Below are 113558 nucleotides of genomic sequence, written 5' to 3'. Positions count from 1 at the left end.
CGCAACCGACGACCAGGGTGTCACCGGCCGCAGTGGCCTCGCCGTGCACCCCGGGACATTTCTCGTTACGGGCGATCTCTGTGCGGCCGGCGTCCAGGATCATCATCCCGGTCCGCTCCTCCTCGTTACCGAGGGTGACGGCGAGTTCACCGCTCTCCAGTTCGACGGCCACACCGTGATGCGGTTCGGCGGCCTGGTATTCAACGGTCTCCGGGGTGCCGTCGGCGAGATCGGCGGGATCGAAGGAGATCACTTTTCCGGTGCCGTCCGAGAAAAGCACTGTGCGACCGGCATGGCGGACGACATGCCCCGGTTTCGGGCCGGGGAATTCGATATCGGTGAATTGGGCACCGGCAGCGTCCAGTACTTCGAAACCGTTCGTGGTGGACACGATCACGTGGCGATCGTCACCGGCGGGATTGATCCGGTTGAATCCGCTGAGCTCCACTCCGCCGCCCCGCGCCAAGGTGGTGCCGTCCAGCAGATGGATACCACCGTCATAGGTGACGGCCAGCGGTTCGGCGATCGCGGTCTCGTCGCCGGCCTCGGTCCCGCCGCAGCCGCTCAACGCGACCACCGCGGTGACAAGGCCGGACAGTGCGACCGCTCGTCTGGTGCCGGATCGATTGTGCATTGTGTTTCCCTCATCTTCTTCGTGCTGCCCACGGCGGCGATCCGCCGCGGGTCGTGCGGGATCAGGCGGGCGCGAGACCCGTCACGATCGCGGTGGTGTTGGCGCGCATCATCTCCAGATAGGTGGCGGCGCCCGCGCCGGGCTCGGTCAGTGATTCGGAATACAAACCGACGATCCGCACCTGCACACCGGCTTGTTCGGCGAGCGCTCGGGCCAGCCGGTCGGGACGCGCGGAATCCACGAAAATCGCGGGCACCCCGGTGGTGCGGATGGCCCCGGCCAGGTCGGCCAGATCGGCGGCGCTGGGTGAGGCCAGTGTGGTGCCGCCGGGGATCACGGCGCCCACCACCTCCAGATCGAATCGGTCTGCCAGGTAACCGAAGACGTGATGGTTGGTGACGAGTTTGCGGCGTTCGGGTGCCACGGTGGCGAATCGTTCGGTCATCCAGCGCTGCAGCGTGTCGAGTTCGGTGAGATAGCGGTCGGCATTCGCGCGCACGGCGACAGCGTCGATATCGGGGACCGAGGCGATCACCTCGTCACGGATCACCTCGACCGCCCGGTGCACCCGCTGCGGGTCGGTCCAGAAATGCGGGTCGGGTGTGCCCGCGGAGTCGCCGGACCGGTAGGGGCGCGGGTCGATCCGGTCGCCCACCGACAGCGTCGGCACCCCGGCCTCGGCGGCGGCCGTCACATGCCGGCCCAGGCCTTCTTCCAGACCCAAACCGTTCTCGACGACGAGATCGGCCCGGTCGAGCACCGCGGCATCCTGCGCGGAGAGCGCGAAGGAATGGGGGTCGGATCCCGGCGGCATCAGCACCGTGACCGGGGCCGTATCACCGACCACGGTGCGAGTGATATCTCCGAGGATATCGGTGGTCACCACGACTCCGCCGCCTCCGGAATCGGTGATACCGCAGCCGCTCAGCGCGAGCATGCCGGCGACGAGCGCCGCGCAGATACGAGTGATCGTGGTCATCGTCCGGTCTCCACCATCAGGTCGGGGTCGATATCGAAGGAGAAGGTGCGTGCTACCCGCAGATCGTCGGCGTAGTCGATTTCGTGGACTTCGCGGCGGGCCGGATCGTTGAGGTAGGCGCGTTCGGAATCGACCAGCAGCACCGGCGCCGCGGCCGGATCCACGGGCGCGGAAAGCACAGGGTGGTGAGCGGTTTCGGCACCGGTGGCCGGATCGTAGGCGTGCAGTACCCCGTCGGGGGTGAGGGCGAGAATCGCGGTGCCCGCACCCGCTGTGGTCGCGGCGGTCACCGGTCCGGTCTCGATCGGCCGCCAGGACCGCCGGGCGATATCGAGGACCAGAAGCAGCGATTCCCGGACCGCCACCAGCACATCACTGCCCGGCCGGTGGTGGAAATCGGTAACGCTTCCCGTCGTCCCGGCGGGATACGGCAGCTTTTCGGCCGTGAACCGATCGTCGCGCTCGGTCACCAGCAATGCTCCGTCACCGCAGGAGAACACCGCGCCGCGCCGGGTCACCGTGTATCCGCCCGGATCCGGGCATTGTGGTGTCAACGTCTCGACGGGCTCGTCCTCGCGGGTGCGGACCTCGATCTGCGCGGAACCCGGGGATACGACGAGCAGGTGCCCACCGTAGGGAACCGCCACCCCCTTCACCGCAGGACCGGTTCGCAGTTCCCCCTCATCGAGAGCTGCACGGTCGGCCGGCACGGTGGATCCGGTGTCGAGCACTGCGGCGGACACCACGGGATCGCTGTGCGCGGAGCGGACGGATCCGTCGACGACGCCCACCCGGCGCGGCTGCGCCCGGTAGTAGTGCACATGATCACCGTGGTCGACGACCCAGCTGCCGCTGTCCACCACGGTGGTCGCGTCGCCCGCGGCGAGATAGGCATAACGTCCGTCGCCCGCGATTCCGGTGACACCGGGTATCGGCTCCACGTCCGTGATCTCCTCGGTGACCACATCGAGCAGCCGCACGGCACCCGAGTCCCGGTCGGCGATCACCAGGCGGGGCTGTGCGCTCGCGCTCTCCTCGGCACCCTCCACATACCCGTGCGGCACCGATTCGGCCGGCTCCTCGCTACCGCAGGCGGCGACCGGAACGACCAGCAGCCCGGCCAACGCCACCCGCCCCAGGGTTTTTCCACCCAGTGAACGTGTGACCGCCCGTCGGAACCGCTTTCTTCCCGGAAGGGAGCCGTTGCGTGCGGAGTCGCCCGGGCGCCGGTCGATCGGACCGCGGGGCGCGGGACGGTAGCTCTGTGAACCGAGGCCGTCGATCACGGCGGCATCGGAAGCGGGTGCTCCAGGTGCCCGGTCCGCTGCGGGGGCCGTGCCGGCGGCAACCACACCGGGCCTATCTGAACGGGAGTAGCGCAGCAAGCCGGTCACGGCGCTCCCGCATCCGGCGGTGTACCGGCCGGCAGCGCCGGCTCCGGCCGGGGTCAGGACCTCTGTGCCCGTGCTGTTTCCGGCCGGCTCGGATGCGCCTGTCCTCGTGCTGCCCGAGGCGGGACTTCCGGCGTCGTTGTTCACCGGCCCGGGCCCGCCTTCACCGTGTCCCCCGGAACCGCCCGATCCGGGGCGTGTCCGCAGCGCGCTGCGAACTCGCGCTACCAGGGCGGAGAGGAAGAAGATCATGACCGCGGTCAGTGCGATGGTCGCCCCGGCCGCGGTGCCTGCATGCCAGGAGACCACAAGCCCCACCACAGTGGACAGCGCGCCGATTCCGGCGGCCAGCAGCATGATTCTCGGGATCCGGTGCGTGAAGTAGGTTGCCGCGGCCGGTGGGGCGACGAGTAGGCCCAGGACCAGCAGGGTGCCCACGATATGGAACGACGCCGCGATCGCCAGCGTCAGCAACGCCAGCAGGGCGACCTGTGCGGCGCGCGGCCGCAGCCCGAGAGTGTGTGCGGTACGCGGGTCGAAGCTGAGGGCGACGAAGGCGCGATGTCCCGTCACGGTGATCACCAGGGCGACCACCAGTGCCGCGAGCAGGAAGAGCAGATCACCCGGCCGGGTGGCGAGGACATCGCCGAACAGGAATCCGGTCAGGTCGACCGCGAATGATTGCGACCGTGATATCAGGATCACCGCGGTGGCCAGCATCGCCACGAACAGCAGTCCGATGCCGGTGTCGGTGGACAGCCGCCGGTTGCGGCTGAGCACCGATACGCCCGCCGCCATGGCCGACGCGCTCACCAGCGCACCGAGTAGCAGATTGCCGCCGAGTAGCGCGGCCACCGCCACCCCGGGCAGCATCCCGTGTGCCAAGGCCTCGCCGAGAAAAGCCATGCCCCGCACCACAACCCAGGTACCTGCGAGGGCGCACAGGCACGAGACGAGCAGTCCGCCCCAGAGAGCCCGTTGGACGAAGGAAACCTCGAACGGGGCGATCAGCCAATCCATGATCGAACACTGTAAACTGATAACGATTGTCATTACAAGTTGGTTGCGGGAGTCACAGTATGCGCACGGCGGATATCGAAATCACCGGCCTGTCGGCGGGATACCGGGACAACCCGGTATTGCGCGACGTCACGGCGACCTTGCCGGGCGGCCGGGTCACCGCACTGATGGGTCCCAACGGCTCCGGGAAATCCACCCTGCTCGCGGTGCTCGCCGGCATCCTGACCCCGTCCTCCGGCTCCGTCGACCGCCCCGGCACCCGGCGCCCGGCGCTGGTCGTTCAGCAACAGTCGGTCCCGCCGACCCTGCCGATCACCGTCACCGAAACCGTCGCCATGGGACGCTGGGCCCAGCGCGGACTCTGGCGCCGGCTCACTCGTGCCGACCGGGCCGTGGTTGCGGAGTGCCTGGCACGCATGGATATCGCCGCTCTCGCCGGCCGCCGCCTCGACACGCTGTCCGGTGGTCAGCGCCAGCGGGTGCTGCTGGCCCGCGCGCTGGCGCAGCAATCGGATCTGCTGCTCCTGGACGAACCGAGTACCGGATTGGACTCCTCGGCCCAGGAGGCCATCGGTTCCGCCGTCCGGGACGCCGCGGCATCCGGGGTCACGGTTGTGCACGCCACCCACGATCTCGCCGACGTCCGGCACGCCGACCACTGCGTACTCCTGCGTGGCGGGCGCGTGGTGGGGACGGGAGAACCCGAGGTCGTCCTCGCCGCTGCGGCGTAGACCGTGCTCCGGGCGTGCAGGCGGCATGTGGACGCGTGCTGCGGCACAGCCCAGATGTCCGAGGTGGCTTTCGGGCGGTGTGCCGAACACGGCGGACGTTCCGCGCGGCCGGCTGTCGGGTGGTGGGAAACGACCCCTGGTGCGACGGTGAGAAGATCCTCTACTGTTTGTCTCACCCCGCGCCCGTAAGCGACGACAAGGAGGTCGGATCGTGGACTCCAGCGAGCGTGCCGCGGAACCGGCCACCGGGTCGGCGAGCGCCGGAATCCATCGAGGGGAGAGCCGCAGTGCAGAACAGACCCACGGCAGCCGAGCTGCTGGAATCACTCGCCGAACTGCTGGAGGACACGCTGCTGCCGGTGCTGCCCGCCGATCTGCAACACCGTGCGCGGGTCGGAGCGAATCTGGCGCGCATCCTGGGGCGTGAGGTCGAGCTCGGCCCCGCGGCAGCCGCCCGGGAGAAAGAACTGCTCGAGGCCGTTCCGGCCGGTGACGAGGAAGCGCTCTGGCAGGCCCTGGCCGAGGTGGTGCGGGCCGATCTCGCGATCGCCAAACCGGGCTACGACAGCTGGGAGGGGGAGTGAGCGTGACGGTGGCTAAGCGTGATCATGTGGGGCCTCGCGCGGAAGTCGTGGAGGCGGAATGAGTGCCGACCCCGCCCGTGGCCTTGCCGATTTCCTCACCGGAGAACTCGGTGACCAGGTCACCGTCTCCGATTTCCGATTCCTATCCGCCGGTGCGCGGCGGCGCAATATGGCCTTCACCGCTACCGTCGACGACACCCCACGCCGCCTGGTCGCGACAGTGGTGCCGCCGGCTGTCGAACTCATGCCCGTGGAGGCGGAAGCCGGTGTCCGGGAACTGGCACGCGCGCACGGCGTTCCCGTCCCGGCGGTCGTCGCGACCTGCACCGACACCTCCTACGTCGGGGAACCGTTCCTGATCTCCGAACATATCGACGGCGACACCGTGCCGCGCCGGGTACTGCGCACCCTCGCTGCCGCCGGGACCGCGGAGCGTACGGCGTACCAGTGGGGCGCGGCCATGGCCCGGCTGCACAGCATCGACCCGGCGCAGGCGCCGCAAGCCGTTCCGGCGGCGGGTCACGACCCCGCCGCCGAGCATCTCGCCGAGGTGGCTGCGGTAGTGGGCCGGCTCCTGGCCGGCCGGCCCGTTTTCTCGCTCGCTTTGCGCTGGCTGGAGAAGCGGCTGCCCGGCCCGCCGCCGCATCCCGCACTCGTGCACACCGATATGCGCAACGGCAACCTGATCGTCGGTGCGGACGGGTTGCGGGCCGTCCTCGACTGGGAGGGCACACAACGGTTCGGTGACCCGATGCGCGATGTGGCCTGGCCCGCACTGCGTATGTGGCGGTTCCGGGAGGACGCAAAGGAGTTCGGTGGTTTCGCCGACCGCGACACCTTCGTACGTGGGTACGAGGAATCGGGTGGCGCCTTCGATCCCGACCGCTACCGCTGGTGGAAGGTGATGGGCACCCTGTATTGGGGCACGGGCCTGGCCCAGCAGGCGGCCGCCCACTTGGACGGCACTGTACGCGATATCGTCATGGCCGCCAGCGGGCGCCGTGTCTCGGAGATCGAATGGGATCTGCTCATGCAGATCCGCCCCGCCGCGAAAGCTTAGGAGTCACCGTGGATTTCGAACTGCCCGCCGATCTACGCGCCTATCTGACCGAACTCGACGAGTTCATCGAACGCGAAATCGAACCTCTCGAACAGGCCGGCGACAATATCCGGTTCTTCGACCATCGCCGCGAGGACGCCCGCACCGATTGGGACCGCGGCGGCCTGCCGAGTGCCGAATGGGAGCAACTGCTCGCCGAATCCCGGCGCCGCGCCGACGCCGCCGGGCATTACCGCTACGCCTTCCCGAAGGAGTTCGGCGGCCGCGACGGCACCAATCTCGGTATGGCCGTGATCCGCGAGCATCTCGCGCACCGCGGACTGGGCCTGCACTGCGATCTGCAGAACGAGCACGCCATCGTCGCCAACAATATCGGGCTGTTGCTGATGCTGGAATACGGAACGCCTGCGCAGAAAGCGCAGTGGGTGGACGGTCTGGCGGCCGGTACCCGGTTCTTCGCCTTCGGTATCACCGAGCCCGAACACGGTTCCGACGCGACTCATATGGAGACCACCGCCGTCCGCGACGGTGACGACTGGGTGATCAACGGGACGAAGACCTGGAACACCGGCGTCCATATCGCCGACGCCGACCTCATCTTCGCCCGCACCTCCGGCAAGGCCGGAGAGGGCCGCGGGATCACCGCCTTCCTGGTACCCACCGACGCGCCGGGGTTCGCGGTCGAGGAATACCTGTGGACCTTCAATATGCCCACCGATCACGCTCGGGTCTCGCTCACCGACGTCCGGGTGCCGGATTCGGCGATCTTCGGGCAGGAGGGCCGCGGGCTGGCCGTGGTCCAGCATTTCTTCAACGAGAACCGCATCCGGCAGGCCGCGTCCAGCCTCGGCGCCGCGCAGTACTGCGTCGACCGGGCCGTGTCCTACGCCAACGAGCGCACACCGTTCGGAAAACCGCTGTCGTCCAATCAGGCCATCCAGTTCCAGCTGGTCGAACTGCACACCCAGTGTGAGATGCTGCGCGCCCTGGTGCACAAAACCGCCTGGTCGATGGATAAATACGGCACGTTCGCGGTGTCCGAGCAGGTCTCGATGTGCAACTACTGGGCCAACCGCCTCTGCTGTGAGGCCGCCGACCGGGCCATGCAGGTACACGGGGGTCTCGGCTACTCCCGCTACACGCCGTTCGAGCATATCTACCGCCACCACCGCCGCTACCGGATCACCGAGGGCGCCGAGGAGATCCAGATGCGCCGGGTAGCGGGATACCTGTTCGGATTCATGGACCGCGCCGTCGTGAAGGGGGTCGGCGGCGCGTCCGGGCAGGGGTAGTCGACGGCGACCACAGGCAACGCTGTCGCGTCGAACCGATCCGGCTGTCTCCGGCTCCGGCGGTCGCTGTCTGCGCCAGAGGAAGGTGGAGGTGTGCCGGTCTCCGGCCCGGTCGCTGCTGCCCGGCGGGGCGGTGATCCGGGTTCGGCGGCGGCCGGAGATTCCTGATCCGGCACAAGGACTCCGGTAGGAAGAAACGAAACGACTGCACCCTGCGTGCGAACCGACCCCTGGTAGCGAGGAGCGCTCATGACCGGTCCAGCAGTACGTGTCGAACGCGACGGCCCGGTTTTCACCGTGGTTCTGTCGCGCCCCGAGGCACGCAACGCGGTGGACGGCCCCACCGCTGCGGCCTTGTTCGAGGCGTTCACCGAGTTCGACAACGACGAGTCGGCGTCGGTGGCCGTGCTCTGGGGTGAGGGCGGAACCTTCTGCGCCGGTGCCGATCTCAAATCGGTGGGCACCGAGCGGGGCAACCGGCTTGCCGCCGGCGGGCCCGGTCCGATGGGACCGAGCCGGATGCGGCTCGGTAAACCCGTGATCGCCGCGGTCGCCGGGCACGCAGTGGCAGGCGGTCTGGAGTTGGCGATCTGGTGCGATCTGCGGGTCGCGGCCGAGGACGCGGTCTTCGGGGTGTTCTGCCGCCGCTGGGGCGTTCCGCTCATCGACGGCGGCACCGTGCGCCTGCCCCGGCTGATCGGGACCGGGCGGGCCATGGATCTGGTACTCACCGGACGCCCGGTCGGCGCGGCGGACGCATTGTCCATGGGGCTGGTGAACCGGGTGGTACCCGCCGGGGAGGAACGCGCGTCCGCCGAGGAACTGGCCGGCGAGATCGCCCGTTTCCCGCAGACCTGCGTTCGCCAGGACCGGCTCTCCTTGCTCGAACAGGAAGGGATGACCGAACGGGAAGCCCTGGCCAACGAATGGGAGCACGGGCTGACCTCGCTCACCGATGCCGCCGTCGGCGCCCGGCGCTTCGCCGACGGTGCGGGCCGTGGCGGGTCTTTCGACAGCCTGGGCTGACAGGGCGAGTCCACTGTGCCGGCTGCTCTGTCACCGGCCATCATGCGGGCGGAGTCGTCCGGGGCGGCATGCTCCACGCGGCGTGCTCCGCCGACACGTGGCGCCGGACTCGGTCGTTCGCCCACGTGTAGGCGAAGGCCGCGGGGTGCGCGAATATCGTCACCGAACGATGCCGAGAGAGGGTCGGCCGACGGCGATGAGCAGAGCGAGGGCAGAACGACGTCGCGAGTAGGTATTTCGCCCGAGTTGCTCATCCGCCGTGGATGGTGAGTTCGTGCAGTCGTGCACTCATTGCCCGGCCGGCGGCATGGAGTGGTTCGGTGGAGTGCAACGTGCGACTCAGGACGAATGCGCCCTCCAGCGCGGTGATGATGCCGAGGATGAGTTCGCGTGCGGTGTCCTCGGGGAGGCCGCGGCCGGCGAAGTACGCGGTCCCGCCCTCGATCCACGAGGTGATGATCTCCGCGGCCACCGCGCGCAGTTCTGGCTCGGCATCGGCGATTTCACCCGCAACCGTGCCCACCGGGCACATATTGATCCATCCGGTGTGCTCGATCTGTTCGGCAGCCGTGGCGAAGGCGGCAGGAAGTGCTTCCTGCAGATCGGCGTAGGGATCGAGCAGCAGCGGTATCAGTTGTCCGTAGGCCACGCCTGCGTCGCGCAGCGCCGCGGCCGCGAGTTCGGGTTTTCCACCGGGGAAGTGGTGGTAGAGCGATCCCATCGGAGCGTTCGCGGCCGCGCTGATCTGTTTGACGCTGGTACCGCTGTAACCGCGGGTGCGCAGGAGTTCGACGGTCGCGGTCACCAGTCGCTCGCGGGTTCCGGAGGTTGACATCTTCTCGGTCACCATTCCAGACTAGAGCAATCACTCTAGAGCGATCGCTCGGAAGGGGCCGATCATGCCGACAGTCGATATACCTGCAGGTCGGATGCATTATGTGGAACACGGCGACGGTCCGCCGGTGGTCTTGCTGCACGGTCTGCTGATGAACCACACCGTCTGGGACCGGATGATCGGCCTGCTACCGCCGGGATTCCGCTATCTCCGGCCCGACCTTCCGCTGGGAGCCCATTCGATCCCGCTGGAACCGGGTACCGACCTCAGCATGAAGGGCCTCAACCAGCTCGTCGCGGATTTCCTCGCCGCGCTCGACCTGCGCGATGTCGTCCTCGTCCACAGCGACTGGGGCGGGGCCCTGTTCCTCACCTCCTACGGTCTCGACGAACGCGTCGGCCGGCTCGTGGTCCTCCCGTGCGAGGCATTCGACAATTTCCCGCCCGGCCTCCCCGGAAAGCTCGCCACCGTTGCCGGCCGGGTACCCGGCGGCTTCATCCTGGCGTTGCGGCAACTGCGGATTCGGTGGTTACGGCGCACACCGCTGCTGTTCGGTTGGATGGCCCGCTACCCGATACCCGACGATCTGGTCCGCGGCTGGACCGAACCGGGCCTGCGTGACGCACGAATCCGCCGCGACCTGCTCGCCTACACACGGTCGGGTTTCCCCGCGCGCGAACTCATCGCACACACCGAGGAACTACGCCGTTTCCGCGGTGAGGCGCTCATCCTGTGGTCTTCGGCCGGCAAGGTGATGCCCCGTGAACACGGCCGGCGGCTGGCCGAACTGATCCCGGCGTCGCGCCTGGTCGAAATCCCGGACGCCTACGTGCTGTCCATGCTGGACCAGCCCGCGGCCGTCGCCGGGGCGATGTCGGAATTCCTGCTGACCCACCGAGCGCACAGCGCCGAGTGAGCCGCACCGGACTCGGGCGTCGCTGCCGGGCATCCCGCGGAACCCTCAGCCGGGCAGGTGTGGCATGACCTCTGCCGCGAACAACTCCATGGTTGCGGCCGCCTGTTTCGCCCCGGTCATGAAGATCACCGAATCGATTCCCTGGGCGGCGCGTTCGGCCAGCCGGTCCACCAGCATGGCCGGTGTGCCGACATAGCCTTCGTCGAGAGCGAACGCTTCGCCCCCGTAGTGCCGCTGCGCCCGGGCCTGGACCCTGGGGAGTTCCCGCTCGTTCTCGGCGATCGCCAATATCGCCTGGTGGGAACGCTGGATCGAGGCGGGGTCGCGATCGATACGGGCGCATTCGGCGTCCAGCAGTTCGGCCGACCGGCGGTAGTCACGCAGGCCGTAGGTGGGGACATTCCACACATCGGCATAGCGTGCAACCAGCGGCAATGTGTATTTCGGGCCCGTGCCCCCGATATGGATCGGCGGGCGCGGACGCTGGACCGGTCCGGGGATGTTGGCGATATCGGTGACCTGGTAGTGCTTGCCGTCGAACGAGGTTCGTTCGCGGGCGAACATCGAGGTGATGATTTCGAGCGCCTCGCCCAGTCGCTCGGCCCGTTCGCGTGCCGGTCCCCAGGGTAAACCGGCCTGTTGATGTTCGCCGGGAATCGAACCGCTGCCGAGCCCGAATTCGAGCCGGCCGCCGGAGATCACGTCCAGCGAGGTAGCCATCCGGCCGAGGACCGCCGGGTGCCGGAAGTTGTTGCACAACACCAGGGCGCCTACCCGCAATGTCGTGGTGCCGGCGAGCAGCGCGGTCGCCGCGGTCCACGCCTCCAGAGCGGGATGTTCGGGCAGCCCGGGCGACCACAGATGATCGAAGAGCCAGAAATTGGTGAACCCGGTGCGTTCGGCTGTTTTCGCGAGTTCCAGCAGGGGCTGGAACTCCGGAACCATCTGCGGTACATAGATCCCGAAATCTGGCACGCTCACGTTGCACCATTCTGCCGGTACGGGTTCGGCACACCCTTCGCACAACCCGGACACTCGAGTAACCCCGGCCCTCGGGGACGGCCTCGAGGGAGACCGATCGATACCTCCCGCCCGACCATACTGCCTCCACCGCCGATCGGGACGTGAATCCCGAAGTCGCGCCGATCGCGGTATCCCAGGGCGCCGTGAAACCGGGGCGTTGCCGACCGTTGCGGCCCGGACCGACCGGAAGGTGAGGCGCCGGACATACTTCGGCCGTGCCCGATGGTCGCCGCGGGAACGCCTCACGGCTCCAGGTCTACCGCGGCTCGGCCGTGCGCCATGTCGAGGGGCACCGAGACCTGGTCGTGTGCAATCAACCATGTGCCGTCGATCTTCTGCATGCCGTAGGTGACGCGGACCCACATGCCGTTCGTCGCCGTCCCGCTCTTCAGCATGCCGCCGAGACGCGCGAAGGCATACCCGAATGCCACGTCGCCCCCGACGGTTACGGTCAGGTCGCGTACCTCGTAGGTCACCTGCTCGAAGGTCTGGAACACCTGTGCCCAGTTCTCGAGCTTCGCGGCTGTCCCGACGTGCTGGAGCGGCGGTTCGATATCGAAGGACACGACATCTGTCGTGTATACCTCCTGTACGGCCGCGAGATCCCCGGCCCGGAGTCCTTCGATCAGTTTGCCGATCTGCCGCCGGATCGCGGTTTCGTCTGCTGCGGCACGGTCACTGGGTTCGGGGGAGTCGTTCGATGGCATCATTCCCGGTTCCTTATCTCGATGTGTGCCGGCGTCTCTCGGATCGCTACGGCTCTCACTCGTTCGACGTCATGGAGCCCGTGGATGTGCGGCCGGCCTTCCGCCGTACCTTCCGGCGAACGGTTTCGTCGACACTACCGACGGAGCCGGGAGACCCCGGGAGGTGATCACGAGTGACGGAGCGGGCAGCGGTGGTGGGTCGTGGCGCCGGGCCGCACCCTCGTTTCGACTACAGGTCGTAGTAGAGGCTAGGCTTCCGCTATGGCGTCGGATGTGAATCGCGTACTGCGTGGTGCATCCGTCGGCGCGCTGTCGGCTATTGTCACTGCCGCGGCGCACGGCGCCGGGGGTGGGGCGCGTCCTTCCGAAGCAGGTTGCCTGCTGCTCATCGTTGTATGCGCGGCCATCGGCCGGGCAGCCGCCTCGATGCCCGAGATATCGCGACCCCGTTTGATGGGGGCGCTCGCGGCCGCGCAGGCATTCGGTCATCTCGTACTGTCGGCGATGACCGCACATCCGCACAGTGGGACAGCCGACGGCCGCATGCTGTGGGCGCATCTGGTGGCGGTCGTTGCAGGGGCGTATCTGATCGGTGCCGCCGAGCGCGGTTCCCGGTGGGCGGTCTCCACACTCCGGCGCGTAGTTCCCGGCCCGGATCCCGTGCCCATCGACCGGCCGCTGGGGTTGCCGGTGACGGTCTATCGGGTCACCCGTACCCCGCGACTCGTCGACCTCTCCGGCACCGGCACTCGCGGTCCGCCGTTCGCGACCTGATCCGCCACGCCATCCGGTAGCAGAACAGCTACCGCGCAGTGGGTTGCTGTTCGCGGCCCGGCAGCATCATCGGCAGTTCGGCGACCGTGCGCTCGGTTCCCTTCTGTCCGTGTTCGACGCCGCGGGGCGGTAGGGCGGAACGATTTCCCTCGACGACAGGGCGAGGTGCCGACGAGGTCTCGTCCCCACCGGAGCTGCGCATCCCGCCTCGGGTTGTTCCGTCGCTCGATACCGGTGATCGCGTACCGCGAGCCGGGAACAGTGCATGCTCGCCGACTTCCGATCCGAAAGTGATCACAAATGCAAATATCGATTCGACGCGGCGCCTTCGTGGCGGCGCTGTCCTTCGCCGCCGTCCTCGCGGGGGCGTGTTCCAGCGACACTGCGGAATCCGCCGACCGTCAGGCCGATTCCGTAATCGTCCACGAACAGTGGGTGAAGGCCGCCGATTCCGGGATGACCTCGGCTTTCGCGGAATTCCGCAATTCCGCAGATACCGAAGTCCGGGTGGTTGCCGCGTCCTCACCGGCGGCCGGATGGTCCGAACTCCACGAAATCGCGCCGGGAGACAGTGGGGCACCGGTGATGCGACCGAAAGCCGGCGGTTTCGTCATTCCCGCCGGTGGCATCTACACACTGGCGGCCGGCGGAGACCACCTCATGCTCATGGATTTACTCGCCCCGCTCACCCCCGGTGCGGAAACGGAGATAACTCTCGAATTCGAGGACCGGTCCACCAAGACCTTCACCGCGCAGGTCCGCGATTTCGCCGGCGCCCAGGAGAATTACCAGCCGGGCGGCGGTGACCACGCCGGCGCCCCGGCTGCCCCTTCGGCCCCCGCGCACGGTGGGTGAACGGGACCCGCGGCGGCGAACGGTGACCCGGCGGCGGCTGCTCGGTTCGAGTGCCGCCGCCCTCGGCGCGGCAGGAGTCGGTGCGGGAATCTACGGTGTCGCCGAAGGTGGCGAGCGTGCGCAGGCCGCCACCGGAACCGATACCGTCGCCTGGGACGGCCCGCGCCAGGCCGGGATCGCGACCGCGCCGCCGCAGGCGCATGCGGTATTCGTGGGGCTCGACCTGTTGCCGAGGGTCGGCCCCGCCGAGCTGGTCGGCATCATGAAGGTGTGGACGGCCGATATCGCCCGGCTCACCCAGGGCCGGCCCGCGCTCGCCGATACCGAACCGGAACTGGCCGCCGCGCCGGCACGGCTCACCGTGACCGTCGGATTCGGCCCGGGTGTTTTCGCGGCGCTCGGCCGGCCGGAGGCCGCACCGCCATGGCTCGCGCCGCTGCCCGCCTTCGCGATCGATCGCCTCGATCCGGCCTACACCGGTGCGGACCTGGCGTTGCAGGTGTGCGCCGATGATCCGGTCACCGTCGCGCACGCGGTGCGGGTCCTGGTGAAGAACGTCAGGTCACTGCTCACCGTGCGGTGGACGCAGCGTGGGTTCCGCCGGGCTCGCGGTACCGAGCTCCCGGGCGCCACGATGCGCAATCTGATGGGTCAGGTGGACGGTACGGCCAACCCGGAACCCGGTACCGCGGATTTCGATTCGCTCGTGTGGGACGACGGTGCCGGCCGGCCGTGGATGCGGGAGGGGACTTCGATGGTGCTGCGCCGCATCCGGATCGAACTGGACACCTGGGACGAGCTGGACCGGCCCGGTCGTGAGCTCAGTGTGGGCCGCACCTTGACCACCGGGGCTCCGCTGACCGGCGGGCGTGAAACCGACGAACCCGATTTCACGGCGACCGACCGCAACGGCATACCGGTCATCCCGCCGAGTGCGCATATCGCCCGCGCCCGGCACACTCGTTCGGGTGAACGGATCTTCCGGCGCGTCTACAACTACGACGACCCGCCGGCTCCGGGGCAGGTATCGAACTCGGGTCTGCTGTTCGTCTCGTTCCAGCGCGATATCACCAGCCAGTTCCTGCCCATTCAGCGCCGCCTCGACGAATTCGATGCGCTCAACGAATGGACGACTCCCGTCGGGTCCGCGGTATTCGCGATCCCACCCGGGGCCGGCTCGGGGAGCTATATCGGCGAGGGGTTACTCGGTCGTTGATACAGCGGTGAGATGCCGGGTGCCCCCTTTGCCCACCGGTGGTTTCGTCCACGGCTCGGTGTGGACGGCCGTGGGGCACCCGGCCCGTGGTGACGGGACCGAGGTAGCTGAGGGTCAGCAGGATGCCGTCGAAGGCCAAGCGTCACCACCGCGTCGGTGCGGACCAGTAAGCCGCGGAGCGGTACGGCGGTCGTCAGCAAGGCGGCGGTGATGAGAAGCAGCTGGTCTGCGCCGATGGCGTGGAACAGTGATTCGCTCCGGTAGGCGATATCGCCCACCGGAGCGGGTCAGGGCGTCGAGGCTGTTGCCGCCGATGACTATGACCGCGCCGCCGTAGTGAGCGAGTCGCGCGTGTCGTCGCTGCCTCACATGATCGGGATATCGGGTGGTATCTGTAAGGCCACGGTGATCAGGGAGTGGACGCGAGCGCTGATCAGCGTCAGGAGGCCGTGGACCTCGGAGGGGGCGGTTTCGGCGACCGTGTGCAGGAGTTTCAGATCGTCGTCGAGCCGGGCCAGGGCATCGCTGATATCACCGGTCCCGGAAGTGAGAGCTGTGGTGATCTCCTCGAGCGACAGGCCTTGGGCTTCGAGTTGGCGGATCAGGTGGACGCGGACGATATCGGCGTCGTCGTAGAGCCGATAGCCGCCGGTGGTGCGGTCGGCGGGGGTCAGCAGGCCCAGGCTCGTGTAATAGTCGACCGTTCGCGGGCTGACCTCGGCACGTGTGGCGAATTCACCGATTCTCAGTAGGGACGACATCGGTCACCTCCCTTCCCGCCAACCATACAGTGCCGCGTGCTAGTGTGGGTTCTATGTCCACGAGTGGGACTCCACGACCTCACCGGTACGCAATGGCCGACCGGGTGTGTCAGCTGCACGCGTCGACGGTCTCCGCAGTGAACGGCCCTCGGGTCGCGAGTGCGGGCACCACATGACGGCCGACTCGGCGTGGTGGTCCGGCCGGCCGGCGGCGGATTGTTCGTCCGCGCGCCCGGTGGTCGCGGGCGGATTCCAGTAGATCGCAGGGCATTCCTCGACCGTACGAGACCAGGAGTAGCAGAAATGAGTGTCAGTCTCGCCAAAGGCGGCAATGTGTCGCTGTCCAAACAAGCGCCGAACCTGACCGCGGTCGCGGTCGGCCTGGGCTGGGACGTCCGCTCCACCACCGGTGCGGAATTCGACCTGGATGCCAGCGCCATCGCCACCGGCCCGGAACACAAGGTCGTCTCGGACCAGCATTTCGTGTTCTACAACAACCTGCGCTCGCCGGAGGGCAGCATCGAGCACACCGGCGACAACCTCACCGGTGAAGGTGAGGGCGACGACGAGGTGATCAACGTCGATCTGGCGGCCACCCCCGCAACGATCACCAATATCTTCTTCCCCGTATCGATCCACGACGCAGATGCGCGCCAGCAGTCGTTCGGGCAGGTACGCAATGCGTTCATCCGGGTTGTCGACCGTGGTACGGGCTCGGAGCTGGCCCGCTACGACCTGACCGAGGACGCCTCCACCGAAACCGCGATGGTGTTCGGTGAGCTCTACCGCCACGGTGCGGAGTGGAAGTTCCGCGCGATCGGCCAGGGCTACGCGTCGGGTCTGGCGGGGATCGCCCGCGACTACGGCGTGAATATTTGACGTCCCAGCCGAGAGGAAAAGCTCACACCTGATGGGCATCGACTACAACAAAAGACCCACACCGGTGGCGCAACCGACGCCCGCCGACCCGACCGTCGGCGTGCACAAACTGACGCTGACCAAGACCGAACGCAGCGTAAACCTCACCAAAGCCGGTGAACGTCAAGGTGTGATGCGGGTCAACCTGAACTGGAGCAACCCGCAACCGGCCAAAACCGGATTCTTCGCCAAACTCCTCGGGGGCGGCGGTATCGACCTGGATCTGGGCTGTCTCTACGAGCTCGCCGACGGCACCAAGGGAGTCGTCCAGGCGCTGGGCAACAGCTACGGCGAACTGCACACGCCGCCGTTCATCGCCCTGGATCGTGACGACCGCACCGGTGCCGTTGCCGGTGGCGAAAACCTGCACATCAACCTGGCCGACCCGGCCGCCTTCCGCCGGATCCTGGTGTTCGCCATGATCTACCGGGGCGCGGCCAACTGGGCGGCGGTCGACGGTGTCGTCACCATGTTCCCGACTTCCGGCCCGCAGATCGAGGTCCCGTTGGACTCTGCCGTCGACGGTGCCCAGATCTGCGCGGTCGCCATGCTCACCGATACCGGCAGCGGCCTGACCGTTGCGCGCGAAGTCGAATACATCTCCGGCAGTCAGGCCGATCTCGACCGCGCCTACCAGTGGGGAATGCGCTGGGCGGCAGGCCGCAAATAACATTCCCCGGCAGTACACCTTTTCCCGATCTTGTTCCTCGAACAAAGAGAGCTGATGAGACGCGCCAAGCGCAAATACCGACAACCCGGCTCGCCCAGTGACGAGCAGCCTCCCGGAACCCATCGGGAGGGGAGGTCGTGGTGACCGTGCTCAATATCGTGCTCGGCATCGCCGTGGTCCTGCTGATCACCGCGCTGACCGGGTACTTCGTCGCCCAGGAATTCGCGTATATGGCCGTGGATCGCTCCCGGCTCAAAGCCCGCGCCGCCGACGGTGACAAGGCCGCCGGCCGCGCGTTGCGCGTCACCCGCCGGACATCGTTCATGCTCTCCGGTGCCCAGCTGGGTATCACCGTCACCGGATTGCTGGTCGGTTACGTGGCCGAACCTCTCATCGGCCGCGGTCTCGGCGAATTACTCGGCGGTATCGGGATACCCACCGCGGTCGGCATCGGCGTCGGCGCGGTGCTGGCCATCGCGTTCTCGACCCTGGTGCAAATGTTGTTCGGCGAGCTGGTTCCCAAGAACCTGGCGATCGCCCGTCCGGAACCGGTGGCGCGCTGGCTGGCCGCGTCGACCACGGTATACCTGAAGGTATTCGGGTGGCTGATCAGGCTGTTCGATCAGTCGTCGAACCTGTTGCTGAAGGCGCTACGCATCGAGCCGGTGCACGATGTGGAGCATTCGGCCACCCCGCGCGATCTCGAACATATCGTCGCCGCCTCCCGCGACGCCGGGGAACTCCCGCCCGAGCTGTCCACGCTGCTCGACCGGATCCTGGACTTCCCGACCAGCACTGCCGAGCACGCCATGATCCCGCGCGCCCGAGTCGATACCGTGCACATCGACGACACCGTCGCCGATGTGCTGGCCCGGATGCGCACCGGGCACACCCGCTACCCGGTCGTCGGCACCTCCACCGACGATCTGCGCGGAGTGATCCATCTCCACGATCTGCTCGCCGGCGCAGCCGACGACACCGCGGGCGCCCGTCTGCGGCCCGCGATCCTGGTGCCCGAAACCCTGCCGCTGCCGGAAGTCGTGACCCGGCTGAGCACACACCGCGAGGAAATGGCACTCGTCGTCGACGAATACGGTGGTTTCGCCGGCATCGTCACCGTCGAGGACATTGCTGAGGAACTCGTCGGTGAGATCGCCGACGAACACGATCCGAGTACTGCCGGCGATATCGTCGCCGAGGGCGACGGCTGGCGGGTCGCCGGTGATGTGCACCTCGACGAAATCGAACGCCTGCTCGAGCTGAGCCTGCCTGCCGGTGACTACGAAACCATCGCCGGTCTGGTCATCGCCGTCTTCAACGGATTGCCCGATATCGGCGACCGGATCGATATCCCGCTGCCCCGGGACGGCGCCGATTTCCTCGACGACCAGCCCGCACCCCGCCGGAGTGTCACCGCGCAGGTGCGGGGTGTCGAGAACCATGTTCCTTCCTCGGTGTTCCTCACCGTGCGCACCGAATCGGAGGAGACCGGCGATGAGTAACCCCTGGGTCGTTATAGCCGTCACCGTCGGATTGATCGCCGCGAGCGCGTTTTTCGTCGCTGTCGAATTCGCGCTCATCGCCGCTCGCCGTCACCGCCTCGAAGACGCCGCACCCGACAGCCGCGCGGCCCGCGCCGCGCTGCGCAGCTCCTCGGAGTTGTCGGTGCTCCTGGCCGGATCCCAGCTCGGCATCACGGTATGCACCCTTGCCTTGGGGGCGACAACCAAACCCGCCGTGCACCACTGGCTCACCCCCGTGTTCGAGGATTTCGGCGCGCCCTTGTGGGCGGCCGATGTCGTCGGGTTCGTGCTCGCGCTGATCATCGTGACCTTCCTGCACCTCGTCGTCGGTGAGATGGCACCCAAATCCTGGGCCATTGCGCACCCGGAGAAATCGGCCACCCTTCTGGCCATCCCCATGCGGGCCTTCATGTGGCTCACCCGACCCCTGCTGACCGCGCTCAACCACGCGGCCAACTGGTGCCTGCGCAAGGCCGGGGTCAGCCCCGTCGACGAAGTCGAAACCGGGCAGGATCCGGCGGCGCTGCGCCACCTGGTCGAACACTCCGCCACCGCAGGCACCCTCGACGAGCGCTACCACGGCAACCTCACCAGCGCTCTCGAACTCGAACAGCTCACCGTCGCCGATATCGTGCGCTCGAACACCGTCCCCAGTGCGGTAGCACCCGACGCCGCGCCGGAGGCGATTCAGGCCACCTCACGCGAGACCGGGCATATGCGGTTGCTGGTCCGCGACCGCGCCCGGATCGAAGGTGTCCTGCACGTCCGCGACAGCCTGCAGGCCGGTGCCACCACCGCCCGGCAGCTGATGCGACCGGTGCTGAACCTGACGGCCGCTGTTCCGGTGTACGAGGCACTGCGCACCATGCGTGAAACCCGCAGCCACCTCGCCACCGTCACCGCCGCCGACACGGGCGAACTCATCGGGCTCATCACCATCACCGATGTCCTCCAGCGACTGCTACCCGCAGCTTCCACGGACAGGGCCGCACACGAGCGCGGCGGCACCGCACGGAGGCAGGCGGGACGCCTGTCGACAGGGGGACCGGCATGAATATCGGCGGACTCGACCCCTATTCCGGCGCGGTCACGGGGACGAGTCCCGGCGGCCTGGGAAAACGTGCCGCCGCCCCCCGAGAAGGACGCCCAGCCCCAGCAACGGCACCACATCGGGGATCAGTCCGCGCAGCAGCCGCGACAGCAGTGGTGCCGCCACCGCGGCGGTCGCGATCCAGAACAGCGAGACGATCGCCGACGGTTCCGGCTCCCCCGGCGCCGCCCATACCGTCATCCGATCATGGTCGCATCGTGGCGCCCGCACCTCCGGCGCCGACACGGCGAAGCGCTCGTGCTGCTCCGTGCCGGTCACCGGTGCGTCAGATACGCCGCGTGTCCCAGGTGGCGATCGCCCAGATGATCACGATATCCAGGGCGATGATCAGAATCGACCACAGCGGGTAGTAGGGCAGCCAGAGAAAGTTCACCACGATCGAGAGCGCGGCCAGGCCGATGGCGGTGACCCGAGCCCAGGTGGCACCGGTCATCAGGGCGAGCGCGGTGAGGATCAGCAGGATGCCGAAAACGATATGCACCCAGCCCCAACTGGAGAGATCGAGTTCGTAGACGTACTGGGGGCCGGAGACGAACACCTCGTCCTCGGCGACCGCGGAGATGCCTTGGAAAAGGGTGATGAATCCCGCGGTGAGCAACAGTGCGGCAGCGGCGATGGATGCGCCACCGGCCACCGCCTGTTTCACCGACTGTCCTTGTTCGGGCGCCGCGTGTGCCCCGGTTCTGGGGCTCTGCGCTGCGGGCTGGGTGGTCATAGTGCTCCCTTCGGGACGGGAGGGGCCAACACCGGACCTCGAGAACTGATCGCCGATGACGCCCTCATACGCCACACTTCGATTCCCTTGTTCTGAGGGTAGATTATGCCACTGGCCAGGTAGTTCGAACAGAACCGCGCGGTTTCGGTGCCGAGTCGCGATACTTCGGGAAAATATTTCCGGCAGTGTGTCGATCCGCGGGCTGCCCGTTCGACCTATGGGTGGAAGGGTTCGAACTCCGGCCCTACGACACAAGGGAGACCGACCATGAAATACATGCTGATCATGCGTGCGACCGACGAAGCCTTCGCGCAGATGGGGCAGATCGATTTCGGCCAGATGCTGGAGACGGTCGGCCGGTTCAACGACGAGCTCATCCGGGCGGGAGTGTTGCTCGCCGCGGAAGGCCTCGACGATGCCGCCGACGGGGTGGTCGTCGACTACTCGTCCGCGGACCCGGTGGTCACCGACGGCCCCTACGGCGAGACGAAAGAGCTTTTCAACGGCTTCTACATTCTCAATGTCGCCTCCAAGGAAGAGGCCGTGGAATGGGCCAAGCGGATGCCGATGACCGGGGCAGGGTTCAAAACCGAGATCCGCCGGGTCAGCACCATCGACGAATTCCCGCAGGACAATATCTGGATCCAGAAGGAACGGGCCTGGCGCGAAGCCACCGGTCAGCTCTGAGGAGTGCCGACGGTGGCCGGCCACGAGGGCCGGGAGGCAGTCGGGGCGGTCTGGCGGATCGAATCCGCGCGGATCGTCGGCGCCCTCGCCCGCTACACCGGTGATTTCACCCTCGCCGAAGATCTCGCCCAGGAGGCGCTCGCCGAAGCCCTCGTGTCCTGGCCGCGCGACGGGGTGCCGCGAAATCCGGCCGGCTGGCTGCTCACGGTGGGCAAACGGCGCGCCGTCGACGGTTTCCGCCGGCGCGCCGCTCTCGACAACCGCTATACCGCCCTCGCCCGCGATCTGGGCGAGGGCGGTATAGCCGCGGGCAGTGACGCGGCGTCGCGGCCGGTGGAGGAGCTGTGGGATCCGGATCGGATCGACGACGACGTACTGGCCCTGATGTTCATCTCCTGCCACCCGGTGCTGTCACCGGAAGCCCGGGTGGCGTTGACTCTGCGCGTTGTCGGCGGTCTCACCAGTGACGAGATAGCGCGCGCCTTCCTGGTGCCGACGGCCACCGTGCAGGCACGGATCACCCGGGCGAAGAAAACCCTCGCCGCGGCGCGTATTCCGTTCGGGGTACCGCCCGCCGCCGAACGGCCCGCGCGGCTGGTCTCGGTCCTGCGGGTGGTGTACGTGATCTTCACCGAGGGCTCGTCGGCGAGTTCGGGCACCGATCTGATCCGCGTCGACCTCGCCGCCGAAGCGCAACGCCTGGCCCGCGTACTGGCCCGGTTGGTCCCGGACGAACCGGAAGCCCAGAGCCTGCTCGCGCTCCTGGAACTCACCGCGGCGCGTTTCCCCGCCCGCACCGGTCCCGACGGTGCGCCGGTACTGCTGGAGCACCAGGACCGGCGTCGCTGGGACCGCAGCGCCATCCGCCGCGGCCGGGCCGCCCTGGCCCGCGCCGGAAAAGCCGGGCGTGGACTGGGGATCTACGGTGTGCAGGCCGCGATCGCGGAATGTCATGCCGTGGCGCCGTCGGTCCCGGAAACCGATTGGGAGCGGATCGTTGTGCTCTACGAGGCGCTGGGCCGGCTGGCACCGTCGCCGGTCGTCGAGGTGAACCGGGCGGTGGCGGTATCGATGGCCCACGGGCCGGCCGCTGCCCTGAAGATCGTCGACGAACTCGTGGCTGCCGACGCGCTGCCGAACTCACATCTGCTGCCGAGCGTCCGCGGTGAACTGCTCATCCGCCTCGGCCGCCCGGCGGAAGCGCGTACCGAGCTGGAACGGGCGGTGGCCCGCTGCGGTAACGAACGCGAACGCGCGGTACTCGAAGACAAGATCCGGCGCCTCGAATCCTGACCCTGGTGAGTCGAGTATGCCGCGTAGCCCGGCACGCAGTAGGTGCAGCCGCCCTCGTCACCCGGAGCCCTGGAAGGGCCCCGGCTGAACGCCGCCTCGGCGACGCTCGTAATCGCGCTGTACGGGAGCCGGTCGATTCGCACAGTCAGCGGTGGCAGCCGCCGGGAGATCGTCGAGCAGAGTGCAGTTGTCCCGCGCCTGCCCGTTGACTCACCGGCCGACTGCGCTGCATGAGCATCTCAGACCTCGACGGCCCACCGCGCCACCGGTTCGAGCCCGGCCGGTTCCCGCTTGGTCGCTGCTTCCCCTTCAGCCGGATCCCACCGGCGCTCCGGCGCGGGCCTTGTCCGCAAGTTGGGCGGGTAAGCGGTCGTGCCGCAGGTACTCCCGAGTGAAGTGGGCGATGCCGTGGGTGAGTGAACGAAGGTCGACCGCATAGCGGGCGAGTTCGGACTCCGGTACCTCCGCGCGGATCAGCGTTCGCCCCGGCTCGGCCGGTTCGGTACCCAGGATGCGGGCGCGGCGGACGGACAGATCGCTCAGCGCCGCACCGAGATGCTCGTCGGGAACGCGGACATCCACCTGTGCGATGGGTTCGAGCAGGTCGATCCTGCCCTGGGCGGCCGCATCACGCAGCGCCAGCGCCCCGGCGGTCTGGAACGCCGCATCGGAAGAGTCGACCGAATGCGCCTTACCGTCGACCAAGGTGACGCGCACATCGACCAGCGGATATCCGGCGGTCACACCCCGCGCCGCCTGCGCCCGCACCCCCTTCTCCACCGAACCGATGAACTGCCGCGGTACCGCCCCGCCGATCACCTTGTCCACGAACTCGATCCCCGACCCTTCCGGTGCCGGCTCCACTTCGATATCGCAGACCGCGTATTGTCCGTGCCCGCCGGATTGTTTGACATGGCGCCCGCGCCCGGTGGCCTTGCCCGCGAACGTCTCCCGCAGCGCGACCCGGTACTCCTCGATATCCACCGAGACCCCGAACCGGCTGCGCAACCGTTCCAGTGCGACGTCGCGCTGCGCTTCGCCGAGGGACCACAGCACCAGCTGTCCGGTGCGTTCGTTGTTCTCCACCCGCAGCGCCGGGTCCTCCGCAACCAGCCGGGCCAGGCTCTGCGAGAGCTTGTCCTCGTCGGCTTTGCTGTGCGCGCGGACGGCCGTGGGCAGGAGCGGATCCGGCATCCGCCACGGTTCGATCAGCAGGGGCGCACCGGTGCCCGAGAGGGTATCGCCGGTTTCGGCGTGACCGAGTTTGGACACGTAGGCGATATCCCCGGCGACGGCTTCGTCGAGCGGGCGCTGGTCCCGCCCGAACGGTGCGGTCACGCCGCCGACGCGTTCCTCGGCGTCGTGGTCGGCGACCGGGCCGTGCCCGCAGATATGCACGGTATCGTCGGCGTGCAAGGTTCCGGAGAACACCCGGACCAGGGATATCCGGCCGACGTACGGTTCGGAGGAGGTACGGATGACCTCGGCCGCCAGCTCCGCGCCCGGATCGCAGCGCAACGCGACCGGTTTCGACCCGTCCGCCAAGTGAACGGCCGACACCGGATGCTCGCTCGGGGTGGGAAAACCCGCGGTCACCAGGTCGAGCAGTTCGACGGTGCCCAGGCCCTGCCGGCCCTCGCCCGCGGCCGGGGCCGCGAACAACACCGGGTGGAAACTGCCGCGCGCCACCGCGCGTTCGAGATCGCCGACCAAGGTGCTGAGTTCCACGGCCTCCCCGGCGAGGTAGCGGTCCATGAGGGTTTCGTCCTCGCTTTCGGCGATGATGCCCTCGATCAGCCGCTCCCGGGCGTGTTCGACGATCGCCATATCGTCCGGCGAATCCGGGACCCATCGTCGTTCACCGGTCGAATAATCGGCCACCCGCTGTTCCAGCAGTTCCACCAGCCCGGTGGCCGGCCGGTGCCCGTCCGCGGCGGCGGGACCGTACACCGGGAGATGTAACGGCAGGACGTTCTCGGTCGAACTTCCGCCGAGCAGCGCCTGGCAGGTCTGTGTCATCTCGTCGAAATCGGCGCGTGCCGTATCCAGGTGCGTCAGCACGATGGCCCGCGGCATCCCGACGCTCGCGCATTCCTCCCACAGCGCCCGCGACACCCCGCCGACCCCCTCGACGCCGTCGGCGGCCGACACCACGAAAAGAGCGGCGTCGGCGGCTCGCAGACCGGCGCGGAGTTCTCCCACGAAATCCGCGTACCCCGGCGTATCGATGAGGTTCACCTTCACCCCGCCCCATCGCACCGGTACCACCGACAGCTGCACCGAGCGATGCCGCCGCTGCTCGATCTCGTCGTAATCCGACAGCGAGGTGCCGTCTTCGACGCGCCCTGCCCGGTTCACCGCCCCGGACGCCAGCGCCAACGCGTCGACCAGGGTCGTTTTTCCGGCTCCACTACCCCCGACCAGCACCACATTCCGGATATCCACCGGCCGTGGCGCCCCGTTCGCTCTGTCCACCATGACTCACCGTCCTCGGGAATCGGCACGCGGTTGTCTATGAGCTTCCCATCCGGACGCGCACAGGTCCACGGCCCGGCCGCACCCGATGGGCCGCGATCGATCGGTGGTCTTCGCCCGGGAGCGCGGTCCGCCGAACCGATGACCGATCCGGCCCGGGCACCGTTATGGCTATGAACTGGATAAATAGCGGTGTAACATCACGGAATGAAAATGTGATCTACCTCCTAATGGCGCCTGGTGGCGCCCCGAGCAGAGGAGGCACATTGTCCTACCCTTCCGGCGATCAGCCGCAGTATTCCGGTGAGCCGCAGGGATATCGGCAGGAGCACCCGCCCGCCGGTATGCCTTCGCCGGAATACCGTCCGTCTCAGCAGAAGGCGAGATGGCCGTGGATCGCCGGAGGGTTCGCATTGATGGTCGTCCTCCTGGTCACCGCCGGATTCGCAGTTTTCGGGAACGAGGCAGACGAGCGCGCCGGTAGCGAGATCACCGTGACCTACGAGGTCCGGGGCACCGGCTCCGAGGCCGCGGTCACCTACCTGGGCCAGGATCAGGGTATGGCACAGGAAACGGGGGTCTCGCTACCCTGGAGCAAAGTCGTACCCGTCCGCAGCTGGGACCGGATCGTGTCCATGACCGCCGCCAACGGTCCCGCAGGCGGTGATATCACCTGCCGCATCCTGATCGGTGGCCGGGTGATGACCGAACAGACCTCCAGCGGTCCCTACGCTTCGGCGAGTTGTTCGGGTGATGCCGGGGAACGGTAGCGACCGCGGGCCGCCGGCCCGCGACCTCGTCGTAGGCTGAGTCGCAGACATTCGGGATAGGAGGTCGAGGTGTCCCAGGCGGCGACGAACCCGGCAACCGTGACCGAGGTGCTGGCCGAACTGGCCGCGCTCGAAGATCCGAAGATCCGCGCGGTGAACGAGAAACGCGGCGACGACCACGGGGTCAACCTCACCAAGCTGCGCGCGCTCGCGAAACAGCTGAAAACCCAGCAGGACCTCGCCCTGGAACTCTGGAACACCGGGGACGGCGCGGCGCGACTGCTGGCGCTGCTGATCTGCCGCCCGAAGGTATTCGACCGTACCGAACTGGACACCATGTTGCGCCAGGGCACCACTCCGAAGGTCCAGGACTGGCTGGTCAACTACGTGGTGAAGAAAAATCCGCACGCGGAGGAACTCCGGGTGGCCTGGTTCGCCGACCCCGACCCGGTGGTGGCGAGCGCAGGCTGGGCCCTGACCACCGAACGGGTGGCGAAGAAACCCGAGGGCCTCGACCTGCCCGGCCTGCTGAACGCCATCGAGTCGGAGATGAAGGCTGCCCCGGACCGCCTGCAGTGGGCGATGAACAACTGCCTGGCCCAGATCGGAATCGACCATGCCGAGTACCGCGCCCGCGCCCTCGAGATCGGCGAACGCCTGGAGGTCCTGAAGGACTATCCGACGCCCCCGAACTGCACATCGCCGTTCGCGCCGATCTGGATCACCGAAATCGTGCGCCGGAAAGAAGGCAAATGAGCGCAGGCGGTGGACGCATGGTTTCGAGCGCGGGTGGTTGCCGGTAGGTCGCTTGGCCGCTGATGATGCCGGCCGGGATCAGGCCGCAGATGTGGCGGAGGCGCCGAGGGTGACCGGTTGGCTGCGCAGGCCCCGCAGAACAGGGCTTGCGATGCGCCGAGGTGCTCCTGCCGGTGCCGATGCGGGTATTCGGCGGGCAATTTCCTCGATGGCCGCGGTGGCTTCCATGACCCGCAACAGTACTTGCGCCGGCCCGTCGAAACGTAGCGTCCCGGCGACCACGGCGGCGGCCAGCTCCGGTTCTTCGCGCAGCCGCACCGGGTCTGTTCGAGTCGGGCTGCCGCGCCCCAGGCGAGATGGGTGTGGAGAGGTCAGCAGTTCGGCTGGAACGGGAAACAGGCGGTCGGCGGCGAAGGGGTTTTCGTCTCCGGCGCGAGCCGCGGTGGAGGTGGCGCGGTGGTCTGCTCGGTAACCGCGCCGTTCTGGTGGTGACCGGTGGTCTCCCGCGGTTCGGTGCGGCCGTTGCCGAGCTGGGCCACCAGCCAGATTCCGGCGGCCAGGACGCCGATCGCCGCGAAGGCCGCGGCGGTTTGGGCACGGCGGCGACGGCGGTCGTGGACAGCTTCGGGGGCGAGGGGCGGTGATGCTGCCGGAGCCGGCGGGGCCGGGCTCGGTTCGGCGGGTTCCGGTACCGGGCTCTCGTGCTGGGGTGGTGGCGGAGGTTGCGCAGGGGCCGGACTTGGGGTCTCCGGACGGGAAACCGGCGGCGGGAGTGGGGGTCGGGAAATCGGTGGCGGGGTGGGAATTCCGGGTTTCGGCGGTGCTGCGCCCGGTGGTGTGGTGATCGGCGCTGCCGGTTCTGAAAGGGGCGTACTGAGCGGTGCTGCCGGTTGCAGGGGCGCTTCCATCGGAAACCCTTCCGCGGCCAGCTCGGCGACGCTGGTACTGTCGCCGTGCTCCAACGCCTCCAGCAGGGCGTATGCCTGTTCCGCGGTCCATACGACAGCGGCGCGGTGATGGGCGCGATGGAACCAGGCGCGCAGCGGGTTCTGGGTATTGCACAGCAATACATCGCAGCCTTGCGGCGCCGACCTCTTGTCGAGTCGCAGATTCGATCCGCGCGGCGGGACCACGATCACCAGACCGGTGACGAACGCGGGCCCGCCGGCCCGCGCGGCCGCGTTCTTCACCTTGAAAACGCCGTCCCGGACCTGGTCGTAGGGGGTGGTGTCGTTCTGGCGCACGCCGACCGGGTCACCGTCGAACCCCGAGACTTTCCATCGGCTGTTGGTGGTGCAATGCAGGACACCGCTGGTGACCCCCGGATTCAATCCCTTGATCTCGCAGACGACGGTGGTGTGCGGGGTGACGATCACCAGATCGACTTCCTGCCCGGAAACGAAACAGTTCGCGATCGCCACACCGGGAACCCGGTAATCGTCCTGCCATTTCCGCAGCCAGGACACGACCCGCTTCTCCGCCCCGGACCTGAGCTTGTCGGCGATGACGAGCATCGAGCCCACCCCTCCCTTCGCTGGTGATGTCGCCACCATAGCCGTAACGGCCTTCTCGCTTCGAGAACGGTTGTGGGAGAAGCCTTTCCTGGATGATCCGTTGGCGTACTCGATCCAGTGTCCAGGAACGCCATCGGGGGAGGTGGTCGGGCATGGACGCCGATTCCCGCCCGCGGTCCCCTCCTGGCGACGGGTACGTCCACATGCGGCCGTTTCCGGGGGCCGGTATATCTGCCGCCGACCGGAATCAGCCGGTCTCGCGTCCAGCCGGAGTGATCAGGCGTTCGATCGTATGGGTCACCTCGGTGACCATGTGTTCGAAGAGGATGTCGGCCTCGAATCCGGTATCCGCGGCCGCGCGCCGCAGCAGGGGGAGTTCGAGGTCGCTGTGATGGTCGAGCCAGGCCTGGGGGGCCGGATATTGCTCGTGCACCGGCGCGCCTGCGTCCGCCCGGTGATCGACCAGCAGTACGAAACCGTAGATCCTGATCATCACATCCGCGTGCACGAGCAGGGCATCGTCGAGTCCGACCCCGATATCGGTCAGGAACTGCAGGAACCCCTCCGGGGCGGTGAGCCGCCGGGCGGGCACGCGTGTATCGCCGATCTGCTCGTCCAGTGAAACCAGCAGCGCGCGGGGATGGCGGCGCGCGATGCTGCGATGCAGCCGGAGGAATTCCCGCAGGCTCACCTGCCAGGTCGCCGGGTCGAGTTCGGGGTCGGGCCATTGCGACAGCCACAGCTGGACGGCCCGGTCCACGACCTCTGCCCGGTCCTGGACGTGCCGGTACAGCGCCCGCACGGTGACACCGAGGTGACCGGCGAGATCCTGCATCGTCACCGCTCGGAATCCGCGGCGGCCGGCCAGCTCGAGCATGGTGGCGGCAATGGAATCGGCAGTCAGTGTTGCGCGTCCGGCGCGGGTGCGCGGGCTGCGGCGCCGACGGCCCGGTGGGAGCGGTTCGGACATCGGCCGGACACTACCCGCATCCATTGACGTTCACAACCTGTTGACATCAAGAAGTGTGGCTCGGACACTGAAGTGCCGCCGCCTGTGGTGGTGCCGAACCGCGCGACCGAAAGGCTCACAATGAATTCCAGCCCCCTGCAGAACCCTGAACTCGACCGGTTCGTCGCCGAGCTGCACCAGCGAAGCTCGGATCAGATCACCGGGATCACCACCTACTTCGCCGATCGCGCCGACCGCGGAAACGCCGCCGACCTCGGCGAACTCGATGCCGCAGCCAACGAGTTCCTCGCCGATAAGCTCGTAGCCCTCGAACACGACAAAGCGCTGCTGTGCCACCGGCTGTGCCTGGCGCTGCGGGCGCGCCGGGTGGTGGAGGTCGGGACGTCCTATGGGGTTTCCACGCTCTACCTCGCCCAGGCTGTCCGGCTGGTCGCCGAAGCCGAGGGGGGTACCGGCGTGGTGATCGGCACCGAGACCGAACCCGGCAAAATTGCGGCCGCCGCAGACAACTTCCGCCGAGCGGGACTGGGAGCCTATATCGACCTGCGTCCGGGAGACCTCCGGGAAACGCTCGTGAACTTGGACGCACCGGTCGACCTGGCGTTGATCGACGTCTGGCCGGTCATGGCGCGACCGGCACTCGAGCTGATCACACCGGAACTGCGTCCGGGCGGGATGATCCTGATCGACAACACAGAGAATCATCCCGAAAGCTATCGCGATGCCTTCGAATTCATCGAAGACCCGAGCAACGGCCTGCTCACGCAAACTCTGCCGTTCCGCGGCGGTCTCGAACTCGTGATCAAACGCTGACTCCGGTCGCGGGCGAGGTGCCTCGCCGACGACGCCCAGGAAGTCTAGTTTGACTAAGTAGAGAGTGACATTATCAAATAAGGAAGTAATGTTTCCGGCGTCGACGCGTCGGTGTGATCCGGCTTCCGGCCGATAGAGAAGCGAGCCGACCCATGCTGTTCGATATCTCCGACGAGCAGGAGTTCTTCCGCTCGACCACCGGGAAGTACCTGGCTGCCAGGGTGCCGCGGGATCGGCTGCGCGGGCTGCGGCACGACGAGGACGGGTTCGCGGCCGGTTATTGGCGGGGTGGGGCCGAACTCGGGTGGACGTCGCTGCTGGTGGGGGAGGAGGCCGGTGGTGGATCGATCAGCGGCCGGCCGGTTGTCGACCTGACGCTGGTCGCCTACGAGTTCGGGCGGCATGCCGCACCGGGACCGTTGGCGTCGGCGAATATCGTGGCCGCCGCACTGGCCGAGAGCGGGGCGCATCCGGAGGTGCTGGCAGAACTGCTGTCCGGGGAGTCCCTCGCGTCCTGGTGTCATGCAGAACCTGCATGGCGGCACGGGGCCGAACTCGAAATACGTGTCGACGGAACCGATCTGGTACTCAACGGCCGCAAACAACCTGTCGAGTCCGCCGGGATGGCGAGTCACCTGCTGGTCACCGGGCGGTGTGATGGTGCGGTCGGCCAGGTTCTGGTTCCGGTGGGGAGTACGGGGGTCACCGTCACCCCGCTGCGCTCGCCCGACCTCACCCGCCGTTTCTCCGCGGTGACGTTCGACAATGTCCGGGTGCCCCGGAGTGCGCTGGTGGGCGAGTCCGGGACGGCGGAACAGCAGGTGGTGTGGCAGTCGCAGGTCGCGATTGCCGTGCAGTGCGCGGAAACCGTCGGGGCGATGCAGACCGGTTTCGAGATGGTGCTGGATTGGATGGCGGACCGGTATTCGTTCGGGCGGCCGCTGGCGTCGTATCAGGCGCTCAAACATCGGGTGGCCGATCTGAAATCGTGGCTCGAGGCGGCGCATGCGATTGCCGACAGCGCCGCCGCGGCGGTCGATGAACGCCGGTCGGATGCGGGTGAGCTGGTGGCTGTGGCGCAGGCGTTCATCGGCCATTACGGGCCCGAGCTGCTACAGGACTGTGTGCAGCTGCACGGCGGGATCGGCTTGACCTTCGAGCACGATCTGCATTTGTTCCTGCGCCGCGCCACCGTGAACCGCACGTTGCACGGCACACCGGCCGAACACCGCCGCAGTCTTGCCGACCGGTTGATCGAACAGGACGGACAGCGTGTGCCGGGCCCGGAGGTGACAGCGGAGACTGTCCGCGCGGCGCCGGCGTTCGCGCCGGATGAGCACAGCGTGAGCGAGGACGTCGAGAGCTTCCGGCTGCGCGCCAGGGAATGGATCCGCGCCAACCTGGGCCCGTTCCGGCCCGAAGCCGTCGCCGGGCTGCGAAAAGTGCCGCGGGAGCAGGAGCTGGCGGCCGTCGGCAACGACCGGCGATTGCAGCGCAAGCTCTACGACGCCGGGTTCGCCGGTATCGCCATCCCGGTCGAATACGGGGGCCGCGGGCTCACCCCCGCCCATCAGCGGGCGTTCACCGAGGAAATGGCCGGGTTCGAGTATCCGTCGCGATGCCAGGTGCCCACGCTGTCGCCGTGCGCGGCGGTACTGCTGGATTTCGGGACCGAGGAGCAGAAACGACGGCATATTCCGGCGATGCTGCGCGGCGACGAGATCTGGATGCAGTTCCTCTCCGAACCATCCGGCGGCTCCGACGTGGCGGGCGCGGTGACGACCGCTGTGCGCGACGGTGACGACTGGGTGCTCAACGGCGCCAAGATCTGGACCACCGGTGCGTGGTATTCCGATTGGGCGCTGTGCCTGGCCCGTACCAACTGGGACGTGCCGAAACACCGCGGCCTCACGGTGTTCATCCTGCCCATCCATCAACCGGGTATCGAGGTGCATCAGATCGAGATGCTCAACGGTGCCCGGGAATTCTGCCAGGAATTCCTCACCGATGTGCGGGTACCCGATTCCGACCGGATCGGCGAGGTCGACGGCGGCTGGACCGTCGGGATCCGCTGGATGTCGCACGAACGGCTGCTGGCCGAATCGCCCTACGTCACGGTGCCCGCGAAACCCGCCATCTCCGACCGGTCGCCGGTGGAGATCGCCTGCCGGGCCGGGACCGTCGACGAACCGGGCGTGCGCGACCTCATCGGTGAGGACCGGATGCTCGACGTCGTGGGCAGCGCGCTACAGCGGCGGCTCGGTACCGGGATGGTGTCCGGTCATCTCCCCGAGCAGTCGGCGGCCATCGGGCGCCTGTTCCGTGGGATCGCCGAATCCCGCCGGGCCACCATAGAATTCGAGGTTGCGGGTGACGCGGTGTGGGACGAGGAGTTCGGCGACGCCGGCGATGTTTTCCTGATGCGGCAGGTGAGTTGTATCGGTGGCGGCACCACCGAAATGGCCCGCAATGTGATCAGCGAGCGTGTGCTGGGCATGCCCAGGGAAGCCCGGTCGGACCACAATGTGCCTTTCCGGGAGGTGCCGCGCGGCGGTCGCCGTAGTGTGTGACAGATATCTGAGCCCGGTCCGGCATATCTGGCGGGCCGGGCTTTCGCGACGGAAGCCGGGGGGAGGTGCCCACCCGGCTGCACGATCGATCAGACCGTGACGCTCACCTCGCCCGGATTCGTACTCATCGTGACGACCACCGGACCGGGGCCCGTATCGGCCAGCGCCCGCTGGAAACCGTGGTCGGTCGGGAACCAGCCGCCGGGGGCGGGGACCGACGAGACAGTGACCTCCTCGGACCCGGTGGCACCGGTTGCCGTATTACGCCAGGACACCGTCGCCGACAGCGTGCACGACGGGTCCGGACGATCTGCGCGGAACAGCACCGAAATCCCGACGCCCGGGGCATCGGTCGGTAGCGGAGCGACGGCTACCTGACTGCGAACCGTGCCGGCGCATCCGGGTGCGATATCGACGCGGGCGTCCTGGAAATCGGCGGCCGCCTGGGCACCCGCGGGCGCCGCGACCGAGAGCAGGGCGGTTGCGGCAAGTGCGCCTAGAGCAAACGGTCGCAAGATCTTTCGCAAGAGAATATTCCTCTCAAAAACGGGGTTCCGGGCCGGTTACCCCGGGAGTCGCCACGGGTAAACCCCTCGCTGGGTAGGTCCTGGAACGGATGCGCCCGCCGCGGAGGCCGACCTTACCGCCGTCCACGAGCGCGGTGGGGGGATCCGGGTGATCCCGCGGTGCCGGGTGGGCGGCGCAGAGTCTGCACCCGGGGGGAGAACCACATAGGCTCATGCCATGGGACTCGACGTGTACGCGGTCCGGCCCAGTCAGAGCCGGGTATCCGATATGGCGGCCTTCCAGCAGATCCAGGCGATGCCGGCCGAGGAGCGCGGGGAGTTCGGATGGCTACATCCGGATGATCTCGAGCCGTTCGACGAGCTACCGCGCGATTTCGCGCAAGGGGGCTTGTTCTGGCCCTCCGACGGCGACCCGACCGGGGTCCGCGGACAGGTGTACGAGAAATGGGTGTCCGACGAGTTCGGGTTGAGCCTGTATGAGCTCTTCGACCCCGATGACGTGCGCGGTTTCGTGGAACGGCTGGACGAATGGCTCGGCCGGGCCGAAGCAGGGGAGGCGGAGATTCCGGTGCTCGGCGCCGATAGCGGCGACGGGTATGCGCTCACCCGGGTGCGCTCGCTGGGGGCGTATCTGTGAGCCGTGGCCGCGCAGGATCTCTGGCTCTTCCCCGACTACCGATCGGCCACCGCCGCCGTGCCGGCGGCTCCCGGTAGCAGGGCCAGCCGGCTGGCGGTGCGGTGGATATCCGGGGGTAGCCGGTCGCCGGACAGACATTCGCCCAAGGGCGCCTCGGCGATGAGGTTCAGCGGTATCCGGCGGTCGCACAGGACATCGACCAGGTTGGCGAAACGCTGTACGGCATCGCGGCCGGCCGTCGTGAGGACGGGAAGCCCGGACAGGGTCCAGTGGCTGTACCGATCGGTCAGCCGCAGGTAGTCGATGGTGGAGAACGGACGGTCGCACAGGTCCGTGAAGTCGAACCAGACCTCCGTGCCGCGTACGGCCAGGGCGGTGACGGTCCGGGTACCGAAGGCCACCCGCCGGTGTTCGGACGGTGCCGGGATACGCAGCCCGGCCGCCGCGACCCGCTCGGGGTCGCCGGGCCAGAGGTAGCGGCCGAGGCCGAACCCGGCGGACGGTGCCGGTCCGGTGCGCCGGTAATCGTGCGGGCCCGCCACTTCGACGATGTCCAGGGCGTCCGTGAGGGCGGCAGCGACCGGTTCGATCACATGATGGAACAGCGGGTTGGGCAGGAGGCCGGACGGCGGATAGTTCGAGGTGGCGACCAATGTGATGCGGCGGGCGAACAGAGCACTCACGACCTTGGCGAGGATGGTCGCGTCACCGGGGTCGTGCACATGGAATTCGTCGAAACAGACCAGCCGGGCCTCGCCGAGCAGGTCCCGGACCGCGCGTTCCCCGGCGCCGGGTTCGCGGCGGTGGGCGGCGCAGCGGGAATGGAACTCGCGGAAGAACTCGTGAAAATGGATACGGCGTGTGCGCGGTCCGGGCACTGCTTCGTAGAAGGTGTCGACCAGCCAGCTCTTTCCGCGGCCCACCGGCCCCCAGACGTACACACCACGCGGTGGCGATCCGAAAATGCGGCCCCGCCCGGACAACTCGCCGCCGAGGCGGGCCAGCGGCCCGGCGGCGGTGCGCTGGGAATCGTCGAGGACGAATCCCGCATCGCGTGCGGCATTGTCGAATACCGATCCCCAGTCCAATCGTGTTCCCACCACCGGCACCTCCTCGTGACCCTCGAGCCAGCCTGGCAGGCCGGGTCCGCGGTGCCCAGAGACGAGAAGCACATGTGAAAAGGATCCCTGACGCCGGCGGCTCGAGGGATTACGCGGCGGGTGTGAAGCGATAGTCCTGGGGTTCGAGCCGGCGCACTCGGCGCCGGTAGCTGGTCACCGTACCGGGCCAGTTGTTGGTGATTTTTCCGGCCGCGTTGCGATACCAACTGGAGCAGAAGTTCCACGGTGTGCGATCGAGGCGTTTCTGCAGAGCGTCGTTGAACGCGCGCTCGGTCTCGGCGCGAACCTCGAGTACATGGCCGGGTTTACCGGCGAGCAATTGCAGAGCCTGACGGATATAGCGGGACTGCGTTTCGATCATATAGATGATCGACCCGACGCCGAGGTTCGTATTGGGTCCGTACACCATGAAGAAATTCGGAAAATCGGGCACCGTCATTCCGTAATAGGCGTGCGCCCCGTCCGACCACGCCTCGGCCAGTTCCCGGCCGCCACGGCCGCTGATCCGCATCGGCCACAGGAATTCGGTCCCCTTGAAACCGGTGCCGTAGATGATCACATCGGCGTCGTGCTCGGTGCCGTCGCCGGTGCGTACGCCCTGCGGGGTGATCTCGGTGACGGCGGCGGTGGTCACCTCGACATTCGGCTGGGTGAGCGCCGGATAGTAATCGCTGGAGAACAGGGTGCGTTTACAGGCGATCGGGTAGTCGGGGGTGAGTTTCGCGCGCAATTCCGGATCGTCGACATTCTTGCGGAGATTCCGCTCCGCCATGCGCGCCACGAGACGGCTGATGATCGGCAGCTCGACCAGGCCCAGCGACGAGACCTCGGCCGTGAGCCACCAGCCGAGACGCTCCAGCAGTAGCATTCCGGGAATACGCGCGAACAATTTATGCTGCACCGGCGAATAGTCGGTATCGAATTTCGGCAGCACCCAGGCGGCGGTGCGCTGGAACAGGGTGAGGTGGCCGACCTGCGGCTGGATCTGCGGTACGTACTGGATCGCGCTCGCGCCGGTGCCGATGCAGGCGACGCGTTTTCCGGTGAGATCGATAGTGTGATCCCACAGTGCCGAATGGAACGCCTGCCCGCTGAAGCTGTGCACGCCGGGAATATCCGGCAGTTGCGGGCGGGAGAGCTGTCCGACAGCGGAGATCAGCACATCGGCGGTCCGGTCGGCGCCGTCGGCCGTGTGCACGGTCCAGCGGCCGGTTTTCTCGTCGAACGCGGCCGAAGTGACCTCGACGCCGAACTCGATGCGGTCGAGCAGATCGTGCCGGCGCGCGACCCCGCGCAGGTAGTCGTGGATGGCGGCCTGCCCGGAGTAGCGCTGCGGCCAATCCGGCTTCGGCTCGAACGAGTAGGAGTACAGCGGTGACGGCACATCGCAGGCGGCCCCGGGATACGTGTTTTCCCGCCAGACTCCACCGAGGTCCTGCGCTTTCTCCAGAATGGTGATATCGCCGAACCCGTGGCGCCGCAATTCGATCGCCACCCCGATACCGCCGAATCCGGCGCCGATCACCAGCGCCGATACCTGGTGTGCCCCGCTCATACCTACTCCTGTCCCGCGAGCACGAGGGTGGCTCTTGCGTCGTGACGCACCACCACCGCCTGCGGGCCCCATTCGCTCACGCCCATGCCCGTCCTACTGTGGTCCCTCTCACTGTAGGGCCGCGACTTGCCTCTGGATCGGCACTTTCGGCCAAATGGCCGGGCTGGCACTGCGCTACGGAAACGGAGGATGCGCCGATCTCGGATGTGCACGATCCGGTCGACTGCTGCTTTCGGCAGCGGTGGCGTCGTGCTGCTGACCGCCCCGCACGTAAGCGCCGGCTCCGGGACGCGCGTATCGTGACGATCCCGACCCGGCGACCGGATCCACCCGGGCACCGAGCCCGGTCGCACCGGTCGGCCCGAGCGGCGCCGCCGCTCAGGCCGCGCCCGGACCGGAACGGTTCGTGTCTGCGAGCAGTGCGGCGATCGCGTCGTGCCCGTCCTGGATCGACGCCTCCCAGCCGCCCCCGTCGGCGTTCTCGTACCGCAGCGTGATCCGTTCGGTGCCGTCTCCGCCGGGACTGCGCTCTACCGTGTACTCGCACTCGTTCCCGCGTGCCTGTCCGGCGAGTACGGCCACCAGATCGGCGCCCGCGAGGTCGGCCGCGATCGTCGCAGCGGTGTTCCCGTCGTAGTCGGCGAGAGCGGGTTCGGCGCCGTGGGCCAGCAGTGACCGCACTATTCCGTAGCATCCGCGGCGGGCCGCGCGAGTCAGTGGTGTGCCCTCGATATTCGGGTCGGCTCCTGCCGCGAGCAACAACTCCACCGTTTCGAGATGCCCGTTGCCCGCCGCCCACAACAACGGCGGTGTCCCCGGGCCGTGCTGCTTCGGATGAGGTGGTTCGGGCAGATCGGGGTCGGCTCCGGCGGCCACTAGCGCGGAAACGGCGTCGATATGGTTCCAGCAGGCAGCGGCGCACAGGGGCAGGCCTTCTTCGGGAGGCTCGCTGGGCCGGTTCGGGTCGGCTCCGTATATCAGCAGCAGGCGGACCAGATCGGCGCAACCGCTCACCGCGGCCTGGTAGAGCGGTGTGGTTCCGTCCTCGTTCGTCTCCTCGGGCGACGCGCCGTCCTTCAGTAGCGATTCGACGGCAGCGGGATCCCGCTCCCATACAGCATCCATCAGGTTACTCACCTGTCCATTGAAGCCACGATGTCAACGGGATATAGCGCGAGTTCGTCGTGGCCCGTGCCGGCGAATTCGCTCGGCCGGGCGCTCGGGCCCCACCGGCGGGCCGGGTCCGGTTAGCCTGAGGGGATGGTGATCGGGTTCGGTAGTGCCGGTTCGGCGAACGGCCGGTCCCTGCTCGGCGAGCGATGATGGGTTCCGGTGGCGAGGGCGTGCCCGGGGAGGTAGACCGCTACCTGTCCGAGCTGGTGGAACGCGTACGAACCATCTACCGGGACCGGCTGGTGAGCGTCGGTGCGGTGGGATCGCTTGCCTTGGGTGACTACCGGCACGGACGCAGCGATATCGATATCACGGTTGTGGTCGATCCGGCGGTGCCCGCGCGATCGGCGCACGAGCTGGCCGATGCGCTGGCCCACCCCGGATTGCGCTGTCCTGCTGCCGGGCTGGAACTGGTCGTGTACGACGCCGGGTTCGCCGCCTCGGGCGCACCGGGAGCGGGGTATCTGCTCAATCTGAATACCGGTCCCTTGCTACCCGCCGTCGTGGACTTCGGTTCCGTGGGGGCGCCGGGGTTCTGGTATGTGATCGATCGGGCGATCGGGCACCGGAGTGGGCGGACATTGTCCGGTCACCCGATACGGGAGGCGCTGAGTGCGCCCGCGCGTCCGGACCTGCTCGCCGCCGTTTCGGCGTCGGTGCGCGAGCACGCTTCGGGCGCCGGGCATCTAGCGGACAACAGGGTCCTGAACGGTTGCCGGTCGGTGTACTACTGCACAACGGGTGGCTGGATTTCCAAACGGGCGGCCGGGCAGTCGATCGCCGCTGCCGAGACGAGGTTTCGCCCACTGATCGAGGAGGCGCTGCGAAGTTTCGAACGGCCTCGTGAATCGGCGCTCGAACTTCCCGCCGGTGCGGTGGACGAATTCATGGCGTGGGCACGCCGGGCCGTCGACCGGGCATCCGGCGGCCCGGCTTCCTGAGCATCTCTCGGGTTCGGCCCGGCTCCGTGACAGTTACCGGCCCCAGACCGCATCATATTCCTTGACAAGAATATTCCTAAAGGGGAATGATTGCGGTGTGGCACGCGATGTATTCGAGGTTCTCGCCGATCCCACGCGGCGGCGGATCCTCGACCTGCTGCGCGAAGGTGAGCGCACCGTCGGTGATCTGGTCGGCGCGCTGGGCACCGCGCAACCCAACGTGTCCAAACATCTGAAGATGCTCGACGCGGCGGCGCTGGTGCGGGTCCGGGTGGACGGCCCGCGCCGGCATTATGCGCTCGACCCCGGCCGCCTGCGGGAGATCGAGGCATGGCTGGCTCCGTTCCGTGAGATCTGGGCCGACCGGCTCGACGATCTCGAAACCTATCTCGACACCCTGCCCGACGAACCCGCGGAATGACGCCGTGATACCTCGGCGCCTTCGCCACCGTCTCCGCGGACCATATGAACCTGCACCAGAGGAGTGATATGCCCAGAGTGACGAAACGTCTCGGCGAGGTCCTGCGCGACGGCGACCGTGTGGGCACCCGCTACGAACGCATCCTGGCGCATCCGCCGGCCAAGGTATGGCGGGCGATCACCGAATCCGGCCATCTCCGGCACTGGTTCCCGGCCGATATCCTCGGCGAACGCCGCGCCGGGGCAGAGATCCGGTTCCGGTTCTGGCCCGAGGCGGTCGAACAGGCCTCGGCGGAACTGACCGAGATGGAGGTCGACCTCGAGGACCCGGAACTGCCGGGCCGGATCCTCGCCTGGGAGCCGCCGTGCCTCTTCGAATTCCTCTGGGACGACGAACATCTGCGGTTCGAGCTGTTCGCCGAGGAGTCGGGGACGCGGCTGGTGTGCACGGTCTGGTTCGGTACGCCCGGCCCGCACGGCATCTCCGGCACCGCCACCGGCTACCACGTATGCCTCGACGAACTCGTGGATTCGCTCGACGGCCGGCCGATCGATATGCCCGACCCGGACGAGGTCGCGCAGCTGCGCCGCCGCTACACCGAGGCCGTCGGCGCGACCTCGGTGTAGGCGGCCGGTCAGCCGATGTGCAGCAGGGTGCGGCCGAGTGCGGTGCGCGCTTCGATGGCGGCGTGCGCCCGGCCGGCCACGACCTTCGGAATACAACGCTAGGCTTCGATCGCTGGGTCAGCGGGCCGAAAGCAGTGACGAAAGTATGACGCCGCCGGCTCGACGACTGTGTCGAAAGTGGTGTGCCTGCCGTAGGCTGCGGCATCGTCGAAGGTGTAGCCGGTGCATCGTGGAAGCGACGGCGGTGACCAGGCCGGCGAAGATGTGCTGGGCACGTCGCTATCCGGTGCCGGCGGGTAAACGGATCTCGAAGCGGCAGCCGACTTCTCGATCGGCGGCGGTGATCGCGCCGCGGTGCGCCCGCACCGAGCCCGCTGCGATCGCCAGGCCCATCCCGCTGCCGGTCGGCACACCGTTGTCGGCCACAGGTGAGCGTACCGCGGTGCCGCGGTAGGCGATCTCGAAGATCCGTGGCAGGTCGTTCTCCGCGATTTCCGGACCCGAACCGTCGACACGGGTCCAGATCTGCCCGTTGTCGCGCCCAGCGGTGATCACGACGTTCCCGCCCGGCGGTGTATGCGCGATGGCATTGGACACCAGGTTGGCCAGCCCCCGGCCCAGAGCGTGGTCGCCGGCTGCGACAGGTAGCGGGGCCGGGGGTGTTCGGCGGTGAAACCGATTCCCGCGCGCTGGGCCGTCGCGCGGTGGGCGGCGTAGATCTCGTCGATGAGTTCGCGTAGATCGAGTGGTTCGATGTCGTTCGTCAGGCGCCGCACAGCCGTCTGATGTTCGCCGGGCCCCCGCCGTAACCAGACCCGCCCGTCCCGCAGCTCGATCTGCGAGGCGACCTCGTCAGGCAGATTCTCCAATTCTTCCCAGGTAATGTACTCGGGAAGAGCAGGACGCTCAACGCTGTGGGCACTTGGCATGACCATGGCCTCATGCTACGAGCGGGGTCGTCGGCTGCATTGATCCTGACCTGGGGTTCAGGAGATCTGACGGAACGCGGAACCGCCTTCGGAGCAACGACCGCAGCGCCGGCCGATCCCCGGTTACTCGGGCGATCGCGCATCCCGTGGGCTTATCCGATGGGGATCATCGCGCGTTGCCTTCTCGGCCGAAGCAGGCGCGGTAGAGGTCTTCGACTTCCTGGGTGAGCTCGTCGACCGGTCCGTCGGTGACCGCGCCCGGGACGATCTCGCCGATCGGCAGCGAGGCGACCGGTGCCGCGGGGACACCCCATTCGCGCAGCCGGCCCCTGAGCTGATTGCCGGAAGTGACGTAGACGATGCGCCCCAACCCGACCCAGCCGTGGGCGGCGGAGCACATCGGGCAGTGCTCCCCGGAGGTGTAGACGGTGGCGGCGGCGCGTTCTCGCGGGTTCAGATGCGCGGCGGCCCATCGGGAGATCGCGAATTCCGGGTGCTGGGTGGGGTCGCCGTCTTTCACCCGGTTGCGGTCCTCGAACAGTACGGTGCCGTCCGCGGACACCAGGACGGAGCCGAAGGGTTCGTCGCCGGCGTCCAATGCTTCGCGGGCGAGGTCGATGCAGCGGCGGAGGTAGGTGAGGTCCTGTGCGGTGACGGTCATACAGGTATCTTCGCGGACGGGGCCCTGTGGCGGGGAACGCACTTCTCGGCGATTCCGGCGAGGACCTCGGAAAACGGATCAGCGACTCGACGGGATGTAGCGTTTACCGGGATCCGGAGGGGATCGGCCCGACCCCAGTTCGCGGGTCCGGTGCCGTCGAGACCGGTGGTGATCACGATCTTGTCGATCTCGGCGGGAACTGCGCCCGGCGCGATGCGAATCGCATCCGGTGGGCGCGTCACGACACCTGGTGCCGTGGGTCGGTTGTAGAAGACGAAATCGTCGCCGGTTCGGACCTTTCCGGCGGCGGTGAGCAGCAGCAGCGCCGCGATATCCACGGATGCGGTGGCGGATACCGTGACCAGGATTTCCGCGGCGTCGATCGGCATGTTCGCGCCCTTGCCGAGTTCCATTACACCTCCACAAAGCCCACCTCTGGGCGTGAAGTTCCGAAGCTTCTGGGCCGGGGTCGTACGGCAGCGATCAACGCGGGCAGACGCAGCCGGAGCGCCCGAGGGCCGGTTTCGCGAACCGACGCGACTGCTGACCGGATCAGTGCCGGCCCAGCGGGTCGGCGCTGATCCGGGAGGCCGGGACCGGTTGCCCCGGCCTCCCGGATGGCTTGCCCGAATTCGTCCGATCGCTCAGCGCGTGGTTTGCGCGACCGACTCACCCGACTGCGGCGCGGGTGTTTCTGTGGTGGTGGGTTCGGTGGTCCGAGGCGCGGTCGTAGTGGACGGCGCAGGGGCGACCTCCGTTGCCGGTGTGGAGCTCGGGGGCACCGTTCCCGAATTCGGCGGCTCCGTTGCCGGCGAGGGCGGCACGGTGGTCGGCTCGCCGGCTGGTGGTGTGGTCGTCGTGGTCGCGGTGCCGGGGGTGGCCGGGGTGCCGATGGTCGTCGGTGCTGTGGTACCGGTGGTCGTTGTCGGTGCCGCTGACGGGGTTGCGGTCGGCTCGCCGGTATCGGTCGCCGCCGCTGCCCGGTACGCCTCGTCGAGGTCTTCGGGTGTCGGGGTGGACTTCGTGTCCACCGGTTCGCCCGCCTGGGCTTGTTTCGCCAGGTGGGTGAGCCAGGCTGCCGCGTATTCGGCGGAAGTGAGCGGTTTGCCGTTGGCCGGGTCGGCGTCGCGCCAATAGTCGAAGTGGTGGCCGGTGGCGTTCGGGCCCAGTGTCAGGTTGTAGGGGTCGGACAAGATCACGGGGATGGTGTTCTGATTGGTCACGATCAGCCCGATGATCTCGTTGAGCACCTTCTGCGGCAGATAGGCCAGTGGCGCCATCTCGCCGGTCGAGATGGAATCGGCGGGCCGGTCGCCGGCCGGGGGAGTGGCGCCGGGTTCGTAGCCCGGTTCGGACACCCGCAGCAGCACCTCGAGGAAGGTTTCGTCGCCGGCCATCCAGTTCGGCTGCGACTCGATATCGGCGAGGGCCAGCAGCGCGACCCGGCTCAGGACGACCGCGACATCCTGCCCGGTGGCCGGGGTGAGCCCGTCGCGTTCGAGAGCGTCGACGTTCATCTGTCGCGCCACGTTGACCACCAGCTGCAGCAGGGCGATGTTCTCCGGTGCCGCGCAGGTGAGGTCGCCGTCGGAGCAGAACGAGGCGATTTTCCCGTTCAGCGAACCGAAATCACCGCCGGTATCCGGGAGCGCTCCCTGACCCGGGACCGGATTCTTCCCGTTCTGATAGGCCTGGTCGAATCCGTCCGGGTTACCGTGCGGGTTCTCGGCGCCCGGGAACGGGCCGTCGCCCGCGGCACGGCCGGAATCGGCAAGGATGACCACGCCGGTGACCTTGTCCGGGTCGACGATCGCGTAACCGCCGTCCTGCTGTTCCTGATGCCCGATCTCCATGGCGACCCGGCGCACCACATCGGCGCCTTCGCTGTAGCCGACGATGGCGAACCGGGTGTCCGGGCAGGCCTGCGAGATCTCACGCATCACCTGCTGGGTATTGGTGACCCCGGAGGTGACCGCATCCTCATAGGTGGCCATGTCCGCCGGGTAGGCGATATACACCGCGGCGTAGGAGCCGGGGTCCACATCGTCGGCCGGGGCGTTGACCACCGGGTCCACCCATTCGCTGCGGTGATCGCCGGACAGTGCCGCGGGCAGCGGGTTGCCGTGCGCGTCGACCAGCAGTTTCGTCGTGCCTTCGCGTGGTGTGTCACCACGGCCCGCGACCGAGATGGTGACCATATCGTGGCATTCGGTAACCGACGCCTTCAGCTGCGTATCCGCCTGCTGCGAGGGCGCGGTCATCGAATAGGTGGCGCCCACCGCGGCCACCACGCCCAGGGCGGCGGGCGCGGCGATCGCCGCGGCGATGCGGTGCCGGGTGAACCAGCCGCGGGATCGTCGGGTGAACCCGCGGGATGATCGCAGAATCCAGCTACTTCGGAAAGCCATGTCCCGTGCTCCATTCCAGAACTGATAAATGGACGGACTGGCCCCCCGACGGGCCGTTACGTCACCGGAGACGTCGCGGCGGGCGTGCGCGGCGTTACGCGATCACTTCGGGTCGAGTGCGCCGCCGTGATATTCCACGCTGGGACTCCATAGGAAGAAACTGTCTATCCCGGCTTTATAGGTCGCATCGATCTGGGCTCTGACCTGGGCATCTCCGTAGTCCACGCCCAGACTGAAATCCTGCAGCCAGGGGATCACCGTCGCCCCCGTGCCTTTGGTCACGGTCTGGAAGTCACGCAGGGAGGCGGCGACGATATCGAACGGCTGCCCGTTCGGATTCGCCACGCCGTATTCGCCCGGACCCCAGTGCGAGGGGTAGATCATCGGCGCGACGTAATCCACCTGCGGTGCGATCAACCGGATGTCCTGCGCGATCTGGTCGGGCCGGGTGGCGGCGATCCCGTAGACCGCGGCGCTCTGATGGGCGCCGGCCGCGTGCACCGGATCGCGGCTCTGCGCCAGGAACCCGGCGACGGCTTCGGTGGCGGGCCCCTCCAGCCCCGGGAAGCGCATACTCGACAGCCTGCCGTCGGGGCGGCGGACATAGTCGTACATGATCCCGTCGAAGCCCAGTTCGGCGGCTTCGACCGCGAGCGCGATATTGTAGCGGCGGACGTCGGGGTGAGCGAAATTGGTGAATGCAATCGCGCCGTAGTGGCTGGAGTACGGCTGCCGGGCCGGGTTCTGAACCACCCAGTCCGGGCGGCCGTGGTGCCAGGCCCATTCTGCGAGCGTGGGATCGCGGAACGCGACGATCCGGCCGACCACCTGCACTCCCATATCGTGCAGCTGCCGCAGCGCCGCCCGCGCCTCGTAGATCGGTTGGGCGGCGCCGGTCGTGCGGGCCAGTGGCACTTTCGAGGCGTAGCCGACGACCCCGTCCTCGTCCTTGATATCGAGTTGCACGGTATCGATGCGTTTCTGGCGGGCCAGATCCAGGATGGCTTCGCGCATCGGGCCGTACGACCAGGCGTGCGCGGTGACATGCACGGCCCGCATCTGTGGCAGATCGATACCGGTGGTGAGCGGCTGTGCGGTGGTGTTACCCGCCGCATCCACGGCGACCACCTCCGACCCGGTGGGGCTGTGCGGCAGTTCGCTCAGGAAACTGCCGTCGGGCCCGGGGATGACCGTATGCGCACCGATCATGATCTTTTCCGCGTCGGGTGCCCGTCCGCGGACGGTGACCGGTTCGCGGTAGGAGGAGACGCTCTCCGGTGGCGTCACCGCCAATTCCGGGGCAGTGGTGTCCACGGTGAAGGTCGCCTCGGCACCGGGGCCGTCGCGCAGCAGACCGGCCACCCCGCCGGGCGGTATCTCGGCGGTGAAGGTGTGCTCTCCGTCGGACAGTCCGTCGGGTTCGTAGACGACGGCGTCGCCGTCCACCCGGCCGGTGACAGGGGAACCGTCCATCATGAGCTCGACGGTATGCGGGTCGTGCCCGGAGGCATCCACACGAAGCGTCAGGTCCGTCAGCGTTGCGGCGCCGACGGGCCCGGCAGGGAGACCGGTCAGCGCAAGATCGGGGGCCGGTGAACGGCCGGCCCCGATCCCGGCGAATACCAGCACTACGATCACAACAACACCGAATACGAGGACTGCCAACCGTTTTCGGTCGACCGCCCGGTCCCGCACGAGCACAACACACCAACTTCCGCGAACAGCTTCCCGCCCACTATGGCGAGTCCGTCGCAGTGCCGATCTGTTTCGCGGAGATGAACCGTAAATCGTTGCCGGCACGTAATATCCGGGCGATGGTGCGGTACCCGGGGAGATATGTTCGGGTGGTCGCGGCGGTGCTGATCTGCGCTGCGGCCACAGCCTGTGAGGCGAGTGAGCCCGCCTCGGCGGATACGCCGGCGAGTACTTCCGCGAAACCCCCGCCGCCGGCGCCACCGGACCCGGCCGCCGTGGGTGCCGACGAGCTGGGCGAGGTACCGATTCTCATGTACCACCAGGTAACCGCGGACCCGGCCGGTGAATACGATCAGAGTCCGGCCGAGTTCCGGGCGGAGCTGGACCGGCTGTATCGCGAGGACTACCGCCCGATCACCGCCGCCCAGTACATTGCCGGGGATATCGATATTCCGGCCGGAACGCATCCGGTGGTGCTCACTTTCGACGATTCCACCGGCAGCCAGCTCCGGTTCACCGCCGAAGGCGTTCCCACCGCGGACTGCGCGGTCGGGGTGCTGGAGGGTTTCGCCGCCGACCACCCCGATTTCCCGGCCCGCGCGACGTTCTACGTCAACAACAACCCGTTCGAAGCCGATCCACGCGCCCTGCCCTGGCTGGCCGAGCACGGTTACGAGATCGGCGCGCATACCGCGAACCATCCCGATCTCGCCGGTCTCGATGCCGCCGGTGTGCAGCGCGAGCTGGCCCAGAATGTCCGGGCGATCACCGCCGCGGCGCCCGGGACAGCGGTACATACGATGGCGCTGCCACTGGGCAGTGCCCCGGTCGACCCCGCTCTCGCGCTCGCCGGGACCTCGGACGGTACGCCCTATCGATTCGCTGCCGCGATGCTGGTCGGCGCGAACCCCGCGCCGTCGCCGTTCGGCCCGGTGGACCCTGCTGCGGTGCCACGGATCCGGTCCGGACTGGGCGCGGTCCCGTTCGACTCCGGCTATTGGCTGGACCTGCTCGCGGCCGAACCGGAACGCCGCTACACCTCCGACGGCGACCCCGGGCGCATCTCGTTCCCGCGTAGCTCGGCGAACCGGCTCGACCCGCGCTGGTCCGAACAAGCACATTCCTATTGATGCCTTCCACAGAAAGTCGTCTCGTGCCGGGGCGGGGTGGCTACAACCGCAACGGTGTCGACCGCCGCGGTCTTCGGCTCGCACCGCGAGGGGGTGCCACGCATCCCGTTGGTCCGATGTCGCCGCCGGCCAGTGGGTCACCGGCCGCGGCTAGCCCGGCGAGGCGCGGGTGGACACCGCGGTCTCCGTGTCGCCGTGAGTGCCCCGTCGTCCTGGGGCTGCCTCAACGGGACCACCGGAACTGCTTCCGCACGCCGGACCGCGACGGGCGTGCCCCGGCCGCGACCGCCGGCACGTTCGCGTCGCGTCGGGCTCGGCCGTGTTACCGGCACCACGGGTGCGACTGCCGCGTCCGTCGTCAGCGTGATCGGGGCACCGGCCCCCGCCGGCGTGCGCACACGCCGCACGCCACACTCACTCGGGCAACCGGCGCATCTCGATCACGGAGAGCCCCAAGTTGTCGATACGGGCCAGGATTCCGCGGATACCCGTCTGATCCGTGATCGGACCCGACAACACGGTGGTGCCGTGGGTGTGATCGCCGGTGAGTTCGGGAAACGCGGCAAGCGCACGTTCGGAGAGTTCGCCGTCGATGGTGAACTGGTATCGCATCGCCGTCTCCTGCCTCGTTCCGGACCGGTCGCGACGGCAGGTGTCGCCGCGTCGGGATGAAGTGTGTCCCACGGCGTCACCGCCGCACATCGTCCGGAGCGGGTGAAACGGCTCCGCCGGGGTCAGAGCAATCCGCTGCGCCGCGCTTCGTACAGCGTTTCCATCCGGGAGCGGGTACCGAGTTTGGCGTAGATACCGCGCAGATGTGTTTTGACCGTATTGATGGAGACGCTGAGATCGTCGGCGATGTGCTGGGTCGTACGACCCGACGGCAGCTGTTGCAGAATCCGCAGCTCGGTCGCCGTGAGCGGTGGATGCTGGACCCGGCGCTGCGGCCGGTGACCTGCCCGGATACTGTCGGCGAAGTCGCTGCAGTGCCCGAAACATCCGGCGTAGTAGTCGAGCAGTTCGACCGTGCCGGGAACGTCGAAGAACGGCCGGGCCACCCGATGGGTGGCGCCGATCCGGAGGGCGTTGTCCACGGCCTCCCGGGTTTTGGAGTCATTGCCCAGCGCGCGGTGAGCGCGGGCGTGCAACAGCCAGCCGGTGAGCCGGGCGACGGGATGGGCGCCGGAGGTCGCCGCGAGTACCGGCTCCACCTGGCCGAGGACAGTCTGGTGGTTACCCGCGACGGAGGTCAGCGCCGCCGTGGACAGGACGGTATCGGGGATATGCCCGAGCACTGCCCGCGCGCGTTCGGTCAGCTGCCGTGCGGCCGCGGTATCGCCCGCGCCCAGCAGCGCCCACACCGCGGCACTCACCAGACCACCGCCGAGCACCGGGGCGGGGTCGGCATCGAGCAGCCGGCCGATACTGCGGCGCAGCCGGTCGGTGGCGCCCGGGTCGTCGCCGCACTGGCAGTCGAGCAGGTTGCCGACCACATGCGGTAACCGGCCTGCCACCGGGCCGGGGGTGCCGTCGCGGCGGATATGTTCCGCGCACAGCACCCGGATCTGCTCGGGGTGCGGGTCCGAGCCCTGCAGGTAGGCGCCATACGCCTCGAGTGCGGTGGCGTGCACGGTTTCCGGCAGATCCAGCAGATCGTGATCGCGGGCGATGGCGCAGGCCCGTTCGGCCCGCTGCCGCATCGTCGTGATCGATCCGGCCAGGCCGGCGGTGACGGCGAGCCGGGTCACCGCGATCAATCGCAGCCGGGGATGGCAGCGGGACCGGGTGCGGCTCAGGGCGATCCGTAGCCGTTCCTCACCTCGGGCGAGTTCGCCGCGTAGCGCGAGCGCGGTGCCGGTGGTGACGGCGAGATAACCGTCCAGGTCGGGGCGGTCGGCGGGTGGCATCCGTTCCGGGAACACGATCGGATCGGAATCGGCGCCGGTCGCCACCGCGAGCTCGGCGTCCACGGCCGCCGTCAGTGCTTCCAGCCGGTACGGGCCCGCGAGTGAATGCGGGTCGTCGTCGGCGAGGAGACGGGCGCTGTCGCGGTAGGCCTGAGCCGTACCGCTGCCGCCGTGCAGCAGCGCGTCGGTGGCCTGCAGCAGGCGCAGGAACGGATCGGTCAGCACATCCGGCGCCGCGCCGGCGAGTGCATCGAACAGGCTCTCGCCGTGATCGGCGAAAACCAGTGCCAGTGCGTGCTCGGCCAGGAACGATCCCAGCTCACGGTGGTCGGGTACCGCCAGCAGATGCGTCAGCGCGGCCTGTAACTCACCGATAGCGGTGAGCCGGCGGGCCGACCGCAGATGCAGGTCGGCACACAGATCCCGGCCCAGCCGGTTGGCCTCCGCCAGGAAATAGGCCCGCAGCATCGGGTGGTACGAATACCAGACCTTCCCGCTGCGGGACAGCGAGGTCATCGGGAAATTGATCCGGTCGAGTTCGTAGAGCAGATGCGCCGCACCACCGCCCACGAGATCGTCGGCGAGTTGTTCGGTGAACTCGTCCGGGACGCTGGTGCAGGTGAGGAACTGCCGCAGCGCAGGGGACAGGGTATCGATCAGCTCACCCACCAGCAGATCGGCGAACGCATGCGGCGGCCGGGCCAGCGCGGTGAGCGCATCGGCGTTATCGCTCGGGCTGGCGGTGAGGTAGATCGCGGCGATCCGCACCAGCGCCGCCCACCCTTCGGTGAGGTCCATCAAGGCGTGCATGCCCTGGTCGTCGAGTGCGCATTCGTGCCCCGCGCACAGCCGGGACACCTCCGCGGGAGAGAGCGCCAGATCGTGCGCGCCCCACCGGGTGAGGCGGGAATGCAGTTGCAGCAGATGCCAGCGGATCGGCGGATCGAAGCGGGCGCACAACACGGTTGTCACCGCGGGCGGCGCGTGCTGCAGGAAGTACTCCAGCCCGGCCAGGGCGAGCGGATCGGTGATCAGGTGCGCGTCGTCGATCACCACGACGGTCGGCTCCGCGCCCTCACCCAGCGCGGCGAGGATCGATTCGGCCTCACCCACCCCCGCGGCCGGCTGCCCCGATCCCGCGGCGGGCACGCACAGCCGGGCGCGCAGCTCCGGCCACAGCGCGGTCTGGTCGCGAACGGTGAGCCACGCGATCCGGGCGTCCGGATGCGAACGCGGCAGATGCGTTGCCACCCAGTCCGCCACGGCAACCGTTTTCCCGACCCCCACCGCGCCGCATACCAGCAGGACACCGCCGTTACGGCGATCCACCACGCTGTCCAGCCCGGTATGCAATCGGGGCCGGGATACCGGGTCGAAGGGGAACACCGGGATATGGGACCGGGGCCGGGCTCGCGATATCGGGCGGCCCGTCGGATCCAATGTTGGCGAAGCGGTCACGGTGCCTCCCGAAGAAAATTTCCGAAACAGCACTAGCACGCACTCGGCCGCAGCCTACCTGAGCGGTGGGCACCCTCAGCGGCCCCTGAACCAACCTGTTACCAGGGCGTATCCGGGAATATTCATCCGTAGCGGGTGAGTCGTGCACCGGCCGGGCCGCCATAGCGTGGGGCAGATCCCCGCTGTGGGGACCGCTGGATCCGACGTAAGCGAGGTGGACCGTGTCGTTTTGGGAAGCACTCTGGCTGGTTGTGGTGAGCTTCGCGTTCATCGCGTACCTGCTGCTGCTGTTCTACATCATCGGCGACCTCTTCCGGGACCGGGAGACCTCCGGCTGGGTCAAGGCGATCTGGGTGGTTCTGCTGATCGTGCTGCCGCTACTGACCTCGCTGGTCTACCTGATCGTCCGCGGTAAGGGGATGACACAGCGGTCGATCACCGAGGCTCATCAGGTGCAGGCCGCGGAGAAGGAATACATCCAGCGCACCGCCGGCACCAATCCGGCCGCGCAGATCGCCGAGGCGAAACGGCTGCTCACCGAGGGCACGATCACCGAAGGAGAGTTCGAGCGGCTCAAGGCCAAGGCCATGTCGTGACCGCTGCGCCCCCGCCGGCCCCGCACACGGCGGGGCCGGCTCCCGGGCAGTGGGCGATTCCGCGCGGGTTGATCGTTCTGCTGGTCGCGGCGGCCACGGTGGTCGCCGTAACCGGGGCCCGCGCCTTCTCCGGTGTCCTCGGCCCGGTTTTCCTGGCGTTGATGCTGGCGATCGCCGTGCAGCCCATCCAGCAGCGGATACAGCGCAGTGGCCGGCCCGCCTGGCTGGGCATGCTCGCGGCGCTGGTGGTGGTGTATGTGATCCTGCTCGGGCTGGTCGCGGCCCTGGCCTTATCGGCGGCTCAGCTGGCCACCGCGCTACCGGATTACTCCGAGCGGTTCGCCGATCTGCTCGTGCAGGTCCAGGACCTGCTGGCGCGCTTGAATATCGACCAGGAACGGATCGATCACGCGTTGAGCAGCTTCGACCTGGGCAAACTGGTCGGACTGCTCGAGGATCTGCTGCGCGGCTTGGCGGGCGCGTTCTCGAACCTGGTCTTCGTGGTCACGTTGCTGCTGTTCATGGTGTTCGACGGAATGTCCATCGGACGCCGGATGGCTGTGCTGCGGAGTATGCGTCCCGATATCGCCCAGGCGCTGGGCTCGTTCACCTCGGGCACCCGCAAATACCTGATCGTATCCACGGTATTCGGCCTGATCGTCGCGATCCTCGACGGTGTCGCGCTGTGGCTGCTGGCGGTGCCGTTCCCGCTGCTGTGGGCGTTGCTGTCGTTCATCACCAACTACATCCCGAATATCGGCTTCGTCATCGGACTGGTACCGCCCGCGCTGCTGGCCCTGCTCGACAGCGGATGGACCCGCATGGTCTGGGTGATCGTCGTCTACTGCGTGCTCAACGTCGTGGTGCAGTCGGTGATCCAGCCGAAGTATGTCGGCGATGCGGTCGGGCTCAGTGTCACGATCACTTTTCTGTCGCTGGTGTTCTGGACGTGGGTCCTCGGCGCATTGGGTGCGCTGCTGGCCATACCGCTCACGTTGCTGGCGAAAGCGGTGCTGCTCGATATCGACCCATCGACCAGATGGATGGATGTGCTCATCGGCGAACGTGCCCCGGATCGCGGGGAACGGGCAGCGGCCGATCCGCCGCCCGCGCCGGGGTGAACGGCGCGGTTCACCCCGCCAGGGTGAGGCGGCACCGTTTCCCGAACGACGACAGTCGACGCAATCACTGCGCTCGGAAGGAGTGGAGATGACCACCGCACCGCAATACACCACCGAGACTCGCGACAGCGGCCCGCTGCGGCAGGGTTTCGCGGCGGGTGCCTCGATCGGGGCGTCCATACTGCTGCTGACGGTCGGCGTGCTGTCGGTACTGGAAGGGATCGCCGCGGTCGCCCGGGACGAATTGTTCGTTCTCGGGATCGACTACGTCTACGAATTCGATATCACCACCTGGGGCTGGATCCATATCGTGCTGGGCGCCATCCTGATAGTGGCGGCGCTCGGACTGATGACGGGTACGACCTGGGGCCGGGTGCTGGCGATCACCGTCGCGGCACTGTCGATACTGGCGAACTTCCTCTGGCTGCCCTACTACCCCTGGTGGTCGACGCTGGTCATCGCCCTGAACATCGTGGTGATCTGGGCGATCGCCACCTGGCAGCCCCGGACCTGACCCGTCCGCCGCGCGGGACCTGCCCGGCCGATCCTGTGCGTCCGGGCAGCCGCGGCCCCCTCTTCGGCGAAGGGCACGGTGAGTTGTGAGCGACGAACACACCCGGCCGCCCGGAAGCGGCGGAAGCCGGATGCGGGCTGTCGCCGCCCAGCTGTTCCCTTCCCTGCACGGGTACCGGCGTAGCTGGTTGCGGCCGGATATCGTCGCCGGCCTGACCGTCTGGGCGGTACTGGTTCCGGAAGCGCTGGCCTACGCCACGATCGCGGGCGTTCCGCCGGTGGCCGGACTGTATGCGGCGGTCCCGTCGCTGATCCTGTATGCGCTGGCCGGTAGTTCCCGGCATCTGGTGGTGGGACCGATGTCGGCGACCGCGGCATTGTCGGCCGCGCTCATCGCCCCACTGGCGGGGGCCGACGAGGGGCGCTATATCGCGCTCACCACCGCACTCGCGATCGCGACGGGCGTGGCCGGCCTGCTGGCCGGGCTGCTGCGGCTCGGGTTCATTGCCTCGTTCATCTCCGAACCGGTGCTGAAAGGGTTCATCGTCGGGCTGGCGCTGGTCATCATCATCGGTCAGGTACCCGAACTGCTCGGGATCGAGAAACACGAGGGGGATTTCTTCGAACAGCTGTGGGGCGTGCTGACCGGCCTCGGGGACACTCATTGGCGGACACTGCTGATCGGTGGCCTGAGCCTGCTGCTGGTGCTCGCCGTCAGGCGGTGGCTGCCGCTGATCCCAGGCGCATTGCTCGCGGTCCTGGCCGGAATCCTGGCAGTGGCGCTTTTCGACCTGGACGACAAGGGTGTTGCCATCGTCGGGCAGATCGACCCCGGTCTGCCGGCTCCCGGCCTGCCCGAGGCTGTGAGCTTCGGGGACTACCTCGACCTGCTGGGCCCGGCGGTCGGTGTCCTGCTGATCGGGTTCGCCGAAGGGCTGGGCGCGGCCAAAACGTACGCGGCGAAAGCCGGCTACGAAATCGACCCCAACCGGGAACTGTTCGGATTGGGTGCCGCGAACCTGGGGTCGGGCTTCACCTCCGGAATGGTGGTCAACGGCAGCCTGTCCAAAACCGCGGTGAACGGGTCGGCCGGGGCGAAGACACAGGTCAGCGGTCTGGTGGTGGCGGCGCTGACCGTGGTGACCCTGCTGTTGCTCACCGGACTGTTCGAACAGCTGCCGGAGGCCACACTGGCCGCGGTGGTGATCGCGGCGGTGATCGAACTGGTCGATATCCGCGCGTTGCGGCGACTCTACCGGGTGTGGACCGACTGGCTGGGCCATATCTACGGCCGGGTTGCCCGCGCCGATTTCGTGGCCGCGCTCGCCGCGCTGCTCGGTGTGCTGCTGTTCGACACCCTGCCGGGTCTGCTCATCGGTGTCGGGGTGGCCATCGTCCTGCTCGTCTATCGCGGCTCCCGGCCGCATATCGCGGTCCTCGGCCCCCGCGACGGATTGTGGCTGGACGTGCATCGGCACCCCGGTCTCGCGCAACGCCGGGACCAACTGGTGGTCCGTGTGGAAGCGGGGCTGTACTTCGTCAACGCCGACCATGTGCGGAGCCGGATCGAGCAGCTCTGCACCGTGCACACCCGGTTGGTGGTGCTCGACGCCGAAACCTCGCCCGCCATCGATGTCACCGCCGCGGCGATGCTGGTCGATCTCCGGGACAGCCTCGCCCACCACGGTATCGAATTCCGGATCGCCCGCTCGATCGGGCAGTTCGCGGACGAACTGGCGGCCGCGCAAACCGGCCCGCACCGCATCCCGGTCTACGCCGGTGTCACCGCCGCGACGGCCGAACCGCCACGTTCCCCGGGAACTACAGACCCGGCTCGCTGATCGAGAAACTACGGGCCTCATCGGCATGCCGTACCTCGGTAACGGCCGCACGCCCCCGGGGCGCGGGCAGTATCCGGTAACTCAGCGGCGGGCCCGGCGCCTGATCAGCAGGCCCGCGAGCGCACCGACGAGGAACATGATCAGCAGGATCAGCCACATCGGCGAACGAACGGTGACCAGCAGGAAATTGATATCCACCCGGCTGCGGTTCTGGGCGATGAACACGACGGCCAGCACGACCAGGACGGCGGCCACCCACTGGTTCACTGTGATACGAGACAGCAGTGCCGGCTTCGGTGCGTCCTGTCTTGCCATCGGATCCTCCGAACAGTGGGCTGGCGGTTCAGCCCGAGTGTGCCGCTCCGGCGGTGGATCGGACTTCACCCGCACCGGATGAATTCGCCCTAACTCCGTGGTGTCCGAGCCGGGCGACGAACTCACCCGCCGCAGGTGATACGTGCGTGTTGAGGACCGCGTTAGCGTGGGCAACGCCGGTGCTCCCGTCCCGGTTCCGGTCGACCACCGGACGGACGGGTGCTCGAACCTCCGCGCCGTACCGCTTCATCAGCCGAGACATCGCAGAGTGAGGTAACCATGACCATGCAGGTGGACTTCGACGACACCACCGATTTCGAGAATGCCGCACGGGGGTTCATCGCCGAACTCGACCCGCCGGTCGTGAAAGCCGCCGACGGGAGCGTGGTCTGGGATACCGGCGCCTACGGGTTCCTCGACGGTGACTGCCCGTCCACCGCGAACCCGAGCCTGTGGCGGCAGGCGCAACTCTGCAACAAACAAGGACTGTTCGAGGTCACCGAGGGGATCTATCAGGTACGCAACCTGGACCTGTCGAATATGACCTTCGTCGAGGGCCGCGACGGCGTCATCGTGATCGATCCGCTGATCTCGGCGGAGACCGCGGCCGCCGGGCTGGCGCTGTATCGAGCCCACCGCGGTGACCGCCCGGTCACCGGAATGATCTACACCCATTCGCACGTCGACCATTTCGGCGGGGCGCGGGGAGTGGTGCCCGAGGGGCATCCGCCGATCCCGGTTCTGGCTCCCGAGGGTTTCCTCGAGCACGCGGTGAGCGAGAACGTATACGCCGGCAATGCGATGAACCGGCGCGCGATCTTCATGTACGGCGCGGTGCTCGACAAGGCACCCGACGGGCAGATCGGCGCCGGGCTCGGAATGACCACGTCCACCGGAACCGTCACCCTGATCCCGCCGACCGTCGACATCACCCGGACCGGGCAGGAAGAAGAGATCGACGGCGTCCGAATCGTTTTCCAGCTCACCCCGGGGACCGAGGCGCCGGCCGAGATGAACTTCCTGTTCCCCGGCCGCCGCGCACTCTGTATGGCCGAGAACGCGACCCACAATATGCACAATGTGCTCACCCTGCGTGGTGCCGTGGTGCGCGATTCCCGGGTCTGGGCCCGGTACCTGGACGAGGCCATCGCCCGTTTCGGCGACAAGGCCGATATCGCCTTCGCCTCTCATCATTGGCCGACCTGGGGCCGGGAGAACTGGACGGCCTGGCTGGCCGGGCAACGGGATATGTACGCCTATCTGCACGACCAGACGTTGCGCCTGACCAACCAAGGGTTCACGGGCGCGGAAATCGCCGAGCAGTTCGAATTTCCGCCCGCGCTCGACAAACTGTGGGCCAACCGCGGCTACTACGGTTCCACCAGCCACAACGTCAAGGCGATCTATCAGCGGTACATGGGCTGGTTCGACGGGAATCCCGCGCATCTCTGGGAACATCCACCGGCCGAACTGGCGCAGCGATATGTCGCCGACTACGGCGGAATCGACGCGATCGTCGCCAAGGGGCGGCAATATGCCGCCGAGGGGGATCTCCGCTTCGCCGCCACCCTGTTGCACCATGCGGTATTCGCCGAACCGGCGCACGAGGGCGCCAAACAGGAGCTGGCGCAGGTCTACCGGCGGCTCGGCCACGGCGCCGAGAACGGCACATGGCGCAACTTCTACCTCGTCGGCGCCGAGGAACTGCGCACCGGTCCGAGTCCGATGGGGACCAGCACCGCCGGCCCGGAGATGCTGACCGCGCTGACGCTGGACATGATCGTCGACTCCCTCGCCGTCCGGATCGACGGCCCGCGCGCCGCGGCGGCCGATTTCGTCATGGACTGGGAGCTGACCGACGAGAACCGTGTGCACCGGCTGACCCTCTCCCACGGCGCTCTGACCCACCGCACGCCGACAGCGGAGACGCCGGCCCCCGGCCCCGCGGATCTCACCTTGACCCTGACCAAGGCCCAACTGCTGAGGGCGGTGAGCGGCGGCGGGTTCGAGGGAGTGACCATGAAGGGCGACGAAAGCCTGCTGCAGACATTCATCGGCCTGCTGGACACACCGGATCCGCGCTTCCCGATCGTCACCCCCTGACCGGTCACTCCCGGAAGCGGTGGCCCATCCCCGGTTCGGTGACCAGATGTTTGGGGTGGGACGGATCAACCTCCAGTTTCCGGCGCAACTGGGCCAGATAGACGCGCAGGTAATGGGTTTCGGACTGGTAGGCCGGACCCCACACCTCGCGCAGCAGCTCCTGCCGGCCCACGAGTTTCCCGCGGTTGCGCACCAGCATTTCCAGCACACCCCATTCGGTGGGGGTCAGATGGACTTCGGCGCCCGACTTGATCACCTTCTTCGCCGCCAGATCCACGGTGAACGAATCGGTGACCACCACCGGTTCGCCGGGTTCGACCGCATCCGCGGCCCGGCGCAGCGCCGCGCGTAACCGAGCGAGGAATTCGTCCATTCCGAATGGTTTGGTCACGTAGTCGTCGGCGCCGGCGTCGAGGGCGTCCACCTTGTCCGCCGAATCGGTGCGGGCGGACAGCACGATGATCGGCACCCTGGTCCAGCCGCGCAGACCCGCGAGCACCTCGATCCCATCGATATCGGGAAGCCCGAGATCGAGCACCACGACATCGGGTTTGCGTTCGGTCGCCGCCCGTAGCGCGCCCGCGCCCGTGGCCGCGGTGACCACGTCGTAGCCGCGTACCGAGAGATTGATGCGCATCGCCCGCAGGATCTGCGGTTCGTCGTCGACCACCAGCACGGTGGGTTGCTGCGCACCGTGCTCCGGCTGTGATCCGGTCTTCATGGCGAAACCTCCGTGGGCGACGTATCGGTGCGGCCGTCCACGACCGCGAGATCGACGGTGACGGTGAGCCCCCCGCCGGGAGTGGGGGCGGCGCTCACCGCGCCGCCCATGGCGTCGGCGAACCCGCGGACCACCGAGAGACCCAGCCCCAGACCGCTGGTGTTGTCCCGGTCGCCGAGCTGCTGGAACGAGTCGAAAACCCGTTCGGGATCGGCGCCGGGCAGACCCGGCCCGTGGTCGACCACCCGGACCAGGATCCGGCCGTCCACCGCCGCGGCATCGATCGTCACCTCCGATTCGGCGCCGTAGCGCAGCGCATTGTCGACGAGATTGGCCAGAATACGTTCCAGCAGATCGGGGTCGGCCTGTACCACCGTCGTCCCGACACTGACCCGCACCCGGTCGAGCGCTCCGCGGCGCGCTCCGCGCGGACTCACTCCCACGCTGACCAGCGACCGGTGCACCACCTCGTCCAGATACACCGGCCGCAACCGCGGTCGCACCACCCCCGCGGCGAGCCGGGAGGAATCGAGCAGGTTACCGACCAGCGCCGTGAGCTGATCGGCGGATTCCTCCACCGTGGCGAGCAATTCGGCCCGGTCTGCGGGGGAGAATTCGACATCGTCGGAACGAAGGCTCGAGACCGCGGCCTTGACCGCCGCCAGCGGGGTACGCAGATCGTGGCTGACCGCCGAGAGCAGATCGCGGCGCAACCGGTCGGCCTCGGCGAGTGCCGCGGCCTTGTTCGCTTCTTCCGTGAGCCGGCGTTGCTGGACCAGGCCGACGGCCTGACCCGCCACCGCCTCCAGGACCCGCCGGTCGCGGGCGCGCAGGGTCGGGCCGGACAACAGCAGCGCATACTCCCCGTCGCCGACCTCGATCGTGGTATCGGCCGCATCCGCGCGTTCGGGCGGATCCGTACCGACCGCGGCGAGCGCGCCGCGCTCGCGGTGGCGCAGGCTCACTGCCTGCTGACCGTAGGTCTGGCGCAACCTTTCCAGCAGGGCGGTCGGGTCGGCGCCGCGCAGCACCGCGCCCGCGAACAGGGTGAGCAGTTCGGCCTCCCGGGACGCCTGCCCGGCCTGTTCGGCGCGGCGCGCGGCGGTATCGACGAGGACCGCCACCGCGACCGCCACCACCAGCAGCAGGACCGCCACCCAGGAACTGTTCGGCTCCTGGATGGTGACGCTGTAGCGGGGATCGGTGAACAGGACGTTGAGCAGCAGCCCGGCGATCAACGCCGACGCGACCGCCGGTAGCACGCCGCCGAACAACGCGACCGCCAGCACGGCCACGAAATACAGCGCGCTCTCGCTCACCAGATCGAGGTAGCGGTCGAGCCAGGCGGCCAGGAGCGCGGAAATCGCCGAGGGTACGGCGAATGCGGCGATCCAGGCCGCGGTGCGGCGCGCTTTCGGACGGGGTCGCCGCCGCCGCTGCCGGCGGCCCGCGGCCTCGTGAGTGACCATATGTACGTCGATCTTGCCGGAATGCTGCACCACTTCCGCGCCGATGCCCTCGTCGAACATCCGCGCCCAGCGCGATCGGCGGGAGGTGCCGAGCACCAGCTGGGTGGCGTTGACCGTGCGGGCGAAATCGAGCAGCGCGGCCGGGACCTCGTCGCCGACGACCGTATGCAGTTCCGCACCGAGGTGCGCGGCCAGTTTCCGGACCGCCGCCATCCGCGGCGCAGCCACGCCGGTCAGTCCGTCACCGCGGACCACATGGACGACGAGCAGTTCGGCACTGGATTTCGCGGCGATCCGGCCCGCCCGCCGCACCAGCGTTTCCGATTCGCGGCCCCCGGTCACGGCAACGACCACCCGTTCCCGGGCTTCCCAGGTGGCGGTGATCCGGTGGTCGGCCCGGTATTTCGCCAGCGCCGCATCCACCTGGTCGGCCAGCCACAGCAGGGCGAGTTCGCGCAGTGCGGTCAGGTTGCCGCGCCGGAAGTAGTGCGCCAGTGCCGCATCGGCCTTCTCCGGCGCATACACATTGCCCAGCGTGATCCGCCGTTGCAGCGCTTCCGGGGTGGTATCGACCAGTTCGATCTGGTCGGCGGCGCGCACCACCGCATCGGGCACGGTCTCGTGCTGGGTGACGCCGGTGATCTGCTCGACCACATCGTTGAGACCCTCGAGATGCTAAATGTTCACGGTGGACACCACGGTGATCCCGGCGGCTAGCAATTCCTGAACATCCTCGTACCGCTTACGGTTCCGGCTGCCCGGGGTGTTGGTATGTGCCAGTTCGTCCACCAGCACCAGATCGGGCCGCCGCGCCAGGACGGCGTCCACATCCAGTTCGTATTGCACCGTGCCGCGATAGGAGATCGCGACCCGGGGGACCTGTTCGATTCCCGCCAGCAGTTCCGCGGTTTGTGCGCGGCCATGCGTCTCGACCACGGCGGCGACCACATCCTGGCCGCGCGCCAGGCGCCGGTGCGCCTCACCCAGCATCGCGAACGTTTTACCGACCCCAGGGGCTGCGCCCAGGTAGATACGCAGCTCACCTGGGGGACGGTGAGGTGTAGCGATCACGTTCGAATCATTCGACATCCTCCCGGCTGCGAACAACCGGGATTCCTGCCACGCCCCACTCCGGCATCTCGGTGGGTTCCTGCTTCACAGCACATAGCCTCCCGACGTGAAGGTCTTACATCCGCTGCACAGGCGTTTCGCCTCTCCGCCCGCCCGGCGGCGACGATACGTTCGACCGTACCAACACGGTCGGCGATGCGGGGGCCTGCTCCTGGAGGGCAGGTTTGCGCGCTGTGTTCCCCACTCACCACGCCCTCACTCGCTCGCCGCGGTGCCGGGCACGGGGTAGCGGCTGTCCAGATCGAGGTTGAGTTCGAGGACGTGGACCCGCGGTTCTCCGGCGAAACCGAGGACCCGGCCGCTGATGTGCGCCGCGACGATCTCGCGGACAGCGGCCGATTCGATACCGCGCGCCGCCGCCACCCGGTTCACCTGGATCTCGGCGTAGGCGGGCGAGATATGCGGATCCAGGCCGCTGCCGCTGCTGGTCACCGCATCCGCGGGGACCGCCGGTTCGCTGGGTGCGTCCCCGGCGATCGGCACGATCCGCCCGGTCGAATAGTCCTCGTCGTACTGTGCGCATTCCACCGGCACCCCCTGGTATTCGGTGCGGAACACCGGCGTGGGCCCGGCCCGGCGGGGTTCGTTGACGCTGACCACCCGTTCCGGAATCACCGCACCGTCCGTGGTGTAGGTACCCATGACCGAGAGCACCGCGCCGACCCCGTCCGCTGTGCAGAACGGCCGGGCACCGTCGACCCCCTCGCGCAGGCCGATCTCACGGCTGCGCGTGCAGACCTGGGTGAGCAGGCTCGGGGTGAATCCGGCCGATTCCGGGTCGGATCCGGTCGCGAGCAGGGCCGGGTCGGCGGGCGTGTCGACGATGTTCTCCGGGCCCAGATTGCTGCCGCCCGAGGCGAGGCTGTCGTAACCGTCGCCGGCCGCCGAGGGACGGCTCTGGAAGTACCAGGCGATCGGGTCGCCGTTCGGATCGGTGAACGACTGGCCGAGCAGGGAACTGCCCACGGGCCGGCCGCCGGCCTCGACGATCGAACCGTGCGATTTGTCGTGCAGCCCTGGTAACTGCCCCGCCACCCAGACGATCCCGGGGTAGGCGAAACCAGTGATCACGGTCAGTATCAGCAGCGCCCGGAGCGCGGCGGTATGCCGGCGGATCAGATCGGAGACAGGCATATCAGGACATCCCGGGTAGGTGCTGGACGATGAGGTCGATCAGTTTGATCCCGAGGAACGGCGCGATGATTCCGCCCAGCCCGTAGATCGACAGATTGCGGGCGAGCAGTTTCGCCGCGTTCCCGAGCGTGTACTGCACTCCGCGCAGGGCCAGCGGGATCAGGGCCACGATCACCAGCGCGTTGAAGATCACCGCCGACAGGATCGCCGACTGCGGACTGGCCAGCCGCATGATGTTCAGCAGATCCAGCCCCGGGAACAGCCCGACGAACAATGCGGGGATGATCGCGAAGTACTTGGCGATATCGTTGGCGATCGAAAAGGTGGTCAGCGCTCCGCGGGTGATGAGCAGCTGTTTGCCGATCTCGACGATGTCGATCAGTTTGGTCGGATCGGAATCGAGATCGACCATGTTCCCGGCCTCTTTGGCGGCCGAGGTACCGGTATTCATCGCGACCCCGACATCGGCCTGCGCGAGAGCGGGCGCGTCGTTGGTGCCGTCGCCGGTCATCGCGACCAGCCGCCCGCCTTCCTGTTCCCGCCGGATCAACGCCAATTTGTCCTCGGGCGTGGCCTCGGCCAGGAAATCGTCCACGCCGGCTTCGTCGGCGATCGCTTTGGCGGTACGCGGGTTGTCACCGGTGATCATGACCGTGCGGATGCCCATCCGGCGCATTTCCGCGAAACGGTCCCGCATCCCCTGTTTCACCACATCCTCGAGGCGGATCACGCCGAGAACCCGAGCCCGGCCGTCGCGGATCTCACCGACGACGAGCGGGGTGCCGCCCCCTTCCGAGATACCGTCGACGACCGTATCGAGTTCCGCCGGTACCGCACCGCCGTTGCTGCGGATCCACTGCGCCACCGAATTCGCGGCGCCCTTGCGCAACCGGACACCGTCGATATCCACCCCGGACATTCGGGTGGCCGCGGTGAACGGCACCCATTCGGCGTGCGCGAGTTCGCCCGGGGTGCGTTCGCGCAGCCCGTAGACATCCTTCGCGTACACCACGATGGACCGGCCCTCGGGTGTCTCGTCGGCGAGACTGGACAGCTGCGCCGCATCGGTCAGCTCCTGTTCGCCGGCCCCGGACAGCGGTACGAATTGTGTGGCCTGCCGGTTACCGAGGGTGATCGTGCCGGTTTTGTCCAGCAGCAGCGTGTTCACATCACCCGCGGCTTCGACGGCCCGGCCGGACATGGCCAGGACGTTGCGCTGCACCAGCCGGTCCATCCCCGCGATACCGATGGCCGACAGCAAGGCGCCGATGGTCGTCGGGATCAAGCACACCAGCAGGGAGACGAGCACGATCCCGGTGATCCCGTAGTTGCCGAGGGCGAGACTGTCGGGTACGCCGGGATTGTTGTTCTCCGCGTAGATCGCCATCGGCTGCAGGGTGACCACCGCGACCACGAAGATCAGCGTGACCGCGGCCAGCAGGATATTCAGTGCGATCTCGTTCGGGGTCTACTGCCGGGCGGCGCCCTCCACCAGCGCGATCATCTTGTCGATGAAACTCTGGCCCGGTTCCTGCGTGATACGCACGATGATCCGGTCCGACAGCACCGTGGTGCCGCCGGTGACCGCCGACCGGTCGCCGCCGGATTCCCGGATCACGGGTGCGGATTCGCCGGTGATGGCAGATTCGTCCACCGAGGCGATCCCTTCCACCACATCGCCGTCGCCGGGAATCATCTGCCCGGCCTCGACGACGACATGGTCGCCGCGGCGTAATTGCGGCGCGGCAATGGGTTCCTCGGTGGGCGCGGCACCGGGGGCCCAGTCGACCAGCCGGCGGGCGGCGGTATCGGCCTTGGCGCGGCGCAGGGTATCGGCTTGGGCCTTACCGCGTCCCTCGGCCAGCGCCTCGGCGAAGTTGGCGAACACCACGGTGAGCCACAGCCAGACGACGATCGCCCAGGCGAAGAAACTCGGATCGGCGATCGCGAGCACCGTCGCCCAGACCGCGCCGAGCTCGACGATGAACATCACCGGATTGCGCCACAGGGTGCGCGGATCCAGTTTGCGCACCGCCTGCGGTAGCGAGGTCAGCAGCATCTGCGGATCGAGCAGACCACCGCGGACCCGGCTCTTCGCATGCAGCGGCGCTGCGGGCACGGGATCGGATTCGATGGTGGGAGCGGACATCAGTGAAGTCCTTCGGCGAGCGGCCCGAGCGCCAGCGCGGGCAGAAAGGTGAGAGCGACCAGGATTACGGTGACCCCGGCGACCAGACCGACGAATTGCGGCCGATGCGTCGGCAGGGTTCCCGCCGACGCGGGTGTGGTGCGTTGTTTCGCGAGAGAACCGGCCAGGGCCAGCACCAGGATCATCGGGAGAAACCGGCCGAAGAGCATGGCCAGGCCGAGGGCGGTGTTGAACCATTCGGTATTTCCGGACAGGCCCGCGAAGGCGGAGCCGTTGTTGTTGCCGGCCGAGGTGAAGGCGTACAGCACCTCGGACAGGCCGTGTGGTCCGGGATCCTGGATCGAGGCGCGCTGCCCCGGCATCGCCATGGCCAGCGCGGTCCCGGTCAGTACGATCACCGGCGTCACCAGGAAATAGGCGGCAGCCAACTTGATCTCGCGGGGAGTGATCTTCTTCCCGAGATATTCCGGGGTACGCCCGACCATCAGTCCGGCGACGAACACCGTGATCAGCGCCAGCACGAGCATGCCGTACAGGCCCGAGCCGACGCCGCCGGGCGCCACCTCGCCGAGCTGCATGTTGAACATGAGCATCATGCCGCCGAGGCCGGTGTAGGAATCGTGCATCGAATCCACCGCGCCGGTGGAGGTGAGAGTGGTGGCGGCGGCGAATGTCGCCGAATTCGCCACGCCGAACCGCTGTTCGACGCCTTCCATGGATGCCCCGACCGCGGCCGGCACGGTGCCGTGGTGCTGGAGCTGGAAAACGCTGACCGAGCTGACGCTGACCAGTGCGAGCACGGTCATGACGGCGGCGATCGCACAGCCCTGTTTGCGGCTGTCGACCATGCGGCCGAAGGTGCGGGGCAACGAGAACGCGAGCACCGTGAGCAGGAAGATCTCCACCCAGTTGGTCCACGCTGTGGGGTTCTCGAACGGGTGCGCGGAATTCGCATTGAACGGGCCGCCGCCGTTGGTACCGAGATCCTTGATGGCCTCCTGGCTCGCGATGAGCCCGCCGGGCAGATTCTGCCGGACTCCACCGAGTGTGGTGACCACCTGATCGTTGAGGTGGACGTTCTGGATCACCCCGCCGGCTATCAGCACAATCGCCGCCACCGTCGAGATGGGTAGCAGAATGCGCAGCGTACCGCGCGCCAGATCGACCCAGAAGTTCCCGAGGGTGCCGCCGCGTGAACGCGCCAGGCCGCGGACGACGGCCATGGCGACGGCCATCCCGACCGCGGCGGAAACGAAATTCTGTACGGTCAGCCCCGCGGCCTGGGCCAGCGGGCCCAGCGTGGACTCGCCCGGATAGTTCTGCCAGTTGGTGTTGGTGACGAAGCTGGCGGCGGTGTTCCAGGCCAGGGCGGCGGTCATCGGGGTGGCTGACTCGTCCGGGAACAACGGCAGTTTGTGCTGCACCGCCAGCAGGACGAACAGGAAGACCATGCTCACCGCGGAGAAGGCGAGGACGCTACGGGCATAACCACCCCAGGTCTGCTCGCGGTCCGGGTCGGCGCCGACCAACCGGTAGAGCCCGCGTTCGAAGCGGGAATGGGTGGTGCGCGTGTAGACGCGGTACATATAGTCCCCCAGCGGCACATGTACCGCGGCCAGCGCTGCCACCAGCGTGCCGAGGAACAGCACACCCGCGATGGTTGTACTCACTCAGAACCTCTCGGGAAACAGCAGGGCGGCCACCATCAATCCGATGACCACGACGGCCAGGACCAGGCCCACGGCATTGACGATGTTCACAGTCGCTCCGCCATCCGCTGTACGAACCCGAGCACACCGAATACCGCGACCGTGACCAGGAGATAGGCCAGGATCGACACGTCCGCCTCCATTCCGGAACCGTGGGCAGCGCGACGCAGCCGAACGACTGCGGCTGCCCAACCGGGTCGAAACTACGAGTCGCCGGCCTCGGTACCCAGCTCGTTGACGAGTCCTTTACGCCCTCCGCCTCCGCCTTGACGTCTTCCTTGCGCGCCGTCCGGGCGGCTGCGGTACAGGCGACGAAGAACGGCCTGCTCCGGCCGCCGGTGCGTAGCTTGCTCGGGATGCGGGTGAGGGCCTGCTCCGGCCGCGAAGGCGCGGTCCGCGCCCGACAGGGCGCGTGGCGGCTATCCGGGATGAGCGCGCGGTGCGCCGGCGGATCGCTGCCCGGTTCGGCCGTGGGTGCGGTAAACCGTCGCAGGAGGGCCTGCGGGGCGCCGGACGGTGACGCGCGAAGTCGATGTGGAGCTGTGTCCGGCGAATCGGCGCGCGAACCGGGTCCAGCGCGCACTCTGAAGGGAGGCTTCACGCAAAGAATGTCCGCCGGCCGGGACGATCCCGGCCCTGCACTCGGAGGACCGCGTTCATGCACCCGTTCGCCTATACGCCCGCCGAATTGGCCGACGCCATCATCCTGGCCGTGCGTTGCGTACTGCATGTGTATTCGTCGGGTACGCCGTGCGTCCCGATATGAGCGGCTCACCGGAGACCGCCCGGGCCGCAGGCGGGGACCGGCCACCGGTGTGAACGCGTCCGGTCCGGTCCGGAGGACGCCCGGACGGCCGCCATCGGGCCCCGGCCGGGACTCCGGGCCGGTGACCCCGTCGTGGCTGCGGCGCCGGCCGGCCGGTGGTGACAGCAAAAAGCCGGACCCGCCCGTGGGCGAGGTCCGGCTCTCCGGTTCTCGACAGCCGGGTGGCCGGGATCAGCCGGCCGCGGCCGCGAACCCCGCGCGCAGATCGGCGAGGATATCGTCGATTCCCTCGATACCGACCGCCAGCCGGACCAGACCGGGCGTAACGCCCGAGCTGATCTGCTCCTCGGGCGTCAGCTGGGAATGTGTGGTCGAGGCCGGGTGGATCACCAGCGAGCGCACATCACCGATATTGGCGACGTGGCTGTGCAGGGTGAGCGCGTCGACGAATTTCTTCCCCGCATCCACGCCGCCGGCCAGTTCGAAGGAGATCACCGCGCCGGTGCCCTTCGGCGCGAGCTGCTTACCGCGCTCGTACCAGGGCGACGACGGCAGACCGGCGTACGACACCGAGGTGACCTCCGGTCGTTCGGTGAGGAATTCGGCGACGGCCTGAGCGTTCTGAACATGCCGTTCCATCCGCAGGCTCAGGGTTTCCAGGCCCTGGCTGATCAGGAACGCATTGAACGGAGCGACCGCCGGGCCGAGGTCACGCAGCAGCTGGACCCGGGCTTTGAGCGCGAACGCCGGTGCGCCCAGATCGGCGAATACGGCGCCGTGGTAGCTCGGATCCGGTTCGGTGAATCCGGGGAAGCGGGGGCCGTCTTCGGTCCGCACGGTCCAGTCGAAGGTGCCGCCGTCGACGATTGCGCCCGCGATGGCAGCACCATGACCGCCCAGATATTTCGTCGCCGAATGGACGACGATATCGGCGCCGTGCGCCAGGGGCTGGATCAGATACGGGGTGGCGACGGTGTTGTCGACGATAAGCGGGATACCGGCGGCGTGTGCCACCTCGGCGATACCCGGGATATCGAAGATATGGTTCTGCGGGTTGGACACCGTCTCCCCGTAGAGGGCCTTCGTATTCGGGCGGATTGCCTCGCGCCACTGGCCGAGATCGTCGGGTTCGTCGACGAACGACACCTCGATACCCAGTTTGGGCAGGGTGTAGTGCAAGAGGTTGTAGGTGCCGCCGTAGAGCCGCGGACTGGAGACGATGTGGTCACCGGCACCGGCGAGGTTGAGGATCGCCAGGGTTTCGGCGGCTTGCCCCGACGACAGCACGAGTGCGGCCACGCCGCCTTCGAGGGCCGCGATCCGCTGCTCCACCGCGTCCTGGGTCGGATTCATGATCCGGGTGTAGATATTGCCGGGTTCGGCCAGGCCGAAGAGCGCGGCCGCATGCTCGGTATCGCGGAAGGTGTAGGACGTGGTCTGGTAGATCGGCAGGGCGCGGGCATTGGTGGTGCCGTCGGGAACCTGGCCCACGTGGATCTGCTTGGTCTCGAAGCTCCAGCCGTCGGCAGGATTCGGCGGCGGGGTGGAATCGGTCATCGCGATGTCCTTCTGTATGGGTCGGGAACGGTCAAGCGTACTTTCCGGCTGCCTCGGCCGGGATACGCCGTTGCGGCCCGCCGAGGTTATGGGCGTTCCACCTGCGGGTGCCAGGGTTTATTTCGGGGTGATCCCAACTATGCCCCTCCTCTCCGGTCGACGGGAGGGCTTCACTCCCCCCGGGAGGTATGTGGATTGCTCCCGAGCGTTCTCGATCGAACGATTTGTCAGACAAAGTGATGATTTTGTCTTATTGTTGTGACATGACGGGTCGGACGTATCAGGGCGAGGCATATTTCGAGTTGCGCTCGGGGGAGACGTGGCGGTCGCCGTGGGCGATGTACGCCGGTTTGCGGGAGCACGACCCGGTACATCGGGTCGTTCCCCCCGGACACCCGGCGGACGACTACTGGGTGCTCACCCGGCACGAGCACGTGTACGCGGCAGCGCGCGATGTCGCCACCTTCTCGTCGGGGCAGGGGCTGACTGTGGAGTACGGCGAACTCGAGAAGATCAACCTCACCGCCAACCCGCCGATGGTGATGCAGGATCCACCCGAGCACACCGAGTTCCGCAAACTGGTGGCCGCGGGTTTCACGCCGCGGCAGGTGGCGGAGGTGGAACCCGTGGTCCGCCGGTTCGTCAGGGAGCGGCTGGACGGGCTGGCCGATCAGGGCGGCGGCGATATCGTCGCCGACCTCTTCAAACCTCTGCCGACCATGGTGGTGGCCTACTACCTGGGTGTTCCGGAGGAGGACCGGCCGCTCTTCGACGGTTGGACCGATGCCGTCGTCGCGGCGAGTACCCAGCGCACCGCGGATGCGCAGGCGGCGTCGATGCAGATGCTGGGCTATTTCGCCGAACTGATCAAACGGCGGCGCACCGACCCGGGCGACGATACCGTCTCTCTGCTGGTGCAGGCCGGGATGGCGGCCGACGATACCGATGCGAACGGACTGGTGCAGATCCTGGCCTACACCTGGACCATGGTCTCCGGCGGAAACGACACCACCACCGGGCTCCTGGGCGGTGCCGTTCAACTGTTGCAGCAGCACCCCGAGCAGCGGGCCGCGCTCGCCGCCGACCCCGAACAGATCCGGCCGGCGATCGAGGAATTCGCCCGGCTCACCTCTCCGGTGCAGGGGCTGGCCCGCACCACGACGCGCGATGTGGAGCTGAACGGCCGGACGATCCCGGCGGGCCGTAAAGTGCTCCTGGTGTACGGCTCGGCGAACCGCGACGAACAGGCCTTCGGCGCCGATGCGGCGGAACTCGATATCGAGCGCAATCCGCAACGCATCATGACTTTCGGTCACGGCCCGCATCACTGCCTCGGCGCGGCCGCCGCCCGGATGCAGGCGCGGGTGGCGCTGGAAGAACTGCTCGACCGTTTCCCGGAGTACCAGGTGGATATCGACGCCGTCACCTACGCTCCCGGGCCGTATGTCCGGCGCCCCACCAGTGTTCCGTTCCGGTGTGCGGCATGAGCGTGCCGGACTCGGTGCGGCGGAGCGCCGGTGTGCGGGGCGGCGCATGAGTGGTGACTGGCTTGCCGGTGGGCGAAGCGAACTGGCGGCGGAGCGAATTCTGGATGCCGTCCGGGCCCTGGTGATCGACAAGGGCGCCGGAACGGTCGGTATGGCCGAGATCGCCGAGGCCGCAGGGTGTTCGCGCGCGACGCTCTACCGGTATTTCGACAGCCGGCAGTCGTTGTACGTGGCCTTCGCCGGACGTGAGGCGACCCAGCTGATCGAACGGGTCTGGCGGGACCAGCAATTGGAGGGCCCCGACCGGGCCGAACAGCTCCTGGACGGAATCACCGCCACGCTGGCCGAAACCCGGAAAACTCCCCATCTGGCGGTCTGGTTCGAACCGGCGAATGCGGGAATCGTGGCCCGATTGGCGGATTCGTCGGCGGTGATCGACGCCCTCGTCACCGCGTTCGTCTCACGGTTCCGGCCCGATCTGCCGCCCGCCGCGGTGCAACGGCTGGGCCGGTGGGCGGTGCGGATCATGGTGTCACTGCTGACGCTGCCGCCCGCGGACGAGGCCGAGGAGCGCGCCCTGCTGAGCGATTTCCTGCTGCCGTTCCTGCTGGACTCGCGGCTGCCGATCGGCTGAACCGGTCTCATCCGAGTTCGACTTCACCGGAGTGCGGGGGCTGGGTGTGCTGACCCTGAAGATCGTGCTTTTCCCCGAACCTTACGAGCCGCACCGGCGGCGGATCGAGTCGTGGTCGCCGACCTGCTGTGGCTCTCGACTTCCTCCCGAACCTGAAGGACAAACCTTGTTACGCCTTCTTCAACCGGCGTTCGGCCTGCTGCAGAAACCGCGGACTGTCGATCTTCGCCCCATTCGAAAAGACCGCGAACCTCGACAACCCCAGATCGATACCCACCGCGGAATCGACCTCCGGCAGCGACCGATCCTCGACCACGACCACGAACGACGCGAAATACCGCCCTGCCGAATCCTTGCGATCGTGACCGGCGACGGATCCGACGGCAGCTTCCTTGACCAGGCCACTTTCAGTTCACCGACCTCGGCCACAGACAGCGTACGGTTCGGCCGTAGGCTGAGAACCCGTGACCGGTGAGCCGGATCGCTTGCCGATGGCCCTTCCGGGAACGCAACCGCGGTTTGCCGAGTGCCGGGCCTTGACGTGGATGTAGGCAATGCCGCAAATCGTATCGGCGCGGGCGACCACCGCGGAGCCGAGCGGATCCTCAGTGTCGGTGGCCTGCGGTAGCTTGACGCCATGAGTGCGCTTTCCGGTCTCGATTTTCCGCTGCTGCTTTCCGATTTCCAGGGCGAGTTCCTCGCTTCGATTCCCGACGCCGATCCGGCGGCGGTCGTTCCGGCGTGCGGCGATTGGACGGTCCGCGAACTCGTCGAACATCTCGCGTTCGTGCATCACTGGGCGGCGGCGAATGCGCGCGCCGAGAAGGCGACGCGGCTGGGCGAGGGTCCGTTCGACCTGGCCGACCACTACGCCGGCTGTGCCACCGAGTTACGCGAAACCCTCGCCGCACTGGATCCGGCGGCGACCGCCCGCATCCTGGCCTACCCGGAGCCGATGGGCGAAGGGCCGGTATCGTTCTGGCATCGTCGGCAGGTCCACGAAACCCTCGTACACGGCCATGATCTGCGCGCTGCGATCGCGGGCAAGGCCGCACTGGGCCTGATGCGGGCCTTGCCGGAGGTCTGGGCGGACGCCGTGGACGAGGTGGTCACGGTTTTCCATCCCCGCCAGGTGGGTATCGGCCGGAGGGAACCGCTGCCGTACCCGCTCGCCCTGGTGGCCACAGATCTCGAACCGGCCCCGGGCTGGGTGCTCGGCGGCGCGGGCCACGATATCGACGAGGTGCCGCTGCGGGTTTCGGGTAGCGCCGAGGGACTGGCGCTGCTGCTGTGGGGCCGGATCACCCTGGACGAGGCGGAGCTGACCGTCGACGGTGATCGGGCCGATCTGGAGACGCTGCTACGGGAACCGATCGTTCCCTGAGAGCTCGGGCGCCACGGTCCGGGATCCGAGAGGGGATACGCCGGTGCAGGTCCGGGGCTCATCTGGCTGGTTCCGGCGTACGTGTGGGGCCCGCGCCCACCGAGCCGGTTACGCCAGCTCCGTGAGACTGCGGGACCACTGGTCCAGCCGTTGCCGATCGACAGGCGCGTCCGGCGGCAACTCGGCGGCGAGGACCTGGTGACCCAGTCGGCGGATGCGCTGGTGGCGAATCCAATGCGTGCGCATCCACTCGGGTTCGTTGTGCGCGGCGTCGAGTGCGCCGAGCGTCGACCCCATCAGTTCGAATTCCAGCTCCCGCCGCACCTCGGGGAATGCGGTGCGCTGGGGCGGGGGTGAGGCCATGAGCCGCAGCAGCCGGTCGAGTACTTCGAGGATCCGTTGATCGTTGCGCAACAGCACCCGCCGGTGCGCGCGGCGATCCATCGACCACAGCACCGCCAGGCCGATCAGCACACCGAGGGCGCTCTCGAGCAGCCGGTCGAGGACCACGGGGACCATATCGCCGTAGCGGCCGCCACCACCCATCAGCAGAGCCAGCGGGGTGATGAACACGACGGCCAGCCCGTAGTTGCGGGCGACGAGCGTTTCGATCGCGAACTGCAACGACATCAAGATCAGTACCAGGAACCAGGCACGTGGTTCGAGAGCGTAGAGGCCCGCGAACAGCACCAATCCGAGTGCGGTTCCACCGATACGGTGCACACCTCGATAGGTGCCGCGAACCCGGTCCGGTCCCTGGTGCAACAGCACCGTGACCGTGACCACCGCCCAGTCGGGGCGTCCCAGATCGAGCGCGACGGTCAGGCTGCCGGCCAGCAGCGCCGCGATCGCGATCCGGTTCGCCGACACCACGGCATGGCTGTCCGGCGATACCGAGCGCAGTAGCCGGTACCGCAACGACGGACGCGGTGTCGGGGCCGGCCTGCCGGTGTCGAAGAGCAGATCCGATGCGTTGTCACCGGTGTGATTGCGGTGCAATGCCGCGGCGAACGCGCGCTGGGCGTGGCGGAGCTCGTCCACCGCGCCGTTCGCACCCGGCCCGGTGCGCCGGGCGTCGTCGAGCAGTGCCCATGCCGTCTGCACTTTCATCGCGGTGGCATAGCGGGCGCCGGCGGTGTCGGCAGCGGCGGGGTCGAGCGCGGCGTAGTCGTCCACCGCCGCGACCGCATCCGTCACCGCCCGCTGTTCGGGCGGATCGGCACGGGTGAGCACGGCCGACATGCCGACGATCAGCGCACTGAGACCCCCGATGGCGGTCCACAGCCCCACTTCCCCGGCCGGCACCCCGTGTCCGGTGATGAGCGCGCCGACACCGGCGGCGAGAACGAAAAAGAACCCGCCCGGCGGGCCGAGACGTAGCGCCGAATTGACGAAGGTGCCCGCCACCGCGACCACCGACATCAACACCACCAGGGCCAGCTGCCACCAGTGCGACCCGCCGGCGGCGAGCCGGGTCTGGATCAATTCCCCGGTGAGTCCGCCGGCGAACGCCGCAAGCATCAGCGACAGCGCGGCCGCGCCGATCACACGCCACCGGCGCCGGTAGACCTGCCCCTCGCCGAAGATCACCGCCAGGGCGCCCATCGCCGCCATCAGACCCTGCTGTTCGTGCCCCAGCGCTACCGCGACCAGAGCCGGTGCGCCGAAGGCCACCGCGGCCCGGACGGCTCCGGGAAACCGGCGGCCCGCGGGCGGTAATCCGAAAAGCACCGATCTGGCCGGTGCGGGAGACGGTATCTGCGGGCCGTCCGGGGCAACCAATTCACCGCCTCCTAGCTGTCGTATCGCCGCGCCGGCCGATCCGTGGTCCACTGTCCCGAACAGTCCGGTCACTCCGCCGAGGGCTAGTACCGGCCTGTCACTCCACTGAGGCGAATCGGCCTGTCACTCCGCCGTGACGAAGCCGTTCTCGACCATCCAGTCCCGCGCGACCTCCGCAGGTTCGCGCCCCTCCACATCGACCAGACGGTTCAGTTCGGTGATCGACTCGTTGGTCAGCAAGCGCGAAATGGGGGTCATGATCGTGGTGACCTCCGGGTGCGCGTCGGCGAATTCCGTGCGCATCACCAGCGCAGCATTGTACTTCGGGAAGAATGCGCGATCATCGGCCAGCAGGACCAGGTCGAGAGCGGGGATCCGGCCGTCGGTGGCCGCGACCGAACCGAACGCGCACTGGCGGGCATCGGCGGTCGCCTGGAAGACGACGGCGTCCTGGACGATTCTTTTGGTCACCTGGCTTTCGTCGATACCGTAGGCGCGGGCCATCCCCGGATAGCCGTCCTGACGCACATTGAATTCGGTGCCGACGCAGGTGGCGGCCGCGGCCGGGTCGGTGGCGACGAGTTCGGCGTAATCCGACAGCGACCAGACGCCGGTGCTTTCGGCGGTGCGCCGGGCGGTGGCCAGCGCGTAGGTGTTGTTCATCGGTGCCATCGCCGCCCAGGTCATCCCGTGGGCCGCGCGGTCGGCATCGCGGACCGCCTCGAACTGGCCCTGTTCGTCCGGGACCGGTGTTTCGTTGCCCAGATAGTTGACCCAGCCCGTTCCGGTGTAGTCGTAGGCGATATCGATCTGCCCGCTGAGCTGGGCGTCGCGCAAACTGTTGGAGCCCTGGATATTCGTCAGATCGCGTACCTCGGCTCCGGCGGCGACCAGCGCGAATTCGATGATGTAGCCGAGTATCTGTTGTTCGGTGAAATCTTTGGACCCCACCGTGACCGGGACACCCTCGAGCGCGGGCACCGGCCGGATACTGCCGGGACCCACCTGCAGCGGCACCGCACTACCCGATTGCAGACCGCAACCCGCGAGCACGACGACGGCGGCGAGCAACAGAACACGCAGCATGTGGAGGCGGCCGGTCCTGCCCACCCGGCCTGACGCATTCAGGGAAGCCCGGCGCGCACTCATCGCAGCCCCCTCGGCCCGAGCATGCGCTCGGCGACGGCGCCCAGCCAGTCCACCAGCAGCGCCAGCGCCACGGCCAGTACCGCGCCGACGACCAGGGTGACGTTATCGCGCAGTTTGTATCCGGTGTCGATGAGAATGCCGAGACCGCCGGCGCTCACCAGGAACGAGAGGGTCGCCGTGCCTACCGCCAGGACCAGTGAAGTGCGCAGACCGGCCAGGATATACGGGACGGCCAGCGGGAATTCGATCCGGCGCAGTACTGTTGCCGCCGACATCCCCTGTCCGCGCCCGGCGTCGATGAGCAGCGGATCCACCTGCTGGTAACCGAGGATGGTGTTGCGCAGCACCGGCAGCAGCGAATAGAACGCGATCGGTGCGACCCCGATCCAGAACCCCGTGGTCCTGGTGGCCAGGTAGAACAGCACAATCAATCCGATGGCGGGGGCGGCCGCCCCGATATTGGCGATACCGACGAAGAACGGCGCGAGCCTTCGGTAACCGGGCCGGGTGAGCAGGGTACCCAGTGGCACCGCCACGGCGATCACGATCAGCACCACCGTGGCGCTGATGAGCACATGCTGCCAGGTGACGGCCGCGATATTGCCCGCGCTCAGGCTGGCCTGCTGGGTGACGGTGAGGTCGCGCCGTAACGCCCAGACCAGCACTCCGACCGTGAGCAGCACGACGAGGACCGGTTGGACGAGCAGCCGCGCGCCCTCGCCCCGTCGCAGTGCCGGGGGATTTCCGGTATCGGGTGCGAGTTGCGCCGTCATGCCGGTGCTTCCGTCACGGCATCCGTACCACCGTGCGCGGCGCGCAATGCCGAAAGATGGGCGACCAGCGTATCGATGGTGATCAGACCGGCGTATTCGCCGTGCGGTCCCGTGACAACGCCGCTGGCGTTGCGGTCGGTGAGCAATGCCTCGAGGCCGTCCTGCAATGTCGATGCCATGGACAGGGTTTCGCCGAGCGGAATTCCGGTGCCCCGGACCGCCTTCGCGCGCGCGAGTTGTTCGGCGGAGATCCAGCGCAGCGGGCGCCGGCGGGGATCGAGGACCAGGGCCCAGTCCGCACCCCCGACCGCCGCGCGGGCAGCATCGATCGGATCGTCCTCGGTGACGGTGGGGCAGGCGCCGAGTTCGACATCCCGGATACGGGTCAGGGTCAGCTGTTTGAGCGAGGCATCGGCGCCGACGAAACCGGCCACCGTCTCGTCCGCCGGATCGGCGAGGATCGCGGCGGGGGTGTCGTACTGCAGGATGTGGGAGTGGTTGCCGAGGACGGCGATCCGGTCCCCGAGCTTGACCGCCTCGTTGAAATCGTGGGTGACGAACACGATCGTTTTCCCCAGTTCCGCCTGCAACCGCAGCAGTTCGTCTTGCAACAGCCCACGGGTGATCGGGTCGACGGCGCCGAACGGCTCGTCCATCAGCAGTACCGGCGGATCGGCGGCCAGCGCCCGTGCCACTCCGACCCGCTGCTGCTGGCCCCCCGACAGCTGCCGCGGATAGCGCCGCCGATAGGTGCCCGGGTCCAGACCCACCAGTTCCAGCATTTCGTCGGTGCGTGCGGCGATCCGCCGCCGATCCCAGCCGATGAGACCCGGGACGGTGGCGATATTGCGGGCGACCGTCATATGAGGAAACAGGCCCGCCTGCTGGATCGAATACCCGATCCCGCGGCGCAACCGGTCCGGGTCCATTGTCGCGGCATCGCGGCCGTCGATGGTCACCCTGCCGGAGGTGGGTTCGATCAACCGGTTGATCATCCGCATGGTGGTGGTCTTTCCGCAGCCCGAAGGTCCCACCAGAACCACGATCTCCCCCGCCGGGATGGTCATCGATACGGCGTCGACTGCCGGATGCGGCTGGTCTGGATAGTGTTTGGTGACAGCGTCGAGCACGATCTCGACACCGGAAACCGCCGATTTTCCGGTGGCGGTAGCAGTATCAGTCACGGATCCCCCTCGGAACGGTGAAACGGCCGACGAGCAGGAAGATCCCGTCGAGCAGTAGGGCGAGTACGACGATGAGCACCGTGCCCGTCAGCGCCTGCGGCACCGCGTTCGGGCTGCCGAGCCGGGCCAGACCGGAGAAGATCAGATTGCCCAGACCCGGCCCTTTGGCGTAGGCGGCCAGGGCGAGAATGCCCATGATCAGCTGGGTGCTGACCCGCATCCCGGTGAGGATCGACGGCCAGGCCAGCGGGAGTTCCACCGCCGTCAGTACCCGCAACCGGTTCATCCCGACCCCGCGCGCCGCATCGACGACCGCCGGGTCGACCGCCGACAGACCCACCAGGGTGTTGCGCAGAATCGGCAGCAGTGCGTACAGCACCAGGGCGATCACCGTCGGTACGACACCCAGTCCGAATACCGGGATCAGCAGGCCGAGCAGTGCGAACGACGGCACGGTGAGAATGGTGCCGGCCGCGGCGGTAGCGGCCGCGGAACCCACCGGGCTGCGATAGACCAGCACACCGATCAGCACTGCGATCGCCGTCGCGATCAACAGTGATTGCAGTACCGCCGAGGCATGCAGATACGAATCCACGAAAAGCTGGTGGCGACGATCCACCACGAAGGTCCACAACGTATCCAGGATCAGACCTCCACCTGTCCGGTGCGACCAGGCTGTCGCGGCCTCGCCACGACCGGACCGGGCACCGGCGCGGCGCGCGTCGCCGGCGAGAGCATACGTGGAGCCCGGCTTGTGCGCGCCGCGCACATCGGGTCCGCAGGGAGGGATGCCCATTCGCCACAAGATCGAAACACTGTCGAGTAATCGCTCGTCGCTCATACCGGACGGGTCGGGTGGAGGGTGGTCATCACTCCGTCGTTCTCGATCGCGCCGAGGCGACCCGTCGCGGAGTACCGGCACTTCCCGGCGGCAGCGCCGGTGCGCCGCGGTGGTGTCGGCAGCGCTATCAGCGGATCGCCGTGTGTCGTGCGGGAGAGGATGAACCGGCTCTACCTCCGGTGTCCCCGCCGGACGGCAGCAGGCGGGCAGGTAGTTGTCCGCGGAGCCGCGCGACGTTCAGCCCGCCGGTCGCGGGAGCAGGACGGGGCGGCGGTCGTCTCGGCGGCGGCACGGACCGGAGAGCATCGGCGGTAGTGCCCGCGCCAGGTCCGATGCCCCGGCGCGGCGAGGGACTCATCGGCCGTCGTTGTCGGGGGATTCGGGCTCGTCCGGCCGCCGCCCGGTCAACCGCCGGTAGCCGACGACTGCGGCGACGAGGACCGCGATCCCGATGATCACGAGTAATTCCATGACGCTCGCGTACCCGGCACCACGCGGCCGAATCACACGTGGACCGTGCTCGCCGGTCAGCCGGCCACGACCCGGATCTGCTCCAACTCGGGGTCCGAGGCGTCCGGCAGATTCATCCCGTGATCGTGACCGGTGCGCAGATAGTCCAGAACGCCCTCGCCGAGGCGTTCGCCGGGGATTACCGCGGGGATGCCCGGCGGATACGGGGTGAGCTGTTCGGCGGCGATCCGTCCCGCCGCCTTGCCGATCGGCACCATCTCGGTGGAGCCGAAGAACGCGTCACGGGGCAGCATCGCGGTTTCCAGAAGTAATTCGTCCGGTTCGGGAACGTGGATCTTGCGCGGCGTATCGCTGGGTCTCGCCTGTGCCCGCCAATCGTTCATCGCGGCCACCAGGGTTTCGACCGTCTCCGCATCGTCGGCGAAGGACAAGGTGGCCAAAAGCCGCCGATGATCGCTGAGGCCCAGATCTATCCGGCGGTGATTGCGCAGCCAGGCGTCGGCTTCGTACCCGCTGACCCCGGATTCGGAGATATCCATCAGGACCTGCAGGCGGTCGAGGTCGTGTGAGGCCTCGACTCCCAGCAGATCCTCCTCCATCACGTCGATCCCCGGAATCCGGTCGAGTTCCGTGCGGGCCTGCCGGGCCGTGCGTAATGCGCTGTCGAAGATCTCGCGGCCCCGCTGCACCATCTGCCGGCGCCAGCCGTCGAGTGCGGTGTAGACCAGCACATTCGGGCTGGTGGTCATCAGCAGATCCGCGCAATGCCGCAGCCGCACCGGATCGACGAGATCACCCTGTAGATGGAACACCGACCCCTGCTCGAACCCGGCGCCCATCTTGTGCACGCTCACCACACAGACATCCGCGCCCGCATCCATCGCCCAGGTCGGCAGATCGGGATGGAACGGCAGATGCGCGCCCCAGGCCTCGTCTACGATCAGTGGTTTTCCGCGTTCATGGCATACCCGGGCGATCCCTTCGATATCCGCGCAGGTGCCGTACGGGCTGGGGCTCACGACCAGCGCACCCGCGGCGTCGGGGTATTTCTCCCAGGCGCGGCGGACCTGCTCGGGCGACGGGGGATGGGTGAAATGGCGTTCGGTATCCCAGCGCGGCGTGATCCAGCGGGGCACGACCCCGGAGAAGATCAGGCCGGCCACGATGGATTTATGGCAGTCGCGGGCCACGAGCAGGCCCCCGTCGCAACCGCCCGCGACCGCCATCATCGCGGCCTTGACCGACAGCGAACTACCGCAGGTGGAGAAGTATGTGCGTTGCGCACCGACCGCGTCGGCCATGAGTTCTTCCGCGTGCGCGAGGTAGCCGCCCTGCGACAACCGGTCGTCGAGACCGGGCGCCGCGAGTACGTCCGACGCGAACGCGTCCCGGCCGATGACGTCGAGTACCCGTGCGTCCACACCACGGCCCTGCCGGTGTCCCGGGGGAGTGAAACCGTAGCGGCCCAGCCGCCGATAGTCGGCGAGCGCTTCCAGCATCGGCGCCCGGGACTGGTCGAGGCGCTGCCGGGCGCCACCCTCGGTACCCATATCGCGGCCCCCGGTCTCAGTGCCCACGCTGCTCCCGCAGGCTCGCTCCTTCTCCTGATTTCACCCGGCGATGTTCGGCGATCACCATCGCGATCCCGGCCACCAGGCAGACCCCGCCGCAGATACCCGCGATAACGGCCCAGCCCTCGAATCCGTAGCCGGCCGCGGTCAGGGTCAGCGCCACCAGCACGATGCCGATCGCGGTCAGGATGATGCCCGGCCAGTTACGGGCGACCTCGATGGACTCGCCGGCATGCGAGCGGGTGGTCCGTGAATCGTCGGGAAAACGGTGTTCGTACGGAATGTTGTGCGGCCCGCTGCTGCCGGCGTGCGGTGGGGGTGTGCTGCCGCGCTGCGGGTCACTGCTGGAGTGCGGTCGAGGAGTGACAGCGGGAGGTTGTTGTGCAGCGCTGCCGCGCTGCAGGCCACCGCTGGGGTGCGGGGTCGCACTGCTGGGGCGCTGCGGTTCGTCGGGTCCGGAGACCATGGTCACGTCCTTCCTGTCGACCTTCCGACCAGGGACTCCGGCCGGACTACCCGCTCCTCGGGGGTTGAATCACCGGCCTCGTCTGCGCAGAAACCGGTGCCGAACGGGTTGCGGCAGGAGATTCCAGGGTCTGGGCGGGTCCTCCCCGCACCTACACCGCGGGGGTGGTGGCAGAAGGTTCCGGCGGCTACCTCCGCCATCCTTGCCCGCCGCTACACCGCACTAGGCATCGATTCCTGCACCGCCGCTGTCGCCACGGCCATCCGCGGCGGGCGGCCCGGATCCGGCGGCGGGGGGTGGATGTGTGGGGTCGGGGACCGGCGGATGTGCCGGGTCGGGCGGGCGCCCGGGATCGGGCGGAGGCGGTGGTGGGGTGGGCCACGGTTCGGGCGGGGGGCGTTCGGGATCCGGTACGGGGGACGGCCTGTCCGGCTCGGGTTCGGGCGGCGGCCGGCCGGGGTCCGGGGGAGTGGGCCAGGGGCCGGGGGGCCGGGCTCCGGCGACGGCCGCGGATCGATATCACGCATGCTCTTCCTTCCGGGCATCCTGCGCGGGGTTTGCTTCCTCGGCGTCGCACCGGGTCATTGCCGGTTGCCGGGATGCGGCTGTCCGGCCGGCGTCCCGGTCGGTGCCGGGCCGGCGCAGCGCGCGCCGGCCGGTCGTGGTCCGCGGGCGCCGGGGCCACCGGCCACCGGTGGAGGCCGGTGGCCGGTGAGCGTGCCGGACAGGATCAGCTCAGGCGCTGGGCGAGCAGCGCCTTGGCCTGCTCGGCGCCCTTCTGGCTCTCGTGCTGGGCGCGTTTGAAGAATTCGGCGATCTCGGCGTCACCGGCCCGCTCGGCATCCCGGCTGTACACCTCCATGCGCAGTGCGTTGCTCAGACATGCCTCGGTGAACCAGATGAGGTTGTAGTCCTTGTCCTTGGTGCCCGTGAACTGGCCGGTTTCCTGCTGGATGCTCATGACGGCCTCCTGTTCGTTTGTTCGCGCCCGGTGGCGGGCGCCTGCTGTGCCGGCGGTGTCCCCACCGTCACCGCCGCCCTACCCACCGCATCGTCCACGAAACAGTGGGTACGGCCGGTTGCGTGGACCGCGGCTCGGGAGCGGTCATTTCCTGCGCCGGGCCGTTGCGCGGCGATTGGATTTCTCGATGGCGGTGACGAGCTCGTCCTTGGTCATCTTCCACCGTCCGGTGATATCGAGCCGGCCCGCGACGTCGATCAAATGCTGTTTGGAGGCATTGGCGTCCACACCGCCGGCGCTGGCGCCCTTCGGGTTCGGGCCGCCGCCGGCCGCACGTTCGTCGGACGGGCCCCGCTTCTTCTTCGGCTCCCAGTGGTCGCCGACCTTTTCGAAGCTGTGCTTGAGCGCCTCGTAGGCGACCCGATGCGCACGTTGTTCGCTGCCGTAGGTCTGCAGTGCCGAGTCGTGGGCCTTGGCGAAGGTGCGCTGTGCTTTCTCGTCCGAACGCTGCAGTGTGCTCGGCAGTTCCGATTTCCGGACAGTGCCGCGAGCAGTCGTCTTCGGCATCGCGTACTCCTTCCTGGTCCTGGTTGTCAGGCATTCCGGCGCGGACTTCGTGATCTCGTCCGGCCCGGATACCCGGCGGCTACCCGTTCGCGCAATGCCGAATCCGGCGCCGCGCTCCCTACCGTCCGCCCTCGCTATGCTGCGGAAAAGCTCACGCCGCGAACGCAGAGAAAGGCCCCCTATGCCCCGCATCGCCAGCGCCACCACCGTCGACCGCGCCGCCCTGCTGGAGTTCCTGCAATCCCGTCACCGCGGCGTCCTGATCACCACCCGGTCCGACGGGTCACCGCAGATGTCGCCGGTGACCTGTGGTCTCGACCCGCAAGGCCGGATCGTCGTCTCCACCTATCCCGGCCGCGCCAAGACCCGCAATATCCGGCGCGATCCACGGGTATCGATCTGCGTGCTGTCCGATGATTTCAACGAGGCGTATGTGCAGGTCGACGGGCGGGGTGAGGTGAGAGATATGCCGGCGGCGCTCGACGGCCTGGTCGACTACTACCGGGGGATCGCCGGCGAGCACCCGGATTGGGACGAGTACCGCGCCGCCATGGCCCGGCAGGACAAATCGCTGATCCGCATCACCATCGAACGCTGGGGCCCCATCGCCACCGGAGGTTTCCCGCCCGAACACGATCCGGCCGGCTGAGCCGCCATCGGCGCCGACGACACGTACTGTCACCGGCGGGTCTGCGCCCGGACAAGACCGGTCGAATCGAGAATTCGCCGCCCCGGTACCGGCTGCGCTCGGCTTCGTCGGCATTGCCGATGTAGCTCGGCGGGCTGGGCGACGTCGGTGAGGGACGAGTGCTACCGCTCCGTGGTGAACCGCGCGGGCGGAACCTGCCGGCCACGATTCAGATGTGCGCGGCCCCGATGTGGCGGCCCGCCGCCTGCATGGCGGTGATGTCGGAGGCGACGATCACCTCGGCGAACCGCGACCGGTAATCGCCGAGATCCTCGCCCACCGAACCGACCACGGCGTACACCGGAGTATCGGCGGCCCGGGCCAGGATTGCCGAAATGATCTTCCCGGCGCGCGTCTGGCCGTCGAGACGCCCCTCTCCGACGACGATCGCGCCGGCGCCGGCGGCCAGCATGTCGAATCCCCCGGCATCCAGGACGTACTCGGCTCCCGACCGCAATTCCGCGCCGTACTGCGCCCACATCCCGCCGGAGAAGCCGCCCGCGGCCCCCGTGGCGTCGACACCGGACGGGTCGCGCGGCAGCCGGCGCGCCGTATCGGCGAGGCGGCGGGTCAGGAGTTCCACGGTCGCCGGATCGGCGCCCTTCTGCGGGGCGAAGACGCGGGCGGCATCGATGTAGCGGGTGGTGACATCGGTGAGCACGGTGATCGACGCGCCCCGCAGGCCGCCACCTTCCTCGATGGCCGCGATGGCGCCGGCACCGCCGTCGGTGGTGGCCGAACCGCCGGCCGCGACCACGATCCGCCGGGCACCCCGGCGCGCGGCCGCCGCGATGAGCATGCCGGTGCCGTAGGTATCGGCGGTGACCGGGTCACGTGAACCCGCGTGCGGGGTGGTCACCCCACTGGCCGCGGCGACCTCGACCACCGCGATCCCTTCGCCGGAAAGACCGATCGTGGCGGTGCACGGCACACCCCAGGGGTTACGTGCCTCGGCGGTCACCCGGTCCAGCGCGAGTGGCTCGACGAGTACATCCAGGGTTCCCTCGCCGCCGTCGGCGACCGGCAGCCGTAGCGCGCGGCCTCCGCTCTCCTCGACGCCACGGCCGACGGCCTCGGCGACCTGCCTGGCGGTATAGGTGCCTTTGAAACTGTCCGGGGCGATGAGCACGGTCACGACAGCGTCCTTGTGTACAGCGAACGGGCCGCGCCGGTGGTTCTGCCGAACCGGCCGGGCCGGGTCTGCCCCTGGCCGGCCGTTTCCGTATGACGGCCCCACGCGCGGCCGTGGTCCGGCGAACCGGCGACGGCTCGGATCCTCCAGGCGTTCATGGACACAACCCTATCGGCGCCGGTACCCGGGCCACAGCCGGACAACCCGGCCCGCCTACCGCGCGGGCCCCGATTCACCGCACCGCGGAAGGCTTCCGGCAGGCGACGGTCGGGGTGAGCCGCGAGTGGCGGTGGTTTCGGCACACACCACCTCGATGCTGCCGAGAGCTCGTGGCAGTGAGCTGTGCCCAGCTGCTCGGACCCTTTTCATATCGCGGCTCTCGGCACATGATGCGGCCGAACACGAGCCCGCCGAACACCGATGTGGTCGTCGACCGAAGGCCCGACCGTGCGGTGCCGCATGGGAAACACCATGCGGCACCATCCGGGGACCGGGACCGTATTGTTCGCCGACCGGCGCGTTCGCCCGATCCGCTGCGTCAGCCGGCCGGGAGCAGCGCCGATGCCCGGTCGGCAATGGCGGTGCCGACCTCGGTGGTGGTGGCGGTGCCGCCCAGATCGGGTGTGCGCGGGCCACCGTTGCCGAGGACCTCGGTGACGGCCCGGTCCACGGCCGCGGCTGCGGTGTGCTCGCCGAGGTGGTCGAGCAGCATGGCGGCCGCGAGGATCTGCGCGACCGGGTTGGCGATACCCTGCCCGGCGATATCCGGGGCGCTTCCGTGCACCGCCTCGAACATGGAGGGAGCGTCGCGGGCGGGGTTGATGTTGCCGGAGGGCGCCAGGCCAAGCCCGCCGGTGACGGCGGCGGCCAGATCGGAGAGGATGTCACCGAACAGGTTCGAGCCGACGATCACGTCCAGCCGGTCGGGGTGCAGCACGATTTCCGCGGCCAGTGCGTCCACGTGCATCTGCCGGGTCTGCACGGCCGGATAGTCGGCGGCGATCCGGTCGAAGATCTCGTCCCAGTACGGCATGGAATGGATCAGGCCGTTCGATTTCGTCGCCGAGCACAACCGGCCCGTGCGCTCGCTCGCCCGCTCGAAGGCGTAGCGGATGATCCGTTCGCAGCCGGCGCGGGTGAACACCGATTCCTGCAGGACGAATTCCTCGGGGCGGCCCGGGTTGTGCTTACCGCCGATCTCGGAGTACTCGCCTTCGGAGTTCTCCCGCACGATCAGCAGGTCCAGATCCGCGGCGGTGCGGTCGCGGAGGGCCGATTCGGTGCCGGGCAGCAATCGGACGGGCCGCAGGTTGACGTACTGGCCGAAAGCGCGCCGCAACGGGATCAGCAACCCCCACAGCGAGATATGGTCCGGAACGCCGGGAAACCCGACGGCGCCCAGCAGGATCGCGTCGAATCCGGCGAGAGTGCGCGGACCGTCTTCGGGCATCATCGCGCCCGTCCGCAGATAGTTCTCGCAGGACCAGTCGAATTCGGTCCATTCGATACCGGGCAGCACCCGGTCGATGACCTTGACTGCCTCGGCGGTGACATCGACGCCGATGCCGTCGCCGGGAATGGTCGCGATCCGATAGGAACTCACAGGGGCACTCCGATGTATTTGATTTCGAGGAATTCGTCGATACCGACCAGGCCGCCTTCACGACCGAGGCCCGATTCTTTCACCCCGCCGAACGGGGCGGCCGGATTGGACACCACGCCCTGGTTCAGGCCGACCATTCCGGTGTCGAGTGCCTCGCTGACGCGCAGACCGCGCCGCAGATTTTCGGTGTAGACGTAGCCGACCAGGCCGTACGGGGTGTCGTTGGCGCGGTCGAGCGCCTCGTCTTCGGTGTCGAAGGTGCTCAGGCAGGCCACCGGGCCGAAGACTTCGGTATGGCAGATCAGTGCGTCGTCGGGCACATCGGTGAGCACCGTTGCCGGATAGAAGTTGCCGGGGCCGTCGAGTGGCTCGCCGCCGAGCAGGACCCGTGCCCCCCGGGCGCGGGCGTCGGCCACCAGTTCGGTCACCTTTGCCACGGCGTCGGCGTCGATCAGTGGCCCGACGACGACGCCGGGTTCGGTGCCGGGCCCCAGCGGCAGCTGTGCCATCCGGGCCGTGAGCCGCTCGGCGAAATCGCCTGCCACGTGCCGGTGGACGAAGAAACGGTTCGCCGCCGTACACGCCTGCCCGATATTCCGCATTTTCGCGGCCAGCGCGCCGTCGACGGCGGCGTCCAGATCGGCGTCGTCGAACACCAGGAAGGGAGCGTTGCCGCCCAGTTCCATGGAGGTGCGCATCACGGTGCGTGCGCACTGCTCCAGCAGGGTTTTGCCCACCGCCGTCGATCCGGTGAAGGAGAGTTTGCGGGACCGGGGATCGAGGATCAGGGGTGCCATCAGCGGGCCGGGGTCCGAGGTCGTCACGACGTTCACCACGCCCGCGGGCACCCCGGCCCTGTGCAGGATCTCGGCGAGGGCCAGTGTGCACAGCGGTGTCTGCTCAGCGGGTTTCACGACACAGGTGCAGCCGGCCGCGAGCGCCGGGCCGATCTTGCGGGCGCCCATGGCCATCGGGAAGTTCCACGGTGTGATGAGCAGACTCGGTCCGACGGGCTGTTTGGTGACCAGGAATCGAGAGCCCCCGCCGGGTGCGGGCATATATCCGCCGTCGAGCCGGACGGCTTCCTCGGCGAACCACCGGAAGAACTCGGCGGCGTAAGTGATTTCGCCGCGGGCCTCCGCGAGAGGTTTTCCCATTTCGAGGGTAGCGATCAGGGCCAGCCGATCGGCGTCGTCGAGGAGTAGGCGATGGGCGCGCATCAGGATATCGCTGCGCTCGCGAGCGGGGGTCCGTGCCCACGGCGCCTGCGCTGCCGTCGCGGCGTCGAGCGCGGACATCCCCTCCTCGGGCGTGGCGTCGGCGACCGTACGCAGCTGTCGCCCCGTGGCCGGATCGATCACCGGCATGACGGCCGCGGCCGGACGCCATCGGCCCCCGATGAAGAGCCCGTCGGGTACGGACTGCACGGCGGTGCGTTCGGCGTCGGTGAGTGTCTCTTCGGTGAGCACGGCGACGGCTCCTCCTTGTCGGCGCACGGTCATATCTGGGCTGAATTGTCGACAATCCTACAATAGGGATCGCGTCGGTGGGACGGTAAGGGGAGTGCCCAGATAACCCGCCCGGCCGCCGGCCTGCATCCTCCAGTGCGAACAGCACCCGAACGGGCCGCAAGGCGTGAATGCCGTACCGCTTTTCTTCCCCGCGGCGGGAATCGGCACTGCCAACACCTTTTCTACTGTTGACGGATCCGTTGCCAGGAGGAGATCCGGTGTTTGCGCCGGCCGCACAGAATCTCTCTCGGTAATCAGGAATCAGAGAATGCGGGTGCTGGATGGTCATCGATCACGGGTTGGATCAGAGTCCTGATTACCAGGAGGGGCTGCCCGATGAGCGGGGCCGGTTCGGGCGATTCGGCGGCCGGTATGTTCCCGAAGGGCTCATGGCCGCCCTGATAGAACTGGACAGCGCGTACGAGCAGGCCCGTGCCGACGAGGTGTTCGCCGGTGAGCTGGCGGAGCTGATGCGCACCCGGATCGGGCGGCCGACCCTGCTGCACCAGGTGCCGCGTTTCGCGGCGCAGCTCGGGGTGCCGGGGGTGACGGTCTATCTCAAACACGAGGATGCGGCGCACACCGGGTCGCACAAGATCAACAATGCGCTCGGGCAAGGATTGCTGGCCAAGCGGATGGGCAAGCGCCGGATCGTTGCCGAAACCGGTGCCGGGCAGCACGGGGTCGCGGTGGCGACGGTATGCGCGATGCTCGAAATGGCCTGCACGATATATATGGGTGCCGACGATATGGACAGGCAGCGGCACAATGTGGTGCGAATGCGTCTACTGGGGGCCGAGGTACGGGCCGCGGAAATGGGGAACCGGCGGCTCAAGGAAGCGATCAGCGAATCCGTTCGGGACTGGGTCGCGCATGTGGACAGCACCCATTATCTCTTCGGAACAGTCGCCGGACCCGCTCCCTATCCGCGGATAGTGCGCGATTTCCAGACCGTCATCGGCGTGGAAGCGCGGGCGCAGGTTCTGGCCGCGGAGGGCCGGTTGCCCGATATCGTGCTCGCGTGTGTGGGCGGCGGAAGTAATGCCATCGGGACGTTCCATCCTTTTGTCGCGGACCCGCAGGTCCGGCTGATCGGGGTGGAGGCGGCCGGGCACGGTATCGGTTCCGGCGCGCATGCGGCATCGCTGAGCGCCGGTTCACCGGGCGAGATGGACGGCAGTTTCAGCTACCTGCTACAGGACGAGGACGGGCAGATCGCGGTCACGCACAGTGTGGCCGCCGGACTGGATTATCCGGGAGTCGGACCGGAACTCAGCCATCTGAAGGAGACCGGCCGTATCCGGTACGCGGCCGCGACCGACGCGCTGGCCCTGCGCGCCCTGCAAACACTCGGACACAGCGAGGGTATCATCGCGGCCCTCGAATCGGCCCATGCGGTGGGCCACCTCCTGGATATGGCCGACCGTGGCGAACTGGCCGAGGATTCGATTGTGCTGCTGTGCCTTTCGGGCCGTGGAGACAAGGACCTGGAGGTCGCCTCGCAGCGGCTGGGACTCGGCTGACCGCGCTGTGCGGCGTATCGGATCCCGAACTGTGCGTGTGGTCATACAGGAGTGTGCTTCGTGCCGTTCCAGGTTCGGGCCACGCGCGGGGCCGACGGGGCCGGAGATGCGTACCGGTTCCGGCAGGGCGGGCCGGTAGTGCTCGGGGCGCGATCGACGACCCGCGTCTCGGCCGCCCACCAGCTCGGTGGAACCGTATGGCCGCTCCTGCGGGCGGCCCGCACTGCCCGGGCGCTGCGTGACGGTGAACGATTCACGGCGCCGGGCGGCAGCGCGCGACTGCCGGCATGACCTCGCTCACAGCGAGAGCGGTCCGGTGTGCAAGCCCGGCCCGCGGAATCGCCCGTTCTCGGCGGTAAACGGGATATTTGCGGCGGTTCCGGGGAATAGACGGTGCCCGAAAATCGATTGATCTCATGCGTAGCCGCAGGAAAGATCGGCGCGTCACCGATGAGCCGGACATGTCGTATCCGTCTGCTTTCATATGTGGCCCGGGCCGGTCGACGCTGACCACCCAGCCACGCACCAGTTCGTTCACAACCCCGGAGGTAGCCGATGCCCGCACTGAAATCTGTTCGCCGGGCGGGCGGCGGAACCCCGGCGGTGATCCGGCTGCTGGTGATCGCGACCTTCGTGGTGATCCTGAACGAGACCATCATGATCAACGCGATTCCGCGGCTGATGAACGATCTCGAGGTCACCGAACGTGCGGCACAGTGGGTCTCCACCGCCTTCATGCTCACCATGGCCGCCGTCATCCCCGTGACCGGCTGGTTCCTGCAGCGGGTCACGACCCGGCGGGCCTACGCCATGGCCATGGGGATCTTCCTCGCCGGTACGGTGCTGTCCGCGGTCGCACCGTCGTTCGCGGTGCTGCTGGTCGGGCGGATCGTGCAGGCGGGCGGTACGGCGGTGATGATGCCGCTGCTGATGACCACGCTGATGACGGTGGTCCCGGAACGTGATCGTGGCCGGGTCATGGGCAACGTGACCCTGGCGATTTCGGTGGCCCCGGCCATGGGCCCGGTCATCTCGGGTCTGGTACTGCAGGTTGCGTCGTGGCGGTGGCTGTTCCTGCTGGTGCTGCCGATCGCGGGGGTGGTCACCTGGTTCGGCCTGCGCAGTCTGGAGAACGTCGGCGAGCCGGAGACCGGCTCGATCGACTGGTTCAGCGTGGCCTTCGCGGCACTCGGTTTCGGCAGCCTGGTCTACGGGCTGAGCCAGTTCGAGGCCGGCAGTGTGACGACTCCGGCGCTGATCACCGGGGCCGGGATCGTGCTCATCGGCTTGTTCGTGGCCCGTCAGCTGTGGTTGCAGCGCACCGGGACGCCGCTGCTGGATCTGCGGGTGCTGCGGGCGGCGCCCTATGCCAAGGGGCTGGTTCTCATGGCGGTGGCGTTCCTGGCGATGCTCGGTTCGATGATGTTGCTGCCGCTGTACCTGCAGAACCTGCGCGAGCTGTCGCCGCTGCTCACCGGTCTGCTGGTGATGCCGGGCGGGCTCGCCATGGGCCTGCTGGGGCCGGTGATCGGCCGGATGTTCGACCGTTTCGGTGGCCGTATCCTGGTGATTCCGGGAGCGGTAGCGATCACCGCCGCGCTCGCGGGCTTCACGCAGATCTCGATCAGTACGCCGTACTGGCAATTGCTCGGCCTGCACATCCTGCTCATGATCGGCCTGGCCGCGGCCTTCACCCCGGTGTTCACCCTCGCGCTGGGCGCGCTGCCGGAGGATCTCTACTCGCACGGCAGCTCGATGCTGGGCACCCTTCAGCAGGTCGCCGCCGCTCTGGGGACCGCCTTGGTGGTGACCGTGATGGCGACCCGGGCGGGCACGCTGGAGGACGGCGGTGCCGATGCGGTGACCGCACAACTGGGCGGGATGCAGTGGGCGTTCGCGGTGTCGGCGGCACTGTCGTTGATCGTGATCGTCATGGCGGTCCTGTTGCCGAACCGATCCAGTGCACCGGACGAGAACGATATGGACGAAAAGGCCGAGGCGGAGTTGGTCGAGGCCTGATCGTCCCCATTCGGGCACAATTTCGGCACTGCGCGTCATATTCTTTCGGCAACAGCCGGATCGACAGTGACGGAGACGGTCATGGGGACACTGGACGGCAAGGTCGCGTTCATCACCGGGGCCGGTCGTGGTCAGGGAAGAAGCCACGCGGTGCGGTTCGCCCGGGAAGGTGCCGACATCATCGCCGTCGACACCACGGCGGAGGCGAAGAGTGTGCCCTACTCGTTGGCCACGGCCGAGGATTTGGCCGAAACGGCTCGCCTGGTGGAGGCCGAAGGGCGGCGGATCCTGGCCCGGGACGCCGATGTCCGCGACCTCGCCGCCCTGACCACTGCCGTCGAAGAAGGCGTGAAGGCACTCGGCCGCCTCGATATCGTGGTCGCCAACGCCGGTATCTCCAGTCCCGCACCGACGCTGGGCATGAGCGAGGACACCTGGCAGGAGATGATCGATATCAACCTGACCGGTGTCTGGAAATCGCTGAAGGCGTCGGTACCGCATATCGTCGAATCCGGGCACGGTGGATCGGTGGTCATCACCAGTTCGGTGGCTGCGATGGTGGCCCAGGAGAACATCGCGCACTACGCCGCCGCGAAAGCGGGATTGGTGAGTTTGATGAAGGTGCTGGCCAAGGAGTTGGCACCGCAGAGTATCCGGGTCAATACGGTCCACCCGGGCACAGTGGGCACCGATATGGTCTACAACGAATCCACCTACCGGTTGTTCCGGCCGGATCTGGAGAACCCGGAACGCGCCGATTTCGAAGCGGTGGCGGGGACGATGAACCGGCTGCCGGTGACCGCCCTCGAGCCGGAGGACATCACGAACACGGTGCTGTTCCTGGTATCCGATGCGGCGAAATACATTACCGGCACCACGCACGTCGTCGACGCCGGGAACGCCCTCTAGAAAAGCCGGGATCGGCCCGGGGCGACCGCGGCGTAGATTCGGCGTATGTCCAGGGATGACGGCGGCGCGGCCGCCAACCATCAGCTGCTGCTGGTGAAGATCACCGGATACTCGATGCCTTCTGACCGGCACGGCCGTCGTCGACCTTGGGGAAGATTCAGCAGGCCACCGGGTTTCCCACCTCCACGGTGCAGCGGCTGGTGACGAATATGGTCGCGCAGGGCCGCGCGATCGCGCGGGTGACCAGGTCCGGATCGGCCTGCGGATGATTTATTGGGCGGCGACGGCGGTGAAAGGGCTGGATCTGCTGTCGATCGCCGACCCGGCCTGCGTGAGATCCGCGACGAGACCGGGGAGACCGCCTGTGTTTTCCGGGCCGAACACGGTTTCCGGGTCTGCGTCGCGATCGCCGAGACCCGGCACGTGCTCCGTTGGGACATGTACGTCGGAAGGATCATTCCGCGCTACGCCGGATCGGCGGGCCGGATCCTGCCGGCCTGGAATCCCGACCTCGCCGAGCAGGTGTTGTCCGCACCTCTGGAACCACTCACCGAAGGTACGGTCACCAGCCCCGCGGAACTCCGCACTCTCATCGCACAGGGGAAGGCCGACGGCTACGCGATCAGCGCCGGTGAGCGGGAGGATTCGGCATCGGAGCCGGCGCCGATTTTCGAGCGTCCGGAAGGTGGTGGCGGCGTTGACGGTCAGCGGTCCGGCGATCCGGATGCCGCGCGAACGGTGCGAGGAGTGGGTGGATCTGCTCGTCGGCTACGCCGAGCAGATCCCTCGCACTCTGGGGCCGGATCCCGGTGTGAGCCGCGGACCGACGGCAGGTGCTCGCACGGGCCACTGTGCGCCGCCTTCCCCGGAGGACGCGAGTCGCGTTGCCGCAGCACCCACCGCCGGGTGCGCACGCCACGAGCGGCGCACTTGCCGTGTTTGCCCGGCGGGGGCGATCCCTGTCCGCTGCATCCGGCAGGCCGGCCCCCGTCGTGACAGGAGCCGGTATCGCGGGGCGTCGACGTCCCGGGCGGTACTCCTCGTACCGCTCCTACGGCGGCAAGCCGGGCGCGGAGCTGCCTTCCCGGCTTCGGACCATGATGGCGCCCGAACCGTTCCGATGCCGCGCGGGCGGCCCGACCACGTGCAGTCGCCGTTCTCAGCGGGCGAGTGCCTCCGGGTTGACCGGATAAGGTGGTAATTCCCCGCGCGCCATCGCGATCGCGTTCTCCGCACAGCGGCGGGCCATTTCGGAGCGCACCGGCACGGTCGCACTGCCGACGTGCGGGAGCAGGACGGTATTCGGCAGTTCGGCCAGCCCGGGTGCCAGGCGTGGCTCGTCCTCGTAGACATCGAGGCCCGCGCCCGCGATGGTCCCGTCTCGCAGCGCCGCGACCAGCGCCTGCTCGTCGACGATCGGTCCACGGGCGGTGTTGATCAGGATCGCCGACGGTTTCATCGCATTCAGAACGCCGGCGTCCACGAGGTGGTGGGTCTGGTCGTTCAGCGGTACGTGCACCGAGAGGTAGTCGCTGGTGTCGACGAGTTCCGGCCAGGACATATGTCGTACCTTGCCGGCGAATTCACCCAGTTCCTCCTCGCTCACCGGGCGATCACCCGGGGGCCGCGGGCAGAACGCGACCGTCATCCCGAAGGCGAGGGCACGCCGGGCGGTGGCGCGGGCGATCCGGCCGAAACCGGCCAGTCCCAGCGTCTTTCCGCTGACATCGTGGCCCAGGAGCAATTCCGGTTCCCAGCCGTGGAATTTCCCGGCACGGACGAACGTATCGGCTTCGACGCACCGCCGCGCGACAGCCAGCATCAGCAGGACGGCGATATCCGCGGTGGCATCGGTGAGAACCCCCGGAGTGTTGCCGACGACGATGGCGTTCGCCGTCGCCGCGGCGATATCGATATTGTTGTAGCCCACCGCGAAATTGCTGATTCCGGTGATCTTCGCGCCGTCCAGGAGGGTCGCGTCGAACTCGTCGCGCAATTGCGCCACCACCACCCGGTGGTCGCCCGAGGCGCACGCGTCCGCCAATTCGGTATGGGTCAGCCCGTTTTCGGCAACCGTCACTGTTCCGGCCGCCTCGAGCAACCGCATACCGGGATCGGGCAGCGGGGTGGTGACGAGGAAATCGGTGGCCGTCACGCGATCACCCATTCGAAGGCGCGGGCTTCCGAGCGTGCGCCCTGGGCGGTTTTGGAACGGTTGGGTTCGCCGAGCTCGGCGAGCATGCGTTCACTGATATCCACCATCCGTCCCAGCGTGTCCGGGGTGAGCCAGTCCGGGCGAGTGGCGAACAGGATGTCCTCGCTGGCGGTGTTACCGCTGGCGCCGGGCGCGAACGGGCAGCCGCCGAGACCACCCAGGCAGCCGTCGACCAGCCCGGCGCCCGCATCGATGGCAGCGAGTGTATTGGCCACCCCCAGCCCCCACGTGTCGTGGCCGTGGAACACGATCCGGCGGTCCGGGGTGGTGGCGCCGACCGCCCGGATGAGCCGGGCGACCTGTGCCGGTACGGCCTGGCCGAGGGTATCGCAGATGACGATATCGGCGGCGCCGTCGGTGCGGGGGTCGGCGGCGATACCGAGCACGCGTGCCGGGTCGACCATCCCTTCGATCGGGCAGGTGAACGAGGTCGCGATACACAGCTGGATGGCGCCGCCGCAGTCCCGGGCGAGCTCCACGGCCCGCGGCATGGCCGCCACACTGTCCTCGGTGCTGCGCCCGATATTGGCCTGGTTGTGCGAATCCGACGCGGAAAAACAGTATTGGAAGTTGCGCGCCCCCGCGGCCGCGGCCTTCTCGATATGCCGGGGCGTGGCCACCCACACCCAGCATTTCCCGAGTTCCTCCGCAGTCAGCTCCGCGATGACCTCGAGCGTATTGGCCAGCGGCGGGACGAGGCCGGGGCGCGCCATGGAACCGATCTCGAGTTCCGGGACACCCAGGGCGAGCAGTTCGCGGGCAATTTCCACCTTGCGCTCGGTCGGCAACATTTTCCCGGTGAGCTGCAATCCGTCGCGCAGCGTGACGTCGCGCAGTCGTGCGGCCGGTGTGTAGGCGAAGCCCATTCCGTACCCCCTGTATCGGCTGTTCCTGCGACAGCGTCGATATCGTCGTTGGTGAGGCGGAGCACCGAGACGAGGCCCTCGCACGTGTGTTCGCCTAGGTCGGGTCCGATTGTACGGATCGGTAGTGAGGCACTGCCGATCACCGGGACGATACCGGGGAAGCCCGCGTACGCCGCGTCGGCGACGCTGCGCGAGGTGATCGCGCGCCACGGCATCGACACCGGTGTACTCGACGCGACGAACGATCTGTTCCGCCGCGCACTGGATGCGGGATACGGGTCCGACGGGCTCGCCCGGCTGGTGCCCGTGCTTTCCGCACCGCGATAACGCTGGTATCGGGCGGCCGCCGGGGTGCTGGCCGGCCTGAACGCCCGGCCCCGCTCGATCCCCCCGGTGCCCGCGCCGCAGCTACCGTTCGCTCATCGGGGCATCGGGGGTCGGCCGGCGTTCGCCGAGATCCGAATGCCTTCGGTCCCGGCCTCGAACGGGTGTCATGTCCCCGCGTCCCCGGGGCGCTCGGTTCGGTCGACGCGTTCGTTGATCAGCTCGTCGTCGTCCGCGGGCGGTTCCGGATCGTGCCATTCCTCGGCCCGGCTGGACCGGTTGCCGCGTAGTGTGCCCTCCATTTCGTGGGCCAGTTCGTCGTCGCGGGCCGGGCCGTGTTTACTACTTCCTCGTTCCATCATGTCCTCCTGCCTCACGGTTTCAGGTATGCCGCAGCAGCGCGCCGACACCCTCGCTGAGGGGAGTCTCCGCGTCGACCGGGGTGATCGTTCCGCCGCGTACCAGGACACCCACCGGTAGTGCTTCGTCGGCCCGGCAGGACTGCGCGGACGTTTCGGACAGGGCGCCGAGTGCCGCCGGGTCGCGGACGGGTTCGGGATCCAGCCGAACCGTGCGGTCGCCGAGGGTCGAGGCGTCGATCAGCAGATTCTCGGTGTTGGCCGCCAGGAGCGCCGAAACGGTCGCGGAGAGTCCGGCTACCGCGGGCCCGTCGTCGCGGCCGCGGGCCTGGTCGAATCGCGCGATCGCTTCTTTCTGCACTTCGTGCGCCTCGGCGGTGACGAGTTCACGGACTTCGGCATCGAATCCGCCGGTATCGGTGCCTGCGGCCCGCCCACCGGATTCGACCTCCACGACACGTGCCGGCACTGCGCCGAGGGCCCGGCGGACCTCGGCGCGGGTGGTGACATCACCGGCCAGCACCACGATCCGTGCCCGGATACGTTCGGTCAGGCGTTTCAGCTCCGCGGCGATATCGTCGGCATTGCGCCGGAGGGTTTCTTCCACGCGCCGCTGCATCGACAGATGCGACCAGCCGCCGCCGTGGCGGACCTTGTGCACCGGGTGGCCCTCGCCCTCGACGGTTTCGCCGACCACCTTGCCCTCGTCGTCGACCCCGTACAGTTCCGAACCCACCTTGTCCACCACCGCCACCGCGTGCGGGACCTCCTCGGTTTCGCATTCGATGAGCGGCAGCAGATAGGGCAACGGCGAGACCCGCACGATTTCCGGCTGCACCCGCCGGGGCAGTCGCCGGTCGATCAGCACTCGTTCGGAGTCGGCGATCAGGACGCGGCCTGCGCGTCCCGGTTCCGGTGGGCTGCCGGTGACCGCCGCCGCCAGGGATTCGATCATGCGGTCGGTCGCGCCCGCGGCCTCGAGGCGTTCGGCGAGGGCCCGCCAGCGCAGCGTGCGCTGCTGCTCGGCGTCCTCCGTATCGTGCTGGGCGTCGATGTACAGCGAGGCGAACGGGCCGGGTCGTTGCGCTACTTCTCTGATCGTCATATCAGCCACGTGGGGCGCGTACCCGGCGCGGCCGGATCGAATCGCGGCGTCCGGAATCGATCCGCGGCCGCCCCGGGCATACCGTTGCACCAGGTACGTCACCCCGGCTGGGCGGTCATTTTGCGCAGCGGCTCGTCGAGTTCGGCGCGGAAGAAGTCGAGGAACCCGTCGGGGTCGGGGCCGGCGTTCTGCATGACCAGATGGTCGAACCCGGCGTCCACGAACGGCTGCGCCACGTCGAGATAGCGCTGCGGATCGGGGCCGCAGGCGAATTTCTCCAGAATGTCCTGTTCCCGCACGGTGGCGGAGGCGGCGGCGAAGTTCACCGGGTTGGGTAGTTCGCTCATCACCTTCCACCCCGTCATCGCCCAGCGTGAGGTCTCGTGGGCGGCGCGGGCCGCGGTCTGTTCGTCGGGCGCCCAGGCCATGGGCACCTCCGCATAGCGCGGCCCGTCCCCGCCCGCCGCGCGATAGCCGGAGACGAGTTCCGGTGTCGGTTCGGTGGCGAACAGGCCGTCCCCCAGTTCGGCGGCGATACCGGCGGCCCGAGTGCCGCCGGCGGCGACGGCGATCACCGGCGGCTCGGCGGGCAGATCGAAGACGCGGGCATCGGACAACTGCAGGTGCCGGCCTTCGTAGGACTGGTAGCCGCCCTGCCACAGCAATCGGATGATCTCGAGGGCCTCGCGCAGCAGCGCGTGCCGCCCGGCCACATCGACCGGGAATCCCTCCCCGACGACATGCTCGTTGAGACGTTCCCCGGCGCCCACACCGAGGGTGAACCGGCCGTCGGAGAGCAGCGCCACGGTGGCGGCGGCCTGCGCGATGATCGCCGGGTGGTATCGCACGGTCGGGCAGGTGACGCCGGTGGCCAGCCCGATCCGCTCGGTTTCCGCGGCGATGGTGCCCAGGACCGACCAGGCGAACGGCGAATGTCCCTGGTTGTCCAGCCAGGGGTGATAGTGGTCGCTCATCTCGACGAAATCGAAACCGGCTGCTTCGGCGCGTACGGCCTGGCGGACCAGTTCGCCGGGCCCGAAGGCTTCGGCGGCCAGCTTGTATCCGATCTGCATGGTTCCTCCGAAAGCTGTAGTGGCGGATGCGCACGGACACCGTCTGTGCGCAGATACCGGGCGCGGTACCCGAGCACCGGTGGGCGAAACGCGCTGCCCGGCCGAGGCGAGCCGGTCGTACAGCGCGCGGGCCAGGACAAGCGCGGAACCACTGCCTCGCCCGCGGACCGGAAACCACGCTGCGCCCGGAGGAACGAGCCGGGGTCCGCGATATCCGGGCGCCGGTGTGCGAACCGGCCCCGTGGATCCGTCAGCCGGGCGGCGGCACCCGGCCGGGAGTGCGGGTGACGGTGGCGCCGGCAGCGGTGGCGAGATGGGCGAAGGCGATCGCATCGTGGATCGCGGCGCCGCCGGGGTCGTTGTTGAAGTAGACGTAGATATCGTGCTCGCCCGGCCAGCTGCGGGCGAGTCGTTCGATCCAGGTGCGCAGCGCCCGGTGGCCGTAGCGGGGCGGTGGATCGGCGCGGCCGTGATCCAGCCGCAGATAGCCCCACTCGGTGGTACGCCACAGCGGTGTCACCGGCCGTGACCCGGCATCGGCCCAGCACAGTGCGGCGCCGTTGCGTTCGAGGACGGCGCATACGGCCGGGGTCCACCACGATTCGTGCCGTGGTTCGACCGCGACCCGGACTCCGGCCGGGAAACAGTGCAGGCACGCCTCCAGCAGACCGGGATCGGCCCGGAGCGTGCCGGGGAATTGCAGCAGCACCGGGCCCAGCTTCGTGCCGAGACCCTCGGCGTGGTCGAGCAGCCGTGCCACGGGGTCGGCAGGGTCGCGCAGTCGTTTCATATGGGTCAGGAACCGGCTCGCCTTCACCGCACAGACGAAATCGGCGGGTGTGCGATCGTGCCAAGCGGTGAAGACTTCCCGGCTGGGCAGGCGATAGAAGGCGTTGTTGTTTTCGACGGTCGCGAACCGGGCGGCGTAGTGCTCCAACCACAGTCGCTGCGGACAGGTCTCGGGATAGAACACCCCGCGCCAATCCCGGTACTGCCAGCCGGAGGTGCCGATCTGCCACGGCATCGGGGTTATTCCCGCTGGCTGCCGTGGTCGGCCGCGGAAGACCGGGTACGGGATCGGATGGTCGGCATTCGGGGCGATTACCCCGGAAAGGGAAGAGCATTCCGGATCCGCCCTGCCAACGGTTGCTTCGGCAGCGGCACCCCGGACTGCCGGCCGGCGCGATCACGGACGAGCCGGCTCGACCTCGATACCGCGACCGCCGCCGCGGTCCTCGACCTGCGCCGCTCTCACGGCGTCAGCGCCGTCCAGGTGGCGTGGGCGATGCTCCTCACCGCCCTCACCGCCCTCACCGGGCGACCCGATGTGGTGCGGTTCGCTACGTGACTGCGCTGCCCGCCTCACCTTGTGATGATGTCGGCCGGTTCGCCTGGCGGTGGTGTCGGGCCGGTTCGCCTGGCGGTGGTGTCGGGCCGGTTCGAGTGGTGATGATGCCGGCCAGGTCAGTCCGCGACTGTGCTGACCCGTTCGCTCTGCGACGTGCCGGTGAAGTTGCTACCGGCAGTGGCGGCGGCTCGCTTCGCTACTTCGCCGATCGGCCGTGCTGTCGGGCCTGCGGGCCGGTTCGCCACTGGAGTGGTGGCAGTGCACCGGTGGCGGTCAATTCGGTGCGGGACGGTCCAGCCAGCGCAGCAGGGCAGCGGTGACCTCGTCCGGCCGCTCCTCCATGAGGAAATGATCGGCATCCACCCGTATCAGCTCGGCGGCCGGTATCCGTGCGGCGAGTTCTTCGGCGGTGCGCAGCGGGATCGCCGGGTCGTGCGTGCCCCAGACGATGGTGGTAGGGCAGGTGATCTCGGGCAGCCGGGCACCGAGCTCGGGGCGTATCCGGACCTCGTAACCCGCCCAGAAATGCGTGTACCAGCGGCGGCCGCCCGGGGTACGCAGTACGTCGAGGTAGCGTGCCAGCTTTTCCCGGTCGAAGCTGCCGTTGCGCAGGTAGCGCGCCAATCCGATCCGGTGCACGAGGTACACCGGCGGTGTGGCCAGCAGGCGGCGGGTCGGACGGTGCCGGGAGCCGACAGTGAACGCGCCGAACAGCAGTCGATACGGCGGCGTGAAGGTTCGGTGTGCCCGCGAATTCAGGATAGCCAGCCGCCGGACCCGGTCGGGATGACGCTGCACGAATCCGAGTCCGAGGAAACCGCCGTAATCGTGACAGGCCAGATCGACCCGGTCCACTCCCAGGGCATCGAACATCCGGGCGATCCGGTCGACCTCGCTGTCGTAATCGCAGGACAGGGCGGTATCGCGGGCGGACTCACCCCAGCCGAGCCAATCGGGTGCCAGTACTCGTCGCCGCGAAGACAGTGGCCCGATCTGGTGCTGCCAGGCCCGATGCGATTCCGGCCAGCCGTGCAGCAACACCACGGGGTCGCCGGTACCGGCCTCGGCATAGCGCAGCCGGGCACCGTCGACCGTCGTCTCCTTCAGTGCCGGTATCGCTCCCCGGCCGATCCGATCCGTGGTCATCGCCGCCTGCCTTTCTCGTTCCCGGGCCGGTGGTGCCGGGAGTTCCCGGCGGCCCGGATCAACTCGTCACCGCACCGGAAGGGCGCCGGTTCTCGATCCTGTGCCGGTATCGTCGCGTATATGACGCAGACGGCACTTCCGGAAACGTGCGCTGCGCCGGCGGCTACGGCCCGGCTCTGGGTGCGGCTCGGTCATGCCGTCTATCTGGGGCCAGGGCTGGGACTGGACGCGCATTCCACCGCTATCCCGTCGCTCGGTATCGGTATCGACGCGCCGTTCCGGGTGCGGGCCGACGGACTCCCCGATCTCACCGCCCGCAGCTTCCTGTTCCGCGCCCGGGTGACCCATCACGTGGTGGAGACCCGGGGCCGCATGCTGTTCGGTTTCTTCGATCCGACCAGCACCGCCCTGGCTCGCTGTCTCGGCGGAATGACCCGCCTGGCCGGAGATTATCCGTACGCGCACTACCGCGAAGCCGACCTCATCGCACTGTGCCGGGAACCGGAGCCGGATATCGAACGGCTACTGGACCTGGCGAGTATCCCGGTGCCCATCGTCCGTGACGCGCGGATCGCCGCCGCCGCGAGCCGCATCCGCGCCGATCCCGCCCGTCCGTACAGAGCCGATGAAACAGCCCGCGCCGCAGGCCTTTCCACCTCTCACTTCCTGCGTACCTTCGCCACGCAGACCGGGACGAGCTTCCGCCGTTACGTCCAGTGGGCGCGGATGGTGCAGATCGCCCGGTCCCATGCCGCCGGTCACGATCTGACCCGGTCGGCGGCGGATGCCGGGTTCGCGTCCCCGTCGCATTTCAGCGATACCTTCCGGGCGATGTTCGGGCTCACGCCGACGGCCTTCACGCGAATCGGCGGAGATCTGCGCATCATCGAGTGTTGACATCCTTCCTGCCGTGACGGGTGAGGATTCCCACCAGCGCACCCGGGGTCGTTCGGGCCTCGACGGTCCTCCCCGCTATGAGCTTCCACCGCAACTCCGGACGGCGGCGCACCAGCCCACCTTGTGATAGCGCGCTATTCGCGGACGACCTCCACCGGGTCGACGAGTGCCTGGGCCAGTGCCGCCTGGTGTGCGGGACCGGCGGGCGCACTCGCGGCGGAAGCCTCCGCCGTCTGGGTGCCCAGCAACGACACCATGTGCTGGAGCCGGCCGATCCCACTTTCCAGGAGTTCGGCGGCGTCGAGAAGCTGTGCGACTCCCTCGTCGGCGCGCCCGGGGATATCTCCGGCGAGTGCGCTGCCCTGGTCGAGTTGATCGGAGATCGACGTGAGGCGGCCGGCCAGGTCGTGCAGGGTGGTGCCCAGCCCGGCATCAGGGTCCGTTCCGGTGCCGAATTGCCCGGCGGGATCATCCAATTGCGTGGCCACCTGTCCGGATACGTCACGGACCGCCTGGAGTTTCGCGATGATATCGGCGATCGGCGCGGCGTCCGCGCCGGGCAGCGCGTGCAGTACGGGGAGTATCCGGTCGAGTCCGGTCGTCGTCGCGTCCGCCGCCTGCCGTGCATCGCTCAGCGTGATCTCCGTGGTATCCAGGGCGGTGGCGAGCTGACCGGCCTGCTCGGCCACGTCGTCCAGCATGGAGGTCAGCGAGTCGATCGCCGAGGACAGTTGGGCCACACCGGTTTCGGCGACCTCGACCAGATCCAGCAACTGTTCCGTCCCGGCGGCGAACTGTTCCGTGCCTACCACCGTCGCGTCCAATCCGGTACCCAGTAGTTGGGCGGTGAATTGTGCCGAAGAGATATGCGTCCGGGCGTGAGCGGTGGCCTCCAGGGCGGTGGTGATTCCCGCGGCGCCGATCTGCCGGCTGACGGTCGTGATCGCGCCCTCGACCGTGGCGTTCTCGGCGTCGTCGTGGATTTCGACGGTGAGCCGCGCTCGGCGCGGCGAGTGACCGGCCAGGGTCGTCATGGCGTCGGTCAGGTCCGCGGGCAGGGTGATCACTGCCGCGTAATCGCCGGCAACCGCGGCCTCGGCGGGCAGGATATGCCAGTCGTAGCCGCCGGTCTGCTGCACCGATTCGAGAACCCTGGCGCCCGTCGGCCCGGTGTCGGCGTTCACGAGGGCGATGCCGGTCGGCGCCGCGGAGACGCGGGTGTATGCGGTGACGCCGGCGGCCGCACCGATGAGGAGTACGAGACTCACGGATGCCGTCCGGGCATGGGTTCTGATCACGCACCGGACAGTACGACTGCTTTTTGTCAGAACGGCTTGGCGCCGGTGAGGGTTCGGTAAGGATTCCGGCAGCCGTGCCCGGGGCCGGGACGGAGGCCGATTCCGGTTGCGCGGAAACCGGCGATTCCGGCCGTCCGCAACCAAGCGCTTGCTACGATTCGCGGATGATTTCGACGGTCGTCTGGGGGACCGGCAATGTGGGCCGCGCCGCGATACGCGCGGTCGATGCCCATCCGGAACTCGTACTGACGGCCGTGGCCGTGCACGATCCGGCCAAACACGGGCGTGACGCCGGCGAACTCGCCGGACTGGACCGGCAGCTCGGCATCGCGGCCACCACCGATATCGACGCCGTGCTGGCGCATCGTCCCGAGGCCGTGGTCTATGCCGCATCCGGCGATATCCGGCCCGCTGACGCGCTCGCCGATATCGTCCGCGCCGTGGGCGCCGGTGCCGCGGTGGTGACACCGGCCCTGTATGCCCTGTACGACCAGCGCGGCGCACCGCCGGAAATCCGCGAACCGGTGCTGGCCGCCATCGAATCGGGTGGCGGATCACTGTTCGTCTCCGGGATCGACCCCGGCTGGGGCAACGATATCCTGCCGGTACTGATCAGTGGTCTCGGCAGCGTGGTCGATGTGGTGCGCTGCCAGGAGATCTTCGACTACTCCACCTACGACCAGCCCGATTCCGTCCGTTACCTGGTGGGGATGGGGCAGCCCATGGACCAGTTGCCGCCCATGGTGGCACCCGGTGTGCCGACCATGGTGTGGGGCGGGCAGGTACGGCTCATCGCGCGCGCCCTCGGGGTCGAAGTGGACGAGATCCGGGAAGATGTCCAGCGAGTGCCGCTCGAGACCACGGTGGAAACCGCGACGATGGGCAGTTTCATGGCCGGAACCCAAGGCGCGATGCGTTTCGAGGTGCAGGGCATCGTGGCGGGTGCGCCGCGGATCGTCGTGGAGCACATCACCCGGATCCATCCGTCCTGCGCACCCGAATGGCCCACCCCGCCCAACGGGGCGGGTGCGCACCGGGTGATCATCGAAGGGCGACCGCGTATCGAGGTCACCGTCGAAGCCACCGACGAGGGGGGCAACTACGCGGCCGGCGGTAACGCCACCGCCGTCGGGCGTCTCGTCGGCGCCATCGATTGGCTCGTCGATGCCGCGCCCGGTCTCTACGACGCACTCGACATACCGTTGCGGCCGGCGGCCGGCAAGCTGGGAAGGAACAGCCATGCGAGTTGATATCCCCGAAGGTAAGGACCCCATCGGCTATGTGTGGGGCGAGATGGTGCCCGGTATCGGCACCGCCGCCTCGAAGTTCTCGCTGGCCGTCTACGAGCATACGACGCTGGGACTGCACGAATTCGAGGCGGCGCGGTTACGGATCGCCCAGATCAACGGCTGCCTCTTCTGCCTGGACTGGCGTACCGAACGCGACGGGCAGAAGGTGGAGGAGGGATTCGCCGACGCCGTGACCGACTGGCGTACATCCGCCGAACTCGACGATCGGGCCCGGTTGGCCGCCGAATACGCCGAACGCTACGCCCTCGACCACCACAATCTGGACGAGGACTTCTGGTCGCGGATGACCGCGCACTACAGCCAGGCCGAAATCGTGGAGCTCAGTATGTGCCTGGGGTCGTGGCTCGCGTTCGGACGGCTCAATCATGTGCTGGGGCTCGACGCGGTCTGTGTGCTCCCGAGCCATTCCGGCGGTGCTGCCGGCGCCCGGCCCGGCGCCTGATCCGGCACTGTTGAATTCGCCCGCGCCGGGTATACGCGGGGTATGGAAAAACGCGACCGTATCGCCGACCCCTGGGGCGACCGGACCCCGTACGCCCCCGGAGACACCTGGCCGGCCAGGGTGGACAGTTATCTGGCCGACGGCGTGGACCCGGCGACCGTGCACTGGGTGCCGTCGGCGTCGGTGCTGCACTCCAACGGCGACGCCCTGGATATCGCTGTCCGGGACAACCACATCGTCGGGGTCCGGGGCAGGGGCACCGATAGGGTGAACCGCGGCCGGCTCGGCCCCAAGGACCTGTTCGGCTGGCAAGCCAATTCCGCGTCCGACCGGCTCACCCGGCCGTTGATCCGGGTCGACGGCGAACTGGTCGAAACCGATTGGGATACCGCGATGCAGCGCGTGGTGCAGCACAGCTCCGATCTGCTCGCCGAGCACGGCCCTTCCGCGATCGGTTTCTACACCTCCGGGCAGTTGTTCCTGGAGGAGTACTACACGCTCGGCGTGATCGCGCACGGTGCCCTCGGCACCAACCATCTGGACGGCAACACCCGCCTGTGCACGGCGACGGCCGCGGCCGCGTTGAAGGAATCCTTCGGCTGTGACGGCCAGCCCGGTTCCTACACCGATATCGACCACGCCGATACGATCGCCCTGTTCGGGCACAATGTCGCCGAAACCCAGTCGGTGCTCTGGTCGCGTATACTCGACCGGCTCGCGGGCGACGATCCGCCCGCACTGCTGTGCGTGGATCCGCGGTACACCCGGGTCGCCGAATACGCCACGGTGCATCTGGCGCCGCTGCCCGGCACCAACCTCGCTCTGATGAACGCGTTGCTGCACGAGATCGTCGCGAACGACTGGATGGATCGCGAGTACATCGACACGCATACCGTCGGTTTCGACCGTTTACGTGCACAGGTCGCGGACTACCCACCCGAGGTGGCGGAACGGATCTGCGATATTCCGGCCGCCGATATCCGCGCCGCGGCCCGTCTGCTCGGCTCCGCGCGCCGCTTGCTGTCCACCGTGCTTCAGGGCTTCTACCAGTCCCATCAGGCGACGGCCGCCGCGGTGCAGGTCAACAACATCCACCTCCTACGGGGGATGCTCGGCCGGCCCGGCTGCGGGGTACTGCAGATGAACGGCCAGCCGACCGCCCAGAACACCCGCGAATGCGGGGCCGACGGCGATATCGCCGGATTCCGCAACTGGGCCAACGACGCCCATATCGCCGACCTGGCCCGTCTCTGGAATCTGGATCCCGGGCAGCTCCCGCACGGCGGCCCCCCGACACATGTGATGAAGATGCTGGACCTCGCCGAAGAAGGCAGTCTCCGGATGTTGTGGGTGAGTGCGACGAATCCGGCGGTTTCGCTACCCGAACTCGCCCGCGTCCGCGACATTCTCTCCCGGGCGGGCCTGTTCCTGGTGGTGCAGGATATCTTCCGCACCGAAACCGCCGAACTGGCCGATATCGTGCTGCCCGCCGCGGGCTGGGGCGAGAAGACCGGCACGTTCACCAACGCCGACCGCACCGTGCACCTGTCCGAGCGCGCGGTGGACCCGCCCGGCGAGGCCCGCGCCGACCTGGACATCCTGCTCGACTATGCCCGGCGAATGGACTTCCGCGACCGTGCCGGCGCACCCCTGCCCGCTTGGCACGACGCCGAATCCGCGTTCGACGCATGGAAACAGTGCTCGGCGGGCCGCCCCTGCGACTACACCGGCCTCACCTACGAGAAACTACGCGGCGATTCGGGGATCCAATGGCCGTGTAACGCGACCGCACCCGACGGGACCGAACGGTTGTACGCCGACGGAAAATTCTGGAGCGACCCGGATTACTGCGAGTCCTACGGCAAAGACCTGATCACCGGCACCCCGCTGGAACCCGCCGAATACCGCGCGCTGAATCCGGACGGTAAGGCGATCATCAGATCCGCCGGCTACCTGCCACCCGCCGAGCAGCCCGGCGACCGGCGGCCCTTCGCGCTGATCACCGGCCGCACGTTGTACCACTTCCACACTCGGACCAAGACCGGCCGGGTTCCGCAATTACAGGCAGCCGCACCCGAGGTGTGGGTGGAGATCTCCGGTGCCGACGCCGAACGCGTGGGTATCGCCGAAGGCGATCAGCTCGAGGTCACCACGGCGCGCGGTGCACTCCGCGGGCGCGCCCGGGTGAGCGGGGTCCGCCCCGGTGTGTTGTTCGTACCGTTCCACTACGGGTACTGGGACGCCGACGGTCAGGGACACGACCGCGCCGCGAACGAACTCACGATCACCGATTGGGACCCGGTTTCCAAGCAGCCGCTGTTCAAGACCGCCGCGGCCGCCCTGCGCCGTGTCGACCGCGGAACCGGTCCGGCCACCGCGCCGACCAACACGGCCTCGGCGCCGCTGGACGATACGGTGCCTCGGACAGCCGGGGGAGCGGCCGCGCAGGCCCACAGCGAAACTCTGTCCGCCCAGGAAGCGGGCGGCTGACGTGGGGGCGCTCCGGTCCCGTCCCGTGCGGTAGGGACGCGCGGCCCGGATGATTGTGCGCAGAGTTCACGCCTACGGTTCTGAAGCAGCTCCGGGTGCCGAAGCCGAGGGGGTATCCGGTAGCGGCGTGGTCGGACGAGCTGCTGCGGGCCGTCAGCGACTACTGCACCGGTGGCAGGTACGGAGGCAACGATAAATACAGCCCATCACGTTGCGGAAATTGGACGCATCCGGGCTCGGTATCGCCGGCACAGTCTCTGTATCGGTGCTCACCGAAGCGTTTGCGACACGGTACCGGCAGCCGACGGCGTTTCGTCGAGGTTACTACGAAGAATCGTGGTGCCGGAGCCGGTTGTCCGGACGACTCCTAGTCGGATGAGCGCCGCGCGGCCGCGCGCCGGGCTCCAGCGGCGCCGTGGTGCAGCGCCCCGGACCGGGCGGCGCTCGCGGGCGCCCGGTCACTCCGGTGCGGTGTGAGTTCGTCCGTGATCGGCGGGTGTCGCGGGTACGGATCCGGGTAAGCCGGTAGCTCGACCCGATACGGCGAGGAGAACCGATGCGCGTAGTCGTGACGGGGGCGACCGGCAATGTGGGGACCGCAGTGCTCGACGCCCTGTCCACCACACCCGAGGTGACCTCGATTGCCGGTCTGGCCCGGCGTAAACCCGCCACGGAACGGCCGGGGGTGGAATGGGTGGCAGCGGATGTCCGGTCGACCGATCTCGCGGCGATCTTCCGCGGTGCGGCCGCGGTCGTCCACCTGGCGTGGGCGTTTCAGCCGACCCGGCGGCCACTGGACACCTGGCACACCAATGTGGGCGGTACCGAACGCGTACTCGACGCCGTGGCGACCGCCGGCGTGCCGGCCCTCGTCTACGCGTCGTCGATCGGCGCGTACTCGCCGGGGGCCGGCGATACGCCGGTCGACGAGAACTGGCCCACCGAAGGCTGGCCCGAGGCCTCCTACATGGTCGAGAAGGCCTATGTCGAACGGGTCCTCGATCTGTTCGAACAGCAGCACCGTGAGTGCCGGGTGGTCCGGATGCGACCGGCGTTCATCTTCCAGCGCGCCTCGGCGAGCGAACAGCGCCGCCTGTTCGCCGGGCCCTTGGTGCCCAATCGGCTGGTGCGCCCCGAACTGCTTCCGGTACTGCCGTACCCGCGCAGGTTGCGTTTCCAGACCCTGCACAGCGCCGACGCCGCCACCGCCTATGCGGCCGCAGTGGTGGCCGATGTGCGTGGTGCGTTCAATCTGGCCGCCGAACCCGTCCTCGATCGCGTCGGCATCGAACGCCTCCTCGGGGTCCGTGCCATCTCTGTGCCGCCGCGCCTGGTCCGCACCGCCCTGGCGGGCGCCTGGCATCTGCATCTGGCACCCGCGACGCCCGGCCTGTTCGACGCGCTCATGCACTTGCCGGTAATGGATACCTCCCGGGCACGTACGGAACTCGGCTGGACACCCCGGACCGCCGCTACCGACACCCTGCGGCTTTTCCTCGACGCGTTCCGGCACGGAAGCGGCGGGCCGACCCCACCGCTGGCACCGGACGCCGGCGGCCCGGGCCGGCACCGCGAATTCGGCTCCGGCGTCGGCGGCCACGATCCCGTCGACGAATAGCTGTGTCACCACGCCCGCATCGGGTAGCCGCCCGCCATGGCTACTATCGCTCCCTTACCGAAAGAACGTATCGGCGCGCCCCTGCGCGCGGTGGTGACCGGCTCAGATTCGGGGATCGGCCGGGCCGTCGCGGTGGCATTGGCCGGCGGCGGCGTCGATGTGGGCATCACGTATCACACGGATGAGTCCGGGGCCGCGCATACGGCCGAGCTGGCCCGTGACCGGGGCGCCCAGGCCGTCGTCCGGCAGCTCGACCTGGACGATCTGCCGACGAGCACGGCCGCAATCGACGAACTCGCCGAGGAACTGGGCGGACTGGATGTCCTGGTGAACTGCGCGGGCACCGGGTCGTCGCAGAAGGCGATGGATATGGACTTCGACACGTGGCGCCATGTCCTCTCCGTCGATCTCGACGGGGCGTTCCTGTGCACCCAGCGTGCGGCCCGGCATATGATCGACGCCGGTCGCGGCGGCCGGGTCATCAATATCACCAGTGTGCACGAGCATGCGCCCAAGGTCGGGGCGGCACCGTACTGCGCCGCCAAAGCGGGTCTGGGTGCGCTCACCAAGGTGCTGGCGCTGGAGCTGGCCGAGCACGACATCACCGTGAACTCCGTGGCGCCGGGCGAGATCTCGACGCCGATGACCGGCCAGGACGATGCCGACCCACGCGAACATCCCCGGCCGGGTCTGCCTCTGGGCAGGCCCGGTCACGCCGATGAAGTGGCCTCGGTGGTCGCATTCCTCGCGACCCCGGCTGCCGGATATGTCACCGGCTCCTCCTACGTCGTCGACGGCGGGATGTTGCTCATGGGCCCGCAAACCAGTCAGCTGGTCGGCGACGAGAGCTGGCGGCGTCCGGGTGCGGCCCAGGAGGTGGCCGATGTTTGATCCGATCACACCTGTGGTGCGGACCGCCTTCGATACCGGCGCGCGGTTGCGGCACGCCCGTTTCTTTCACCCTCGCGGTATCCGCCTGGCCGGGCGGTTCCGGGCCGAACCCGAGTTCGAGGAGCTGTTCGGCAGCGGTGACCGCGCCGTGATCGCCCGCCTGTCCAAGGGCACCGGCACCCCCGGCACCGTGCCGGATATTCTCGGCCTCGGGTTCCGCGTCCTGGCACGCGACGAACACCCGTGGGATTTCGCGCTTGCCACCACCGGCCGTGGTATGGCCGGACGGTTCGTGGTGACTCCCGCGCGCGGATGGTCGCATGCCCGTTACGGATCTCTGCTCCCGTACCGTTTCCCCGATTCGAGCCTGCGCTGGATCTTCGCCGATCCGGTCGGCCCGCAACCCGGCAGCCCCGCCCTCGCGGATCTCGAAGAGCATCTGCGCGAGCATCCGTTCGATTTCGAGATCACCGCCGCGGGTTGGCGCTCGCACCCGCAGACAGTCGGTGAGCTGGCCCTCCGACTGGCGGACCCGGAGGAACACCGAACGGATTTCTTCGATCCCATGCTCAACCATCCCGATGACATACAACCGGTACCGCAGGCGGTGCAGCGGATCCGCGAGGCCGCCTATACCGGCAGCCGCCGCGGCCGCGGCGCCGAGGACCGCGAAACCGGGCGGGCCATCGGGACGCTCCCCGGCTGAGCCCGGAATGCGGTGGAGTTGTTTCGACCGGGAACACCGGGCAATCCGGCGACCATGAACGGAACCGATGACACCGGTCAGGAATCCGCCGAGGTCGCCGAATGGGCGAGCGTTCCACCGACCGAGGAACAGTTGGACGAGGACGAGCTGGCCGTCGATCCGCTGGAAGAAGGGATGGACCCACCCGACGACTGGTCCGCGGCCGACCGCTACGCGACCACGCCCCGCGAACAGCGCGAGGGGGAATCCCTGGACGACCGGCTGGCCGAGGAGCGTCCGGATACCGTCGCAGAGGGTGAGCGTTCGGGAACGGCTCCGGACAGGGACCGAGGCCGCGAGTGACCGGCCCTTCGGCTGATCAGTGATGGGTCCAGTCGGGCTGCAGGAAATGCGCGACCCGGGCCGCCGCGGACCGCCGCCCGAGCAGGACGACCTCCCGGAACTGCCAGAGCATCGCGCCCGTCGGCGCGTGGATGGTCATATCGGGGGCCAATCGCATCTGCAACAAGCCGGTCTCCGGAGTCGCGGGGGTATCGGTATCACCGCGCCGTACCCAGTGCGGTGTCCCTTCGGCGGCCAGACTGTGCAGGTCCACGAAATGTACGGAGTGCACTTCGTCGGCGCTGGGGTCCAGATCCGCGATATCGCTCAATGTCGTGACGATCGGAGTGATGGCGAAACCGGAGGCGGCCGGGAAATCGTCGAGCACCCCGAGCACATCGGCGGGGTCGGCGACGAGACCGAGCTCTTCGTGTAGTTCGCGGGCGGCGGCCCGTTCGAGGGTTTCCCCGCGCTCCACCCGGCCACCGGGCAGACCCCACTGCCCGGCATTGCGGCCCCGGTAAGCCCGTTTGATGACGATCACCGCGGGTCCGGCGCCGTTGTCGACCACGCACAGCGCCACCGCTGCGCGCCGGGTCGCCAGATCGTCCGGAACGGCGATGCGGTCGAACGTATTCAGCCGGGCGCGGGCGAGCGCACGGAACTCGTCGATACTGTCGGGGACCCGCGGTCCCGGGTCGGCGGCCATGAATTCGATCATGCCCCATCGTGGGGGAGCGCAGGCCGCCGCCTCCGGCGCCGTCACCTCTGCCTCCGGCGCCGTCACCTCTGCCTCCGGCGGCGTCACATCCGCCGCATCACCGAAACCACCTTGCCCAGCACCACGGCATGGTCACCGTCGAGGACCGGATAGGCGGGATTGCGGGGTTCGAGATAGATATGCCCGCCGCGGCGGCGGAACACCTTCACCGTGGCCTCCCCGTCCAGCATCGCGGCGACGATCTCACCGGATTGCGCCTCGGGTTGCTGCCGCACCACCACCATATCGCCGTCGCAGATGGCGGCCTCCACCATGGAATCCCCGCGCACCCGCAGTCCGAATACGGTGCCACGCCCGACCAGTTCGCGCGGTAGCGACAGCACATCGCCGAGATGCTCCTCGGCAGTGATCGGGGTACCCGCGGCGATATCGCCGACCACGGGCACCGCTACGGCCTCCTCCCGATCCGCCGCGCCACCCTGCCCGGTGTTCAGGAACAACCGCACATCCATGGGCCGCGCCATACCCTCACCGCGCCGCAGGAATCCCTTCTCCTCCAGGCTTTTCAGATGCCGGGACACCGAGGATCCCGACCGTAGGCCGACCGCGTCGCCGAGCTGACGGGTACTCGGCGGATAACCGTGCCGGATCACCCACGCCTGGATGGCCGCGAGTATGCGGCGCTGACGATCGGGCAGGACGGAGGTGTCGAGGTGGTCGTATTCGGTCACCGCAGCATCGTATGATCTGGTACCGACCACTATGACGAGTGCGCTGCCCGAACGACCACCGGCCGGGATTCCGCGCCGGATGCCGATTTCGCCGCGCCCCGGCATTGCGCACCGGCGGTACGCCCCGCACATCGCAGACTGGACCGTTATGGACCAGTTGGTGCTGACGTTCACGCTGCTGTTCGCCGCGGTCCTGGCCGAGGCCCTGGGCCGCCGGATCGGTGTGGCCTCCGCGGTGCTGATGACACTGTTCGGTTGCGTGCTGGCACTGCTGCCGTTCGTCCCCGAGATCCGCATACCGCCGGAACTGATCCTGCCGCTGGTGCTGCCACCGCTGCTCTACGCCGCCGCACGCCGCACCTCCTGGCGGCAGTTCGCGGAGAACTGGGAACCGATCGTGCTGCGTGCAGTGGGGCTGGTGATCGCCACCGCGGCGGCGGTCGCCGCGATCTTCCACGCCTGGTACCCGGGTCTGCCGCTGGCCGCGGCCATTGTGCTGGGAGCCGTGGTCGCGCCGCCGGATCCCGTGGCCGCGACCGCCTTGGCCGGGCGGCTCGGGCTTCCGCGCCGGCTGGTGGTCGTGCTCGGCGGCGAAGGTCTGTTCAACGATGTCACCGCGATCGTGATCTATACGGTCGCGATCGAGGCGGTGGTCACCGGCCATTTCTCGGCCGCGCACGCCGGCCTCGAATTCGTTGTCTCCGCTGTGGTGGCGGTGGCCGTCGGGCTGCTGCTCGGCGTGCTGGGCAGCAAACTCACGGTATACCTCGCCGAGGCGAGCTGGCAGGTGGCGCTGAGCCTGCTGCTGCCGTTCGCGGCCTACGGGCTCGCCGAATCGTGGGGTGGATCCGGTGTCCTGGCGGTCCTGGTATGCGCCCTGTACCTGACCGACGCGGCGACCGAATTCGGCGATACCGCCTACCGCATGGCAGGTGAATCGTTCTGGGATATCACCGAGCTGCTGATCAGCGGTTTCGCCTTCGGTCTCATCGGTCTCGAACTGAGCGCGGTACTCACCGCCACCGGCGGCGAGTGGCCGCAGTTGGTTGCGGTCGCCGCCGCGGTGGTGGCTGTGGTGGTAGTCCTGCGGCTCGTCTGGCTGACGGTGACCTGGTGGCTGCGGGGTGCGTGGTGGCACGACGAAGACGCCGACGAGCCCTACACCTGGCGGGAAACCGTGGTCACCTGGTGGACCGGGATGCGCGGTGTCGCGACCGTCGCGCTGATACTGGCCATCCCCTTGTCCACCGAAACGGGTGCCGATTTCCCCGGCCGCACCCAGATCCTTTTCATAGCGTTCGCGGTGGTGCTGTTCACCCTGCTCGTCCAGGGGCCGACGCTGCCGCTGATCGTTCGGCTCACCGGTGTGCACGCCGATACCCGCGCCGAACGCCGGCTGGAACGGCAACTGTGGAAACGCGTCGTCGATGCCGAATTGGCCCGCCTCGAGGAGCTCGCCGAAGCCGAGGACATCCCCGTCGAACTCTACGAACGGCTACGTGAAGGCGTCCGTAAACGGATGGCCCGGGCCGATCCCGAAGCCGCCGGCGAGGAGTCGCGGGCGCTGGCCGAACGGGAGGCGCAACTGGCGGCCACCGTCAAACGGATCAGGACCGAACTCGCCCAAGCGGGCCGTCGCGAAGCACTTGCCGCGCGGCGCGAACCGGGGATGCCACCCGATCTGGTGGACCGGGTCACCCGGCGGCTGGACTTGGGAACCGGTCGCTGAACGGCTCACTGCCCCGCGGTATGCCGGATATACGCCAGATCGTCGAGGAAATCCGCATAGGCGGTCGTGCGGTCGGGTGCGCGCAGTACCGACGAAGGGTGCACGGTGCCGGTGATCCGGTAATCCGGCCGCTGCACCACCTGTCCGCGGAGTTCACCGACGGTGGCGGACGGTCCGAGGATCGCTTTGGCGGCGACTGCCCCCAGACATACCACCAGCTCCGGTGCCACCAGTTCGAGTTCGGTCGCCAGCCAGGCCGAGCATGCCACCACCTCGGTACGACTCGGCTGTTTGTGGATGCGGCGTTTACCGCGTTCGGCGAACTTGAAATGTTTGACCGCATTGGTGAGGTACACCGCCTCGCGATCGAAACCTGCCTCGCCGAGCGCCCGGTCCAGGAGCCGCCCGGCCGGGCCGACGAACGGCTGTCCCTGCGTATCCTCCTGATCGCCGGGCTGTTCACCCACCATGACCACCGGCGCGTCCGCGGGTCCTTCGCCGAAAACGGTCTGGGTGGCGTTGCGATACAGATCGCATCCGCGGCAGCCCGCAGCGGCCGCCCGGACGGTGTCGAGGTCTGCGCCGGCGGGGACGAACTCGGCGGCACCGACGGGTTCGGCGGTGGTACCCATCGCCGTTACGAGCGGCCCAGCGCGTCGGCGAGTTCGTCCTTGCTCATCTTCGAGCGGCCTTGTATCCCGCGGCGCCGTGCCTCGTTGTACAGCTGATCGCGGGTCTGACCCTTCGGTCCGCTGCTGTGCGACCGTTTCCCGCCGCGGCGCTGCGGCGAGATATCCCGGGTGGACGAGCGGCTCGCGGTTTTCGACTGCCCGGATTGCGCCCGGTTCTTGTTGACCGTACGCGCGGCGATCTCCTTCGCGCGTTCGGTACCCGCGCCGCGGTCCTGCTCCGAATCCTTGATGTGCTCGTATTGCCGTTCCTGTTTACCTGTCCATTCCTTCGGCATGACACACCTCCTGTCGGTGGGCGTATACCCGCCCGCCACCGTCACAATCAGTGGTCTGCCCGTGCTCAGCGACCGGTCGGCCGCTGTTCGGTCAGGGTGATGTGGTGTTCCCGCATGGCGGCGACCACGGCCTGGAGTACGCGGTGGGCGGCGCGCAGGTCGCCGGTCGGCAGGTCGGTCATGGCGGTGCGGGTGCGTACGCCGAGCGGGCCGAAGAATTCGCCGGCCACCGCCATCCCGTGTTCGGCGTAGTGCAGCAGAACCCGCCTGCGGTCGCGGGAATCGATCTCGCGCTCGATATGGCCGGAGGCGATCATCCGTTCCACCAGGTAGGTGATGGCGGCGGGGGACAGACCCATGAGTTCGCGGAGTCGTCCCGCGGTGAGCGGCCGCCCTTCGGCGTCGGCGGTGGCGATATGCATGAGCGCGCGGAAATCGGTACTGCGCAGCGCATGCGAATGGGCGAAGAGGTGGGCGATCTGCTCGGAGATCGCGGTGAGCGCGCGGATATCGGTGGCGATATCGGTCTCGGCCGAGATACGCGCCGCGATATCGGTCGTTTCGCCTGCTGGTGTCACGCTCGGGTGTCCTCCCTGTTCTGATCGGGCGCACCGAGTGTAGTCGGCGTTTTGCGTATTATTTAAGTTTCTGAAATAGTTGGGCGGGTGAATGCGTGGGAGCGCTATGCCGCACTGGTCACCGGCCGTCGTTCGTGGTGGCTACTCGTCGTTGTCGTCCTTGCCGCCTGCGCGGCGATTCTCGGGGCCGGTAGCAACGACGACGCCGGCCGGGCGCCGACGTCGCTCCCGGAATCGTCGGAATCCGCGCGGGTGAAGGCGGCGGTGGCCGAATTCCCGGGGGGTGCCGACGCCCCGGTCATCGTCGTGGTCAGCCGGGCCGACGGCGGCCTGCTCTCCGAGGCGGACCTCGCGGCGGCCGAGACGGCGGTCGGCAAGGTCGCGGGTACCGAGGCAGGCGGCCCCGGGCTCGTTGCCTCGCCCGACGGTGCGGCCGCACTGGGGCGGGCGAGCGTTTCGGCCGAACTCAGCGGCGAAACCCTCACCGAGGAGATCGACCGGCTCCGCGTGGTGGCGGCACAGCAGACCCCGCCCGGACTGACCATGCAGATCACCGGCGGTCCCGCGTTCGGTGCCGATATCGCCGATTCGTTCGCCGGTGCGGACATCACTCTGCTGGCGGTCACCGCATCGGTGGTCGCACTGTTGCTGATCATCACGTACCGGTCCCCGGTGCTGTGGCTGATCCCGCTGCTGGTGATCGGTATCGCCGACCGGACGGCCATCGGCGTCGGTACCGCGCTGGCGCAGCTCACCGGCCTCAGCTTCGACGGCTCCACCTCGGGTATCACCAGTGTCCTCGTCTTCGGTGCCGGAACGAATTACGCGTTGTTGCTGATCTCCCGTTATCGCGACGAACTGCACG

At 68.2% G+C, this 113558-nt stretch carries 109 protein-coding genes and 3 pseudogenes (2 of these 112 running past the window's edge); 52 read left to right on the top strand and 60 right to left on the bottom strand.

All coding sequences use genetic code 11. The features are described 5' to 3' along the window. The 3 genes from aztD to aztB all read right to left on the bottom strand — a co-directional run. A protein-coding gene (gene aztD, locus NFL01S_RS14300) for a zinc metallochaperone AztD (protein ID WP_062975333.1) crosses the window boundary here: on the bottom strand, positions 1-634 show its 5' portion. It extends 521 nt beyond the left edge of the window; the window shows 634 of its 1155 coding nt (coding positions 1-634); the start codon lies at positions 632-634; its stop codon lies beyond the left edge, outside the window. A 61-nt stretch (positions 635-695) separates the two neighbouring features. Further along, entirely contained in the window at positions 696-1613 is a 918-nt protein-coding gene (gene aztC / locus NFL01S_RS14295; protein WP_062975331.1) for a zinc ABC transporter substrate-binding protein AztC, read from the bottom strand. Continuing rightward, positions 1610-4024, bottom strand: a complete 2415-nt coding sequence (aztB, locus tag NFL01S_RS36495; protein WP_210744786.1) for a zinc ABC transporter permease AztB — start codon at positions 4022-4024, stop codon at positions 1610-1612. Before aztB ends, aztC begins: the two co-directional genes overlap by 4 nt. 59 nt (positions 4025-4083) lie before the next feature. On the opposite strand from aztB, the gene aztA reads away from it, so the two are divergent. The 5 genes from aztA to NFL01S_RS14265 all read left to right on the top strand — a co-directional run bounded on the left by aztA (position 4084) and on the right by NFL01S_RS14265 (position 8717). Further along, positions 4084-4755, top strand: a complete 672-nt coding sequence (aztA, locus tag NFL01S_RS14285) for a zinc ABC transporter ATP-binding protein AztA (protein ID WP_062975329.1) — start codon at positions 4084-4086, stop codon at positions 4753-4755. 287 nt (positions 4756-5042) lie between these two features. Next, the gene (locus NFL01S_RS14280; RefSeq protein WP_062975325.1) at positions 5043-5339 is read left to right on the top strand and encodes a DUF6285 domain-containing protein; all 297 of its coding nucleotides are present in this window, start codon (positions 5043-5045) and stop codon (positions 5337-5339) included. 58 nt (positions 5340-5397) lie between these two features. After that, positions 5398-6399, top strand: coding sequence for a phosphotransferase family protein (locus NFL01S_RS14275; protein ID WP_062975322.1), 1002 nt, complete (start codon positions 5398-5400; stop codon positions 6397-6399). 8 nt (positions 6400-6407) lie between these two features. After that, on the top strand, positions 6408-7691 hold the full coding sequence (locus tag NFL01S_RS14270) for an acyl-CoA dehydrogenase family protein (protein WP_062975319.1): 1284 nt from the start codon (positions 6408-6410) through the stop codon (positions 7689-7691). A 249-nt stretch (positions 7692-7940) separates the two neighbouring features. Continuing rightward, entirely contained in the window at positions 7941-8717 is a 777-nt protein-coding gene (locus NFL01S_RS14265; RefSeq protein ID WP_062975316.1) for a crotonase/enoyl-CoA hydratase family protein, read from the top strand. 250 nt (positions 8718-8967) lie between these two features. On the opposite strand, the gene NFL01S_RS14260 is transcribed toward NFL01S_RS14265, so the two are convergent. Continuing rightward, complete coding sequence (locus NFL01S_RS14260; protein WP_084492671.1) at positions 8968-9567, bottom strand: TetR/AcrR family transcriptional regulator; 600 nt, start codon at positions 9565-9567, stop codon at positions 8968-8970. A gap of 49 nt (positions 9568-9616) precedes the next feature. Between NFL01S_RS14260 and NFL01S_RS14255 the strand changes: the two genes are divergently transcribed. Then, on the top strand, positions 9617-10468 hold the full coding sequence (locus NFL01S_RS14255; RefSeq protein ID WP_062975314.1) for an alpha/beta fold hydrolase: 852 nt from the start codon (positions 9617-9619) through the stop codon (positions 10466-10468). Positions 10469-10513: 45 nt separating this feature from the next. Here NFL01S_RS14255 and NFL01S_RS14250 read toward each other — a convergent pair whose 3' ends face one another. Next, a complete protein-coding gene (locus NFL01S_RS14250) occupies positions 10514-11449 on the bottom strand; it encodes an LLM class flavin-dependent oxidoreductase (RefSeq protein WP_157116534.1) in 936 nt (311 codons plus the stop codon). 284 nt (positions 11450-11733) lie between these two features. Continuing rightward, positions 11734-12201 carry a YybH family protein gene (locus tag NFL01S_RS14245; RefSeq protein WP_062975313.1) on the bottom strand — a complete coding sequence of 156 codons (468 nt, stop codon included), beginning with the start codon at positions 12199-12201 and terminating at the stop codon, positions 11734-11736. A gap of 258 nt (positions 12202-12459) precedes the next feature. Here NFL01S_RS14245 and NFL01S_RS14240 point away from each other — a divergent pair, with 258 nt between their 5' ends. The 3 genes from NFL01S_RS14240 to NFL01S_RS14225 all read left to right on the top strand — a co-directional run bounded on the left by NFL01S_RS14240 (position 12460) and on the right by NFL01S_RS14225 (position 15043). After that, positions 12460-12972 (top strand): hypothetical protein, encoded by a 513-nt coding sequence (locus tag NFL01S_RS14240; RefSeq protein ID WP_062975311.1) that lies wholly within the window; start codon positions 12460-12462, stop codon positions 12970-12972. 300 nt (positions 12973-13272) lie between these two features. Continuing rightward, on the top strand, positions 13273-13827 hold the full coding sequence (locus NFL01S_RS14230) for a copper chaperone PCu(A)C (protein ID WP_062975305.1): 555 nt from the start codon (positions 13273-13275) through the stop codon (positions 13825-13827). Positions 13828-13849: 22 nt separating this feature from the next. After that, a complete protein-coding gene (locus NFL01S_RS14225; RefSeq protein WP_245670689.1) occupies positions 13850-15043 on the top strand; it encodes a Dyp-type peroxidase in 1194 nt (397 codons plus the stop codon). A 365-nt stretch (positions 15044-15408) separates the two neighbouring features. Here the strand turns inward: NFL01S_RS14225 and NFL01S_RS14220 are convergent, their stop codons facing one another. Further along, the gene (locus NFL01S_RS14220; RefSeq protein WP_062975301.1) at positions 15409-15804 is read right to left on the bottom strand and encodes a helix-turn-helix domain-containing protein; all 396 of its coding nucleotides are present in this window, start codon (positions 15802-15804) and stop codon (positions 15409-15411) included. Between the two features lie 303 nt (positions 15805-16107). Here NFL01S_RS14220 and NFL01S_RS14215 point away from each other — a divergent pair, with 303 nt between their 5' ends. From NFL01S_RS14215 to NFL01S_RS14200, 4 genes are all read left to right on the top strand, one after another. Then, on the top strand, positions 16108-16683 hold the full coding sequence (locus NFL01S_RS14215) for a TerD family protein (RefSeq protein ID WP_062975299.1): 576 nt from the start codon (positions 16108-16110) through the stop codon (positions 16681-16683). A 31-nt stretch (positions 16684-16714) separates the two neighbouring features. Further along, the gene (locus NFL01S_RS14210) at positions 16715-17392 is read left to right on the top strand and encodes a TerD family protein (RefSeq protein ID WP_062975297.1); all 678 of its coding nucleotides are present in this window, start codon (positions 16715-16717) and stop codon (positions 17390-17392) included. Between the two features lie 137 nt (positions 17393-17529). Then, positions 17530-18894, top strand: a complete 1365-nt coding sequence (locus NFL01S_RS14205; RefSeq protein WP_062975295.1) for a hemolysin family protein — start codon at positions 17530-17532, stop codon at positions 18892-18894. After that, a complete protein-coding gene (locus NFL01S_RS14200; protein ID WP_084492670.1) occupies positions 18887-19969 on the top strand; it encodes a hemolysin family protein in 1083 nt (360 codons plus the stop codon). Before NFL01S_RS14205 ends, NFL01S_RS14200 begins: the two co-directional genes overlap by 8 nt. Positions 19970-20002: 33 nt before the next feature. Here the strand turns inward: NFL01S_RS14200 and NFL01S_RS35430 are convergent, their stop codons facing one another. Together NFL01S_RS35430 and NFL01S_RS14190 are read right to left on the bottom strand one after the other, a co-directional pair. Next, entirely contained in the window at positions 20003-20206 is a 204-nt protein-coding gene (locus NFL01S_RS35430) for a hypothetical protein (protein WP_174555685.1), read from the bottom strand. An 85-nt stretch (positions 20207-20291) separates the two neighbouring features. Then, positions 20292-20741: a DUF7144 family membrane protein gene (locus tag NFL01S_RS14190; RefSeq protein WP_062975290.1), complete on the bottom strand. Its 450-nt coding sequence runs from the start codon at positions 20739-20741 to the stop codon at positions 20292-20294. Between the two features lie 267 nt (positions 20742-21008). Here NFL01S_RS14190 and NFL01S_RS14185 point away from each other — a divergent pair, with 267 nt between their 5' ends. Continuing rightward, complete coding sequence (locus NFL01S_RS14185) at positions 21009-21428, top strand: YciI family protein (protein ID WP_062975288.1); 420 nt, start codon at positions 21009-21011, stop codon at positions 21426-21428. Between the two features lie 12 nt (positions 21429-21440). Continuing rightward, entirely contained in the window at positions 21441-22721 is a 1281-nt protein-coding gene (locus NFL01S_RS14180) for an RNA polymerase sigma factor (protein WP_062975887.1), read from the top strand. A 309-nt stretch (positions 22722-23030) separates the two neighbouring features. Here NFL01S_RS14180 and NFL01S_RS14175 read toward each other — a convergent pair whose 3' ends face one another. Continuing rightward, the gene (locus tag NFL01S_RS14175) at positions 23031-25199 is read right to left on the bottom strand and encodes an elongation factor G-like protein EF-G2 (protein ID WP_062975285.1); all 2169 of its coding nucleotides are present in this window, start codon (positions 25197-25199) and stop codon (positions 23031-23033) included. 263 nt (positions 25200-25462) lie between these two features. Here NFL01S_RS14175 and NFL01S_RS14170 point away from each other — a divergent pair, with 263 nt between their 5' ends. Together NFL01S_RS14170 and NFL01S_RS14165 are read left to right on the top strand one after the other, a co-directional pair. Next, on the top strand, positions 25463-25966 hold the full coding sequence (locus tag NFL01S_RS14170) for an MmpS family transport accessory protein (protein WP_062975284.1): 504 nt from the start codon (positions 25463-25465) through the stop codon (positions 25964-25966). A gap of 69 nt (positions 25967-26035) precedes the next feature. After that, positions 26036-26722 (top strand): DNA alkylation repair protein, encoded by a 687-nt coding sequence (locus NFL01S_RS14165; RefSeq protein ID WP_062975282.1) that lies wholly within the window; start codon positions 26036-26038, stop codon positions 26720-26722. A 78-nt stretch (positions 26723-26800) separates the two neighbouring features. Here the strand turns inward: NFL01S_RS14165 and NFL01S_RS14160 are convergent, their stop codons facing one another. The 3 genes from NFL01S_RS14160 to NFL01S_RS14150 all read right to left on the bottom strand — a co-directional run bounded on the left by NFL01S_RS14160 (position 26801) and on the right by NFL01S_RS14150 (position 29206). Further along, a complete protein-coding gene (locus NFL01S_RS14160) occupies positions 26801-27040 on the bottom strand; it encodes a hypothetical protein (RefSeq protein ID WP_062975280.1) in 240 nt (79 codons plus the stop codon). A gap of 53 nt (positions 27041-27093) precedes the next feature. Further along, positions 27094-28236, bottom strand: a complete 1143-nt coding sequence (locus tag NFL01S_RS14155) for a nuclease-related domain-containing protein (protein ID WP_168433907.1) — start codon at positions 28234-28236, stop codon at positions 27094-27096. Positions 28237-28483: 247 nt separating this feature from the next. Further along, the gene (locus NFL01S_RS14150; protein ID WP_062975272.1) at positions 28484-29206 is read right to left on the bottom strand and encodes a TetR/AcrR family transcriptional regulator; all 723 of its coding nucleotides are present in this window, start codon (positions 29204-29206) and stop codon (positions 28484-28486) included. Positions 29207-29326: 120 nt separating this feature from the next. Between NFL01S_RS14150 and NFL01S_RS14145 the strand changes: the two genes are divergently transcribed. The 3 genes and pseudogenes from NFL01S_RS14145 to NFL01S_RS37770 all read left to right on the top strand — a co-directional run bounded on the left by NFL01S_RS14145 (position 29327) and on the right by NFL01S_RS37770 (position 32589). Then, positions 29327-30019, top strand: coding sequence for an O-methyltransferase (locus NFL01S_RS14145; RefSeq protein ID WP_062975269.1), 693 nt, complete (start codon positions 29327-29329; stop codon positions 30017-30019). Between the two features lie 152 nt (positions 30020-30171). Further along, positions 30172-31260 (top strand): annotated as a pseudogene (locus NFL01S_RS37775) (acyl-CoA dehydrogenase family protein); the annotation flags it as partial. A 48-nt stretch (positions 31261-31308) separates the two neighbouring features. Beyond that, on the top strand, positions 31309-32589 hold the full coding sequence (locus tag NFL01S_RS37770; protein ID WP_218019618.1) for an acyl-CoA dehydrogenase family protein: 1281 nt from the start codon (positions 31309-31311) through the stop codon (positions 32587-32589). Positions 32590-32678: 89 nt separating this feature from the next. Here NFL01S_RS37770 and NFL01S_RS14135 read toward each other — a convergent pair whose 3' ends face one another. Then, positions 32679-33116: a hypothetical protein gene (locus NFL01S_RS14135; RefSeq protein WP_062975266.1), complete on the bottom strand. Its 438-nt coding sequence runs from the start codon at positions 33114-33116 to the stop codon at positions 32679-32681. A gap of 217 nt (positions 33117-33333) precedes the next feature. On the opposite strand from NFL01S_RS14135, the gene NFL01S_RS14130 reads away from it, so the two are divergent. After that, the gene (locus NFL01S_RS14130; RefSeq protein ID WP_062975263.1) at positions 33334-33753 is read left to right on the top strand and encodes a hypothetical protein; all 420 of its coding nucleotides are present in this window, start codon (positions 33334-33336) and stop codon (positions 33751-33753) included. Positions 33754-33788: 35 nt separating this feature from the next. Here the strand turns inward: NFL01S_RS14130 and zapE are convergent, their stop codons facing one another. From zapE to NFL01S_RS14115, 3 genes are all read right to left on the bottom strand, one after another. Then, positions 33789-34853 (bottom strand): cell division protein ZapE, encoded by a 1065-nt coding sequence (gene zapE, locus NFL01S_RS14125; protein WP_210744784.1) that lies wholly within the window; start codon positions 34851-34853, stop codon positions 33789-33791. 109 nt (positions 34854-34962) lie between these two features. Beyond that, positions 34963-36429, bottom strand: a complete 1467-nt coding sequence (locus NFL01S_RS14120; protein ID WP_062975260.1) for a flavin-containing monooxygenase — start codon at positions 36427-36429, stop codon at positions 34963-34965. 378 nt (positions 36430-36807) lie between these two features. Continuing rightward, on the bottom strand, positions 36808-37566 hold the full coding sequence (locus NFL01S_RS14115) for an ankyrin repeat domain-containing protein (protein WP_157116532.1): 759 nt from the start codon (positions 37564-37566) through the stop codon (positions 36808-36810). Between the two features lie 206 nt (positions 37567-37772). On the opposite strand from NFL01S_RS14115, the gene NFL01S_RS14110 reads away from it, so the two are divergent. The 3 genes from NFL01S_RS14110 (at position 37773) to NFL01S_RS14100 (ending at position 39590) form a co-directional block, all read left to right on the top strand. Continuing rightward, on the top strand, positions 37773-38543 hold the full coding sequence (locus tag NFL01S_RS14110) for an aminoglycoside adenylyltransferase domain-containing protein (protein WP_210744783.1): 771 nt from the start codon (positions 37773-37775) through the stop codon (positions 38541-38543). A gap of 97 nt (positions 38544-38640) precedes the next feature. Continuing rightward, positions 38641-38964 carry an ArsR/SmtB family transcription factor gene (locus NFL01S_RS14105; RefSeq protein WP_062975254.1) on the top strand — a complete coding sequence of 108 codons (324 nt, stop codon included), beginning with the start codon at positions 38641-38643 and terminating at the stop codon, positions 38962-38964. 68 nt (positions 38965-39032) lie between these two features. Continuing rightward, positions 39033-39590 carry an SRPBCC domain-containing protein gene (locus tag NFL01S_RS14100; RefSeq protein ID WP_168433906.1) on the top strand — a complete coding sequence of 186 codons (558 nt, stop codon included), beginning with the start codon at positions 39033-39035 and terminating at the stop codon, positions 39588-39590. Positions 39591-39869: 279 nt separating this feature from the next. On the opposite strand, the gene NFL01S_RS36930 is transcribed toward NFL01S_RS14100, so the two are convergent. The 6 genes from NFL01S_RS36930 to NFL01S_RS14070 all read right to left on the bottom strand — a co-directional run bounded on the left by NFL01S_RS36930 (position 39870) and on the right by NFL01S_RS14070 (position 45226). Beyond that, a complete protein-coding gene (locus tag NFL01S_RS36930; protein WP_342217302.1) occupies positions 39870-40187 on the bottom strand; it encodes a sensor histidine kinase in 318 nt (105 codons plus the stop codon). Then, entirely contained in the window at positions 40142-40525 is a 384-nt protein-coding gene (locus NFL01S_RS37595; RefSeq protein WP_371851825.1) for a hypothetical protein, read from the bottom strand. Before NFL01S_RS37595 ends, NFL01S_RS36930 begins: the two co-directional genes overlap by 46 nt. Positions 40526-40685: 160 nt before the next feature. After that, a complete protein-coding gene (locus tag NFL01S_RS14085; protein WP_062975244.1) occupies positions 40686-41180 on the bottom strand; it encodes a nucleoside deaminase in 495 nt (164 codons plus the stop codon). After that, positions 41177-41593: a TerD family protein gene (locus NFL01S_RS14080; protein WP_062975241.1), complete on the bottom strand. Its 417-nt coding sequence runs from the start codon at positions 41591-41593 to the stop codon at positions 41177-41179. The genes NFL01S_RS14085 and NFL01S_RS14080 overlap by 4 nt, the downstream gene beginning before the upstream one ends. A 231-nt stretch (positions 41594-41824) precedes the next feature. Then, a complete protein-coding gene (locus tag NFL01S_RS14075; RefSeq protein WP_062975238.1) occupies positions 41825-43588 on the bottom strand; it encodes a cutinase family protein in 1764 nt (587 codons plus the stop codon). A gap of 102 nt (positions 43589-43690) precedes the next feature. Continuing rightward, on the bottom strand, positions 43691-45226 hold the full coding sequence (locus NFL01S_RS14070; RefSeq protein WP_245670687.1) for a putative glycoside hydrolase: 1536 nt from the start codon (positions 45224-45226) through the stop codon (positions 43691-43693). Between the two features lie 176 nt (positions 45227-45402). Here NFL01S_RS14070 and NFL01S_RS14065 point away from each other — a divergent pair, with 176 nt between their 5' ends. Continuing rightward, the gene (locus NFL01S_RS14065; protein ID WP_062975876.1) at positions 45403-46413 is read left to right on the top strand and encodes a polysaccharide deacetylase family protein; all 1011 of its coding nucleotides are present in this window, start codon (positions 45403-45405) and stop codon (positions 46411-46413) included. Between the two features lie 414 nt (positions 46414-46827). Here NFL01S_RS14065 and NFL01S_RS14060 read toward each other — a convergent pair whose 3' ends face one another. Then, positions 46828-47025, bottom strand: coding sequence for a DUF8691 family protein (locus NFL01S_RS14060; protein ID WP_062975235.1), 198 nt, complete (start codon positions 47023-47025; stop codon positions 46828-46830). Positions 47026-47147: 122 nt separating this feature from the next. Beyond that, positions 47148-49778, bottom strand: a complete 2631-nt coding sequence (locus tag NFL01S_RS14055) for a winged helix-turn-helix domain-containing protein (RefSeq protein WP_168433905.1) — start codon at positions 49776-49778, stop codon at positions 47148-47150. Between the two features lie 221 nt (positions 49779-49999). On the opposite strand from NFL01S_RS14055, the gene NFL01S_RS14050 reads away from it, so the two are divergent. The 4 genes from NFL01S_RS14050 to NFL01S_RS14035 all read left to right on the top strand — a co-directional run bounded on the left by NFL01S_RS14050 (position 50000) and on the right by NFL01S_RS14035 (position 53849). Then, the gene (locus tag NFL01S_RS14050) at positions 50000-50374 is read left to right on the top strand and encodes a PLDc N-terminal domain-containing protein (protein ID WP_033245599.1); all 375 of its coding nucleotides are present in this window, start codon (positions 50000-50002) and stop codon (positions 50372-50374) included. Then, a complete protein-coding gene (locus NFL01S_RS14045; protein ID WP_062975227.1) occupies positions 50371-51495 on the top strand; it encodes an AI-2E family transporter in 1125 nt (374 codons plus the stop codon). The genes NFL01S_RS14050 and NFL01S_RS14045 overlap by 4 nt, the downstream gene beginning before the upstream one ends. Before the next feature lie 88 nt (positions 51496-51583). After that, on the top strand, positions 51584-52009 hold the full coding sequence (locus NFL01S_RS14040; protein ID WP_062975874.1) for a DUF7144 family membrane protein: 426 nt from the start codon (positions 51584-51586) through the stop codon (positions 52007-52009). 130 nt (positions 52010-52139) lie between these two features. Then, entirely contained in the window at positions 52140-53849 is a 1710-nt protein-coding gene (locus tag NFL01S_RS14035; RefSeq protein WP_062975872.1) for a SulP family inorganic anion transporter, read from the top strand. 81 nt (positions 53850-53930) lie between these two features. Here the strand turns inward: NFL01S_RS14035 and NFL01S_RS14030 are convergent, their stop codons facing one another. Next, positions 53931-54164 carry a lipopolysaccharide assembly protein LapA domain-containing protein gene (locus tag NFL01S_RS14030; RefSeq protein WP_062975224.1) on the bottom strand — a complete coding sequence of 78 codons (234 nt, stop codon included), beginning with the start codon at positions 54162-54164 and terminating at the stop codon, positions 53931-53933. Positions 54165-54449: 285 nt separating this feature from the next. Between NFL01S_RS14030 and NFL01S_RS14025 the strand changes: the two genes are divergently transcribed. Next, positions 54450-56267, top strand: a complete 1818-nt coding sequence (locus tag NFL01S_RS14025; protein WP_210744795.1) for an alkyl/aryl-sulfatase — start codon at positions 54450-54452, stop codon at positions 56265-56267. 4 nt (positions 56268-56271) lie between these two features. Here NFL01S_RS14025 and NFL01S_RS14020 read toward each other — a convergent pair whose 3' ends face one another. The 7 genes and pseudogenes from NFL01S_RS14020 to NFL01S_RS13990 all read right to left on the bottom strand — a co-directional run bounded on the left by NFL01S_RS14020 (position 56272) and on the right by NFL01S_RS13990 (position 66903). Beyond that, on the bottom strand, positions 56272-56988 hold the full coding sequence (locus NFL01S_RS14020) for a response regulator (RefSeq protein ID WP_062975218.1): 717 nt from the start codon (positions 56986-56988) through the stop codon (positions 56272-56274). Continuing rightward, positions 56985-59546, bottom strand: a pseudogene (locus tag NFL01S_RS14015) (sensor histidine kinase). Before NFL01S_RS14015 ends, NFL01S_RS14020 begins: the two are co-directional and overlap by 4 nt. A 237-nt stretch (positions 59547-59783) precedes the next feature. Continuing rightward, positions 59784-60722, bottom strand: a complete 939-nt coding sequence (locus NFL01S_RS14010; protein WP_062975215.1) for a potassium-transporting ATPase subunit C — start codon at positions 60720-60722, stop codon at positions 59784-59786. A gap of 1 nt (position 60723) precedes the next feature. Continuing rightward, positions 60724-62871 (bottom strand): annotated as a pseudogene (gene kdpB, locus NFL01S_RS14005) (potassium-transporting ATPase subunit KdpB). Continuing rightward, positions 62871-64541 (bottom strand): potassium-transporting ATPase subunit KdpA, encoded by a 1671-nt coding sequence (kdpA, locus tag NFL01S_RS14000; RefSeq protein WP_062975213.1) that lies wholly within the window; start codon positions 64539-64541, stop codon positions 62871-62873. Before kdpA ends, kdpB begins: the two are co-directional and overlap by 1 nt. Next, complete coding sequence (locus NFL01S_RS13995) at positions 64542-64631, bottom strand: hypothetical protein (RefSeq protein WP_062975210.1); 90 nt, start codon at positions 64629-64631, stop codon at positions 64542-64544. Positions 64632-65577: 946 nt separating this feature from the next. Beyond that, complete coding sequence (locus NFL01S_RS13990; RefSeq protein WP_062975207.1) at positions 65578-66903, bottom strand: bifunctional o-acetylhomoserine/o-acetylserine sulfhydrylase; 1326 nt, start codon at positions 66901-66903, stop codon at positions 65578-65580. Between the two features lie 263 nt (positions 66904-67166). On the opposite strand from NFL01S_RS13990, the gene NFL01S_RS13985 reads away from it, so the two are divergent. Together NFL01S_RS13985 and NFL01S_RS13980 are read left to right on the top strand one after the other, a co-directional pair. Continuing rightward, positions 67167-68390: a cytochrome P450 gene (locus NFL01S_RS13985; protein WP_062975204.1), complete on the top strand. Its 1224-nt coding sequence runs from the start codon at positions 67167-67169 to the stop codon at positions 68388-68390. 46 nt (positions 68391-68436) lie between these two features. Further along, positions 68437-69024 carry a TetR/AcrR family transcriptional regulator gene (locus NFL01S_RS13980; RefSeq protein ID WP_062975870.1) on the top strand — a complete coding sequence of 196 codons (588 nt, stop codon included), beginning with the start codon at positions 68437-68439 and terminating at the stop codon, positions 69022-69024. A gap of 169 nt (positions 69025-69193) precedes the next feature. On the opposite strand, the gene NFL01S_RS36100 is transcribed toward NFL01S_RS13980, so the two are convergent. Next, on the bottom strand, positions 69194-69340 hold the full coding sequence (locus NFL01S_RS36100; protein ID WP_168433904.1) for a transposase: 147 nt from the start codon (positions 69338-69340) through the stop codon (positions 69194-69196). A gap of 321 nt (positions 69341-69661) precedes the next feature. Between NFL01S_RS36100 and NFL01S_RS13975 the strand changes: the two genes are divergently transcribed. Beyond that, positions 69662-70408: a maleylpyruvate isomerase family mycothiol-dependent enzyme gene (locus NFL01S_RS13975; protein WP_062975201.1), complete on the top strand. Its 747-nt coding sequence runs from the start codon at positions 69662-69664 to the stop codon at positions 70406-70408. A gap of 108 nt (positions 70409-70516) precedes the next feature. On the opposite strand, the gene NFL01S_RS13970 is transcribed toward NFL01S_RS13975, so the two are convergent. From NFL01S_RS13970 to NFL01S_RS13930, 10 genes are all read right to left on the bottom strand, one after another. Continuing rightward, positions 70517-72190: an FUSC family protein gene (locus NFL01S_RS13970; RefSeq protein WP_157116525.1), complete on the bottom strand. Its 1674-nt coding sequence runs from the start codon at positions 72188-72190 to the stop codon at positions 70517-70519. 123 nt (positions 72191-72313) lie between these two features. After that, entirely contained in the window at positions 72314-73276 is a 963-nt protein-coding gene (locus tag NFL01S_RS13965) for a glycine betaine ABC transporter substrate-binding protein (protein ID WP_062975196.1), read from the bottom strand. A 59-nt stretch (positions 73277-73335) separates the two neighbouring features. Further along, the gene (locus NFL01S_RS13960) at positions 73336-74112 is read right to left on the bottom strand and encodes an ABC transporter permease (protein WP_062975192.1); all 777 of its coding nucleotides are present in this window, start codon (positions 74110-74112) and stop codon (positions 73336-73338) included. Further along, positions 74109-75296: an ABC transporter ATP-binding protein gene (locus NFL01S_RS13955; protein WP_062975189.1), complete on the bottom strand. Its 1188-nt coding sequence runs from the start codon at positions 75294-75296 to the stop codon at positions 74109-74111. The genes NFL01S_RS13960 and NFL01S_RS13955 overlap by 4 nt, the downstream gene beginning before the upstream one ends. Then, on the bottom strand, positions 75289-75939 hold the full coding sequence (locus NFL01S_RS13950) for an ABC transporter permease (RefSeq protein ID WP_062975868.1): 651 nt from the start codon (positions 75937-75939) through the stop codon (positions 75289-75291). Before NFL01S_RS13950 ends, NFL01S_RS13955 begins: the two co-directional genes overlap by 8 nt. 552 nt (positions 75940-76491) lie before the next feature. Continuing rightward, a complete protein-coding gene (locus NFL01S_RS35415) occupies positions 76492-76644 on the bottom strand; it encodes a hypothetical protein (protein ID WP_157116523.1) in 153 nt (50 codons plus the stop codon). A gap of 20 nt (positions 76645-76664) precedes the next feature. After that, the gene (locus NFL01S_RS13945) at positions 76665-78158 is read right to left on the bottom strand and encodes an aminotransferase class I/II-fold pyridoxal phosphate-dependent enzyme (RefSeq protein ID WP_062975187.1); all 1494 of its coding nucleotides are present in this window, start codon (positions 78156-78158) and stop codon (positions 76665-76667) included. A 16-nt stretch (positions 78159-78174) separates the two neighbouring features. Next, positions 78175-78462 (bottom strand): hypothetical protein, encoded by a 288-nt coding sequence (locus tag NFL01S_RS13940; protein ID WP_062975866.1) that lies wholly within the window; start codon positions 78460-78462, stop codon positions 78175-78177. 913 nt (positions 78463-79375) lie between these two features. Then, positions 79376-79606: a hypothetical protein gene (locus tag NFL01S_RS13935; protein WP_033245578.1), complete on the bottom strand. Its 231-nt coding sequence runs from the start codon at positions 79604-79606 to the stop codon at positions 79376-79378. A gap of 144 nt (positions 79607-79750) precedes the next feature. Further along, on the bottom strand, positions 79751-80173 hold the full coding sequence (locus NFL01S_RS13930) for a ChaB family protein (protein WP_062975185.1): 423 nt from the start codon (positions 80171-80173) through the stop codon (positions 79751-79753). 181 nt (positions 80174-80354) lie between these two features. Between NFL01S_RS13930 and NFL01S_RS13925 the strand changes: the two genes are divergently transcribed. Next, entirely contained in the window at positions 80355-80822 is a 468-nt protein-coding gene (locus tag NFL01S_RS13925; RefSeq protein WP_062975183.1) for a PPOX class F420-dependent oxidoreductase, read from the top strand. A 208-nt stretch (positions 80823-81030) separates the two neighbouring features. On the opposite strand, the gene NFL01S_RS13920 is transcribed toward NFL01S_RS13925, so the two are convergent. From NFL01S_RS13920 to NFL01S_RS13910, 3 genes are all read right to left on the bottom strand, one after another. After that, on the bottom strand, positions 81031-81996 hold the full coding sequence (locus NFL01S_RS13920; protein ID WP_062975181.1) for a glycerate kinase family protein: 966 nt from the start codon (positions 81994-81996) through the stop codon (positions 81031-81033). A 535-nt stretch (positions 81997-82531) separates the two neighbouring features. Beyond that, positions 82532-83596, bottom strand: a complete 1065-nt coding sequence (locus NFL01S_RS13915; RefSeq protein WP_062975179.1) for a tartrate dehydrogenase — start codon at positions 83594-83596, stop codon at positions 82532-82534. Next, entirely contained in the window at positions 83593-84963 is a 1371-nt protein-coding gene (locus NFL01S_RS13910) for an NAD-dependent succinate-semialdehyde dehydrogenase (RefSeq protein WP_245670713.1), read from the bottom strand. Before NFL01S_RS13910 ends, NFL01S_RS13915 begins: the two co-directional genes overlap by 4 nt. Before the next feature lie 425 nt (positions 84964-85388). Here NFL01S_RS13910 and trpB point away from each other — a divergent pair, with 425 nt between their 5' ends. From trpB to NFL01S_RS36915, 6 genes are all read left to right on the top strand, one after another. Next, a complete protein-coding gene (trpB, locus tag NFL01S_RS13905) occupies positions 85389-86630 on the top strand; it encodes a tryptophan synthase subunit beta (protein WP_062975177.1) in 1242 nt (413 codons plus the stop codon). 60 nt (positions 86631-86690) lie between these two features. Further along, positions 86691-86921, top strand: coding sequence for a hypothetical protein (locus NFL01S_RS36480; RefSeq protein ID WP_218019611.1), 231 nt, complete (start codon positions 86691-86693; stop codon positions 86919-86921). A 264-nt stretch (positions 86922-87185) separates the two neighbouring features. Continuing rightward, positions 87186-88649, top strand: coding sequence for an MDR family MFS transporter (locus NFL01S_RS13895; protein ID WP_062975173.1), 1464 nt, complete (start codon positions 87186-87188; stop codon positions 88647-88649). Positions 88650-88730: 81 nt separating this feature from the next. Then, entirely contained in the window at positions 88731-89558 is an 828-nt protein-coding gene (locus NFL01S_RS13890; protein WP_062975171.1) for a mycofactocin-coupled SDR family oxidoreductase, read from the top strand. Positions 89559-89704: 146 nt separating this feature from the next. Beyond that, the gene (locus tag NFL01S_RS37830; protein WP_483247222.1) at positions 89705-89827 is read left to right on the top strand and encodes a hypothetical protein; all 123 of its coding nucleotides are present in this window, start codon (positions 89705-89707) and stop codon (positions 89825-89827) included. A 4-nt stretch (positions 89828-89831) separates the two neighbouring features. Continuing rightward, the gene (locus NFL01S_RS36915) at positions 89832-90554 is read left to right on the top strand and encodes an IclR family transcriptional regulator domain-containing protein (protein WP_443093699.1); all 723 of its coding nucleotides are present in this window, start codon (positions 89832-89834) and stop codon (positions 90552-90554) included. A 163-nt stretch (positions 90555-90717) separates the two neighbouring features. On the opposite strand, the gene NFL01S_RS13880 is transcribed toward NFL01S_RS36915, so the two are convergent. Next, entirely contained in the window at positions 90718-91713 is a 996-nt protein-coding gene (locus tag NFL01S_RS13880; RefSeq protein ID WP_174555684.1) for a 2-hydroxyacid dehydrogenase, read from the bottom strand. Beyond that, positions 91710-92639: a hydroxymethylglutaryl-CoA lyase-like TIM-barrel protein gene (locus NFL01S_RS13875; RefSeq protein WP_062975862.1), complete on the bottom strand. Its 930-nt coding sequence runs from the start codon at positions 92637-92639 to the stop codon at positions 91710-91712. The genes NFL01S_RS13880 and NFL01S_RS13875 overlap by 4 nt, the downstream gene beginning before the upstream one ends. A 195-nt stretch (positions 92640-92834) precedes the next feature. Between NFL01S_RS13875 and NFL01S_RS37325 the strand changes: the two genes are divergently transcribed. Continuing rightward, positions 92835-92966: an imine reductase family protein gene (locus tag NFL01S_RS37325; RefSeq protein ID WP_280508237.1), complete on the top strand. Its 132-nt coding sequence runs from the start codon at positions 92835-92837 to the stop codon at positions 92964-92966. 164 nt (positions 92967-93130) lie between these two features. Here NFL01S_RS37325 and NFL01S_RS13870 read toward each other — a convergent pair whose 3' ends face one another. The 4 genes from NFL01S_RS13870 to NFL01S_RS13855 all read right to left on the bottom strand — a co-directional run bounded on the left by NFL01S_RS13870 (position 93131) and on the right by NFL01S_RS13855 (position 96524). Next, positions 93131-93322 (bottom strand): hypothetical protein, encoded by a 192-nt coding sequence (locus NFL01S_RS13870; RefSeq protein WP_062975860.1) that lies wholly within the window; start codon positions 93320-93322, stop codon positions 93131-93133. A gap of 22 nt (positions 93323-93344) precedes the next feature. Continuing rightward, on the bottom strand, positions 93345-94427 hold the full coding sequence (locus tag NFL01S_RS13865; protein WP_157116521.1) for an Rv2629 family ribosome hibernation factor: 1083 nt from the start codon (positions 94425-94427) through the stop codon (positions 93345-93347). Positions 94428-94525: 98 nt separating this feature from the next. Next, positions 94526-95500 carry a TIGR03557 family F420-dependent LLM class oxidoreductase gene (locus NFL01S_RS13860; RefSeq protein ID WP_062975162.1) on the bottom strand — a complete coding sequence of 325 codons (975 nt, stop codon included), beginning with the start codon at positions 95498-95500 and terminating at the stop codon, positions 94526-94528. A 250-nt stretch (positions 95501-95750) separates the two neighbouring features. Further along, positions 95751-96524, bottom strand: a complete 774-nt coding sequence (locus NFL01S_RS13855) for a DUF72 domain-containing protein (RefSeq protein ID WP_062975160.1) — start codon at positions 96522-96524, stop codon at positions 95751-95753. Between the two features lie 57 nt (positions 96525-96581). Between NFL01S_RS13855 and NFL01S_RS13850 the strand changes: the two genes are divergently transcribed. Further along, complete coding sequence (locus tag NFL01S_RS13850) at positions 96582-96848, top strand: hypothetical protein (RefSeq protein ID WP_062975158.1); 267 nt, start codon at positions 96582-96584, stop codon at positions 96846-96848. A gap of 273 nt (positions 96849-97121) precedes the next feature. Here the strand turns inward: NFL01S_RS13850 and NFL01S_RS13845 are convergent, their stop codons facing one another. Continuing rightward, entirely contained in the window at positions 97122-97994 is an 873-nt protein-coding gene (locus NFL01S_RS13845; RefSeq protein ID WP_062975156.1) for an alpha/beta fold hydrolase, read from the bottom strand. Between the two features lie 120 nt (positions 97995-98114). Here NFL01S_RS13845 and NFL01S_RS13840 point away from each other — a divergent pair, with 120 nt between their 5' ends. After that, on the top strand, positions 98115-98891 hold the full coding sequence (locus NFL01S_RS13840) for an AraC family transcriptional regulator (protein ID WP_062975154.1): 777 nt from the start codon (positions 98115-98117) through the stop codon (positions 98889-98891). A gap of 134 nt (positions 98892-99025) precedes the next feature. On the opposite strand, the gene NFL01S_RS13835 is transcribed toward NFL01S_RS13840, so the two are convergent. Continuing rightward, entirely contained in the window at positions 99026-100189 is a 1164-nt protein-coding gene (locus NFL01S_RS13835; protein ID WP_063915941.1) for a YhgE/Pip domain-containing protein, read from the bottom strand. A 164-nt stretch (positions 100190-100353) separates the two neighbouring features. Between NFL01S_RS13835 and NFL01S_RS13830 the strand changes: the two genes are divergently transcribed. The 7 genes from NFL01S_RS13830 (at position 100354) to NFL01S_RS13800 (ending at position 107988) form a co-directional block, all read left to right on the top strand. Next, a complete protein-coding gene (locus tag NFL01S_RS13830; protein ID WP_062975859.1) occupies positions 100354-101439 on the top strand; it encodes an NAD(P)H-dependent amine dehydrogenase family protein in 1086 nt (361 codons plus the stop codon). Then, positions 101429-101941 carry a carboxymuconolactone decarboxylase family protein gene (locus NFL01S_RS13825; protein ID WP_062975149.1) on the top strand — a complete coding sequence of 171 codons (513 nt, stop codon included), beginning with the start codon at positions 101429-101431 and terminating at the stop codon, positions 101939-101941. The genes NFL01S_RS13830 and NFL01S_RS13825 overlap by 11 nt, the downstream gene beginning before the upstream one ends. Positions 101942-101983: 42 nt before the next feature. Beyond that, on the top strand, positions 101984-104431 hold the full coding sequence (locus tag NFL01S_RS13820; RefSeq protein WP_062975147.1) for a molybdopterin oxidoreductase family protein: 2448 nt from the start codon (positions 101984-101986) through the stop codon (positions 104429-104431). 556 nt (positions 104432-104987) lie between these two features. Next, a complete protein-coding gene (locus tag NFL01S_RS13815; RefSeq protein WP_062975145.1) occupies positions 104988-106049 on the top strand; it encodes an NAD-dependent epimerase/dehydratase family protein in 1062 nt (353 codons plus the stop codon). Between the two features lie 36 nt (positions 106050-106085). Further along, the gene (locus tag NFL01S_RS13810; RefSeq protein ID WP_084492663.1) at positions 106086-106940 is read left to right on the top strand and encodes an SDR family oxidoreductase; all 855 of its coding nucleotides are present in this window, start codon (positions 106086-106088) and stop codon (positions 106938-106940) included. Next, on the top strand, positions 106933-107646 hold the full coding sequence (locus NFL01S_RS13805) for a catalase family protein (RefSeq protein WP_062975143.1): 714 nt from the start codon (positions 106933-106935) through the stop codon (positions 107644-107646). The genes NFL01S_RS13810 and NFL01S_RS13805 overlap by 8 nt, the downstream gene beginning before the upstream one ends. A 54-nt stretch (positions 107647-107700) precedes the next feature. Further along, the gene (locus NFL01S_RS13800; RefSeq protein ID WP_210745024.1) at positions 107701-107988 is read left to right on the top strand and encodes a hypothetical protein; all 288 of its coding nucleotides are present in this window, start codon (positions 107701-107703) and stop codon (positions 107986-107988) included. Positions 107989-108004: 16 nt separating this feature from the next. On the opposite strand, the gene NFL01S_RS13795 is transcribed toward NFL01S_RS13800, so the two are convergent. After that, the gene (locus NFL01S_RS13795) at positions 108005-108754 is read right to left on the bottom strand and encodes an NUDIX hydrolase (RefSeq protein ID WP_281181523.1); all 750 of its coding nucleotides are present in this window, start codon (positions 108752-108754) and stop codon (positions 108005-108007) included. A 17-nt stretch (positions 108755-108771) separates the two neighbouring features. Then, a complete protein-coding gene (gene lexA / locus NFL01S_RS13790) occupies positions 108772-109419 on the bottom strand; it encodes a transcriptional repressor LexA (protein ID WP_245670685.1) in 648 nt (215 codons plus the stop codon). Between the two features lie 148 nt (positions 109420-109567). Between lexA and NFL01S_RS13785 the strand changes: the two genes are divergently transcribed. Continuing rightward, positions 109568-111148, top strand: a complete 1581-nt coding sequence (locus tag NFL01S_RS13785) for a Na+/H+ antiporter (RefSeq protein WP_062975855.1) — start codon at positions 109568-109570, stop codon at positions 111146-111148. Between the two features lie 5 nt (positions 111149-111153). Here NFL01S_RS13785 and NFL01S_RS13780 read toward each other — a convergent pair whose 3' ends face one another. The 3 genes from NFL01S_RS13780 to NFL01S_RS13770 form a co-directional block, all read right to left on the bottom strand. Continuing rightward, positions 111154-111780: a UdgX family uracil-DNA binding protein gene (locus NFL01S_RS13780; RefSeq protein WP_062975142.1), complete on the bottom strand. Its 627-nt coding sequence runs from the start codon at positions 111778-111780 to the stop codon at positions 111154-111156. 5 nt (positions 111781-111785) lie between these two features. Next, positions 111786-112115, bottom strand: a complete 330-nt coding sequence (locus tag NFL01S_RS13775; RefSeq protein WP_062975140.1) for a hypothetical protein — start codon at positions 112113-112115, stop codon at positions 111786-111788. Between the two features lie 65 nt (positions 112116-112180). After that, on the bottom strand, positions 112181-112693 hold the full coding sequence (locus NFL01S_RS13770) for a MarR family winged helix-turn-helix transcriptional regulator (RefSeq protein ID WP_245670684.1): 513 nt from the start codon (positions 112691-112693) through the stop codon (positions 112181-112183). Between the two features lie 87 nt (positions 112694-112780). Here NFL01S_RS13770 and NFL01S_RS13765 point away from each other — a divergent pair, with 87 nt between their 5' ends. Then, positions 112781-113558 carry the 5' end (the start) of an MMPL family transporter gene (locus NFL01S_RS13765; protein ID WP_157116519.1) on the top strand. The gene runs 1268 nt beyond the window's last position, so the window shows 778 of its 2046 coding nt (coding positions 1-778); its start codon is at positions 112781-112783; its stop codon lies off the right edge, out of view.

The organism is Nocardia flavorosea NBRC 108225, from assembly GCF_001613385.1.
In the GTDB taxonomy this organism is placed as follows: domain Bacteria; phylum Actinomycetota; class Actinomycetes; order Mycobacteriales; family Mycobacteriaceae; genus Nocardia; species Nocardia flavorosea.
This window is presented reverse-complemented; position numbering and strand designations above follow the sequence as displayed.

Coding starts and splice junctions, on each gene's coding strand:
- aztC (WP_062975331.1), bottom strand. CDS start 1,613: ATGACCACGATCACTCGTATCTGCGCGGCGCTCGTCGCCGGCATGCTC.
- aztB (WP_210744786.1), bottom strand. CDS start 4,024: ATGGATTGGCTGATCGCCCCGTTCGAGGTTTCCTTCGTCCAACGGGCT.
- aztA (WP_062975329.1), top strand. CDS start 4,084: ATGCGCACGGCGGATATCGAAATCACCGGCCTGTCGGCGGGATACCGG.
- NFL01S_RS14275 (WP_062975322.1), top strand. CDS start 5,398: ATGAGTGCCGACCCCGCCCGTGGCCTTGCCGATTTCCTCACCGGAGAA.
- NFL01S_RS14265 (WP_062975316.1), top strand. CDS start 7,941: ATGACCGGTCCAGCAGTACGTGTCGAACGCGACGGCCCGGTTTTCACC.
- NFL01S_RS14260 (WP_084492671.1), bottom strand. CDS start 9,567: ATGGTGACCGAGAAGATGTCAACCTCCGGAACCCGCGAGCGACTGGTG.
- NFL01S_RS14255 (WP_062975314.1), top strand. CDS start 9,617: ATGCCGACAGTCGATATACCTGCAGGTCGGATGCATTATGTGGAACAC.
- NFL01S_RS14245 (WP_062975313.1), bottom strand. CDS start 12,201: ATGATGCCATCGAACGACTCCCCCGAACCCAGTGACCGTGCCGCAGCA.
- NFL01S_RS14240 (WP_062975311.1), top strand. CDS start 12,460: ATGGCGTCGGATGTGAATCGCGTACTGCGTGGTGCATCCGTCGGCGCG.
- NFL01S_RS14230 (WP_062975305.1), top strand. CDS start 13,273: ATGCAAATATCGATTCGACGCGGCGCCTTCGTGGCGGCGCTGTCCTTC.
- NFL01S_RS14220 (WP_062975301.1), bottom strand. CDS start 15,804: ATGTCGTCCCTACTGAGAATCGGTGAATTCGCCACACGTGCCGAGGTC.
- NFL01S_RS14215 (WP_062975299.1), top strand. CDS start 16,108: ATGAGTGTCAGTCTCGCCAAAGGCGGCAATGTGTCGCTGTCCAAACAA.
- NFL01S_RS14210 (WP_062975297.1), top strand. CDS start 16,715: ATGGGCATCGACTACAACAAAAGACCCACACCGGTGGCGCAACCGACG.
- NFL01S_RS14200 (WP_084492670.1), top strand. CDS start 18,887: ATGAGTAACCCCTGGGTCGTTATAGCCGTCACCGTCGGATTGATCGCC.
- NFL01S_RS35430 (WP_174555685.1), bottom strand. CDS start 20,206: ATGACGGTATGGGCGGCGCCGGGGGAGCCGGAACCGTCGGCGATCGTC.
- NFL01S_RS14190 (WP_062975290.1), bottom strand. CDS start 20,741: ATGACCACCCAGCCCGCAGCGCAGAGCCCCAGAACCGGGGCACACGCG.
- NFL01S_RS14185 (WP_062975288.1), top strand. CDS start 21,009: ATGAAATACATGCTGATCATGCGTGCGACCGACGAAGCCTTCGCGCAG.
- NFL01S_RS14175 (WP_062975285.1), bottom strand. CDS start 25,199: ATGGTGGACAGAGCGAACGGGGCGCCACGGCCGGTGGATATCCGGAAT.
- NFL01S_RS14155 (WP_168433907.1), bottom strand. CDS start 28,236: ATGCTCGTCATCGCCGACAAGCTCAGGTCCGGGGCGGAGAAGCGGGTC.
- NFL01S_RS14150 (WP_062975272.1), bottom strand. CDS start 29,206: ATGTCCGAACCGCTCCCACCGGGCCGTCGGCGCCGCAGCCCGCGCACC.
- NFL01S_RS14145 (WP_062975269.1), top strand. CDS start 29,327: ATGAATTCCAGCCCCCTGCAGAACCCTGAACTCGACCGGTTCGTCGCC.
- NFL01S_RS14130 (WP_062975263.1), top strand. CDS start 33,334: ATGGGACTCGACGTGTACGCGGTCCGGCCCAGTCAGAGCCGGGTATCC.
- NFL01S_RS14120 (WP_062975260.1), bottom strand. CDS start 36,429: ATGAGCGGGGCACACCAGGTATCGGCGCTGGTGATCGGCGCCGGATTC.
- NFL01S_RS14100 (WP_168433906.1), top strand. CDS start 39,033: ATGCCCAGAGTGACGAAACGTCTCGGCGAGGTCCTGCGCGACGGCGAC.
- NFL01S_RS37595 (WP_371851825.1), bottom strand. CDS start 40,525: ATGGTCATGCCAAGTGCCCACAGCGTTGAGCGTCCTGCTCTTCCCGAG.
- NFL01S_RS14085 (WP_062975244.1), bottom strand. CDS start 41,180: ATGACCGTCACCGCACAGGACCTCACCTACCTCCGCCGCTGCATCGAC.
- NFL01S_RS14080 (WP_062975241.1), bottom strand. CDS start 41,593: ATGGAACTCGGCAAGGGCGCGAACATGCCGATCGACGCCGCGGAAATC.
- NFL01S_RS14075 (WP_062975238.1), bottom strand. CDS start 43,588: ATGGCTTTCCGAAGTAGCTGGATTCTGCGATCATCCCGCGGGTTCACC.
- NFL01S_RS14065 (WP_062975876.1), top strand. CDS start 45,403: ATGGTGCGGTACCCGGGGAGATATGTTCGGGTGGTCGCGGCGGTGCTG.
- NFL01S_RS14060 (WP_062975235.1), bottom strand. CDS start 47,025: ATGCGATACCAGTTCACCATCGACGGCGAACTCTCCGAACGTGCGCTT.
- NFL01S_RS14040 (WP_062975874.1), top strand. CDS start 51,584: ATGACCACCGCACCGCAATACACCACCGAGACTCGCGACAGCGGCCCG.
- NFL01S_RS14035 (WP_062975872.1), top strand. CDS start 52,140: ATGCGGGCTGTCGCCGCCCAGCTGTTCCCTTCCCTGCACGGGTACCGG.
- NFL01S_RS14030 (WP_062975224.1), bottom strand. CDS start 54,164: ATGGCAAGACAGGACGCACCGAAGCCGGCACTGCTGTCTCGTATCACA.
- NFL01S_RS14025 (WP_210744795.1), top strand. CDS start 54,450: ATGCAGGTGGACTTCGACGACACCACCGATTTCGAGAATGCCGCACGG.
- NFL01S_RS14020 (WP_062975218.1), bottom strand. CDS start 56,988: ATGAAGACCGGATCACAGCCGGAGCACGGTGCGCAGCAACCCACCGTG.
- NFL01S_RS14010 (WP_062975215.1), bottom strand. CDS start 60,722: ATGCCTGTCTCCGATCTGATCCGCCGGCATACCGCCGCGCTCCGGGCG.
- NFL01S_RS13990 (WP_062975207.1), bottom strand. CDS start 66,903: ATGACCGATTCCACCCCGCCGCCGAATCCTGCCGACGGCTGGAGCTTC.
- NFL01S_RS13985 (WP_062975204.1), top strand. CDS start 67,167: ATGACGGGTCGGACGTATCAGGGCGAGGCATATTTCGAGTTGCGCTCG.
- NFL01S_RS13980 (WP_062975870.1), top strand. CDS start 68,437: ATGAGTGGTGACTGGCTTGCCGGTGGGCGAAGCGAACTGGCGGCGGAG.
- NFL01S_RS13975 (WP_062975201.1), top strand. CDS start 69,662: ATGAGTGCGCTTTCCGGTCTCGATTTTCCGCTGCTGCTTTCCGATTTC.
- NFL01S_RS13965 (WP_062975196.1), bottom strand. CDS start 73,276: ATGCTGCGTGTTCTGTTGCTCGCCGCCGTCGTCGTGCTCGCGGGTTGC.
- NFL01S_RS13960 (WP_062975192.1), bottom strand. CDS start 74,112: ATGACGGCGCAACTCGCACCCGATACCGGAAATCCCCCGGCACTGCGA.
- NFL01S_RS13945 (WP_062975187.1), bottom strand. CDS start 78,158: ATGGGTACCGAGGGTGGCGCCCGGCAGCGCCTCGACCAGTCCCGGGCG.
- NFL01S_RS13935 (WP_033245578.1), bottom strand. CDS start 79,606: ATGAGCATCCAGCAGGAAACCGGCCAGTTCACGGGCACCAAGGACAAG.
- NFL01S_RS13930 (WP_062975185.1), bottom strand. CDS start 80,173: ATGCCGAAGACGACTGCTCGCGGCACTGTCCGGAAATCGGAACTGCCG.
- NFL01S_RS13925 (WP_062975183.1), top strand. CDS start 80,355: ATGCCCCGCATCGCCAGCGCCACCACCGTCGACCGCGCCGCCCTGCTG.
- NFL01S_RS13910 (WP_245670713.1), bottom strand. CDS start 84,963: ATGCCGGTGATCGATCCGGCCACGGGGCGACAGCTGCGTACGGTCGCC.
- trpB (WP_062975177.1), top strand. CDS start 85,389: ATGGTCATCGATCACGGGTTGGATCAGAGTCCTGATTACCAGGAGGGG.
- NFL01S_RS13895 (WP_062975173.1), top strand. CDS start 87,186: ATGCCCGCACTGAAATCTGTTCGCCGGGCGGGCGGCGGAACCCCGGCG.
- NFL01S_RS13890 (WP_062975171.1), top strand. CDS start 88,731: ATGGGGACACTGGACGGCAAGGTCGCGTTCATCACCGGGGCCGGTCGT.
- NFL01S_RS13875 (WP_062975862.1), bottom strand. CDS start 92,639: ATGGGCTTCGCCTACACACCGGCCGCACGACTGCGCGACGTCACGCTG.
- NFL01S_RS13870 (WP_062975860.1), bottom strand. CDS start 93,322: ATGGAACGAGGAAGTAGTAAACACGGCCCGGCCCGCGACGACGAACTG.
- NFL01S_RS13865 (WP_157116521.1), bottom strand. CDS start 94,427: ATGACGATCAGAGAAGTAGCGCAACGACCCGGCCCGTTCGCCTCGCTG.
- NFL01S_RS13860 (WP_062975162.1), bottom strand. CDS start 95,500: ATGCAGATCGGATACAAGCTGGCCGCCGAAGCCTTCGGGCCCGGCGAA.
- NFL01S_RS13855 (WP_062975160.1), bottom strand. CDS start 96,524: ATGCCGTGGCAGATCGGCACCTCCGGCTGGCAGTACCGGGATTGGCGC.
- NFL01S_RS13850 (WP_062975158.1), top strand. CDS start 96,582: ATGGTCGGCATTCGGGGCGATTACCCCGGAAAGGGAAGAGCATTCCGG.
- NFL01S_RS13845 (WP_062975156.1), bottom strand. CDS start 97,994: ATGACCACGGATCGGATCGGCCGGGGAGCGATACCGGCACTGAAGGAG.
- NFL01S_RS13840 (WP_062975154.1), top strand. CDS start 98,115: ATGACGCAGACGGCACTTCCGGAAACGTGCGCTGCGCCGGCGGCTACG.
- NFL01S_RS13830 (WP_062975859.1), top strand. CDS start 100,354: ATGATTTCGACGGTCGTCTGGGGGACCGGCAATGTGGGCCGCGCCGCG.
- NFL01S_RS13825 (WP_062975149.1), top strand. CDS start 101,429: ATGCGAGTTGATATCCCCGAAGGTAAGGACCCCATCGGCTATGTGTGG.
- NFL01S_RS13820 (WP_062975147.1), top strand. CDS start 101,984: ATGGAAAAACGCGACCGTATCGCCGACCCCTGGGGCGACCGGACCCCG.
- NFL01S_RS13815 (WP_062975145.1), top strand. CDS start 104,988: ATGCGCGTAGTCGTGACGGGGGCGACCGGCAATGTGGGGACCGCAGTG.
- NFL01S_RS13810 (WP_084492663.1), top strand. CDS start 106,086: ATGGCTACTATCGCTCCCTTACCGAAAGAACGTATCGGCGCGCCCCTG.
- NFL01S_RS13805 (WP_062975143.1), top strand. CDS start 106,933: ATGTTTGATCCGATCACACCTGTGGTGCGGACCGCCTTCGATACCGGC.
- NFL01S_RS13800 (WP_210745024.1), top strand. CDS start 107,701: ATGAACGGAACCGATGACACCGGTCAGGAATCCGCCGAGGTCGCCGAA.
- NFL01S_RS13785 (WP_062975855.1), top strand. CDS start 109,568: ATGGACCAGTTGGTGCTGACGTTCACGCTGCTGTTCGCCGCGGTCCTG.
- NFL01S_RS13780 (WP_062975142.1), bottom strand. CDS start 111,780: ATGGGTACCACCGCCGAACCCGTCGGTGCCGCCGAGTTCGTCCCCGCC.
- NFL01S_RS13775 (WP_062975140.1), bottom strand. CDS start 112,115: ATGCCGAAGGAATGGACAGGTAAACAGGAACGGCAATACGAGCACATC.